Here is a 105,337-nt window from a genome sequence, read left to right on the forward strand (position 1 = left end):
GGCTTGACCGAGCTGGGGAGGTCCGTGAACTTGCCCTGCTTCAGGAATTTCGGCGACCACCCTGCGTAGGGGCCGAAGAGTAGTCCGGGCTTACCCCCGATGACGCGTGTGTCGAGGTGCGGCACCGACATCGGCGGCGCACCGACGGACGCTTTGCCGTACACCTTCGCCGAGTGCTGGGCGATGAGGTCCGGGTTGGTGCAGCGCAGCCATTCGCCGCTGACGGGGAACCCACCGAAGCCCTTGATCTCGCTGATCCCGGACTTCTGCAGCAGATGCAGAGCACCGCCGCCTGCTCCGACGAAGACGAACTTGGCGTTGACGGTCTTCTTCTCACCGGTCCGCAGGTTCGCGATCTTCACGTTCCACGTGCCGTCGGACTGCTTGGTGATGTTGGTGACGTCGGTGCCGAAGTGGACGGTGCCCCCGGACCCGGAGATGTAGTTGAGCAACTGACGGGTCAGCGCGCCGAAGTCGACGTCGGTGCCCTCGTCGCTCCAGTTCAGAGCGACAGGGTCGGAGAAATCGCGGCCCGCGCCCATCAGTGGCAGCCGCCGGGTGAACTCGTCCGGACTGTCGATGTACTCCATGCCTTCGAACAGCGGGTTCGACGCCAGTGCGTCGTACCGGGCACGGAGGTACTTCACGTTCGACTCGCCGTGGACGAAGCTGACGTGAGGAATCGGGTTGATGAAGTTCTTCGGGTCGCTCAGCACGCCGGATTCGATGCTGTGCGCCCAGAACTGACGCGACACCTGGAACTGTTCGTTGACGTTCAGCGCCTTGGCGATGTCGACGGAACCGTCTTTGTTCTGCGGGGTGTAGTTCAGCTCACACAGAGCGGAGTGGCCGGTGCCGGCGTTGTTCCACGCGTCACTGCTCTCGGCAGCGGCCGCGTCGAGTCGCTCGTACACGTCCAGCGACCACTCGGGTTCGAGCTGCTTCAGCAAAGCCCCGAGGGTGGCGCTCATGATTCCGGCGCCGACGAGAACCACGTCGGTCTTGACCTGCTGTTCTTTTGACACTGGAGAATCGACTTCCTTGTCCGTGAGTTCTCGCTCGGCGACTGACTGCTTCGACTGTTCAACTTTTCGGTGGCGGTTACGTTACCCGTCCGTACGTACCCGATTCGACGCGCCTGAAAAGCCCTGCTCCGATTGTGCTCCTCGTACGCCGCCCGACGCTCCTACTACAGTTGTGATCTGTGACTACCTGGGTGCCCGATGTCCTCGGCGACGGCTACGAACAGACCACCATCACGCTCGGCGACGACCCCGACGGCGAGGGGACGGTCGAAGCGACCCTCGTGCGGTATCAACCGTCGGGGACGGATTCTGCTCGTCGCGCGGTGATCTACGTGCACGGGTACACCGACTACTTCTTCCAGCAACACCTCGCCGAGCATTTCGCAGCCAAAGGTTTTGCGTTCTACGCGCTCGACCTGCGTAAATGCGGACGTTCGTTGCGCGAGGGACAGACGCCGCACTTCGTGACCGACCTCGAGATGTACGACGCCGAACTCACCGAAGCTCTGTCTCTGGTTCGCCAGGACACCGGAGGCGGGTCGGTACTACTGACCGCACACTCCACCGGAGGACTGATCCTTCCGCTGTGGCTGGACAGGCTCAATCGCAGGAGCGGCGGGACAGCCGCGCAGGGAATCGACGGAGTCGTGCTCAACAGCCCGTGGTTCGACCTACAGGGACCGTCTGCGATCAGAAGCGTCGGAACGACCGCGATCGACGTCATCGGCCGGGTGAAGGCGAAGACTCCCGTGCCGGGCACCGGCCTCGACACCTACGGCGTGTCGCTCGCCGCGTCGGAGCAGGGCGAATGGGAGTACAACCTCGACTGGAAGCCGCTGGCCGGGTTCCCCGTCACGTTCGGCTGGATCCGAGCGATCCGGCACGGACACGCGACACTGCACCGCGGCCTCGACATCGGCGTTCCGTCGCTGATTCTCCGCTCCAAGGTCACGCATTTCTCGCGGAAGTACAGCTCGCAGACCGACGCGGCCGACGCCGTTCTCGACGTGCGTCAGATCGCACGGTGGGCCGGATGCCTCGGCGACCGGACCACCATCGTTCCCATCGAGGGGGCTCGTCACGACGTCTTTCTGTCCAAGGAGACGCCCCGGAAGCAGGCGTTCGACGAGATGAACGAGTGGATCGACTGGCTGTACCGCAGCGCCCACATAGACCGCGAATCCGGACAGAACCACAGCGAGATCGGAACCATTCGATGACCACACCCGAGCACTTCGACATTGCGATCATCGGATCGGGGTCGGGAAACTCCATTGCCGACGAACGCTTCGCCGACCTGAAAGTCGCGTTGTTCGAGGAGCATTCGCCGTTCGGGGGCACCTGCCTCAACGTCGGGTGCATTCCCACCAAGATGTTCGTGTACGCCTCCGAGGTCGCACAGACCATCCGTGATTCCTCGCGCTACGGCATCGATGCGTCGATCGACAAGGTGCGCTGGCCGGACATCGTCGACCGCGTGTTCGGCCGCATCGACCCCATCGCCGCCGGAGGCAAGGACTACCGCGAGAACGGCAGCCCCAACGTCACCCTGTTCAGCAGTCACGCCACGTTCGTCGGTCCCCGCACGATCGACACCGGAACCGGCTCGGTCATCACGGCCGATCAGGTCGTCGTCGCCGCCGGGTCCCGTCCGGTGATTCCCGACGCGGTCGCCGAGTCCGGCGTCCGCTACTACACCAACAGCGACGTCATGCGGCTCCCCGAGCTCCCCGAGCACCTCGTCATCCTCGGATCCGGCTACATCGCAGCCGAATTCGCTCATGTCTTCGGCGCACTCGGTTCGAAGGTGTCGATCGTGGCCCGCAAGAACGCCTTGCTGCGCGGGCTGGACGTCGACGTGTCCACCCGATTCACCGAGCTGGCGCAGCGAAGCTGGGACGTCCACCTGGACTCGGGCGAGGTGTCCGCAGTCTCGGACGGCGAGCGCGTCGGCCTCGAGCTGAAGGACGGAACCCGTGTGCTGGGCGACGTCCTGCTCGTCGCCGTCGGGCGTGAGCCCAACGGCGATCGATTGGGCGCGGAGGCAGGAGGCATCGAGCTCGACGACGAAGGACGGATCGTCGTCGACGAATTCGGCCGCACCACCGCAGACGGCGTGTTCGCCCTCGGCGACGTGTCGTCGGAGTACCAGCTCAAGCACGTCGCGAACCACGAAGCCCGAGTCGTTCAGCACAACCTCCTGCAGCACGAGTGGAACGACACCTCGTCGCTGCGTGCCTTCGACCACCGATTCGTCCCCGCCGCGGTGTTCACGCACCCTCAGATCGCCGAGGTCGGGCTCACCGAGGAGCAGGCGCGCGACGAAGGGTTCGACATCGCCGTCAAGATTCAGGACTACGGCGACGTCGCATACGGCTGGGCGATGGAGGATCGCGACGGATTCTGCAAGATCGTCGCAGAGAAGAAGACGGGTCGAATTCTCGGCGCCCACGTCATCGGTGCCCAGGCTCCGACGGTGATCCAACCACTCATCCAGGCCATGAGTTTCGGCACCACCGTCTCCGACATGGCACGAGGCCAGTACTGGATCCACCCGGGCCTGCCCGAGGTGGTCGAGAACGCGCTCCTCGGCCTGGACATCTGATTCGTTAGGTCACCAGGGGCTGGTGCGCAGCACGATCTCCGTGGCGAGCTCGGCCGACGCGGCCGAGGGAATGTTGTCCACACCGTCGAGTCGGACGACACGGAAATCGCCGTAGACGAGGCGGCCACTGGCGTCGGCCCCCGGCGCCTTGGTCGACCTGCCGATCACGAGTGTCGTCGGGATCTCCACGGCCGGGCAGTCGGCTGCGCGCACGGTTCCGTTCTCGTCGGCGATGGCGGGGTGGGTTCGGTCGCACACCACCAGTGACGTGAACTTTCCGAACGTGCGTGCTGCGAGGCCCCAGGCCAGCTCCGCGCCCACTCCGCTGCCGACGAGGTGCACCCAGGGCAACCCGAGTTCGGTCAGCAACTCGAGCACTCCATCGTGGTCGAGCCCGTCGATGTCCTCCACCGCAACGGTTTTGAGGTCCGAGTTGTGCAGCCGCTCGGCTACGCCGTCGTACACATCGGGGGCATCGCCTGCGTCGGGGAGCAGCAGCACGACGTGCCGCGATTCCGGACCGGCGATGCGCAGGGTGCAGCTCCCGCCGCGGGCTGCAACGTGCTTGTGATCCATGGGATACGACGCTACTGCACCCCGATGCCGCCGATCCACAACGGACCACTTTGCTCCTCGCTGTTGCGTTACCCCGATCCGGGTTATATGGTTAGTTACATGAGTAACGAACCACTTAACCACCCGGGCTCATGGAGCTCGCACTGATGGACGAAGGTCGCCCGCTCTTCATCCAGATCGCCGAGATGGTGGAGAACTCGATCATCGACGGCGGACTCGCCGAGGAGAGCCAGGTCCCCTCGACCAACGAGCTGGCTGCCTTCCATCGCATCAACCCCGCAACCGCAGGCAAGGGTCTGGCCAAGCTGGTCGCCGACGGAATCCTCTACAAGAAACGAGGGATCGGCATGTTCGTCACCACCGGCGCCCGCGACGCATTGAGATTTCGTCGCCGAGACGATTTCGCCGATCAATTCATCAGGCCGTTGGTCACCGAGGCACGCAAGCTCGGCGTGACCGTCGACGAACTCAAGTCCATGCTCGACAACTGGGAGGAAGCACCATGAACGCCCGTCACGACCTCACCGTGGTCGACGACACTCCAGTCATCGCTTCGGTCCGCAACCTCACCAAGACCTACGGGGACTTCACCGCAGTCGACGGTGTCGACTTCGACCTGCACGCCGACAAGATCTACGGTCTGCTCGGTCGCAACGGCGCAGGCAAGACGACGGTCATGCAGTTGCTCACGGCGCAGAATCGCCAGAGCGCGGGCACCGTCGAGGTGTTCGGGATGCCGCCGTTCGAGAACGGCGCGGTCTCGGCCGACGTCTGCTTCGTCAAGGAAAGCCAGAAGTACCCCGACGACTTCAAGGTCCGTCACGTACTCACCTGCGCTGCACGGCTTCTCCCACACTGGGATCAGGCCTTCGCCGACGACCTGGTCCGCGATTTCGACCTGCCGCCGTCGCGCAAGGTCAAGAAGCTCTCACGCGGTATGACCTCCGCGCTCGGAATCGTCATAGGGCTGGCGTCACGTGCACCGCTGACGTTCTTCGACGAACCGTACCTGGGACTCGACGCTGTCGCGAGACACATGTTCTACGACCGCCTGTTGGCCGATTACGCCGAGAACCCGCGCACAATCGTGCTGTCGACCCACCTGATCGACGAGGTGAGCGACCTGATCGAGCACGTGCTGCTGATCGACAAGGGGCGGATCGTCATCGATGCCGACGCCGACGCTCTACGCCACAGCGCATTCGTGATATCGGGCGCCGCGGACGCCGTCGAGAAGTTCGTCGCTAATCACACCGTGCTGCACCGAGAGTCACTCGGGTCCATGGCCAGGGTCAGTATCGACGCTGCCCTCACCGACGCGCAACGAGCACACGCATCCTCGCTCGGCCTCGCCGCCGAACCACTGTCGCTGCAGCAGTTGGTCATTCGGAACACCACCGCGTACGGCCGGGGCGCCTCCCTCACATCCGATCACGCCACCAAGGAGTCGGTCTCATGAAACGAACGTTCGACGTCGCTCGTCTGCACACGGTCGCATGGCCGCTGATCATCGGCTGGCCTCTCGGAATCCTCGCCATCTCGTTCGCCATCTGCTACGTCATCTTCGCGTTGATACCCACCACCGACAGCGACTACAACTTCACCGGTGCGCTGTTCTCGATGTACGGATTTGCGGTGGGGTTCTATCTGCAGGCCGTGACCCAGACGTTCCCGTTCGCGCTCGGAATATCTGTGACCAGACGCGAATTCTTCTCCGCCACGGCACTCGTCGGCGTCGTTCAATCTGCAGTACTGGCGACCGTCGTGTGGATTCTGTCCGCCGTGGAATCCGCCACCGGAGGCTTCGGCGTCAAACTGCGCATGTTCGGAATCGTCCGATACGTGACGGACAATCCAGCCGTGCAGTGGTTCGGCTTGTTCGCGACGCTGCTGCTCGTCGCCGCGATCGGATTGTTCCTGGGAGTCGCCTATCAGCAATACCGAGTGAACGGCGTCCTCGCCATCGGCCTGGGCACCGTCGTCCTCGTCGGAGGTGGCGCCATCCTCGTCACATGGCAACGCTGGTGGCCGCAGGTAGGACGGTTCTTCCTCGACACGCCTGCGCTCGTACTGCTGGGCGTCGTACCTCTGCTTCTCGCCGGACTGTTCGCGGTCACCGGATGGGCAGGGTTGCGGTCGGCAACACCCTGAAAAAACGTCGGCACTCAGGCGTCGACGCCTCGCTCGATGACACCGAGCAGGGCGTCGACGTCGACGTTCTGCTCGACGAGATCCGCCAGCAGATCCAGTTGTTCCTGACGAAGCTGCCCGACGCTGGTGGCCGGCGACACCGTGAACCCCGACCGCCCGGAGAGTCGAGCCGCCCAGCGCAGAAACTCGCGACGGAAGTGGTCGGACTCGAGCACTCCGTGCCAGTGCGTACCCATCACCGACCCGCGCACACTGCCCTCGGATGTACCGTCGGCGTACGTCAGCAGCGGCGAATCGCCGGTACGTACGACGCGGCCGTGGTGAATCTCGTAGCCCGACACGGCCGAATCCGCGAACCGAGCCGACGAACCCTCCACACGTGCCAGCACCTTGTCCGCACGGAATTCGACGTCGAGATCGAGAAGGCCCAATCCGTCCACCTTCTCGACGTCGGATTCGATTCCGTCCGAAATGGTCTGCCCCAGCATCTGATACCCGCCGCAGATGCCCAGAACGGGCCGACCGGTGCGGCCACGTTCCTCGAGCGCCTCCGCCAGACCTGTCCTGCGCAACCACGCGAGATCGGACAACGTCGCCTTGCTTCCCGGCACGACCACAAGATCGGCGTCGGGCAGCCGCGACGGCTCCGTCACCCACTGAACCGAGACGCCTGGCTCGCATGCAAGCGCCTCGACGTCCGTCGTGTTGGATATGCGGGGCAGCCGGATCGCCGCCACCCGCAGCCATTGCCCGCCCACCGGACGCGACGGACGCCCCACCGGCGCGTCGGCAACCACCCCGAGCGAATCCTCGGCGTCCATCCACAGTTCTTCGCAGTACGGCACGACACCGAACGTCGGCCTGTCCGTGAGCGATCGAAGTTGGTCCAGTCCCGGCTGCAGCAACGCCGGATCACCTCGGAACTTGTTGATCACGAACCCCTTGATCAACGCCTGATCCTCGGGCGACAGTACCGCGACCGTTCCGTAGAGATGAGCCAGCACTCCGCCGCGATCGATGTCGCCGACTATCACCACCGGTATCGAAGCAGCGGTGGCCAGCCCCATGTTCGCGAGATCGGTTGCACGTAGGTTGATCTCCGCAGGCGACCCCGCACCCTCGCAGATCACCACGTCGAAATCGCGGCGAAGGGACTCGAGCTCGGCGGCGACGACAGTACGTAAGGCCTGCCGGTGCTCGATGTACGTGGACGCGGACACCTGCGCCACCGCGCGTCCACGCACCACCAACTGCGACGTCCGATCACTTCCCGGTTTCAGCAGAACCGGATTGAACCGCACGCTCGGCTCCAGACCGCACGCCGCAGCCTGCAGTGCCTGCGCCCGCCCGATCTCCCCGCCGTCGAGCGTCACCACCGAGTTGTTGGACATGTTCTGCGCCTTGAACGGCGCCACGGACACACCGCGACGCGCCAACATCCGGCACAGGCCCGCCACCAACACACTCTTGCCCGCATCGGACGTCGTACCCGCAACCAGTAGCGCACCGCCCAGAGTCGTCACAACCCGAACTTCGTTCCGCAGGCTCCACTCGGAGCCTTCACAACGAGGTTCGTTCCGCAGGCTCCACTCGGAGCCTTCGCAACGAGGTTCGTTCCGCGGGCTCCACTCAGAGCCCTCACAACGAGGTTCGTTCCGCAGGCTCCACTCACGGCAGAGTGAGAATTTCGCAGCCCGTGTCCGTGACGACGAGGGTGTGCTCGAACTGCGCGGTCCACTTGCGGTCCCGTGTCACCACCGTCCAGCCGTCGTCCCACATCTCACCGTCGATGGTGCCCAGGTTGATCATCGGCTCGATCGTGAAGGTCATGCCCGGCTCGATGATGGTCTCCACCGACGGCTGGTCGTAGTGCAGCACCACCAGGCCGTTGTGGAACGTGGTGCCGATGCCGTGGCCGGTGAAATCCTCCACGACGCCGTAACCGAAACGATGCGCGTAGGACTCGATGACGCGGCCGACGACGTTGAGCGCGCGCCCCGGCTTGACTGCCTTGATGGCACGCATCGTCGCTTCGTGCGTGCGTTCGACGAGCAACCGCGCCTCCTCGGAGACGTTCCCGGCGAGGAATGTTGCGTTGGTGTCCCCGTGAACACCGTCGATGTAGGCAGTCACGTCGATATTGACGATGTCACCGTCCTGAACGACGGTGGAATCGGGGATGCCGTGGCAGATCACCTCGTTGAGGGACGTGCAGCACGATTTCGGAAATCCCCTGTAGCCCAACGTCGACGGGTACGCACCGTGGTCGATCATGTACTCGTGCGCGATGCGGTCGAGTTGGTCGGTCGTCACACCGGGTGCAACGGCTTTACCCGCTTCCTGGAGCGCGCGAGCGGCGATGGTGGACGCGACCCGCATCTTCTCGATCACCTCGGGCGTCTGAACCCACGGCTCGCTGCCTTCGTTCGCTGTCGGCTTCCACGCGTACTCCGGTCTTTCGATCGACGCGGGAACGGACAGAACCGGTGATACGACACCCGGCACGAGTGGCTGGCGCGGCTTGCTCTCGGCGGTCACAGACATGCGTCCAGGGTAGTCGGTGAGCCTCGAACCCGATCGTCACGGCCCGATACCCCACCCGCTATGATGCAGGTCACAGGACCCCGAGGAGCCCGACGTGTCGACCGACGAAATGCCACGCCCCCGCACACGTGACGGCGTTCTTCGTCCACGTGACGGGGATGCGCTGCGTGCCGAACTGAGGCACATCGCCGACGCGTCGGGAGTCCCGGTCGTGTTCGGCGGTGAAGTCGACTCGCACACACTGTGTCTCAGCCACTTCCACGGCACCAGAACACGAGGTCTCGACGGACTCGTCATTCCGAGCAGGTCCGGCCTCGGCGGCCGAGTGCTGGATCAACGTCGTCCCGCCGCGGTCAGCGACTACCGAGCGTCGATGTACATCACCCACGATTACGATCAGCCGGTCCTCGGCGAGGGTCTGCAATCGATTCTGGCTGTTCCTGTCGTCGTCGCGGGAGCGTCACGGGCGGTGATGTACGCAGCGATCCGAGAACGCGGACCCATGGGCGACCGCGTGGCGGACAGCATGATCCGCGCATCGAAGCGGCTGGCGCAGGAAATCGCCGTCCGCGACGAAGTCGACCGTCGGTTGCGCCTGATGGACAGCGTCTCCGCACACCCCGCTGCGCCCTCGACGTCGGCGACGGAGACCCTGCGCGAGATCCACGCCGAATTGCGCACCCTATCGGGATCCGACATCGACGAAACCGTGGCAGCACGGCTCGTGGAACTGTCCGACCGCATCGCAGGCTCGTTGCGCGGTCCCGACGTGGAATCGGACGTGACACTCTCCGCTCGCGAAACCGACGTTCTCGCGCAGATAGCACTGGGCTGCACCAACGCGGAGGCAGCCGCGAGGCTGTCACTCAAGCCGGAGACGGTCAAGTCCTACCTTCGGTCGATCATGAGCAAGACCGGCACGCGCACACGCCACGAATCGGTGGTCGCCGCACGCCGGTTGGGCCTTCTCCCCTAGTAACCGGCGGGCAACTGCTCGAACATCTGGCGCGTGACCGCCACCGCGTTGTCCGAGCTACCGCCGCGTACCACCAGGGTCGCGAACGCCAGATCCCCTCGGTAGCCGACGAACCACGCGTGCGATCCACCGTCGACCTCGGCCTCACCCGTCTTCCCGTAGACCTCCCCCTGGTCGGCGATCCGCTCGGCCGTTCCGCTGGTCACCACCGAGCGCATCATGCCGCGAAGACCGTCGACCATCGCAGGTTCGATCTGCGGGTGCTCCCCCTCGATCGTGGTCTCCCGACCGACGATGAGAGTGGGCACCGGCGTCGAGCCGTTGGCCACCGTCGCCGCCGCCAACGCCATGCCGAAGGTGGACACCACCACCTTGCCCTGGCCGAAACCGTCCTCGGTGCGCTGCACCAACTCCTCGGCCGGCGGTACCGAACCGGAGTCCGTCGGCAGTCCGACCACGTCGTACTCAGGTCCGACGCCGAATTGCGACGCAGCCACCGTCAACGCGTCCGGCGCCATCTCGCTCGCCAACTTCGCGAACGACGTGTTGCAGGAGCGCGTGAACGCCGTTCCCATGGAGACGTTTCCGAGCGAGAACTCGTTGTAGTTCGGGATGCTGCGTTCGCCGATCTCGATGCGACCGGGGCACGGAACCGTGGTCTCCGGGCCCGCGAGCCCGTTGGAGATGGCGGCACCGGCAGTGATGATCTTGAAGGTCGATCCCGGCGGGTACAGGCCGGCGGATGCAACGGGTCCGTCCCTGTCCGCTTCCTTGTTCTGGGCGACGGCGAGAACGGCACCGGTCGACGGCTGGATCACCACCATCATCGCCTGTTCGGCGCGTGCATCGACCGCGTTCTGTGCCGCGACCTGGATGTTGCGATCGAGACTGATCGAGAACGACGGCGCGGGTTCGGGCGGCGTGTCGGTCAACACGTCGATGTCCACGCCGTTCCGGTTGACCGTCACCACACTCCACCCGGCCTTGCCGTCGACCTCGTCGATGACGGATTTCTTGACCTGGGAGACCAGGTCGGGAGCGAAGTTCCTGTCGGTGGACAGCAGATCCGATTCGTCCGACGCCGATACTCCCGACAGTCCGGAGAGTGCCGCCGCGACTGTTCGATAGTCCTCGTCTCGGAGCAGCGCAACCGGGTACGCACCGTCGACGGACGTCGCGGACTCGACGATGCTCTGCGCCGAGATGCTGGAGTCGAACGGAGCGAGAAGGCGGGCGAGGTTCGTGGCCGTCGCGACGATGTTGTCCGACTCGTCGGCGGTCACCTTGATGCGATGCACGACGCCCGGAACCAACACGTCGGTGCCGGAGCGCTCGTTCACCCGCGCACGCGGCGGTGCCGTCGACCGCAGAGCCATCGTCTGCGTTTCGCCCAGGCCTGGATGAATGTCGGTGGAAGTCCACCGCACACCCCACTGCCCGTCGGTGCGTCCCATACGGAGTTCACCGTCGTACGTCCACACCCGTTCCTTCGGCAGTTGCCACTCGTAGGTGTAACCGACGGTGGCCGTGTCCCCGTCGACGCGAACCGAAGTGGTTGTGGCTTGCAAAGATTCAGCTTGCAGGTTGTTCCATGCATCCGACAGCGCGGCGGACGCGACGTCCGGACGGTCGGTGTCCGCGGCCGCGGCGTCGATGTCCTGGGAAGAGAACGCATCGAGGAATGCCTGCGCCGCAGGCTCGGGTCCCGCCGGGCTCGGCGTGCACGCCACTGCAGATCCCGTCACCACGACACACGCAGCCGCGACCACGAGGCAACGACGAAGACCCGAGAATTCCATTGCGCCCATCGTAGTTCGGCGACGCCCGGGTCCCCGGCAACGAATCGCTGTCAGTCGAGAAGGACCGTCGTGAACGTCGCAACCTGAGTGAGGCCGATCCGCGCGTACGCACGACGGGCGGGGAAGTTGAAACTGTTGACGTAGAGGCTGGCCACGCGCCCGCTCCGCACCACCGCGTCGACGACGGTTGCCGTTCCCGCCGACCCGAGACCGCGGCCTCGGTAGAGAGGATGCACCCATACGCCTTGGATCTGGCCCACGGTGGCCGAGCGTGAACCGATCTCGGCCTTGTACACGACCTGGCCGTCCTCGAAACGCGCCCATGCCCGGCCCGCGGCGATGAGACTTGCGATCCGACGACGGTAGCCACGGCCGCCGTCGTTGGCACGCGGATCCACACCGACTTCCTCGATGAACATCGCCACAGCGGCCGTCAGGTAGACGTCGAGTTCGTCGGCGCGCACCAACCGGACTTCGGGGTCCGGTGGAAACTCCGAGAGTTGTGACGTGGCGAGGAGCGGTTGCTCGCTCCGCAACTCACGCGGCGCTCCCCAGTCGGCTTCCAGCATTTCCCACAGCGGAAGCGTCAACTCGGCGCGCCCGACGAGCGAGGAACACATACGTGGGCCTCGGCAGGCGCGGTCCGCGAACGACCGCAGATCGTCGACGTCGCCGAGCAGTGGAACCAGGTTGGCACCGTAGAAGCACAGAGACTCCTGCGGTCCCCCTCGACTCCACATCTCGCCGTGGAACGACCGTGGGTCGAGCCCGGATTCCTGCACACGCGCCGCGATCATGCACGTGGCAATGGGATCGGCGTCGAGCACACGGAGAACACTGGCAGTGTCCTTGTTGCTCAGTGGCTTCGCGCCGAGGAGCTTGAGCACCGTCCGTCACCTCCCGAGCTACGCGCGTCCACCGTCATGGACATAGATTGCCAGATCGACGCATGCATCGGGGACTTTACGGGTGGGACATTCGGCCCCACTTCGAGTGGTTACCCGACGGTGACGACCGGCGCTCCCGAGTCGGCGCCCTCACCCTCGTCGAACTCCTCGGCGATGCGCATCGCTTCCTCGATGAGCGTCTCCACGATCTGGGCCTCGGGCACGGTCTTGATCACCTTGCCCTTGACGAAGATCTGACCCTTGCCGTTTCCGGACGCCACACCGAGATCCGCGTCGCGCGCTTCACCCGGACCGTTGACGACGCATCCCATCACTGCGACGCGCAGCGGGATCTCCATACCTTCGAGACCCGCGGTGACCTCGTCGGCGAGCGTGTAGACGTCGACCTGCGCGCGACCGCAGGACGGGCACGACACGATCTCGAGCTTGCGTGGCCGCAGATTGAGCGACTGCAGGATCTGGTTTCCGACCTTGATTTCCTCGGCGGGCGGCGCGGACAGCGACACTCGGATGGTGTCGCCGATGCCGCGCGACAGGAGCGAGCCGAACGCCACGGCGGACTTGATGGTGCCCTGGAACGCCGGCCCCGCCTCGGTCACACCGAGGTGAAGCGGGTAATCGCACTGCGCCGCCAACTGCTCGTACGCCGCGACCATCACGACCGGGTCGTTGTGCTTGACCGAGATCTTGATGTCACCGAAGCCGTGCTCCTCGAACAGGCCTGCTTCCCACAATGCGGACTCGACGAGCGCTTCCGGGGTTGCCTTGCCGTACTTGTCCATCATCCGCTTGTCGAGCGATCCGGCATTGACGCCGATACGGATGGGGATGCCTGCATCGCCCGCGGCTTTCGCGACCTCTTTGACTCGGCCGTCGAATTCCTTGATGTTGCCGGGGTTCACGCGGACCGCCGCGCAGCCGGCGTCGATCGCGGCGAAGATGTACTTGGGCTGGAAATGGATGTCAGCGATGACGGGGATCTGGCTCTTCTTCGCGATGATGGACAGCGCATCCGCGTCGTCCTGTGTGGGGCATGCCACACGCACGATGTCGCATCCGGACGCCGTCAGCTCGGCGATCTGCTGCAGGGTCGCGTTGATGTCGTGAGTCTTGGTGGTGGTCATCGACTGCACCGAGATGGGGTGGTCGCTGCCGACACCGACGGTGCCGACCTGCAGTTGACGAGTCTTACGGCGAGGTGCGAGTACGGGAACCGGCGGTGCCGGCATTCCCAATCCGACTGACACAGTCACTTCGTTGCCTTCTTCCGGTGAGCTTCACCCATGAGTCTACTTAGAACAACTGGATCGGGTTCACGATGTCCGCTGTGAGCGTCAGCAACATGTACGCGCCGCCGATCACGATCACCACGTAGGTGACGGGCATCAACTTCATGTAGTCGACCGGTCCGCCGTTCGGCAGCCCGCGTCTGTTGCGGAAGAAGTTGCGGATTCGCTCGTAGATCGTCACCGCCATGTGCCCGCCGTCGAGTGGGAGCAACGGCAGCAGATTGAAGATACCGAGGAAGAAGTTCAAACTCGCGAGCAGCAGCACGAACACCGGCCACATGGACCGCTCCACCAACTGTCCACCGATCACCGACGCACCGACCACGCTGATCGGAGTCTCGGCGTCACGCTCACCGCCGGTGATGGATGTCCACAGATCCGCTACCTTGCTCGGCATCTGCACCAGTCGATGCGCGGTCTCGACGAACATGTCGCCAGTGAACGCGAACGACGCGGGAATCGCGGCGAGGGCGTTGTACTGGGTCGGCAGGAACCGTTCCATCGACACTCCGACCGCGCCGACCGTCGCCGACCGTCGGCCGGTTTCCGTACCGTCGGACACCCAGCGCTGCACCTGCTGGACCTGGACGGGGAACGTCAACTCGGCGCCGTCACGTTCGACGACGAAGGTCGCGGTGCCGGACAGCGGCTGGGTCGCCGCGACGACGTCCGTGAACTCGGGTGTCTCGGTGCCGTTCACCGACACGATGACATCGCCCTGCCGAATGCCTGCCTGGAACGCCGGGCTAGGTCCGCTGCACTCCGGGAAGGTCAGATCGTCGTTCTGCGTCGGCGGAACGCACTGCATCTCCCCGACCATCGCGCCGGCCGGCGGGTTCAGATTCGGTAGTCCCCACCCGACGGCCAAGGTGAAGATCAGCACGAAGCCCAGAACGAAGTTCATCCCGATGCCGCCCATCATGACGACGAGCCTCTTCCAGGTCTTCTGGCGGTACATGGCACGGTCGATCTCGTCGGGAGCGAGTTCGTCGATCGCGGTCATGCCGGCGATGTCGCAGAACCCGCCCGCCGGAATGGCTTTCAGGCCGTACTCGGTCTCACCTCGACGGAACGAGAAGACCTTGGGACCGAAACCTATGAAGAAGCGGCGCACCTTCATTCCCGTCGCGCGGGCGGTCCACATGTGCCCCGCCTCGTGCAGCGCGATCGACACCGTGATTCCGAGGGCGAACAGGATCACCCCGAATACGAACACCATCCGGCTCAGTCCTTCTGGTTCAGGAGTTCGCGGGCGTGGGCGCGGGCCCACGAATCTGCAGCGAGGACGTCACCGACGCTGGTGGGTTCGGAGGTCCACTGCCCGGTGCCTGCGTCGAGTACCTGTCCGACCGTCTCCACGATCTGCGGGAAATCGATCCGTCCCGCCAGGAATGCTTCGGCAGCAACTTCATTGGACGCGTTGTAGACCGCCGTCATGCACCCACCGAGCACCCCGGCTTCGCGGGCGAGTTGAACCGCGGGAAACACCCGGTCGTCGAGTGGCTCGAAATCCCACGTGAACGACGTGGTGAAATCGATCGCTCGAGCCGCGTCCCGCACGCGGTCGGGCCATCCGAGGGCGAGCGCGATGGGCAGGCGCATGTCCGGCGGGCTGGCCTGAGCGATCGTCGACCCGTCGAAGAACGTGACCATCGAATGGACGATGGACTGCCGGTGAACCGTCACGTCGATGCGGTCGTACGGAATGTCGAACAACAGATGGGTCTCGATGAGTTCGAGCCCCTTGTTGACCAGCGTTGCCGAGTTGAGGGTGTTCATCGGCCCCATCGACCACGTCGGGTGTGCAGCGGCCTGCTCCGGCGTCACCGATTTCAGTTCCACCTCGGACCATCCCCGGAACGGGCCACCCGAGGCGGTGAGGATCAGGCGATCCACTTCCGCCGCGCGGCCTCCGCGCAGACATTGAGCCAGCGCGGAATGCTCGGAGTCGACGGGCACGATCTGGCCGGGAGCGGCCGCGGACGTCACCAGCGAGCCGCCCGCCACCAGTGATTCCTTGTTGGCGAGGGCGAGCGTTGCACCCGACTTCAGAGCGGCCAGGGTCGGTTCGAGGCCGCGCGACCCCACCAGCGCGTTCAGCACGATGTCTGCCTGCACCGATTCCACGAGGTCTGTCACAGCTCGGTCGCCCGTGAGAACGTCCGGCAGGTTCAGCTCGGCGCCGGCCGTGGGGTTCGCCACCGCGACGGAGTCGACGCCCGTGGCGTCGATCTGCCGACGCAGCACGTCGATGTTTCCGCCCCCGGCCGCAAGCCCCACCACCTCGAACTTGTCGGGGTTGGCCGCGATGACGTCGAGCGCCTGGGTCCCGATCGATCCGGTACTACCCAGCAACAGCACCCTCTTGGGTCTGCCCGACGGTGAATCTTCGACTCGCAGTGGCTCTGGCACTCGTCCATTGTTCCTGATCGTGTCTGAGAGTTCGCTATGCGTGTGCCGTCCCTAAGCTGACACCGTGCCGTTGCCGACCCTTGTGACCGATCTGATCAGCTACGAACTGCTGTTGTCCGTGGCAGAACTCGGCAGCATCGGACGCGCCGGGGAGGCCCATGGAATATCTCAACCGGCCGCCAGCTCGCGGCTGGCAGCTCTGGAGCGACGAGTGGGCGTGCCACTCCTCGAACGGACGCCCCGCGGCGCCACCCTCACCGCGACCGGAGAACTGGTGGCGAGCTGGGCCGAGCGCGTCGTCGTCGAAGCCGCGCGCCTCGCGACGTCCATCGAATCACTTCGGACCGACCGGAACACCCACGTGAGAGTCGCGGCCAGCCTCACGATCGCCGAGTACCTCGTCCCCCGATGGCTGATCACGCTGCGCGCTCAGGAGCCGTCGGTCACGCCGTCGCTGTCGTCGGGCAATTCCGCCGATGTCTCCGCCGCCGTTCTCGGCGGCCGCGCGGACATCGGTTTCGTCGAGAGCCCCGACGTGCCCAACGGACTCGAGCACTGCGACATCGCGCACGACGAGCTGGTCGTGGTCGTCGCCCCGGGCCACGAGTGGGTGGGCCGCTCGATCACCGCACGAGAACTGGCGTCGACGCCGTTGGTCACCAGAGAACCCGGCTCGGGCACCCGCCGCGCCCTCGAACGAGCGCTCAAGAGCACCGACTCGGCCCCGCCGTTGCTCGAAGTGTCGTCCACCACGGCGATCAAGGCCGCGGTCGGGGGCGGAATGGCGCCCGCAGTGCTCAGTTCACTCGCCGTGTCCGCCGAGCTGGCGGCAGGCACGCTGGTCCGCGTCCGCACGGACGGGCTGGATCTGCGCCGCTCCCTCCGTGCCGTGTGGCCCACGGGAACCCGCCCGAACGAGCCGTCGTCGACGTTGGTGACCATCGCCATAGCGGCCACCGAGTCATAAGCCGAGGTTTGGACGCGATAGGCAATCGACGTCTACCGTCGCCGCCCACGGCCGGGCACCGTGAGTGTCATGACCACGATGCTCCTCGCGAACGTACCCGCCACCCGACGAGGTTCCGGCGCCCCCACCGCGATATTCCGAGACGTCACCCCGAATCTGTTCACCACGGTGATGGGGACGGGCATCGTCGCCACCGCGGCGGCGACGCTCCCCGTCCAGTTCGTCGGGCTGCGGGTGTTCGCGACGATCGTGTGGGCCTCGGCTGCGTTCGTCATGATCGCGCTGACGGTCGCGCTGGCCGTCCACTGGACCGTGCACCGCGTGCACGCCCTGGCTCACGCGGCGAATCCGGTGACGGTGCAGTTCTACGGCGCTCCCCCGATGGCTCTGCTCACTGTCGGTGCGGGCGCGGAACTTCTCGGCGGCGACATTCTGGGCAACGCGACGGCGATGGCCGTCTTCGCGACGTTGTGGACGGCCGGGACCGTGCTCGGGGTCCTCGCCAGCGTGACTGTTCCGTACCTCATGATCACCACGCACGACCACACCGACGTGGCTGCTCTACCAGCGTGGTTGATCCCCGTCGTTCCTCCGATGGTGTCCGCGTCCACCGGCGCGTTACTACTCCCGCACGTCGCACCCGGCCAGGGGCGGTCGGCCATGCTCGTCGGGTGTTACGCGCTGTTCGGGCTTTCGCTCGTCGTCGGCATGCTGACCGTGGCCCTGGTGTACGGGCGTCTGCTCCACCGCGGTGCACCCGCTGCTCAGGCCGCCCCCACGATATGGATCACCCTCGGGATCGTGGGCCAATCCGTCACGGCGGCAGTGCTTCTCGGCAACGACGCAGCGCTGGTGTTCACGGGCGACGACGCGACGATCGCCACAGGTCTACGGGTGTTCGGGATTGTCCACGGGCTGGTGATGGGCGGCTTCGGAGTGTTCGTGTTCGCCCTCGCCGCGGCCGTGACAATGCGCTCCCTGCGTCGTGAACCAAGCTTCTCCATGAGCTGGTGGTCGTTCACGTTCCCGATCGGAACGTGCGTCACCGGCGCGACCGCGCTCGGCGGCGCTCTCGGCTCCGCAGCTGTCGACGCCGTGGCCGTCGTCCTCTACGTGGTGCTGGTCTCTGCCTGGGCGGTGGTCGTCGCCCGCACCGTCTGTTCCCTCACGTCCACCCATGCGCCGCGGGTGGGTGCTCGGTGATCCAGTGCCGGGCGATGTCGACACGTCGAGCGATCCACACCTTCTCGTGCGACTGGACGTGGTCGAGGAAACGCTCCAGCGCCCTGATGCGGGCCGGACGTCCGACGAGTCGGCAGTGCAACCCCACCGACAGCATCTTCGGTGAACCGGCTTCACCCTCGGCATACAGAACGTCGAACGCATCGCGGAGGTGCGCGAAGAACTCCTCCCCCGTCGAGAATCCACCGGGCGACGAGAAACGCATGTCGTTGGTGTCGAGCGTGTACGGGACGACGAGGTGGTCCACGGTGTCCGACCCGCGATCCACCCGGGCCCAATACGGCAGGTCGTCGGCGTAGGAATCCGAGTCGTACAGAAATCCTCCGTGCTCGACGACGAGCGACCGGGTGTTGGGTGAGTCGCGGCCGGTGTACCACCCGAGCGGAGCCGATCCCGTCAGCTCGGTCAAGATCTCCATGGCTTCGGCCATGTGTTCACGCTCGACGTGCTCGTCGATCAGTTGATAACCGATCCAACGCAATCCGTGACTCGCGATTTCGTGCCCTTGTTCGACGAAGGCGGCCACCGCGTCCGGATTGCGCTGCATCGCACGGGCGACGGCGAACACGGTCAACGGCAGTCCGCGACGCTCGAACACACGAAGCACTCGCCATACGCCGGCACGAGATCCGTACTCGTACAACGACTCCATACTCATGTGCCGGTTGGGAAACGCCTGAGCTCCGATCATCTCGGACAGAAAGGTCTCCGATGCCGTATCACCGTCCAGAACGTTGTTCTCGGACCCTTCTTCGTAGTTGAGCACGAACTGAACGGCGATCCGTGCCCCACCCGGCCACCGCGGATCAGGAGGATGTGCGCCGTAACCGACCATGTCGCGCGGGTAGGGCACACGGGAGTGGGACAGTCGTTCCGAAGTCACGAAAGTCGAGTCTTCCAGCAATCGCGCCGCCGCGCCGAGGATACGGACCCTGGTGGCTACGACGGACGGTCGTATGCAAATATTGACGAAGACGAGCGCGCCTGCCGACGGCGTGAGACATGACCCGAGAGGATCGACCGGTGGCACAAACCGAGCTGAACCCCGCTTCGTACGACCCGGTCGAGTACACCCACGAGGACATCGCCGAGGTCCCGTCCGCCGAGTGGGGATGGAGCGGTGAGTCCGGCAAAGCCATGCGCATCGCGGCGATCGTCGTTGCGGCCATGCTGCTGTTCATGATTCACGGCAACCACACGGGCCTGGTCGAGGACCTGTGGCTCATCGGCTTCGCGATCGCGCTGGTCGGCATCGTGGTGCGCGACGTGATCGTGCGCCGCAAGCCTCGCTGACGAACTTCCCAGGTCTTCCTTCGTCGCAGGTCTTCCTACTTACGTCGAATGCCCGGTACGACTCGAAGTCGTACCGGGCATTCGCGTTTTCGGGAAGCAGCGCGCCTAGTTCTCGGCAGCGAGCTGCCCGCACGCAGCGGCGATTTCCTGCCCGCGAGTATCGCGGACCGTGCAGGACACACCTTGGGCGATGACTCGTCGCACGAATTCACGCTCGACGTCCTTCGGGCTCGCGTCCCACTCGCTGCCCGGCGTCGGGTTGAGCGGAATCAGGTTGACGTGCACTCGCGAACCCAGTGCCTTGTGCAGCTTCTTGCCGAGCATGTCGGCCCGCCACGGCTGGTCGTTGACGTTCTTGATCATCGCGTACTCGATCGACACACGGCGACCGGTTCGGTCTGCGTAGTAGCGAGCCGCCGACAGGACCTCGGCCACGGACCACCGATTGTTCACCGGCACCAAGGTGTCGCGTAGCTCGTCGTCGGGAGTGTGGAGCGACACTGCGAGGGTCACCGACAACCCCTCGTCGGCGAGCTTGCGGATCGCCGGCGCCAGTCCGACGGTCGACACGGTCACCGACCGCTGGGACAGACCGAGCCCGTCCGGCGCGGGCGAGACGATCTTTCGGACGGCTGCGACGACGCGCTTGTAGTTCGCGAGAGGCTCGCCCATACCCATGAACACCACGTTGGACAGTCGGCCTTCGCCACCGGCGACCACGCCGTCACGCAGATCCGCCGCCGCCGAACGCACCTGGTCCACGATCTCGGCTGTGGTCAGGTTGCGGTCGAGACCACCCTGTCCCGTTGCGCAGAACGGGCACGCCATTCCGCAGCCCGCCTGACTGGAGATGCACAGTGTCGCGCGGTCCGGGTACCGCATCAGGACACTCTCGAGCAGGGTGCCGTCGTTCGCCTTCCACAGCGTTTTGCGTGTGTCGCCGTCGTCGCACGCCAGGTGTTTGATCGGCGTCAACAGTGTGGGGAACAGGTCGGCGCCGACCTTCTCACGCACAGCGGCGGGAAGGTCCGTCATCTTGCTCGTGTCCGCTTCGAGGCGGCTGTAGTAGTGCCTGGCCAACTGGTCGGCACGGAATGCAGGCAATCCGAGTGCCTTCACCGCGTCCTTGAGGCCGTCACGATCGAGATCCGCCAGGTGACGCGCAGGCATTCCACGCTTCCGATCCGCGAACACCAGCGGAAGCGCGGCCCTCGTCGGTGTGGACGTGCCCTCGGCCGAGTCCGGCGAGGGAGCAGTCCCGGTAGCAGCGTGTGCGTCGGAAACGGAAGCGGAGTCACTCATAGTGCCTCCAGTGTCCCACTCCTGCGCACCGACGCCTATTCAGCACGGTTCACCGTCGCCGCCGTCCGTTTCCAGCTCGATGCGGAGGGGTAACCGAATCGACAGCAGATACGCGTGCATTCCCGCCTCGCGTACGAAAGGATCGAACAATGTCCACACCAGCAGGAGATCGCAACGACGGCTCGTTTCCGGACGCGTCGGCACCGTACGAGGACTCGGGTTCGTCGGCGATCACGACGCCGGATTCGGACCAGCACAGCGCACCCGATCCGGAGGCCGTTCGCGACACGAGACCTGCCGTCGGGACGGCGCCGGACGGTATCGCGCACACCAAAGCCGCAGCTACGTGGACCGGCCTGGTGGTCGGCGCGATCGTACTGGTGATCCTTCTCATATTCATCTTGCAGAATCTCGACGCCGTGCCTGTGGAAATATTCGTGTGGACGTTCGAGCTTCCGCTCGGCGTGAGTATGTTGCTGGCCGCGATTGCCGGTGCCCTCGTGATGGCCCTGGCGGGCGGAGTCCGAATTCTTCAGATTCGGCGTGCGGCAAAACGCAAATAACGGATCGAACCGGTGAACAGTATGCACACAAGCTGGCGTAGTCGAACTGAATCGATAATGCTGGTAGTGCCCGATTTCACCACAAGGAGCCTTTTGTGACCACTTTCATGGAGACACCCGTGACGTCTGGCGTCGCGCCCGAGCGTGCACGCTCGTGGCTGTTGGTACCCGCCACCAAACCCGACACGTTCACCGCAGCAGCCGAGTCCGAAGTCGATGCCGTCATTCTCGACATCGAGGACGCCGTGGCACCCGGCGCCAAGCCCGCCGCCCGCGACGCTGTCGTCTCCTGGCTGGAAGCCGGAAACTCCGCCTGGGTACGAGTGAACGACGCGACCACGAGCTTCTGGGCCGACGACCTCGCCGCCCTGTCCGGCCTGAAGGGCCTCGCAGGCATCATGCTGGCCAAGACCGAAAGCGGAAGCCAGGTCGAGGCAACCGCGTCGCGCCTGGCCGAGGGAACGCGCATCCTCGCACTCGTCGAATCCGCCATGGGTCTCGAAGCAACACCCGAGATCGCGCGCGCGGACTCCACGTTCCGGCTGGCGTTCGGCAGCGGCGACTTCCGGCGCGACACCGGAATGAGCGACGAGCCCCTGGCCATGGCGTACCCACGTTCGAGGCTCGTCGTGTCGTCACGAGCGGCACGCCTCCCCGGTCCGATCGACGGTCCCACCCTTACCGCGAACGAGAGCATCCTCTCGCGCGACTCGGCCCTGACGGTGTCGATGGGCATGACCGGCAAACTGTGCATGCACGCCGAGCAGGCTCCTACCGTCAACCGTGAGCTCGCACCGTCGCCGTCCGACGTGACCTGGGCCGACGAGGTCGTCGACGCACTCGGCGCCGACGGAGCACGAGTGAAGGACGGCAGCGACCTTCCACGTCTCGCCAAAGCGTTGAAAATTCGCGACGCCGCCGAGATCTTCGGAGTTCGCGCCGGGTGAGCCGAACGGTCAGGCCAGTTCGATGCCGGCAGGTTTGTGCCGGACATGGACCCGGTACCTGACATCGAAGCCAAGGCCAGGGATGCTGCGTGCAGCCCTGGCCGCTGTGCGTCGGGTGAACTCGATCCCCAGAACCTCCCGCATCGTCCGGCGATCCGAGAACTTCCACCGGGTGTCGACACGCGTCAACGCGAATCCTTGCGCCTCGAAGAATGCTTCCACGGCGCTGCAGTTGTACTTCGGCAGGTCGGCGCGCATCCAGTCTCCGTAGGGCGACGACGAGACGTCGAGATCCACCACGACGAGACTTCCACCCGGAGTGAGCACTCGCAGCGCTTCGGTGATCCCCGGCCCTGCCCCGACGCCGAAGAAGTAGGCCGTTCGGGCGTGCACCAGATCCACGGACGAGTCCGGCAACGGTAACGATTCCGCGTGACCCGCGACCACCTCGACGTTGTGCAGGCCGCTCACTCGTGTCGCAGCCGCCTCCCGGAGTGGCTCGTGCGGCTCGACGCCGATGACCCGACTCGCGTCGGCCGCGAAGTCCGGCAGATGGAATCCTGTTCCGCATCCGACGTCGACCACGACGCGGCCGGCCCAAGGAACCACCGCACGCAGATACCGTGGGATGTTTCCGTCGGCGTCCTGCGCCAGATTCTCCGCCTCGTAGATCTCCGGCCAGTGCCAGATGTTCGGGCTGGGGATGGTGCGGGGATCCGTCACAGCAGGATCGCGAACACCAGCCACGCTACGAAAGCCGACGGAAGCAACGAGTCCAGACGATCCATGATGCCGCCGTGACCCGGTAGCAGCGTACCCATGTCCTTGATCCGGAGATCGCGCTTGACCTGAGATTCGATGAGGTCGCCGAGCGTACCCGTCACCACGAGCACGACGCCGAGGAGAACGCCGATCATGGAGTTGGCGTCGAGGATGAGTGTGACCGTCAGAAGGCTGCCGATCACGCAGAACAGTAACGACCCGGCCAGACCTTCCCAGGACTTCTTGGGACTGATCGCCGGGGCCATCGGGTGCTTGCCGAACAGCACCCCGGCAACATATCCGCCGACGTCGGAGCAGACGACCGCGATCAGGAACACCAGAACCCGTCCCGCACCGTTCTCTTCCAGCACCATCAGCACGGCGAACGAAGCCAGAAGCGGTAGCCAGCAGGCCACGAGAACGGTGACGGCGAGTTCGCGCAGGTAATTCTTCGGTGCCGATCCAAGCCCCTGCTGCAGCAGCAGCCAGACCATGCACACCAGCACGGTCGCCGCCGTGGCACTCAGCACACCCGTCGTACCCCACGGCCATCCGGACCAGATGATCGCTTGACCACCGGCGATGAGCGGGATACGCGGAACCAGAATGCCCGCCTCACGAAGACGCTTGGACACCTCGTAGGTCGCGACCGCCAGCGCGACGGCGACCACTCCTATCCACACCCGCGGCGCGAACACCATGATCAGGATCAGCGAGATCCCCAGACCACCACCGACGCCGATGGCGGCGGGAAGATTACGGCCGGCCTTGCCGGACGACTTGGCAGCTGCACTGCCCGTACCGTTCGGGTCGGGTGCGGCAGACCCCAGTGGTCGTTCCGTACCCGCCACGACGCTGTCTCCTTGCTTCACGTGTTCCACTTCGGTTCCGCGAGGACCCGACCTCCGCAGCGCGGAAGGTCAGACCTCCATCAAGTCCGCTTCCTTACGCTTGACGAGCTCGTCGATCGCGGCGGTGTACTTCGACGTCGTCTTGTCGAGCTCGTTCTCGGCCCTGACGACCTCGTCCTCGCCTGCCTCGCCGTCCTTCTGGATGCGCTTGAGCTCTTCCATGGTCTTGCGGCGGACGTTGCGGATGGACACCTTGGCGTCCTCGCCCTTGCCCTTGGCCTGCTTGACGAACTCGCGGCGTCGTTCCTCCGTCAACTGGGGCACCCCGATGCGGATCAGGTTGCCGTCGTTGGTGGGGTTCACGCCCAGGTCGGAGTTCCTGATCGCGGTCTCGATGGGGCCGAGCTGAGCAGCCTCGTACGGCTTGATGACGACGAGCCGAGCCTCGGGGACGTTGATGCTCGCGAGCTGGGTGATCGGGGTGGGCGCCCCGTAGTACTCGACGACGATGCGATTGAACATGCCGGGATTCGCGCGGCCGGTACGGATGCCCGACAGATCGTCGCGGGCGACGGTGACAGCCTTCTCCATCTTTTCTTCTGCGTCGAAGAGCGCTTCGTCGATCACGGTCTGTCCTCCATAGTTCTTGCCGGCATCCCGGCTCCTCGTTCGTCGGTCACGTCGTTCACGACTTGACCAAAGTACCGATGCTCTCGCCTGCAACCGCACGCGCGATGTTGCCCTGCGTCAACAGGTTGAACACCATGATCGGCATCTGATTGTCCATACACAGGCTGAAGGCGGTGGCGTCGGCGACCTTCAGTCCCTTCTCGAGCACCTGCCGATGCGTGATGGAGTCGTACATCGTTGCCTCGGGATCGAGCTTCGGGTCGGCGGAGTACACCCCGTCGACGGCCTTGGCCATGAGCAGCACTTCCGCGCCGATCTCGAGTGCACGCTGAGCGGCCGTGGTGTCGGTGGAGAAGTACGGCATTCCCATCCCGGCACCGAAAATGACCACTCGGCCCTTCTCGAGATGACGCCGTGCGCGTAACGGGAGGTACGGCTCCGCCACCTGCCCCATGGTGATCGCGGTCTGCACACGGGTCGCGACGCCCTGCTTCTCCAGGAAATCCTGCAGTGCGAGGCAGTTCATGACCGTACCCAGCATGCCCATGTAATCGGAGCGCGAACGATCCATACCGCGTACCTGAAGCTCTGCTCCGCGGAAGAAGTTTCCACCGCCGATGACGACGGCTACCTGGACGCCCGTGGAGACCACTTCGGCAATCTGTTCGGCTACGTTGTTGACGACATCCGGGTCAAGGCCGACCTGGCCTCCTCCGAACATCTCACCACCCAGCTTCAGCATCACTCGCTTGAATCCGGGGCGGTCGGTGGCGGGATCGGTCATTGCTCTCCTCGGTTCTCGCCTTCTCGAATGCGCACGGTGAAAAAGGCACTTCGAAGCACCTACGGTCTCATCCTGCCCTATCGGCAGCGTCGCGGGCGACACCGCCCACGACGCGTCGGCACTCGGCCACGCCGGTCCCGACACGGACGATGCCGCCCGCTCGACGTGTGTCGAGCGGGCGGCATCGCAGGTGACCGATTTCGTCGACTCACGAGAAGTCGATCAGTTCGCCCCGACCTCGAAGCGTGCGAAACGCACCAGCGTCACGCCTGCCTCGTCGAGGATGGCCTTCACGGACTTCTTGGAATCCTGGACCGAGGACTGCTCGGTCAGCACGACGTCCTTGAAGAATCCGTTGACACGGCCTTCGATGATCTTCGGCAGAGCCTGCTCCGGCTTGCCTTCCTCGCGTGCGGTCTCCTCGGCGATACGACGCTCGGACGCGACGATCTCCTCGGGAACCTCGTCACGCGTGACGTACTTGGCCTTGAGTGCGGCAACCTGCATGGCTGCGCCGCGAGCGGCCTCGGCTGCGGCTTCGCCCTCGCCGGTGTACTCGACGAGAACGCCGACGGCGGGGGGAAGATCTGCGCTGCGCTTGTGCAGGTAGGTGGCCACGGGTCCGTCGAAGGACACGACGCGACGGATCTCGAGCTTCTCACCGATCTTGGCCGAGAGCTCCTGCAGGGCGGTGTCGACGGTCTTGCCGTCCAAGTCGAGTGCCTTCAGCGCGTCGACGTCGGCGGGCTTGCCTTCGGCGGCAACAGCGGCGACGGAATCCGCGAACGCCTGGAACTCCTCGTTCTTTGCGACGAAGTCCGTCTCGGAGTTGATCTCGACGAGGACGCCACCCTTGGCGACGACCAGGCCTTCGGCGGTGGATCGCTCGGCGCGCTTGCCGACGTCCTTCGCGCCCTTGATGCGCAGCTGCTCGACGGCCTTGTCGAAATCCCCGTCGGTCTCGGCGAGTGCGTTCTTGCAGTCCATCATTCCGGAGCCGGTGAGCTCACGGAGCCGCTTGACGTCAGCGGCGGTGTAGTTCGCCATGTTGAGCGAGCCTCCTCGAATGCTGTGGGTATGGGTCGTCACGCGCGAAGGGCCCTGGGCGGGGTGTATCCCCCGGCCCAGGACCCGTTCGATCAAGCCTGTGTTGCAGGTGCTTCCGCAGCAGGCGTCTCGGCCGGAGCCTCGGCAGCTGCTTCCTGCGTAGCCTCGGCAGCGGGCGAAGCCTGAGCGAGCTGCTCGAGCTCCCACTCGGCGAGGGGCTCGCCTGCGCCGACCTCGGGCTTCGCGTCGGTCGAGGTGTTCTGGCCCGCGCGAGCCTGGACACCCTCGGCCACTGCAGAGGCGACGACCTTGGTCAGCAGGGCTGCGGAACGAATTGCATCGTCGTTGCCCGGGATCGGGTAGTCGACGACGTCGGGATCGCAGTTGGTGTCGAGGATCGCGATGACCGGGATCTTCAGCTTGCGAGCCTCACCGACGGCGATGTGCTCTTTGTTGGTGTCGACGATCCAGATGGCCGAGGGAACCTTGGCCATGTCACGGATACCACCGAGGGTGCGGTCCAGTTTGGTCATCTCACGCGTGAGCATGAGGATTTCCTTCTTGGTGCGTCCCTCGAAGCCACCGGTCTGCTCCATCGCCTCGAGCTCCTTGAGGCGGAGAAGGCGCTTGTGGACCGTCTGGAAGTTGGTGAGCATGCCACCGAGCCAGCGCTGGTTCACGTAGGGCATTCCCACGCGGGTCGCCTCGGCGGCGATGGACTCCTGCGCCTGCTTCTTGGTGCCGACGAACAGAACCGTGCCACCGTGAGCGACGGTTTCCTTGACGAACTCGTACGCCTTGTCGATGAAGGTCAGAGTCTGCTGCAAGTCGATGATGTAGATGCCGTTGCGGTCGGTGAAGATGAATCGCTTCATCTTCGGGTTCCAGCGACGGGTCTGGTGTCCGAAGTGTGTGCCGCTGTCGAGCAGCTGCTTCATGGTTACTACAGCCATGGCTGAATAACTCTCTTTCGATTGCCGGTTGACGCAGAGTGCCGTGTGACCTCTGCCCTGGCGACCGCTGGCTGCCGGACCCGCTCGCATCGATGCGGGACCGCCGACAACCGGTTACGAAGTACGTGCCACCGAGGTGGATACTTGCGTTACGCGGACGCGCGAAGTCGACCCGTGCAGGCACAGGTCGCTCACACAGTGTACGACGTCCGCGCCCCTGGTCATAACCGGCCTCCGACGACAGTCGCATACAAGCCTGTGGATGAAGGATTTCGCTATCCACAGGCAGAGCCTCACGGCGTCGGTCGGCGCTGACCTGTCGTGCACGCTGAAGCGATGCGAAAACTCGTCGGTCGTTCAGCGACAACTCTTCTCGTCACCATCGCCCTCGTGGTCGCCGTCCTTCCACCGGTAGGCGCAACGCCGGCCCGTGCCGACGGCACCGGATTCACATGGCCGCTGGCACCCCGCCCGCACGTGCTCCGCGCGTTCGACCCACCCGAGCACGACTGGCTACCCGGTCACCGGGGTGTCGATCTCGCGGGCGTGGACGGACAGAACGTTCTGGCTGCAGGCGAAGGAACCGTCGTCTTCGCCGGAACCGTCGCGGGCAAGCCCGTGGTGTCGATCGATCACCCGAGTGGCTTGCGGACCACGTACGAGCCGGTACGTGCGGCGACGTCCGCGGGTACCCGGGTCGGACGCGGCAACGTGATCGGGGTTCTGGAAGCAGAACACCCCGGCTGCGATGGAGCATGCCTTCACTGGGGGGTGCGTCGCGGACGCGACTATCTGGATCCGACCGTCCTCGTCGAACGTGCACCCGTCCGACTCAAGCCGCTGACGTCCTAACGCCAGCTGGGTCCGGAATGACGGCCCGACGCAGCGGGGAAATCATCCGCGACCATCGCCGCGAGTTCGACGAAGGCAGCCCTGGTCTGAGGTCGCAACAGATCGAGGTCCACGACAGCGCCCTCGGCCAGGTGCTCGTCGAACGGCACGACGAGCACGGCACGACACCGTTCCAGAAAGTGCTGGGTCAACAAGTTCATGTCGACGGCGGACGAACCGGGACGAACCGAACTGATGACGACGACGGTGCGCTCGACGAGGTGGCCGTACCCGTGCAGCTGCAGCCAATCCAGGGTGGCGGCAGCGCTCCGAGCACCGTCCACGGCCGGTGAAGACACGAGCACGAGCGCGTTGGCGAGCTGCAGTACACCGTTCATCGCCGAGTGCATGATCCCGGTACCGCAATCCGTCAGAATCAGGTTGTAATACACCTGCAGCATCTCGATGACGGACCGGTAGTCCTGCTCGCCGAACATCTCCGACGCGGCAGGATCACGTTCTCCGGCAAGGACTTCCAACCGACTGGGAGCCTGCGACGTGTGGGCACGAATATCCGAGTACCGGCGGATGTTCGGCGCGTCCGCCAACAGATCGCGCACGGTGGACGACGTCTGCCTCGGAACCCTCTCCCCGAGCGTGCCGAAATCCGGATTAGCGTCCACGGCGATCACACAATCCCCGCGGAGCGATGCGAAGGTGGCACCGAGACCCAGCGTGGTGGTCGTCTTGCCGACGCCGCCCTTCAAGGAGAGGAAAGCGATGCGGTAGTCACCGAGCACGGGCTGCCGAATGCGTTCCACCTGGTTGCGGTAGCGCTCCTCGGCAGTCGACTCGCCTGGATTGATGACGCCGCCGGTGAGCCGATGAACGCCCCGGCGCCACCCGGAGGTGGACGCACGTTTGGGTCGGCGGAGCAAACTGTCCGGGGCGAGATCCTGACTGGTCGGCTGAAAGCGAGGGTCGTGCGGCTGGCCTCCGGGGAACCCACCGCGATCGCGGTCGTCGGAAGTACCGGCCGGGCCCGGCGCCCACGGCGGGGTCCATTCCTCCGGACGCGGGGTGCCCGCGGACGGTCTGTCAGCGGGCGGTCTGTCAGCGGGCGGTCTGTCAGCGGGCGGTCTGTCAGCGGGCGGCGCAGGTGCGTCGGGCTGGGACGGTGACGTGAACCTGGGCGGCGCGGGCTGCCGTTCCGAACCGCGCGGAGTCTGCCAGGGCGGAGCTTGACGCTCCCCGTTCATCGACGTCCCGGTGAACGGAGCCTGGTGAGCGGTGCGTACCGGCTCGACGGGCGTGGTGCTGGGTCGAGCTGCACCGTTCGAGCCGGTCTGGGCACGTATCGACCACGCCGCCGATGCGCCGTGCGTGTGCTCGCGGTCCACGGTCCCCCCGTCTCCACAATCATGGGCATGTTCTGTGTCACTCACGGCAGTGCCGGAAGGACACCGGATATCCGAACACGACATCTCTTCGAGCCCGGAATACTTCGCAAGCGGTCTGTTTCCTACGACGCTACCAAACACTTGCGAATCAGCATGTGGCAGCGCTCACGCGGCGAGCTGGTCACGCCCGGGGGTGCGCCCTGTCGTGGACCGCGCGCAGACGGTCGACCGACACGTGAGTGTAGATCTGAGTGGTGGCGAGTGACGAGTGCCCGAGAAGTTCCTGCACCACCCGCAGGTCGGCTCCCCCTTCGAGAAGATGGGTAGCTGCAGAATGCCTCAACCCGTGCGGGGCGAGGTCAGGTGCACCCGGCACGGAGGCCAGGACCTCGTGCACGGCCGTGCGGGCCTGACGCGGATCCAACCGTCCCCCACGACGTCCCAGCAGGAGCGCGCCGCCGGACCGCTCCGTGGCGAGCTCCGGGCGTCCGTGCGCGAGCCACTGGTTCAACGACTCCGCCGCCGGCCCACCGAACGGCGCGGACCGCTCCTTGTCCCCCTTTCCGATCACGCGGACCACCCGACGCTGATCGTCGACGTCACCGATGTCGAGTCCGCAGAGCTCGCTGACGCGGATTCCGGTGGCGTAGAGCAGCTCCACGACGAGCCGGTCCCGCACGGCGATCGGATCGAGTTCCTCGGCTCCGACCTTCGCCCACGACATCGCTTCGTCGGCTTGGTTCTGCTTCAGAACGGACGGAAGATGCCTCCCTGCCCGGGGGGCCGACAGTCGCAGCGCTGGATCCGTGTTCATTCGGCCTGTTCCGACGCACCAGGCCGTGAAGGATTTCGCCGACGACGTCCGTCGAGCCAACGACGTTCTGGCCGCCCCGCTTCGGGCCTGCGAGGCCAGCCAGGATCGAAGCACCTGCAGGTCGAGCCCACTCAGTTCACTCGTCTCGTTCACGCCGACGACGTAGTTCAGCAGCGATTCGGCGTCGCGCAGGTAAGCACGGACCGTGTGCGGCGAACGGTCTCGACCCAGTGTCAGATACTCCGCGTACTCGTCGAGATGGACTCTCAGAGTCGTCGGCAAGGCATCCATACCCGTAAGACTCTCCGCCGCGGCGCCCGTCGGCAAGCGGACGCGCGGGCGTCAGGCAGATGCGCCGGACTCGGCCTGAGCCAACTCGCGCTTCCACTCACGGAACTTCTCTTCGGTCCGTCCTCGACGCCAGTACCCGGAGATCGACGCCCAGTCGGCGGGCACTCCGCGTTCCTTGCGGACGTATCCACGCAGGTTGTGCATCACGGCCTGCGCCTCGCCGTGAATGAAAACCTGGGCGCGGCCCGGCAACCACTCCGTCGATTTCACGGCCTCGATCAGCGGAGCGTTGTCCCCTGCCTTGTCGTCCTCCACCTCGTTGGACGGGGCGCCCCGATGCACCCAGGTGACGTCGACGACGGCCAGCGTCTCGAAGTAGATCTCGTCCTTGCGGTCTGCGACCTCGACGAACACCTTGGCAATCGCGTCCTCGGGAAGCGATTCGACCGCCGCGGCGATCGCCGGGATCGCGGACTCGTCACCGGCGAGTAGGTGCCAGTCCGCCTCGGGCTTCGGACGGTAGGCCCCGTTCGGGCCGTACACACCGATCTGTTCCCCGGGCTGCACGCGTGCTGCCCATGGACCGGCAACACCCTCGTCACCGTGCACGACGAAGTCGATCGCGATCTCGCGCTTCCGAGTGTCGACCGATCTGACCGTGTAGGTCCTGAGCACCTCGTCGTCACCCTGAGCGAAGATCAGCTTGACGTAGGAATCGGTGAAGTCGGTCGGCGTGAATCCGTCGAAGCCCGGGTCGCCGAGGTAGACCCGATGCATGTGGGGCGTCAAGGCCTCGGTACGGAGGACGGTCAGAACAGTTTTCTCGCGTGCCACGTGGTTTCAGCCTTTCCGAGCTGTCTCGTGCGATCGGTGAGTAAGTATTACCTAAATAGGCTACCGGTCCCGATGTCGTCATGGCCGCACCAGCCGGAACCAGCCGGTGTCGTCACTGGAGACGAAACCCTCGAGTTCGAGCAGCGGCAACACCGATCGCACCTTCGCGACGGGCACGGACGATGCCTCCGACAACTCCTGCGGGGAGCGCGTTCCTGTTGCGGGCAGCGCTTCGTACACCAGCAAGGCGTTGTCGGACAACGCGTCGAGGTCACGAAACATCGAGGGACGACCTTCTCCGACTTCCCCGGACGGCCCGGCTTCGGCCACGACGTCGTGGGCGTCGGCCACGAGGCGCGCCTCACCTTCGCGAATCATCCGGTGGCACCCCTTGGACGACGCGGAGGTGACGGGTCCTGGCACCGCCAGCACCGGCTTTCCGAGTTTGCGCGCCCAGGCTGCGGTGTTGCGTGCACCGCTCCTCCACCCCGCTTCCACGACGACGACCGCGGATCCGAAAGCAGCGACGATCCGGTTGCGTGAGAGGAAGCGATGGCGAGCCGGGGTAGTACCGGGCCCGTACTCGCTGATGACCGCACCACTGTCGGCGATCCTCTGCAGCAACCTCGAATGCCCCGATGGATAGGCACGGTCGACGCCGCAGGCCAGTACGGCGACCGTTCTGCCGGACACGCCGAGGGCAGCACGATGCGCGGCTGCGTCGATTCCGAACGCGGCACCCGACACGATGGTCCACCCGTCGACGGCAAGATCGCCCGCGATCTCGGCGGTGACGTGTTCCCCGTATGCCGTCGCCGCTCGGGTGCCGACGATCGAGACGGCCCGCTCCACGAGTTCGTCGACGGGCGTGGCGCCGAGGACCCACAACGCGCACGGCCCGCACCGATCGGCACCCTCGCCGAGTCCGGCGCCGTCGAACGCCAGCAGTCGCCACATCGGCCATTCCGGATCGTCCGGAGTCACCAATCGTCCACCCAGTGTGTCCATCAGGTCCAGGTCGGCGGCTGCCGTGTCGACGTGCGACCGCACGGCGAGCCGCTCACCCAACGCGCCGCCGACGACCGCCGCTCGAGCCTCCTCGGGTCCGGCGGACAGCGCGAAGTCCAGCAGCGGACGGTGTGGGCCCTGCGCGGCCCGAGACAGGTACGCCCAGGCCAGTTTTCGCGGATCGTGCGTCCTCACGAGATACCCCTGTCCCTGAAATCCAATGCCGCTCCTACTTCTTCCAGGCCCGGCGCGTCGCTCCCCGCGAGATCGCTGAGCGTCCACGACACTCGAAGTGCTCTGTCGGCCCCTCGCGCCGTCAACGATCCGGTGCGCAGGGCGCGTTCGAGAGGTCGCAGCGCGGCGTTGCTCAACCTGAACTTCTGCCGCAGTGCGGGCCCGGGTACCTCGGCGTTGGTCGTCCATCCGAATTCACGCCATCGCTCCGCTGCGGCGTCTCGCGCACCCGTCACACGTGATCGAACCGCGTCGGTCGACTCGCCCACGTCGTCCACCAACGCACCCGTCGCCACCGCCTGCATCGCGATGCGTAGATCCACCCGATCCATCAGAGGCCCGGAAAGTTTTCCCAGATACTTTCGCCGAATCGTGGGTGCGCAGACACAGTCGGCACTTCGGGCGGGCGCACACGGACATGGGTTGGCCGCGAGAATCAGCTGGAACCGTGCAGGGTAACGAGCAACTCCGTCGCGTCGCGCGATCCGGATCTCCCCGTCTTCGAGCGGAGTTCGCAGCGCTTCCAACGTCTTCGCGCCCATCTCGGCGCATTCGTCCAGGAACAACACTCCCCTGTGTGCGCGGCTGACGGCGCCGGGTTTGGCCATTCCCGTGCCACCGCCGACCAGCGCACTCACGGTGGTCGAGTGGTGCGGTGCGATGAACGGCGGCGCCGTGATCAGCGGCCGATCCCCCGTCAACGTTCCTGCCACCGAGTGGATTGCCGTGACCTCCAGCGACTCCGCATCGGTCAGCGGAGGAAGGATGCCGGGAAGTCGTTGCGCCAGCATCGTTTTGCCGATACCCGGAGGACCGGTCAGCATGATGTGGTGCGCGCCTGCTGCGGCGACCTCCAGTGCCCACCGCGCCTCCTCCTGCCCCACGACCTCGCTCATGTCCGGGTACACGGCATCGTCGCTCGGCACCGACGGAACACCCCGATCGAGCACCGTCTCGCCGCGAAGCCACGCGACGACCTCGGTCAACGACGACGCGCCCAGAACCTCGATTCCCTCGACCAGACTGGCTTCGGCCAGTGCGGACGACGGTACGACCACCCGTTGCCACCCGGCCCGTTCGACGGCAATGACGGCGGGAAGTACTCCGCGCACGCCTCGTAGTCGACCGTCGAGCGCCAACTCCCCGAGAAAGACCGCACTTTCCGAGGATCGCCGTGGGATCTGCTTCGCCGCATCGAGAACCGCCAGAGACAGTGCCAGTGCACAGATTCACTTATCACTGTTCTAAATCAGAACGGCGCCGGAACGGGCTTCCCTCCCGTATCCGACGCCTAGGCCACACAACGGATTGGACCCGTCATGCAACGTTCCCGAAGTCTATCCAGCGCCACCGACACAGCTATTTCCGCGTTCGTCGCCCTAGCCGTTCTGTTCCTCGCGTATCGGGTGACCGTCGCGGTATGCCGCCTCGTCCTCGTCCTGGGTTGGTACGTCTCGTGAACTCCGAAGCCACCCACGCCGCGCTGGCGGCCGTCGAACCACTGTCACGCGCCGAACTGTGGGCCGCACTGAAGTTCCTGTCCTACGCCGATCCCGACGCCGTACTAACCGCCGTCGGCCAGACGATCGCAATAGCGGGACCGCGCCACGCCTGACCCTTCCGCTTCACCGTCGTTTTCTGTGGCCGTTCGACGTAAACCAACGCCGCCCAGTTGCTTGTGCTGACAATCCGGTGGACCTGGCCACCGGAGCCGTCGCCTCGTCCGATCACCGACGCCACGGTCACCTGACAGCCGGTCACGCCCACATGCGTGATCGGCTATCGGGCGTGGGATGGAACGGTCAGCGGGTCAACTGGGAGCGCTCTACTGGGAGCATCAAGACACAGGGCGAAGCTCCGTCCGGTGAAGCACAGCCGCCGTCAGGCGTCCGCTTCCGTCGGACGGTCGCGCCACTTCGGAACCACGATCACTTCGCAGCGTTCCTTCGGCGCAATGCCCATTCGTTCTTCGGTGCCGTCGGCCAACCTGACAGTGACGACGCCCGCCTCCGTGTCCATCCAGGTGATTCGACCCCATCTGTCCCGCACAGGATCGTGGACGTACTCGTGATCGAACCGAAGCCAATCGCCGCGGTGTTCGTGAAGCTCCGAACCCTGGACGTGGGTCCACAAGGATTCATCGGTGAAGTCAGGTGGCGTCATGGCGTGAACGTATCGAAATTCTCCGCGACACGCCGGGGGTTCGGCACGACAAACCGACCATTTCGGGTGAACACTTGTTCGAGGAAGGTCGCGGGGAAGCTGCCTTCCAGGAATGGAGAGTCAGCAATGGCATCAGCAGACGAATACGATTGGGTACGAATTCCCGCCGGTCAGGTCACCCCCGGTGACACGCTGGGACGAGTCGAGAACGGTCAGCCGTACATGATTCGGGTCAGATCGGTCGAGATGAGCTACGTGGGCGGCGTAACGAAGATCGTCGTGATGAGCGACCCGGAGAACGGCAAGGCGAAGCGCATCACGTTCGAAGACTGGCACGAGGCGATCAAGCTAGTCCGCCGCCGGGCAGCGTAGAACTTACTGCGCGTCGGTTCCGCAAACAGGGACCGACGCGCGGTACCGTCGTCGTGTAACGCCGCTGGCCGTGGGCCGGGCATCCGATCTTCGATCAGGAAGCCTTCCCATGAACGCACCCATTGCGGACGTCATCGCTCAATCCATCATCGACAACACGGTCCGGCTCGTCTTCGACGGCGTGGCCTTCGGCGTCGGATTCTGGATAGGCAAGTACCGACGACCACCGAACGGCCCAGGTCACAACCCGGATAGTGGGCCTATCCTGGGTGCATGACACTTCAGTCCGACCTGGCCAAACTCCGGCGCGAACAACGCGTGTTGGCCGACATGCAACGTCGCGTCTCCGGTCAGATCCGGGATCGTGTCCGCGCCGCACACGAGGCCGGGGCGTCGTGGGCCGAAATCGCTACCGCGGCCGGAGTCACGAAAGCCAGAATCGGCCAATTGCTGAAATCGTAATCTGTTGCGCCACAGCGGATTACGTCATAACGGTACCCTATGGGGGTATCTGGGCGCCCCGCGTGTATATATTCGGACGGTACCGCTGAGGGTGTCCGCTAGGGGGGTCGCGATAATTCCCCGGCGATCCCGACCGGCCAGCGTCCACACACAGCGACGAACACAGTCGCGGTTACCGTCCGACCTGCGCAGATAAGCACAGGGCACAGGAACGGCCCCGGCACCCTGTAGCGGAGGGGAATCAATCGGCCGCTAAGAGGCCGGGGCCGTCTGTCGGACTGACCCGCGTCGATCGACGAAGACGGTTGCGGGTCAGTCCGTGGACCGGCGTTCGTGTTGTTCCACCAACGCGTCGGCCGGTCCTGGGTGTGCCGCGGGTACGCGGGGGCACTCCGAGTCCCAAACCGCGGCACAACTGTCGGCGAAGTCTCCCGGCCCCGCCGACAGCAGTTCTAAGGGGTCACCACACGTAGTCGGACGGTGACGGTGACTGCCCGTCGTCCTCCGGGTTGCAGTGACCCAGCTCGTCGAGCGGGATCACGTTCGGCATGGACGCCAACACCTTCGCCATGGTCGGATCGGCTTCCAGGACGGTCATCCAGTGCGCCTTGCGGGCCGGAGGAATCGCACCCTTCGACACGGCAGCGTTCACGGCCTGTTCGCGTTCACGCGTTGCCGCGGCGGCGGCCACTGCCCGGCCTCGTTCGGCTTCGGACCTGAGCGTCTCGTACACCGTCGGATCGATGACGAGGCCGCCCGTCTTCGCTGCCACGGCGGCGGCGTCGACCGGCGCGGTGGCCAGATCCTCCACCGCCAGGACGACGGTTTCGGCGTCGGTCACGTCCGTCGTCAGACCGACGGCTTCCAGCAGTCGGGTGATCTGTTCGGGTGTGAATTCCATTGTCTCCCTAGCCTTCCAGTCCGATGATCTTCACCACGGCGTCCGGCTTCTCCGGTGCGAAGTACGGATTCGCATAGCCCTGGACGTAGTGCTGACGCTTGCGGCGGTCCGGGATCGTCTCCACCGTCAGAGGAGTCTCGAAACCGACCTTGCCCAGGCCGCCCTTCTCCACGACGAACGCAGTTCCGGCGGTGACCCGCGGTGTGCTGAACAGTTCGACGTCGGCGGACTTCAGCATGGCGTCCAACTGTTCGCCGTACGAGGCGCGGAGTTGGTGGGCCTGATTCGGGTGGACGACCAGCAGATCGAACACCGTCCCCAGTTCCTTCAGCTCCGCGTGCAGACGCGCCGCCGAAATGTCCGCCGACGGCCGAAGGGCCGCCGGGGTGATCGCATCGGCCGGGCCGACGATCACCAGGTTTTCCCAGGTCTGCCCGGCGATCGTCTGTTCGGCACCGATCACGGCCTCCACCGCGTCCATGGCCGATTTGTTCAGCTTGCGCACGATCGAATTCGTGAGCTGTTGCACCTGGGCGTTCAGGTAGGACGTCAGGTTCCGCTTCTCTTGTGCGTCCGTGACCGGGAAGGCGCCGCCGAAGTCCTCGACCAATGCCTGGCGGACGTCGGGGTCCACACCGTCCACGATCGGGTATTCGCTGCCTTCGGTGCGCGCCTCGACGTCAGCGCCGTCAGCCAGGAACTTGTCGGCAGCCTTGGCCTGAACGAACAGGTACGAGCCACCGACCGGAGCCGGGCCGGGGGTGAAGAATTTGTCCAGGACCAGTTCCGGTTCGGCCAGCTCCGCCACGCGGAAGGCGATCAGCTCCGGGCGCTGAAGGGCCATGGGAACGGTGATCGACTGATTCTGTCCGGTGCCGTTCAGTGTCGGCTGAAGAATGCTAGGCATGTCGCCAAATCCTTTCTAGTACAAAGAAACTTCGACGGCGGACCCGGACGCGGCGGCGGACAACGCGTAGCCGACAGCCTTACCGGAGGACAACGCCACGGCCTGACCGTCAGCGCCCACCTGGATTTCGGTGAACGCCGCGATGGCGCCGGACGCCTTCACCTTCACCACACGGCTGTTACCGCGGGCCAGGCTGACCGCGCCGCCCGTTGCGGCGTCGTACTTCACGACTCCGGCGGTACGTCCGCCCGCGTCGGCGTGGGCAACGGGAATCATGCCGTTACCCGTCCGGTTGCCGGTGATCTTCGCGAACCGGCCAGCGACGACCGGAGCCGACGCCACGGCGGATAGGTCCGATCCTGGCGCGTACTTGTCGACAGTGAGGTTTCCCATGTCGGTTACTTCCCTTCCAACGTGTCGAGAACGGATTGAGCACGACGAGCACGACGCCGGGAAGCGGCGACACGAACGGCCGTGCGCTGTGCAGGTGTAGGGGCGGCGCGGCCGATCGACGCCCGGACCAACTGGCCGCGAGCCGCGGCGTGACGGCCTCCGCTGTAGAGCTGAACCACGTCGTCCAGCCCGCGCAGCGTCGGGATACCGGCGGCCGTGGCGCCCAGTAGTGCCACACCGTCCAGCACGAGGGCATGGCGGCTACCGTCGGCGGCCTCGTAGTTCGTGAAGGCTTCGACGCTCCGCTGTGGCCAGGCTGTCCGCATCGCCGCGGCGATCGCCGCCGGAACGTTCACGAGGTCACCGACGAGAGTCTGTCCGTTGTCCACGATCCGCAGGTTCGCGATGGTGCCCAGGGCCGGTTCGCCGTCGTACCGCGGATCTGTGTGACCCACCTTCACCACGGGAGTACGGCCCACGCCAGCCGCACGAGCGGCGACCGCGGCGTGAAGGTCAGCCGGAGTCACGACCCACACGCCGGTACTGATTTCCCACCGACCCACACGGATCAGTTCGACCCCGCGGACCGTGCGCAGATCCGGCCTAGGCACGAGGGCCGCCGATCGCGCTACCGATCGCGCTGAGAAGCGCGTGCAATGACGGACCGGCTGTCGTAGAACCACCGTCCGCCGCGCCGTTGGCCTCGCAACTTCCCACGCGTGCGGAGGTCACGGACGTTGGCAGGAGTGCATCCCAGCAACTCCGCAACATCGTTCGTGGTGAACTCGTGTTCATCCACCGATGCTGACACAGATTCGATGGAAACACGTTGCGCCGCTTGCGTTCTTGCGTTTGAACTTGCGTCAACATCAGACGCCGGGTCCATCATGGCCGCTTCCAACTGATTACGGAGTCCGTAGAACTCCGGGTGCAGTTGCCGCGGCGCCACCTTGTCCGCCAGCTTGTCGATCGCCAGAAGCGTCAGCCCGGCATCGTGGCGGGAAATAATGATCGCCCCGTCATCGATCCGAAGGACGGTCACTTCTGTTCCTGCCCGTCACGAAGGCACCGGTCACTGTCGAAATCGATGTACTTGGCTTCTCCGGCCGCCAGCCGTGTCATCTCCTGAAGATGATCTTCGATCTGCCCCGCACGCATCCATGACAACGTCTGTTCGATCCGCCCGTACAAGTTTTGGACAGCGCGCCGCGCGGCCACAGGACCGTCGCCGAGCACCGAAGCCACACCCAAAACCACTGGATCCGTCCACGGTTGTACCTCGTCCTTCCCCGGCATTCGAGTACCAACCAATCCCGTGAAACCTCCCGGAGTGACCCGACCCACCGGGTAGTCGTCCACTGTCCACGTCGGATGGACGTCCAGAAACCACCGGTCCACCGACACCATGAGGGCGTAACGTAACCGCTCACGCTGACGCGGTAGCGGACCAAGCATTCTCGAATGACGTTGGTCTAGAACACTGGTCAGCGAAGCGGCTACGGCGTCGTCAACCTGGGCGACCCATGCCGCGGTCAGGGCTTCCCAGGCCGCCGCCTCCGCCTCCCGTGCGGCGCGTCGTTCCCGTGCCGGACGGGTCCGTTCCCGGATCGCCGCCACACGCTCCGACGCTTCACCGTAGGCCGACGGGTCCGCGGCCGATGCCGTCAGCTCGAACAGTGGTTCGTCAGTCATCGTTCTCGTCCTGTTCCTTCGAAGTGGTGAAGAAGTACTCGTGTCCGGCGACGACGCCCTGGCGGTACCGACGCGGGGACGACCGAATCCAGGCGCGGCATTCCGTGAGGACCGGACACAGCCCGCATATCCGGATCGCCTGTTCATGGCGGGCCACGACCGAAGCGCGGACCTCGTTGTCCCCGGCCGGGTCGAAGATCGCATGGCGACCGTGACACGCCGCCCGTGAACGCCAGTCCTCGTTCAGTGAGTAATCGGCGGTGCGGCTGATCGCCGGGTCCGGTGCGGAGCCGGGTTGGTCCTGTCCCCCAGGCCGCTGTGAGGACCTACCTCGTCCCCTCGTCCCTACCTCGTCCCTGCCTCGTCCCGGACGCGGTAAGTAGGCTCGTCCCCCTCGTCCCTGGTCCTTTAACAGGGACGAGGGACGAGGCGTTACGACCTGCTGTTTTATACCAATCAATTTCCTACCTCGTCCCTTGTCGATTTCGGCTACCTCGTCCCTGCTCATTTCGCGGCCTGGGCATCGTCGGCGTACGGGTCACCGGCTGGCAGTGCCGACCGAACTTCCATGTCGTCCGCTTCGCGATACGGCCGGACGAACGTCAGACGGTTGTTGATCGGATCGTTCGCCAGGTAGCCCTCTGTCACGAGAGCTTTCACATTGGCCCGAATCCGGGCGCCCTGGCCCGTCACCCGGCGTTCGACAGCCGCGGCCGACCACTCCGTTTCGCCGTCGTCCATCGCGGATTCGATCGACCGGCTGATCGATTCCATGAGCTTCGGTCGCCGGGCCGTGGCGACCGACGCGTCCACTTGCTTACCGGCGCCCGAAACGAGCGATAGCGACAACGTGTCCCCGGTGGAATCCACGATCACGTCACCGACCAAATGGGAGTGATCCCCGGCGCGGTAGTCGGTGCAGTGTCGGCGGACTTCCGACGGCCGGTCCTTCCCGATACGAAGCCGGATCTTCCCGACGGTCCCCTTACCCACCGGGGCGTCACGATCAGGTTCGACCATGTACGCCGCCCCGGTGATATCGGCCATCTTCGCCTGGGCGCCGATCGCGTACCGTCCCCGCGAATCCTTGTCCTTCGTGACGTGATCGACCATCGCCACGGCCGCTCCGGTCCTCGTGGCCAACGCACGCGGTAGCTTGCGCGTCCACAGGTTCACGTCGTCGTTGCTCTGAGACGAGGCGCCGAACGTGCCGATCGACGCCGTCACACCGTCGATCACCGCCAGCGAATACTTCCCCGGCGTCAACAGTCCCAGGAACGCCGCACGGTCCCCAGGCGTCGAATCCGGGGCCGCTTCGGGTAGGCGGTAGTCGAAGTACGTTTCGATCTGTTCCACAGTCGCGCCCATGTCCACCAACCGACGCGTGACCGACACAGGGTCGGACTCGTAGTCCAAATACAGAACGTGGTGACCCGATCCCATTTCGAGGACACAAACCCATTGCAACACAAGCGATTTACCGGATTCGCTTTCACCATGGAACGAGTGGGTCAGACCTGGATACAACAGGAATCGGCCGTCCGAACGAGGAAAGATCGTCGGCTGTTGCGCCTCGTTGTTACCGCGGGCGATCGCGCCAAGATCGATCCGTTTCCACGTCGATTCCGCCGGGGCCGGGGCGTCACCGATCGCGAAATCTTCGGCGGCGTGCTCCGGTGGCAGTTGGGCGATCCCCCAGCTTGCGCACGCGTCCCCGATTCGGCCGGCGAATTTCGTCCACGCCTCGTACTGGATCTTCGACAGGGTTTGTGTCCGGAACTGTCGTACATAGTCCGCCAGCCCGTCCGGTGGATTGTCGGTCCACAGGTGCAGGTTCGGCGAGAAGTACGCCTCGTGGGTGCATCCGTCCTCGTGCGCTACCGCCGACTTCGGGTTGTCGTGCGGTCCCGGCGCTGTCCACGTCGGGCACCCGCACGAGTCCGTATGTCCGGTTGCTGTCCAGCCGTCCGGTTCCAGCAACGCGTCCCAGGGTGTCGCCGCGGACCAGTCGTCGATCGGACCGGCCACGCGTTCACGTGCGAGACGTTCGGCCCTCACCTGTCCCCATGCTTCGATATCGGCCCGGAGGAACTCCGGTAGCGGACGGACTGCGCCCTGCCACCGATACGGCCCTTCGGCGCGCTTCGACGGCGGCGCCAGTACGAGCCGGTTCACCCAGTACGCCGTCCAGCCGTCGCGGCTGACCGAACCCGAGTCGGGCCGGTCCATCCCTGCGGGGACCGTGAAGTAGTAGTGGCCGCCGTCGCGGTGAACCCATTCGTTCGTCGCCTCGTCGAACTTGCCCGGCGACAGCACGGTGGCCGAAATCGCGTGGCCCGTGCGTTCGAGGTATTCCGCCTCGAACTTTTCCCTGTCGGCGGCGTTGTCCGCGTCCACGACGACGAGGCCGGATCGTCCGACTTCGATGCCGAAGTTCACTACGCCGTGTTGCTTTTCTGCCCGTGCGAAGTACTTCACTGCACGGTCGGTGTCGGTGGTCGCGACGTGGACGCCGGACTTCGAGCGTGCCTTCTGATAGGCCACGACGCCGCGACCCTTCGCCGCTTCCTGGGCGTCGGCGTCGTCGGCCCGCTTCTGGACCGCGGTGCGCATGTCCAGCGGCATCTTGTCCGTCGGCGATACGGGTACGACAGCCAGCCCGGCCCGGACAGCGGCGCGGACGTACGGGCCCAGGTCCGCGTTCTGGCCCTCCGGCCTCGAACCCAGGACGGATTCGATCGCGTCAGATCCGATCATTTCGCGGTATCCTTGCTGTGGTTTGGTAGCCAGTTCTGTTGTTTCGGGGATCCGTCACGAGTCGCGCCGTGGCGGATTTTCCGTTTCACGAGTCACCAACTGACACAGTGCGATTCGGCACAGATCCGGTCCGCAGTAGTGACGTGATTCGGTCCCGCTGAGCGTCGGTCAGCGGCGGCGCCGAAGCCAGGACACGAGCGACGTGATCGGCTACGTCATCGGTTGTTTCCACCGCTTTGGGTTCGGTGCTGAACATGGCTTCGACGTCGGCCGGTTTGATTCGATACCGGCCACGGGGACCGACGCGGTACGCCTTCAGGCGGCCTTCTTCGATGTAGCCGCGGATCGTGCGTTCGTGCTTACCGACACGTTCGGCGACTTCTTGAATGCTGAAATATTCGGATCCGGCGCTACTAGACCGGCTTCGAGTGGTGGGCATGGCGTGTCTCCACGGATGGAAGATCGATACCGTCGCCTCTCCGTACAAGGGTTCGCACGTAGCGCCCTACAGGGACTGTCGAAACGCGTCTTCCGCTTCGCCGGTATTTACAGTTCTACCCGACGCAGGCCGCGTTTAATAGTCCCCTCAAACAGCGAATTATGTTGCAGCACAACCGGTATAGGTCAGATATACCGATCGGCGCCTGTTACTCGCGCCAGTCGATCCGCACGAACTCCGGATCGAAGTAGCCGCCGCCGGGGCGTCGTCCACGAGGCGCAGGCAGCAACGTAACCACCATCAACTGATCGATGATCTTGCCGCGAACGTCGGCGGACAGCGCCGTCCAGGCTTCGGCTATGTCATCGCTTCCCAGGACGAGGTTCGCCAGCACGGACGAACGACGCGCCGCCGCCATTTCCGCTTCGATCGCGTCCAGGTCCAGCCGCATCTTCGCGGTACCGGCGCGCAGTTGTGACGCGTCTATATCGCCAGCGGAGAACAGTTCGGCCAGCTCGTCCATGCGAGCTTGTAGCCCGACCCGCTTCGACTTCAGTCCTTCGACGTCGATACTGGCGTCGTCGCCACCCCGGAGTATGGCGGCATCCGGGGCCGACAACCGACCGATGACGAGGGTGCTGACGTAGTCGTCCAGCGGACCAGCAACGCGGCCCAGGTGGGCACCGCCTCGACATTTGTACGTCTTCGCCCGGCCAGCACGCCCACCGGTCTGGGTAGCGGTCAGCATCGTTTCCCCGCACTTACCGCAGACGTAGACGCCGGATCCCTGGTACTTCCGTTCGAACGAGTCGGCGTTACGGCGGGCCGGGTCGGTCAGTAACGAGTCCAGCGCCGCCAGTGTGTCGGGATCGAAGATCGTTTCCCACTTGCCGAAGCCGACGCGCTGGCCCTCGTGCAGGACGTGACCGGCGTTCCGGGGCCGAAGGACGACCTTCTTCACGTCGCGGCTCGTGAATTCTTTTCCGAAGAACGCGGTACGTAGCCCGGCCTCGTTCCATTCCCTGGCGATCTGGGACAGCGACACTCCCGCCAGTAACCGTGTGGCGGCTTCACGGATCGCCGCGGCCTCGCCCGTTCGGAGCGTCATCCCGTCCGGCTCGTAACCGAACGATCGCCGTCCGCCGCGGAACTTGCCTTCCACGGCCGCCTGTTGCTTCGCCCGCTTCTGTCGTTCGATCGAATGTTCCACTTCGTGCCGGGCGGCGGCGCCCAACATGCGCGCAAGCATCTTCCCGGAGGCCGTGGACAGGTCCATGGTCCCGGCGTGGACCGTCCGAATATCGACGTGGAACTGTTCGCACACGTCGATGAAAGATTCAAGTTCGATCGGCCGACGGTGCAACCTGTCCGGGTGCCACGCGACGATCGCCTGAGCCTGGCCGGAACGCACGGCGTCCAGCATGGCTTCGTATCCCGGACGCCGACGGCCGGAGTATGCGGAAATGTCGTTGTCGGTGAACTCCGCGACGACGGTCCAGCCCAGTTTCCGGACCAGTTCCCGGCAGTCGGCGCGTTGTCGTTCCACTCCCAAACCGGCGCCGGTACGGTCCTTCGATATCCGGGAGTAGACGACTACCTGCATGTATATAAGGGTACTACTTGACATTGTGCCAGGTCGTACACGGATCCGACTTTCGGCAGCGTCGCCGGCGACAACGCCAACACGACTCGCGTGTCCGGCCAGGTGGCACCGGAGTTGCTGACCGCGGCCTTCACACGGTCCCTGGATTCGTTCAGCGCCGTATCCGGCAGCCCGACGAGGTGAATTCCCGGCAAGCCGCGTCCGATGTCTGCTTCGATCTCGACCACTTGACCGTCCACGCCGCTGACGGCCACCGAGAATGCGCGCCCCAACGCCATCAGAACACCCCGCGCAGATGCGAGACCGCGGGATCACCGTCGTTGCTCATCACGATCGCGACCACATCGAACCGGATACGCACCCATGGGCCGCCGCGTTCGTCGAGCCATGCGAGAGCCAACCGTCTGATTCGCTGCTGTTTGGTGTAGGTCACCGACTCTGCGGGAGTCCCGAATCCGGTACCCGACCTCGTCTTCACCTCGACGAAGACCGTGACGTCCCCGTCACGGGCGACGATGTCGAGTTCACCGTGTCTGCACCGCCAGTTTCGGTCGATCAGCTCCATCCCGTTGTCGACCAAATGCAGCGCGGCCAAGGCCTCACCGCGCGCCCCCAATTCCTGATTCGACACTCGTCCCCCTCGCGGTCGTCGGTTCGCCGAGTGGGCAGAACCTGATGGAACGATGCACGAAGGGACGATCGACGGAACGGTGAATTCCCACGTCGAATTCTGCCCTGTGGAATTCACGAGAACTGTGGATGACGGACGTGCCCGAGACCGAGATACTCGGGATAGTGTCGGTCTCGAATGGTAAGGCCGAACGCGACGCGGAATAGTGCCCGGACACGACGATGCCCCCGCTGTTGCACAGCGGGGGCATCCGAAAGACACCAGGTGGTGACGCTAGTGCGCGGCCTCGTACGCAGCCTGAACGTCCTGGCTGATTCGTCCGCGAGCACTCACTTCGTGACCGTTCTCCCGCGCCCAGGCTCGGATGTCCTGAAGATCGGTCTTGGCGCGGGAAGCGGACCCGGATCCCTTACGAGGTTTACGACCGGACACCTTTTCTGCGTGCTCGATCCAGAACGCAAGTTGTTCGTGAAGTTCGTTTGCGTGCTTCAGGTTCAAATCGATCCGGTACTGGTTGCCACCGATTCCGAATTCGATGGTTTCCCCTTGCCCCTCTTTGATGACCGATCCGTCGACATCATCGATCATTTGGACGAGAGTCTTGCGCGCCATGTCCGAACCTCTAACCGTCAAAGGAATATGCTGATCGATTCTTTTTACCACCGTGTATCGCCGGTTTCAAAAGAATGAGGGCGATTCACAGCACGGTGTCAGGAAAGGAGAAATCGAGATCGTCACGCGTTTTACGCATAGAATTCTTCGATCTGTTGCACCACAACGCAATCCGACATCGAACGAAACTGCACGCGATCTAGGGATCGAGTAACTGCCAAGCGACCTGACCGACCACCAAGCACACCGCACTGACGCCGATCAACTGCGCAACGACCATTACGTTCCGTCGGCGCCGACGGCGGCCGAAGAGGTACACGATCGCCGCGAGCACCAACAACCAGACGGTGACCGACACCGAATGGCCCCGCTACTCGGGCAGCCGGAGGTCCGGCTTTTCGAGTTCCTCGATGTTGACGTCCTTGAACGTGATCACCCGGACGTGCTTGACGAAACGGGCCGGGCGGTACATATCCCACACCCAGGCGTCGGACATACGAAGTTCGAAATAGATCTCACCGTCCGCGTTGTGCGGAATCAGCTCCACCGAATTGGCGAGATAAAAGCGTCGCTCGGTTTCCACGACGTAGTTGAACTGCCCGACGATGTCCCGGTACTCCCGGTACAACGAGAGCTCCATCTCGGTTTCGTACTTTTCGAGATCTTCGGCACTCATCGGTTTTCTCTCATCCTCGTTCTTGCTCGACATCGAAGGTTCATCATCGCGCACTCCGCTCGTCCAGGTCCATTCGGCCCAGCACGGATGCAACCGCGTCGGCGCCCCTCTTCGCTGCGGACACGTTCGCGTACGACATTCGATGCTCGGCGCACGGGCCGAGCTCGGTCATCGCTGCCGCATGAACCTTCGTGCTGTATCCCTTGTGCACCGCGAAACCATATCCGGGAAACCGCGAGTCCATGTCGACCATGACCCGATCCCTGGACACCTTGGCCAGGACGCTTGCCGCGGCGATGCAGGCGGCAGTCGCGTCTCCGCCGATCACCGGAAGCGATGGAGCCGGCAGGCCCGGCACCCGGAACCCGTCGGTCAACACGTAACCGGGAGTCGTTCCCAGACCTGCCACGGCGCGACGCATCCCCTCGATGTTGGCGACGTGGACGCCGATCCGATCGATTTCCTCGGCCTCGATGAACACGACACTCCAGGCGAGGGCCAACCGGGTGATCTTGGGGAACAGTTCCTCGCGGCGTTTCTCGGTCAGCTTCTTCGAATCGTTCAGGTCGGCCAGCGACGCGTACGGTTTGGGGCCCAGGATGCAGGCTGCCACGGTCAGCGGACCCGCACACGCGCCTCGACCCGCCTCGTCGACGCCCGCTACCGGTCCCAGACCGCCTCGATCGAGGGCCGACTCCATCGTCCGTAGGCCCGAGGACCTACGAATGACAGGGCGGGGTGGCCACGGCGGGCGGCCACGCGATCGACTGGTACTGACCATCGGTGCTGTCGGCTCACTGCCCCTGGATGTCCGGGGAGTCCAGGGTCCCCCAGCGCGAGGGCGGAAGTGCGATCAAGAACGCCTTGCCGATGACGTTGTCGACGGGAACCGTGCCCATCAGTTCGTCGGACACGTGAAACCTGGAGTCGGCGGAGTTGCTTCGGTTGTCTCCCATGACCCACAGGTTGCCTTCGGGGACCGTCACCGCGGGGAAACAGCGTCCGGATTTCAATTCGGTGTCACAAGTCAACGTCCCTGGCGTGAACGGGAAATCCATTTGTACATACGGCTCGTCCAACGGTTTGCCGTCGACGAGAACCCGTCCCTGATCATCGCAGCACTCGACCGTTTGGCCACCGGTCGCGATGACTCGCTTGACCAGATCGTTCTCGTCCGGAGCCACTATGCCGATGAGCGAACCCACTTCCTGGGCCCCGCGGACGATCGTGTTGTCCGATCGCGTGGACACGAAGTCGCTGTTCCACGAATCCGGCCCACGGAAGACGACGACATCTCCTGGTTTCGGATCGCCGAAGCGGTAGCCGATCTTCTCCACGACGATCCGGTCCCCGGTGCATCCGGCACAACCGTGCAGCGTCGGCTCCATCGACTCGGACGGAATCAGATACACGCGTGCGATGAATGTCTGCAGCAGAAAACTCAGGACCAGAGCGACCAGAACGAGGATCGGCAGTTCACGCCAGAACGAACGCTGCTTCTTCTTTTCCTTACGGGGTGCAGTCGGCTCCTCGGAGCGCGACTCGGATCGATCGTGTGGATCCTGCGGGGCATCTGACACCGCACCAGATTAGCTGCACCCGGTTTCCGCGATCGACCGGTACACCGAAAGCACGACAGCCGCACCACCCCTGACGGGGCGATGCGGCTGTCGTGTGAATACGGCCGGACGCACTTACTTCAGCGCTTTTCCTTGATCTTGGCGGCCTTGCCACGCAGATCGCGGAGGTAGTACAGCTTGGCGCGACGAACGTCACCGCGGGTGAGGACGTCGATCTGCGCGATGTTGGGGCTGTGGACCGGGAAGGTGCGCTCGACACCGACGCCGAACGACACCTTACGAACGGTGAACGTCTCACGAACGCCACCACCCTGGCGGCGAATCACGACGCCCTTGAAGATCTGCACGCGCTCTTTCGAGCCTTCGATAACCTTGACGTGCACGTTGAGCGTGTCGCCGGGGCGGAAGTCAGGAATGTCGCTGCGCAGCGACTGCTTGTCCAAGAAATCCAGAGTGTTCATCGGTGTGGCCATCCTTGCGTTCTTCGCACGAGTAGAGGAACCGAGCGGTACCGCACGTTCGGAAAGAAATCCGACTACACGGAACTCGGCTGGTTCGTACTCCGATTAGGTCTGTGCCTGGTACAGGCAACCCGACCATTGTGCCAGACCACCGAGGGTAACGCGAAATCGCCTCGGCGACCGCCGGCGGGCGTTCCGGTGTCACTCGGTCGGGGCAGGCGCCGCCTGAACTGTCCGGTCCAGTTCGTCCTCCGTCGCCGCGAGCGCGTGGTCGATGCTGGGCTTTCCTGCCACCAGATCCTGCAGGTAGATCTTCGCGCGAATCGCGGGACGACGAATGGTGCGTTCTCGCCGCAACGAGCGTTCCATCTTCCGGGGTCGGCGGGTGTAACGCCACCGCGCCCACGGCGAGCCCGGCCTGCCCAGACGAAGGGCGCCGACGAACAGGATGGGAGCGAAGAACAACCCGATCAATCCGGTCCAGATCTTCCCCTTCGCCAGCACGACAGCGCACAGTGCGAGATGGGCCAACGCCAGTGCAACGAACCCCGCCCGGATCACCGGGTCGGCGTCCGCGCGGATATCGGCGATGTTCAGCAGCGCAAGCGGGTGAAAACCGAGCAGCAGCAACCCCGTCCCGGCGACGGCGACGAACACGGCGTCGACGGATGCTCGGCCCTGCTCGGACCAGTAGACGTCCTTCAGATAGAACACCAGTGCGAACTCGTCGAGAACGAGTGCAGCGCCCACGCCGAACAGGGCTGCGAGGACGGCTCCCGTCTCCCGAGTGCCGTCCTCGAACACCGCAACGAGCGAGATGCCGGACACGAGCATGAGCACGATCCCGAAGACGACGTGGTGGATGTGCTGGCCCCCGGGAGTGATGTTGCCCGGCCACCACTTCACCTGAGCCCGAATCATCCTGACGCTGAGCCTGATCAGCAGAAACCCGGCGAGGAAGCCGAGAAGGAAGCAGAGCAACGGCAGTCGTCCGTGCGCGACGATCTCGCGATCCAACCAACTCACCGCTGCATCGTGCTCCTCGTGGACGGGCGTGCCACCCGTCGCATGCTACTTACCGAATCCGGCCTTGCGCAGCGCATCGGCCATCGACCCACCGGCAGGCGCGGCGGCCTGCCGTCCACCGCGGTTCTCCCGCCGGGGCTGCTGACGCCGGTCCTGGCCGTCACCACCGCGTGGAGCGCCCGCGCCGCGGGAACCACCACCGCGGGGACCACCGGTGCTGCGCGGCTTGTCCTTCGCGGACGCACCCGGCTCGTCGTCGAGGCGCAGACTCAGCCCGATGCGCTGGCGCGGAATGTCGATCTCCATGACCTTGACCTTCACGACGTCGCCGCTCTTGACGACTTCCCTGGGGTCCTTGACGAAGTTGTGCGACATCGCGGAGACGTGAACGAGCCCGTCCTGGTGCACACCGACGTCGACGAATGCGCCGAACGCCGCGACGTTGGTGACCACGCCCTCCAGAGTCATCCCGGGCCGAAGATCCGCGACCTTCTCGATTCCGGCCGCGAAAGTGGCCGTCTTGAATTCGGGGCGCGGGTCACGGCCGGGCTTCTCGAGTTCGGTGATGATGTCGCTGACGGTCGGGATTCCGAACCGGTCGTCGGCGAAGGTCCGTGGGTCGAGTCCGCGGAGCAGCGACGTGTTGCCGATGACCTCGCGTACGCCGACTCCTGCCGAATCGACGATCTTGCGCACCACGGGGTATGCCTCGGGGTGGACACTCGAACGGTCGAGCGGATCGTCCCCGCCGGAGATACGGAGGAAGCCCGCGCACTGCTCGAATGCCTTGGGGCCCAGGCGCGCAACATCCTTCAGTTTGGATCGGCTGGCGAACGGACCGTGTTGATCGCGGTGCGCCACGATACTTTCCGCCAAGGACCCGGCGATGCCGGACACACGGGACAACAGCGGCACCGAAGCCGTGTTGACATCCACACCCACCGCGTTCACCGCGTCTTCGACGACGGCACCGAGCGAGCGCGCGAGAAGGGACTCGGAGATGTCGTGCTGATACTGGCCGACACCGATGGATTTGGGATCGATCTTGACCAGCTCGGCCAGCGGATCCTGGAGACGACGCGCGATCGACACCGCACCGCGGATGGACACGTCGAGCTCGGGAAGCTCGCTCGATGCGTAGGCCGAAGCGGAATAGACCGACGCGCCTGCCTCGGACACGACGATCTTGGTCAGACCTGCCGCCGGGTACTTCGCGATCAGCTCCGCCGCCAACGAATCGGTCTCGCGTGACGCAGTGCCGTTGCCGATGGCGATGAGCTGCACGGAATGTTTGGCCGCCAACGCTGCCAGGGTGGCCAGAGCCTGATCCCACTTGCCCTGCGGCTTGTGCGGATAGATCGTGTCGTAGTCCACGACCTTTCCGGTGGAATCCACGACGGCGACCTTGGTTCCGGTGCGGAACCCCGGGTCGAGCCCCATCGTCGCGCGGTTGCCTGCCGGTGCCGCGAGCAACAGGTCCTTCAGGTTGGAGGCGAACACGTCGACGGCGTCCTTCTCCGCGGACTGACGCAGTCGCATGCGAACGTCGATCGCGAGCGTCACCACGAGCTTGGTTCGCCACGCCCACCGGACGGTGTCGAGCAACCAGCGGTCCGCGAGACGACCACGATCCGCGATGCCGAACTTCGCGGCGATTCGACCTTCGTACACCGTCGGGACGCCGGGGGCCTGCTCCTCCTGCTCGGGTTCGAGGCCGAGCGAGAGCACCTCCTCCTTCTCTCCACGCAGTGCAGCGAGAATGCGGTGCGACGGCAGGGTCGTGAACGGCTCGGAGAATTCGAAGTAATCGGCGAACTTCGCGCCCTCGTCTTCTTTGCCCTTGCGCACCGTGGAGGTCAACTGACCACGGGTCCACATGAGTTCACGAAGCTCACCGACGAGATCGGCGTCCTCGGCGAACCGCTCGACCAGAATGGCCCGCGCACCGTCGAGTTGCTCGGTGTCGAACGACGCAGGATCGGTGTCGGGGTTCGTGATGAGTGCGTCGGCGACCGGTTCGTGGCCGGCTTCGCGAGCGATCTGAGCCTTGGTGCGCCGCTTCGGCTTGAACGGCAGGTAGATGTCTTCGACACGGGCTTTGGTCTCGGCGAGCATCAACGACTGTTCGAGCGCCTCGTCCAGCTTTCCCTGCGAGCGAATGGACTCGATGACTGCGTCACGACGCTCGTCGAGCTCACGCAGGTAGCGTAGGCGCTCTTCGAGTTGCCGCAGTTGCGCGTCGTCGAGCATGCCGGTGACTTCCTTGCGGTACCGGGCGATGAACGGGACCGTCGATCCGCCGTCGAGAAGGTCCACCGCTGCGGCGACCTGATCCTCGCGGACGTCGAGTTCCTCGGCTATGCGCTTGTTCACAGTTTTCAGAGCAATCGTCACGGCGCACGACCCTACAGCTAGTGTGGGACATGTTGTTCGACGGACCAGTGTGGGAGAACTCGAGATGTCCAGGCCGATGCAAGTCCTGGCAGTTTCCTGCGCCGCACTCCTCGCCGCGATAACGGTTCTCTTCTCTGGCTGCAGCGTCCCCGAGGACTCGGCCGTCAGCGGCACTCCGAGCACGAGCGAATCACCATTTCCCGATACCGAGGTCGTCGACGACCTCGACCTCGACTCCCGCATCCCCGAAGCACTCCGTTCCTCCGCCGAACGTGGCGCCGACGTGGACTTCGCGTTGTTGGATCGCGTGACCGGAGATTATTTCGCCGCGGGTGACACCGAACAGATCGAGACGGCGTCGGTGTCGAAGCTCTTCATCGCGGACGACGTGCTGAAGGGCGCGGAACTGGCAGGCGTACCGGTCGACGCCGACGACCTGGAGGCGATGACGACGATGCTCGAGTCGTCGGACGACAACGCCGCGAACACCCTCTGGTACAAGTACGGCGCGGGTGACATCGTCACGCGCATCGCGCAGCGATACGAGCTGACCGCAACGGCGCGGCAGTGGGACGGCCAGTGGTGGAACACGACGACGACGGCCGCCGAACTCGTGCGCTACTACTCTGCGGTGCTCGACGGGTCCGGTGGGCTGTCCCCCGCGTCGACCTCGCTCATGATCGGCCTTCTCCGCGAGTCGACTCCCGTGGCCACCGACGGTTATCACCAGCATTTCGGCATCGTGGACGGACTTCCCGGTGAGCCGGTGCACGCCATCAAGCAGGGGTGGATGTGTTGCATCGCGGATCGCTGGCTGCATCTGTCCACCGGCACCGTGGGCGTCGACAACCGATTCGTGGTGGCCTTGATCTCGCGGGAAGAGATCCACTACGAGGACGACATGGATCACTACCCCGATACCGCCGTGGTGGACGTGACCGACGACAGCAGCGCTCAGCATGCGCGTGACACACTCACCGGGTTCGTGACGATGTTGTTCCCGGACGGGAAGGTCGACTGACCGGGCTTTTACGGGTCGGACTGCCCGTCCGAATCGGCAAGCAGGTCCGGTCGTCGTTCCCGCGTCCGGGCAAGGGACTGCTCGCGCCGCCACGCCGCGATTCTGGCGTGGTCACCGGAGAGCAGAACGTCGGGGACGTCGTGCCCTCTCCACGTCACCGGTCGCGTGTAGCTCGGCCCTTCCAACAACCCGTCGGAGAACGAATCCTCCTGATGGGATTGTTGGTTTCCGAGTACGCCCGGCATCAGTCTCACGACGGCTTCGCTCATGACGAGCACGGCGGCTTCACCGCCGATGAGCACGTAATCGCCGATGCTCACTTCCTCGACGCGTACACGCGTCGAGGCTTCGTCGAACACCCGTTGGTCGATACCCTCGTAACGTCCGCACGCGAACACCAGATGCTGTTCCCGAGACCATCTTTCGGCTGTGAGCTGCGTGAACGGCACCCCGGCAGGGGTGGGAACGACCAGAAGAGACTCCGGCGTCAGAACGTCGTCGAGCGCATCACCCCACACCGTGGGCTTCATGACCATTCCCGGTCCACCGCCGTACGGAGAATCGTCGACGGCCTTGTGCACGTCGTGGGTCCAGGCGCGCAGATCGTGCACATCGACGGACACGAGACCCTTGTCGATTGCTTTGCCCAGCAACGCTGTTCGAAGCGGCTCCAGATACTCCGGGAAGATGGTCACCACGGAGAGGCGCATCACGGCTCCGGATCCAGCAAACCCTCGGGTGGATCGATCACGACACCGTCGGTCAGTGATACGGACGTGACGATCGCCGCGACGAACGGGACCAGAATCTCGGCGCGGGATCCGTCGGCCGGTGAGATCGACAGCAGCTCTCCCGCGGCGGAGTGGAGCACTTCCTTCACCGTCCCGACCTCGGTGCCGTCGACGTGGCGGACCGACAGGCCTTCCAGTTCGTGGTCGTAGAATTCGTCCGGATCGTCGGACGGGGGCAGGTCGTCCGACTCGACGAAGAACAGGGTGCCGCGAAGGGCATCGGCCGCCGTCCGGTCCGCGATGCCCTTCAAGCGCAGCAGAAGCCGCCCGGAGTGTTCCCGGGCGGCTTGCACTGTGTAGGACATCGTGTCGGTTCGGTTACGTGGTGCACGTCCGCGAAGCTCCGAGCCGACGGCGAAGCGGGCATCGGGATCGTCGGTGCGAACCTCGACGACCAGCTCCCCTTTGACGCCGTGCGACTTCGCCACACGACCGACTACGAGTTCCATCGTCGGTTCTTATTGATCGGTGTCGACGACGTCGACGCGGATTCCGCGTCCGCCGATACCGGAGACGAGCGTGCGCAGCGCGGTGGCCGTGCGGCCGCCGCGTCCGATCACCTTGCCGAGATCGTCGGGATGCACGTGCACCTCGACGGTGCGCCCGCGGCGTCCGGTGATCAGCTCGACGCGTACGTCGTCAGGATTGGCGACGATGCCGCGAACGAGATGTTCGACGGCATCGGCGACAACTGCACTCACTTCTCAGCAGCCTCGGCGGCCGGCGCGTCTGCCGTCTCGGTGGCAGCGGCGTCGTCGGCCTTTGCAGCGTCGTCGGCCTTGGGGGCCTTCTTCTTCTTTGCCGTGGTTGCGTCACCGAGCGGCTCGGCGTCGGCCTGAGCGAGTGCTGCGTTGAACAGGTCCAGCTTGGACGGCTTGGGCTCTGCGACGCGCAGGGTGCCCTCGGCGCCGGGGAGGCCCTTGAACTTCTGCCAGTCACCGGTGATCTTCAGCAGAGCCTCGACGGGCTCGGTCGGCAGAGCACCGACGCCCAGCCAGTACTGTGCGCGCTCGGAGTCGATGTCGATGATGCTGGGGTCCTGCTTGGGCTCGTACTTGCCGATGGTCTCGATCGCACGGCCGTTACGGCGGGTGCGAGAGTCGGCGATGACGACGCGGTAGTGCGGGGTGCGGATCTTGCCGATACGCATGAGCTTGATCTTGACAGCCATGAAGGTGAAGCCTCTTTCGTTGTGGTCACGGCGCAATTCAGCGGTGCGCACGGACTGCGCACCCGGTTTTGCGTTGATTGGGGTGTTGTGACCGCCGTACGGTACGTAACCGGTGACGGGCGAACAGCGTCTTATTGTGCCAGACGCACCCCGATGTCGGTTAATCGGTGTCAAGCGACGAGCAGAATCGCCAGCGCAGGGAGCGCATTGTTGGTCGAGTGGGCGATCGTCGACGACATCACCGAGCCGGATCTCATGCGTGCGATACCGATGGCCAGGCCTCCCCACACGAGAATCACGAGCCGCCATCCCTCCCGGTGCCAGAGCGCGAACGCAACAGCGGTGACGACGAGAATCACCCACTTGTTTCCCAGCCACGCACCCCGCATCGGGGGTACACGCCGTTCGAGAGCGCCCCAGGCCATGCCGCGAAACATCACCTCCTCACAGAACGGTGCACCGAGCCAGATCCACAGAGCCAGAACGATTTTCCACGTCGGCGACAACACCCCGAGCCCGGCGAGGGGCACCTGGTCCCCCAGGTCCGTCTGCGACAGTACGACCAAGGCCAGCACGATCGCGCCCGCCAACGCTGCAAGACCCCAGATCAGACCCGTTCTGAGTTGGTTGCCGAACTCCGTCGCGGAGGTGGGAAGGCCGAAGTCGACGACGGGCCCGTTGCCGCGCCTCCAGCTGATCGCGAGCGACAACGTCAGGGCAGCCAGGCTCGGAAGCATGATCGCCAACACGTAGACGCCCGGCACGTCGGTGTCGAACACCAGGGGCGCGAGAAGGAAGCCCGCGAGGTTGACGAGCAGTACCGTCGACGCCGCCGGGATTCCCCACCGACCACGCGGCCGTCGGCGCGCGGCGGCCTCCTCGGCTCGCCAGTACGAGGCAGAACCGGAACTGTCGTGGTGCACCGCATTCATCGGTGCCATTCCCGTCCAGCTGGGCTCGCCGGACCGGTCGGGGCCGGTGCGCGGGTCGGGTCCGAAGGGTGATGTCACGCTGGGCGCTTGGTCGGAATTCCGCGCAATACGATCACATCGGGCGAGGACAGTACATCCGGCCCGGTTCGTGGGTCCTCGGAGTACACGAGCAGATCGGCCGGCGCCCCGTGCTCGAGACCGGGGTGGCCGAGCCAGGTCCGCGCGTTCCAACTGGCAGCGCCGAGTGCGTCGGTGGGTGACATCCCGATACGGGTGAGTGCATGGACCTCGTCGGCGATCCGGCCGTGCCGAATCGATCCGCCTGCGTCGGTGCCCGCGAATATGGGCACACCCGCGTCGTGCGCGCGACCCACCGTGTCCGCGACGCGAGAATGCAGGTCGCGCATGTGGCGTGCGTACACCGGATACTTCGTCGCGGAATCGGCGATCGACGGAAAGGTCTCGATGTTGACGAGTGTCGGTACCAGCGCGGTCCCGTGCTCGACCATCATGTCCACGGTCTCGTCGGTCAGCCCGGTCCCGTGCTCGATGCAGTCGATGCCCGCACCGATCAACCCGGGCAGCGCATCCTCACCGAACACGTGCGCGGTGACGCGTGCACCCTCCTCGTGGGCGGCGTCGATCGCTGCCTTCAAGATCTGTTCGTCCCACAGCGGGCGCAGATCCCCGACACTGCGGTCGATCCAGTCCCCCACGAGCTTGACCCAACCGTCCCCGAATCGGGCTTGCTGACGGACGGCGTCCGGTAACTGCGATTCGTCCTCGATGTCCACCGCCAGACCGGGGATGTACCGCTTCGGCGACGCTATGTGCCGTCCCGCCCGGATAATTCGCGGCAGGTCCTCGTAGTCGTCGAGGACACGCGTGTCCACCGGTGATCCGGCGTCGCGCAACAGCAGAGCCCCCACGTCACGTTCGGTGCGGGCCTGCTCGATCGACCCCGCCAGATCCTCGTGGCCGCCGCCGTACTTGATGCCGACGTGGCAGTGCGCGTCGACCAGCCCGGGAAGGATCCAACCGTCGTCGGCAAGCGTGTCGGCTCCCGCGACGGGCTCCGACGACACCGCGCCGTCGACTATCCAGATCTCGACGAGGCTTTCGGACGGAAGTGCCCGTCCTCGTACCCGATACGCGGCCACGGCCGATCTACTTCTTCGGCAGCTTCAGCTGTGACAGGTCGATGCCTTCGAGTCCCGGAGGAAGCTGGTCGAGCCCTTTGGGCATGGACGACAGGTCCGGCATGCCCGCAGGCATACCTCCGGGCATGCCCGGGAAGCCACCGCGGATCTTGGGCTGAGTCGGCCCCCGACCGCCCTTCTTGCCTTTCTTGCCCTTCTTGTTCCTGACCTGCTTGCGCGCGCCCGGCATGCCCATCCGGCCTGCCATAGCGGACATCATCTTTCGAGCTTCGAAGAAACGATCGACGAGTTGGTTGACGTCGGAGACCTTCACGCCCGAGCCGTTGGCGATACGCAGACGACGCGACGCGTTGATGATCTTGGGGTCGGTGCGCTCCTGCGGAGTCATGCCGCGAATGATCGCCTGCACTCGATCCAACTGCTTCTCGTCGACGTTGGCCAGTTCTTTCATCTGGCCGGCGCCGGGCAGCATGCCCAGGAGGTTGCCGATGGGGCCCATCTTGCGAACGGCCATCATCTGTTCGAGGAAGTCGTCGAGCGTGAGCTGGCCGGAGCCGATCTTGTTGGCCGTGGCCTCGGCCTGCTCGGCGTCGAAGTGCTGCTCGGCTTGCTCGATCAGGCTGAGTACGTCACCCATACCGAGGATGCGGCTGGCCATGCGGTCGGGGTGGAAGACGTCGAAGTCCTCGAGCTTCTCACCGGTCGACGCGAACATGATGGGCTCGCCGGTCACCTCGCGGACGCTCAGTGCCGCGCCGCCGCGTGCGTCGCCGTCGAGCTTGGTCAGTACGACACCGGTGAATCCGACGCCGTCCCGGAAGGCCTGTGCGGTGCTGACCGCGTCCTGGCCGACCATCGCGTCGAGGACGAACAGTGTTTCGTCCGGCTGAACCGCGTCGCGAATACCCGCGGCCTGGTTCATCAGTTCGGTGTCGATACCGAGGCGGCCTGCGGTGTCGACGATGACGATGTCGAATTGTTTGGCGCGAGCCTCGGCGACGCCTGCGCGTGCGACCTCGACGGGATCGGCTGCCGAAATGCCGAGCGCGTTCTCCCCGCCGCCGATGGACGTTCCCGGGTGGGGCGCGAACACCGTTGCGCCTGCCCGTTCACCGACGATCTGCAGCTGGCTGACCGCGCCCGGGCGCTGGAGGTCACACGCGACGAGCAAGGGTGTGTGCCCCTGGTCCTTCAGCCACCTGGCCAGCTTGCCGGCCAGCGTGGTCTTACCCGATCCCTGAAGACCGGCGAGCATGATCACCGTCGGCGGGGTCTTCGCGAACTGCAGGCGGCGGGTCTCGCCTCCGAGGATCCCGACGAGTTCCTCGTTGACGATCTTGACGACCTGCTGCGCGGGGTTGAGAGCACCCGAGACCTCCGCGCCCTTGGCGCGCGTCTTGATGCGGGTGATGAACTCGCGGACGACGGGCAAAGCCACGTCGGCCTCGAGCAACGCGAGCCGGATCTCACGGGCCGTGGCGTCGATGTCGGCACCGGAGAGCCGCCCCTTGCCCCGCAGGTCCTTGAGGGTTCCGGTCAACCTGTCGGAAAGGGATTCGAACACCGATTGCACTCCTGAGCCGATAGCGAGTATTAGCCGACAGCGGGTCGAGCCTGCCGCCCCGCCACGTACGTCGCACCCAGCCTAGCGCCCGCGGCGCTGAGGCGTGGACAGCGCGTGCTCGGTCAAGCGTTGCGCGCGGTGTCGTTCCACGTCACGGACACTCCCCGCGTGGCCAGCCAGACGGACGGATCGGTCTTGATCCCGGACGCGTCGTGCACCTCGAAGTGAAGGTGCGGGCCGGTGGACTGGCCGCGATTTCCGACCGTCGCGATCTGCTGACCTGCGGCGACCTGCTGCCCTTCGGCGACCTCGTAGGTGTCCACGTGGCCGTAGACCGTCTCGGTCCCGTCGGCGTGCAGCACTTTGACCCACAGACCGAAACCGGACGCAGGTCCCGCGGCCGTCACCACTCCGTCGGCGGCTGCGAGTACCGGCGTGCCGATCGGGGCAGCGATGTCGATCCCGCCGTGGTGCGTACCCCAGCGCTGACCGAACGTGGAGGTCAACACTCCGGACACCGGCTGCACTGCTTTGTCCTTGAGAGGTGCAAGCCCCTGCAGCAGATCCTGCGCCGCGGCACCGACATCGGGAAGACCCAGTGCGGGCAGATCAGAGGTGTCCGGGATCTCGACACCCGGCGGCAACTGGAAGCCCTCCGGAATCAGGTTCTCCGGCAATTGAACTCCGGCGGGCAACTCGAAGCCCGCGGGAAGCAGATTCTGCGGAATCCCGAAGGCTTGACTCGCCGCGGGGGCGTCGGGCAGCGGAGCCGGAGCCGCCGTGGCGGTCCCGGTTCCCAGTTGCGCCGCACCGGCGACGATCGCACCTGTTGCGGCGACGATGGTCGCCGTCTTGATTCCCGAATCCTTCGAATCGTCCTGAGCTCTGTGACGCCCGCGTGGTGTCGTCGAATCTGTCGTGGTCGGAACATAAATGTTCGACCGCCGGTGGGCTCCCACAGTCAGTACCTCATCAGTCGTCGGCGAGGCATGGAAAAACGCCCCGAGCAGGGCTGTTTCGCATGCATTGCGCTCTCGTTCACAAGTTGTTCCTGTGGCGAGAAACGTAACAAAACGATCTCGCCCGCAGACACCGTAACCGAATCTTTATGAAAACTCACAAGCGCAGTCGGAACGGCGCGTCGATCGGTACGCCGGGTCAGGTTCCTTCCGGCTTTTCCGGAGGTTTCGGTGGTTCCGGAGCGGGGACCACCGCGAGCAGCGCTCGCTCGATGTCCTCCCTCGTCGCCCGCGTGTCGGTTCCCGACAGATCGATGCAGAACGCATCGACGACGGACGTACCGAGCGTGGCCACCCGCGCCCATCTCACGTCCGCGCCCAGCTTCTCCAACGCAGTCGCAAGACGGCACAGCAGCCCGAGCCTGTCCTCGGCTCTGAGCTCGAGCACCACCTGCCCCGAGTCCGACCCGTCGAACCACAGCACCCGCGGAGGCGCTTGCGCGTACACGACAGGAACTGCCGAGTCGTCCTCCGGCTCGGTCGACTCCCCGGCCCGATCGTCCAGCGGAATCGGCTGAGCGTCCCGTTCCTTGGCATCGAGCAACGCGATCAGGTCCAGTTCACCCGCCTGGGCACGAATGATCTCCTGACGCAGCAGCCCAGCTTGAGGCGGCGTCCCGAACAGCGGCGCGACGGCGAACGAATTGACCGCCGAACCGTCGTGACTGCCCAGCGACGCCGACAGCACGCGCAACGAGTGCAGCGCGAGCACACCGGCAGCGTCGGACAGCAGACCCGGTGTGTCCGGAGCGACGACGGTCACGACATAGGTGTGCATACCGTCGGTCGGCTGCAGATCGACGTGTACGCCGCCCTTCTCCGCCCGAGCGATGTGCGCGGGATCGAGCGGGTCGGGCGTCGGCAGGCTTTCGCCCGCCATCACCATGCGGCATCGGCGCACGAGTTCCCGGATCAACGACGCCTTCCAGTCACCCCATACTCCGGGCCCGGTCGCGAGGGAATCGGCTTCGGCGAGTGCATGCAGCAGTTCCAGCAGAACCGTGTCCGCACCGAGAGTGTTCACGACGGTCTCCACCGTCGCCGGGTCGTCGAGGTCGCGGCGGGTCGCGGTCTCCGGAAGGAGAAGGTGATAGCGAACCATTGCACTGAGCAATGCGACGTCCGACGGCCACAGTCCCAGCCTGTTTCCGATCTGCGTGGCGAGTTCCGCGCCGACCACACTGTGGTCTCCCCCGCGTCCCTTTCCGATGTCGTGGATCAAAGCGCCGAGCACCAGAAGATCCGGGCGAGCCACCCGTGTCGTCAGAGCACTTGCGTACGCGGCGGTTTCGACGAGGTGCCGATCCACCGTCCAGGTGTGCACGGCGTCGCGGGGCGGAAGATCCCGCACCGCACCCCATTCGGGAATCAACCGACCCCACAACCCTGTTCGGTCAAGCGCTTCGATCGCGGCAATGGCGCGACGTCCGGAACCGAGCAGAACGAGCAAGTCGTTGAACGCTTCCTTCGGCCACGGCTCGCGCAGTTCGGGGGCGCTGTCGGACAATCGATTGAGCGTCGACGCCGACATCGGCATCCCCGTCTGCGCCGACGCGGCGGCCACTCGCGTGATCAGTCCGGGATCCTTCCCCGGACGTGCATCGCGCGCGAGCACCACTTCACCTGCATGCTCGACGACTCCCTCGTCCAGCGGGCGACGGACCGGTGCGCGGCGCAGCCGCGAGAGCCCGCGTCGTGGAAGGGAGTTCCCCGCAGTACGCAAACCCACGTCCACGGAATAGCTGATGGTTCGGGCCGAGTCGCTGAGAACGCGCGCGAGATCGAATCGATCGCCGATACGCAACGCGGCACCGATCTCGTCGGCGTCCTGTGCCCGCAGTTGATCGCGCGCTCGACCGGCGACACGGTGAAGTTCGGTGCGGACATCGAGAAGTCGACCGTGCGCGAAGGCCAGTCCGCCGCCGGGAGACGACGGGCCGAGACCGGGCATACCGTCGGTCAGTTGCGCGATGGCGAGGGCGTCGAGGAGCTGGACGTCGCGGAGCCCGCCCCGGCCACTCTTGAGATCAGGTTCGGCGCGGTGGGCGATTTCACCGCTTCTGGACCACCGCGAGGAGGTCTGGGTGATGAGTTCGTCGAAGCGCGACCGTATTCCGGTACGCCACTCCCTACGTACCCCGCCGATCAGCAAATTGCTCAGTTCCACGTCACCGGCGATGTGACGAGCTTCGAGCATCCCGAGCGCCGCGGTCATGTCCGTCGCGGCGACCTGCAGTGCCTGCGGCACCGTCCGCACGCTGTGGTCGAGCTTGATGTGCGCGTCCCACAACGGATACCAGAGTTTGTCGGCGACCGCGGCGACGATCTCGGGGCTCATGTCGTCGTGCAGCAGAATCAGGTCGAGATCGGAGTACGGAAGCAGTTCGCGCCGCGCGAGGCCACCGACAGCCACGATCGCGAATCCCGAATCGGGTTTGATTCCCAGCTCGGATCCCTTGGTGGTGAGCCAGAACTCGTGTAGATCGACGAGGGCTTGCCGCAGCGAGGGCGCATCGAGTCGACGGTTGCGTGCCCCGCCGTCGAGCAGCTGTTTCCTGGCGCGCGCGAGGTCGGCGGCCGCGCCGGACCTGTCGTTCGACGCCGAGCCCTTCGGTGTGGAGCCCTTCGAGACCGACGGCCCCGATCCCCCGGCGTGAGCCGAGGAATCGAGGCCGCCTGTCCGAGACCCGTGTGGGTCAGAGCGCATCGGCGCCACGTTCTCCGGTACGCACTCGGATGACCGAGTCGACCGGCGAGACCCATACCTTGCCGTCGCCGATCTTGCCGGTGCGAGCGGCTTCGACGATGACCTCGACGACCTTCTCGACCGCCGCGTCGTCGACGACGACCTCGACGCGCACCTTCGGAACGAAGTCCACGGAGTACTCGGCGCCGCGGTAGACCTCGGTGTGGCCCTTCTGGCGCCCGTATCCCTGAACTTCACTGACCGTCATGCCAAGCACGCCGGCCTGTTCGAGGCCCGTCTTGACGTCCTCCAGCGTGAACGGTTTGACGATTGCCGTGATCAGCTTCATTGTTCTGCTTCCCTTCACAAGCTCTTGATGTGCCCGGTTGCATGCGGAGCGAGAGTTCTCGCTCTTATCTCTACCTTGTCAGGCGAAGTCGTACGCGGTCTCGGCGTGTTCTGCCTCGTCGATTCCGTTGGCTTCTTCCTCGTCGGACACACGCCACCCGAGCGGCTTGAGAGCAAAGGCGATGACCGCGGTGACGATGGCGGTGAAGATGAGTGCGAACAGCGCGATCACGATCTGCACGACGAGCTGCTTGTAGTCACCACCGTAGAACAGGCCGGTCTCGGAACCGAGGAAGCCGATCGCGATGGTGCCCCAGAGGCCGGCGACGAGGTGCACGCCGACGACGTCGAGCGAGTCGTCGTAACCGAACTTGAACTTCAGGCCGACAGCAAGTGCGGAGAGGACACCTGCGATGACGCCGAGGATCATCGAGCCGACAGGCGTGAGTGCTCCCGCGGCGGGGGTGATGGCCACGAGGCCTGCGACGATGCCCGACGCGGCACCGAGGCTGGTGGCGTGTCCGTCGCGGATGCGCTCGGTGATGAGCCAGCCTGCGATGGCGGCCGCGGTGGCGGCAGTGGTGTTGACCCAGGCGAGTCCGGCTGCGCCGTCGGCAGCGAAGGCGGAACCGGCGTTGAAGCCGAACCAACCGAACCACAGGAGTGCCGCACCGAGCATGACGAACGGGAGGTTGTGTGGCCGGAAGGCGATCTTGCCGAAGCCGATGCGCTTGCCGATGATGAGGGCCAGGACGAGGCCTGCGATGCCGGCGTTGATGTGAACGACCGTGCCTCCGGCGAAGTCGATCGGCGCGACCGAGGCGACCAGTCCGCCTTCTCCGTCGTCGGTGGTGCCGAAGATCTTCGCGGCGAGCCCGTCCTCGGAGCCCGAGAGCAGTCCGCCACCCCACACCATGTGTGCGAGCGGGAAGTACGCGAGGGTGACCCAGATACCTGCGAATGCGAGCCACGTTCCGTACTTGACGCGGCCTGCGATGGAGCCGGAGATCAGGGCGACGGTGATGATCGCGAAGGTGACCTGGAATGCAACATCGATGATGTTGGCGTATCCCCACGCTCCGGCGATGAAGTTACCGTCGGCGTCGGTGATGGAATCCTTGAGACCGAAGAACTCGAAGGGGTTGGCGAACAGGCCGCCGATGTCCTCGGTTCCGTACGACATCGACCATCCCCACAGGAAGTAGATGATCGCGACGACGGTCATCGACCCGAACGACATCATCATCATGTTCAGGACGGATTTCTGCTGCGACATTCCGCCGTAGAAGAACGCCAGGCCCGGCGTCATCAGCAGCACCAGTGATGCTGCGATCAGCATCCAAGCGGCGTTGCCGGAGTTGGCCAATACATCCTCGGGACTCACGTACACCCTCCATTTCTCCTGCGCTACCGGTCGGTGCGCCGTCAAGAACAAAGAGTGGTTTTAAGAAGTTTCATCGATGACACTCTGGTGTTTCGCTCATGTGAACGCATGGGCGAAATCTGTTGCCAATACGTTTCGTCCAGGCCATTCGTATTTTTCGCAATCCCGCGCTCACCCGATTTCGGACGGCGTGAGCCCTCACGCGGTCCGAAATCAGGGGGCGGAATCAGCCGAGTAACGCGTCGACGAATGCCTCCGGCTCGAAGGGCGCGAGATCGTCCGCACCCTCGCCGAGACCGACGAGTTTCACGGGCACACCGAGCTCACGTTGCACCTGGAAAACGATGCCGCCCTTCGCCGTACCGTCGAGCTTGGTGAGCGCGACGCCGGTGATGTTCACCACTTCTGCGAACACCCGGGCCTGGGTCAACCCGTTCTGGCCGACGGTGGCGTCGAGCACGAGGAGCACGTCGTCGACCCGCGCGCGCTTCTCGATCACACGCTTCACCTTGCCGAGCTCGTCCATCAACCCGGACTTGGTGTGCAACCGACCCGCCGTGTCGACCACGACGACGTCCACGCCCTGCTCGATACCCTTGGTCACGGCATCGAACGCGACTGCGGCCGGATCAGCGCCTTCCTTGCCCCGCACGACGTCGGCACCGACTCGCTCGGCCCAAGTCTGCAACTGGTCCGCAGCGGCAGCACGGAACGTGTCCGCCGCGCCGAGCAGAACTCGACGACCGTCCGCCACCAGCACGCGCGCAAGCTTGCCCGTCGTGGTCGTCTTACCGGTGCCGTTCACTCCGACCACCAACAGAACCGCAGGAGTTCCTTCGTGTGGCAGGGCCTTGATGGAGCGATCGAGCTCGGGGCGCAGCTGAGACACCAGAATCTCCTTCAGCAACGCCCGCGCGTCGGCCTCGGTTCTGATGCTCCTCGCTGCCATCTGCTGCCGCAGTGCCGCCATGATTTCCTGCGTCGTGGTCGATCCGAGGTCCGCGATCAGCAGCGTGTCCTCGACCTCTTCCCACGAGTCCTCGTCCAGGTCTCCACCGCCGAGCAGGCCCAACAGGCTCTTGCCCACGGCGGACTGCGACCGTGACAACCGGCCGCGAAGTCGATCGAGCCGCCCGTCGGTGGGCGCGATGTCGTCGAGGACTCGGCCGGCCGGCTCGGGCTCCGGTGTCGGCTGGGTCTCCGGTGACGGCTCAGGCTCGGGAGTCGGCTCAGGCTCGGGAGTCGGCTCCGGCGTCGGCAGTGGCTCGGGTGACGGCTCGACGACTGGTTCGGGCCTGACGACGGGCTCGGGTCTGACGACGGGCTCGGGCTCGGCGGTTGCGGTGCCCTGGCTGAAGGAGAATCCACCGCCCGCCTTGTACCCACCGGAACGGTCTTTCTGCTCCTCGATCGTCGGGGTGTCGGACGACTTCAACGAGACACGGCGCCGACGGGACAGCACCAGCCCGGTGACGAGTGCGACGACAAGGACGGCCAGAACGGCCGCGAGGATGATCCACGCTTGGCTACTCACGTGTCCATCTTGTCAGGGCGGCGGGCTCTTCGAGTGCGCGGGCGTGCGCTGCGCCACTCCGTCAGGAGGTGGGCGCGGCCGCTGTTTCCTCGTCCGGCGCGGTCACGCTGCCGATCGTCTCCACACGGTCGCGGTTGAGCCGCTGCGAAATGACGGTCGTGATGCCGTCGCCCCGCATCGACACTCCGTAGAGAGCGTCGGCCACCTCCATCGTCGGCTTCTGGTGGGTGATCACGATCAGCTGAGACTTCTCCCGCAGTTGTTCGAACAAGCCGATCAAGCGCCGAAGGTTGGTGTCGTCGAGTGCGGCCTCCACCTCGTCCATGACGTAGAACGGGGACGGTCGGGCGCGGAAGATCGCCACCAGCATGGCCACGGCAGTCAGGGACTTCTCGCCACCCGAGAGCAGCGACAACCTCTTGACCTTCTTGCCAGGCGGACGTGCCTCGACCTCGATTCCGGTCGTGAGCATGTCTCCGGGCTCGGTCAGGATCAAACGTCCCTCGCCTCCCGGAAACAGCTTTGCAAAGACCTGCGTGAACTCCCGCTCGACGTCGAGCCAGGCATCGGTGAAGACCTGCAGGATGCGCTCGTCGACGTCCGCGACGACGTCCAGCAGATCCTTCCGAGCCGATTTCACGTCCTCCAACTGGGTGGACAGGAAGTTGTAGCGCTCCTCCAGTGCGGCGAACTCCTCCAGTGCGAGGGGGTTCACCTTGCCGAGAGTCGCCAGGTCACGTTCGGCTCGCTTCGCTCGCTTCTCCTGAGTGAGGCGGTCGAACGGCATCGGGGCCGGTGCGACCACTTGCTCACCGCGTTCCTTCGCGGCTTCGTACTCGGACATCTCCAGCTCGGTCGGCGCGAGCGCGACATCGGGTCCGTACTCGGCGACCAGATCGTCCAGGCCGATTCCGTGCTGCTCGAGAATCGTCGACTCCAGCTGTTCGATGCGAAGCGCCGCCTGCGCACGCGCCACCTCGTCACGGTGAACGGCGTCCGTGATGGACGCCAACTGGCCCTGCAGTGCACGGACCTGTTCTTTGACGCGTTCGAGTTCTGCCGTGGTGTTGGCGCGCTGTTCGGCCAGTTCGTCCCGGCGGGCTGCGGCGGCTGAGACGACATCGGCGAGTCGGGTCGCCACCCGCTCCCCTGCCGTGGCAACCGATTCCGCGACGGCAGCGGCGTGACGTCGAGCGATCATCTCCCGTTCCGCACGGGCCCGAGTCTCGCGCTCGGCCCGCGCCGCGCGACGCAAGGAATCGGCCTTTCCGCGTAGTGACTGAGCTCGTTCCTCGGCGGTGCGTACGTTCAGCCGTGCCTCCACCTCGACCGATCGCACCTCGGCCAGCGCTGCAGCTGCTGCCTCGCGCGCGTAGGTGGAGTCCTCCGAGTCGGGAGCGTCGGACGATTCCGACTGCTCGTCCTCGGCAAGACGGAGACGTTCCTCGAGCTCGGCGAGTGCCTGCAGCGCGTCCTCGCGACCGCTCTCGGCCTTGGCTCGCTGATCGGACAACCGCGCGGACTCCGCGTGCGCCGATCTCGCCAGCTGGCCCAACCGGCCGAGTTGTTCGTAGACCGCGGACATCGCCGCGTCGGATTCGTTCAACGCCGCCAGTGCCTGCTCGGCGGACTCACGCCGATCGGACTGCTCTGCCAGTGCACCCGACAGCGCTGCTTCCAGTTCGGCGGATCGACGTTCCGCTGCGGCGAGTTCGACGGTCGACGTGTCGATCGCTGCCTGCACTTCCAGCGTGCTCGGTCTGCGGTCGGATCCGCCCGACACCCAGCCGGAGTCGATGTAATCGCCCGCAGTGGTCACGGCGCGGACACCGGACACGGTGCCCATGACCGACTGCGCGTCGTCGAACGACGAGACGATCACGACGTCCCCGAGCAGCGACTGCATGGCCGACGCCAGCGGCTCGGGGTAGTCGACCACGTCCAGTGCCCACCGCGCACCGTCGGGCAGGACCCCCGGCTTCGGGCGCTCGGCCGAACCCGATTCGAAGACCAGCACGGCGCGACCGCCGTCGGCTTCGTGCAATGCACGGACCGCGTCGCGAGCGACCTCGTACGAGTCGGCGAACACTGCGTCGGCGGCGGGCCCCATCGCCACGGCGACGGCCACGTCGAACCCGTCTTCGACGGTGATGCGCTCGGCCAGTAGCCCTGCAACGCCGGCCTGGCCGCGAGAGGTGAGCCAGCCCGCGCCGTCCTTGCGCTCGAGCCCCATGGTCAGAGCTTCGATGCGAGCCTGGTACGACGCCACTTTCTTGCCTGCGACACGGTCCTCGTTCTGCAATTCCGTGACACGAGCGTCTGCGCTGCGCAGCGCGGCGACGGCGCGCTCGTAGTGCGTGTCGAGGCTCAGCTCACTCGCGTCGAGACCGGAGATCTGGTCCTGGACGCTTTCGAATTCTTCCTGTGCCCGGTCACCTCGTTCGCGTGCCTCGTCGATCGCGACGGAGAGCCGGGCGACTTCGGCGTCGATGGATTCCGCCTTCGTTCGGAAAGTGTCGACCTGGCCCGACAACCGCGCGAACCCCTCACGACGGTCGGCGACGGCACGAACGGCCGCCATGTGTGCTCGTTCGGCCTCCGCGGCGGCGGACTCGCGCTCGGCCAGTTGATCGCGTGCCACTTCGAGATTTTCACGAGCGATCTCGACGGCCTCGACGAGCTCGAGCTCCTCCTCCGCCACGCGGTCGGCCTGTTGCTCGAGTTCGTCGGGATCCTGACCGCGGCCTCCTGACGGAGCCGAGTCGAGATGGCGGGCGCGCTCCTTCGCGATCCTGATGGTCGCGTTGACGCGCTCGGACAGCGCAGACAGCTGAAACCAGGTCTGCCCGGCAGCCTCGGCGCTCGGCGTGAGTCTCGCTACCGACTGTTCCAGTTCACCGAGCGCGACGTTGCCTGCTTCCAGGGTGTCCTGGACGGCTGCGTACTGTTCCCGCGCGGCGGCTTCGTCCTGCGTCTGGTTGGCGAATTCCTCACGGCGGGCGACCAGATCGTCCGCCGCGAGCCGCAGCCGCGCGTCGCGCAGGTCGGCTTGCACGGTCTGGGCTCGTCGGGCGACCTCGGCTTGTCTGCCGAGCGGTTTGAGCTGACGCCGCAGCTCGGCCGTCAGGTCCGTCAACCGCGCGAGGTTGGCCTGCATGGCATCGAGTTTGCGTACGGCCTTTTCCTTGCGCTTTCGATGCTTGAGGACACCAGCGGCTTCCTCGATGAACGCACGTCGGTCCTCGGGACGCGATTCCAGGATCGCCGCCAGACGACCCTGTCCGACGATGACGTGCATTTCACGTCCGATACCCGAGTCGCTCAGCAGCTCCTGTACGTCCATGAGGCGGCACGAGTTGCCGTTGATCTCGTACTCACCGGCACCGTCGCGGAACATGCGCCGCGTGATGGAGACCTCGGTGTAGTCGATGGGAAGTGCGCCGTCGGAATTGTCGATGGTCAACGTCACCTCGGCACGACCGAGCGGTGCGCGCCCGGATGTGCCGGCGAAGATGACGTCTTCCATCTTTCCGCCGCGTAGTGCTTTGGCGCCCTGCTCGCCCATGACCCAGGTCAACGCGTCGACGACGTTGGACTTACCCGACCCGTTGGGTCCGACCACGCAGGTGATTCCCGGTTCGAATCGAAGAGTCGTCGCCGAAGCGAAGGACTTGAAGCCCTTCAGCGTCAGACTCTTGAGATGCATGGCGTTTGACAGTACCGGGTCGCACCGACGCGCGGGCACACGCACATCACGTCACACGCGCGTCGGATCACCCCGGCGCGTCAGCGTTCGACGAAACCGATGATTCCGCCCCGGGGCGGGTCCCAGCTCTCGACGACGAGCGAGACCGACCCGGGCGTCGCGCCGCCGCGGAGAAGTGCCAGCAAGCTCTCCAGCCGGTCTCTCGGGCCTTGCGCGACCACCAGGACGCGGCCGTCGGACTGGTTGGTCGCCGATCCGATCAATCCCAGCTCGAGTGCGCGAGATCGCGTCCACCATCGAAATCCGACGCCTTGCACGTGTCCATGTACCCAAGCCGTCAATCGCTGGTCCGTCACGGCGTCAGCTTTCGCACGGATCCGTCGAAGCTCGTTGCGTACAAAGAATTGTCGTCCCAGCCCGGTCCACCGAACTCCACCGAGGACGTGAGCGGCACACCTGTGCCGACCACGCACGACGAACCCGTGGCGGGATCGACACGCAGAACGCGTCCGGCGAGATTCTGAGCCAGGTAGATCATGCCGTCGGGCCCGACGGTCATGTCGTCCGATGCAGTGAACGGACCGAACCCGTCGACGGGCAGGATTCTCGCCGGGCCGGCTGGATCGTCGACGTCGAGTGCGGTGATGCGCAACGACGGTTCGAACGTGTCGGCCACGTACAGCGCGTCTGCGTCCACCGCGATGCCGTTGGCGGTGCCGAGGTCGGTGCGGACGACCGACGGCACGTGCGGTGAGGCCGACGGAACGACGGTCAGACCTGTCGTGAGTCCGAGGTTGCGCGTGGTGAACAAAGTTCCGTCGTCCGTCCGTGCGAGACCGTTGGGCATCACGAGACCGGCGGCGTACGTGGAACGGACCCCCGACGACAGGTCCAGCATGTCCACGGTGCCGTCCGGCGTGTCGAAAAGACCTGCTGCGGTGCCGTTTCCGGCCGTGAAGTACAGCACCGAGCCATCGACGACCAATCCCCCGGGCGACGTCACGTCGTCCACGGCGACGGACCTGAGGCCGTCCTGCGAGAGCGCCTGGATCCGCCCGGGACCGAGAGGGGACGTCTCGGACAGGTACATCGTGCCGTTCTCGCCGAACGCGAGGTTCTCGAGCATGCCGTAGCCGGTGGCCACGGTACTGACCGACCACTCCGTGCACGCAGGCGCTGCGCTCGCGGCGGGAGCGGTCACCAGCAGTCCTGCGGCCAGCGTGCCTGCTACTACCGCAGCCCCGACCGTCGTGTCAGGCGTCCACACGTCAGTGGTCGATCTCGATGGCGAGACCGACCGTGGTGCCGGCCTTCAGGGTGCGACCGACGGTGCACACCTTGTCGATTGCGCGTTCGACGACGGTCAGGAGGCGTTGCTGAGCCTCCGGATCCAGTTCGCTCAGGTCGACCTTCAGGATCTCGTTCAGCTCCGGATACAGCTCGTTCTCGCGGTCGGCGGCACCGGATACTTCGACGGTGGCGTCGTAATTGTCGCCCAGTCTGCGGGACAGCGGCAGATCCGAGCTCATTCCGGTGCAGGCCGCGAGTGCAATTTTGAGCAGTTCGCCGGGCGTGAACACGCCGTCGACCGACTCCGATCCGATCAGAACCTCGGCACCGCGTGAACTCTTGCCGGTGTATCGGCGGGTTCCGGTGCGTTCGACCCAGAGTGAAGTAGGAGTGCTCGTCTCAGCCATGAGAGCCGATTGTAGGGGCCTAGCTCACCAGTCGGGTCGTGCGCGGTCGAGGTTGGCACTTGGGGCAGCTGTACGAGCTGCGGTTCATGAACTTCTCACGACGGATGGGGCTTCCGCACCGTGAGCACGGCAAGCCTTCCTGCCCGTACGCGTCGAGGGAGCGATCGAAGTATCCCGATTCGCCGTTGACGTTCACGTACAGGGCGTCGAACGACGTTCCGCCCTGCGCCAACGCTTCGCCCATCACGGCGTGCGCTGCAGTCAACAACCGACGCAACGCCGGCCTGCTCAAGGTCTCGGCGATACGGTTTCCGTGAATCTTGGCCCGCCACAATGCTTCGTCCGCGTAGATGTTTCCGACACCGGACAGAACGGTCTGATCGAGGAGCGCTCGCTTGATCTCGGTGTGTTTGCCTCGCAGGACGTTCACGACCGACTCCGCGTCGAACAGCGGATCGACCGGATCCCGGGCGATGTGCGCGACCGGTTCGGGAACGATGGTCCCGTCGACATCCGTCAGTGGTGCAATTGCCCAACCCCCGAACGTGCGCTGGTCGACGAAACGGAGATCTGCCCCGTTGTCCAGGCGTGCGCGGATGCGAAGGTGCTTCTCGTCCGGCACCGTCGGTGGCTGTACGAGCATCTGACCGCTCATTCCGAGGTGCACGACGACGGCGATGTCGCATGGTTCGAGAGGAAGCCACAGATACTTGCCACGACGCTCGGCGGCCGCGATGCGACGTCCGCGCAGCTGTCCGACGAAATCCCGTGACCCGGGGAGGTGCCTGCGAATCGCGCGTGGGTGCAGCACGTCGACCGATTCGATCGTGGAGCCGACCACGTGCGCGGCCAATCCGAGTCGGACTACCTCGACCTCGGGAAGCTCAGGCATTCACGTCGGGGTCGGTGTCGGTGTCGGTGTCGGTGTCGACGGACAGTGCATTCCAGGCAGTGCTGGCCGCCTTCTGCTCCGCTTCTTTCTTGTTGCGGCCGACACCGACACCGAGTGCACGGCCACCGACCAGAACGGTGGCGGTGAATTCCTTGTCGTGATCGGGGCCGGTCGACGAGATCTCGTACGCAGGTACCCCGAGAGACTGTTCTGCCGTCAGCTCCTGCAGGCTCGTCTTCCAGTCGAGTCCGGCACCCAGTCGCGGTGCCCGCTCGAGCAACTCCGCAAAGAGTCGGAGAACGACTTCCCGCGCGGTGTCGATACCGTGCTGAAGGTGAATAGCACCCAATAGCGATTCCATGCCGTCGGCCAGAATGCTCGCCTTGTCTCGGCCGCCGGTCTGCTCCTCGCCCTTGCCGAGCAGGAGGTGTGCGCCGAGACCGCCGTCGCCGAGGCCGCGCGCGACCTCGGCGAGTGCATGCATGTTGACCACGCTCGCTCGGATCTTCGCGAGCTCACCTTCGGACTTCGCCGGGTGAGCCAGGTACAGCCGCTCGGTGATGGTCAGGCCGAGGACGGAATCTCCGAGGAATTCGAGTCGTTCGTTGGTGGGCAGACCTCCCCGCTCGTACGCATACGAACGGTGTGTCAGTGCCAAGGTGAGGAGTGATTCCTCCAGAACAACGCCGAGAGCGGCGAGGAGTGACCCATGGTCGTCCTCGCCGCTACCGGCTGTTGCACTCTTCTTCGTAGCTGAGCTACGTACAGCTGGGCTGCTTTTGTCGATCACAGCGCGTCCGATCCCGAGAAAGATCAGACTGCTGCTGCGACCTGGCGGCCCTTGTAGGTGCCGCAGGACGGGCACGCAATGTGGGGCAGGGTCTTCTCGCCGCAACCACGGTTGGGGCAGGTGACGAGGGTAGGCGCAGTGGTCTTCCACTGTGCACGACGCGACCTCGTGTTGGAACGCGACATCTTGCGCTTCGGGACAGCCACTTACTTCTCCTCGACTTCGTTGTTCACAAGTTCTGTGCTCGGTTCTGAATCCACGCCAAATTTGGCTGCAAGACCAGCCCAGCGAGGATCAAGTATGTCATGACTGTGGCCGGATTCCGCAATCGCCAGGCGAACGCCGCATTCGGGGCACAATCCCTCGCAGTCCTCGCGGCAGACGGGGTGCAGCGGAAGCTCCAGCCCGACGGAATCCACGATGACCGGTTCGAGGTCGATCCGATCGTCGAGAACGCGGTGAATCTCGTCCTCGTCGGTCGTTTCTTCCGTGACGCTGTCCGGATAGGCGAACAGCTCGGTGAGGTACAGATCCACCGAACCGGTGACCGGCTCCAGACAGCGGGTGCATTCGCCTGCAGTGTCGGCGCGGACGGTGCCGGTCACCAGCACGCCCTCGGACACTGCTTCGAGCCTCAGATCGAGTTCGACGGGAGTATCGGCTTCGATTGCGATTGCATCGAGTCCGATTCGGGTCGGCGCGGCCACCGTGCGCTGGATCTCCTTCATCGACCCCGGCCGACGGCCGAGGTTGTCGATATCCAGAGCGAAACCCGAGCCCGCGGAGGAACTGGGGGTACTGCGACGGGTAGACACAACGATTCTTTCTTCTCGAAAACATGGGAACGACATCACGACAAGTCGTCACCTACTACCGTCGAGACGGGAGCGGGCAACCACTCAACGATACGCACGCACGCATATGTGGGCAAACTCGGGGGCGATCACGCCCCGACCGAAGTCCGATTCAGGCCCGATTCAGGCCCGATTCAGGCCCGATTCAGCGGCGTGGTCGACGAAAGTCGTCCGCCGTATCGGATCCGTAATCGGGGACCCCGGATCCGGTACGCAGTTGCTGACGACCGCGCCCGACGGATCGGATGGTGCCGGTGAGGAACTCCTCGAATTCCGCCAGCTTCGTGTCGACGTACACGTCGCATTCGCTGCGCATGCGGTCGGACTCGGCGTGGGCGCTGTCTATCACCCGTGCGGACTCGGCGTGCGCAGCCTGCACCACCTCTGTCTGTGCGACGAGTCGTGCCTGCTCCTCGGTCCCGTCGGCGACGGACCGATCGTAGGAGGCCTGGCCGGCCTCGATCATGCGGTCAGCCTCCGACCGTGCCCTGCTCGTGAGGGCGTCGTATTCCTGCTGTCCCTGCTCGACGGTACGTTCGGCAGAGTCGGTGGCGTCGTCGACGAGCTGTTCCGCGTGCGCCTTCGCTTCGGCGACCATGCGATCGGCCTGAGCTTTGGCGTCGGCGAGAATGCGGTCGGCAGAGTCGCGGGCATTCTCGACCGTGTCCTGCGCCTCGTTGTTCGCGGACGTGACGGTCTTCTCCGCCGTCGCCCGCGCGTCGCCGACCAACTTGTCCTTGTGGTCGAGAACATCCTGGGCGTCGTCGAGTTCTCCGGGAATGGAGTCGCGAACGTCGTCGAGAAGTTCCAGCACATCGCCACGAGGTACGACGCAGCCGGCAGTCATGGGAACTCCGCGCGCCTCCTCGACGATGGCAACGAGTTCGTCGAGTGCCTCGAATACGCGGTACACCGCCCACCCCAATCGTCTAGGTACTTCTAGGTACTGGCCGTGGTCGGTCCAGTGACTGCCAGTTTGCCTGGTGATCGCCACGTCTGCGAAACACCGACGTCGGTGTGTCGCTCGATGTGGGCGGCGCGGCCGCACGTGGCGGCCGCCGTGCTCACTCGGCCGCGCGCTCCGCGATCCTGGCCAGCAATCGTGTGTGCACGTGCTCGGGCACCATGTCCGCGACGTCACCGCCGAACGTCGCCACCTCCTTGACCAACGAGCTCGACAGGAAGCTGTACGTCGGGTTGGCCGGGATGAACAGCGTGTCGACACCCGAGAGCTTCTGGTTCATCTGAGCCATCTGCAGTTCGTAGTCGAAATCGTTCGCTCCGCGCAGTCCTTTCACGATCGCGGTGTACCCCCGCTCCTTGGCGTAGTCCACCAGCAATCCGTACCACGACGCGATCCGTACGTTGTCCAGATGCGCTGTCGCTTCGGCGATCATCTCGATGCGCTCGTCCACCGTGAAGAGTCCACGCTTGCTCTTGTTGATCATCACGGTCACCACGATCTCGTCGAACTGCGCTGCAGCTCTTGTGATGACGTCGAGGTGACCGTTGGTCACCGGGTCGAAGGATCCAGGGCACACCGCTCCAGTCATGGCTGCACGCTATCACCGGCGGGTTCGTCGTCCGTGGTGGCGATCTCGATGCGCGTCTCGCCGTATTTCTTGACCTTCTCCGGCAGCAACCCAGGGGGCCACACGGTTTCGGCCGAGCGACTCGATCGCTCGAGGACGACGACGGCGTCGTGTGCCAGCCATCCTCCCTCCACGAGGGCTTCGAGCATGTGTCCGACGGCGGCGTCGGTCACCGCGTAGGGCGGGTCGGCCAGCACCAGATCGAACGCGGTGTCCGCCGAGCCTGCCAACACCGACGCGACCGGCGCACAGCGGACCGATGCCCCGGCGATTCCCACCGCTGCGGCGTTCTCACGGGCCACTGCCGCGGCACGCGCGTCGGACTCGACCAGCACCACTTTGTCGGCCCCGCGGGAGAGCGCTTCGAGTCCGAGCGCTCCGGATCCGGCGAACAGGTCGAGCACCGAGGCGCCCTCGAGATCCATTCGGGCACCCAGTGAACTGAACACCGCCTCGCGCACTCGCTCCGATGTGGGGCGAGTGCCGCGAGGCGGCACCTTCAGCTTCCGGCCTCCCGCGATGCCTGCGACGATCCGAGTCATCCACGGGAGTTTACTCATCCGGCGTTCACGGCTAGTCCGCCGAATCACCGCCGATGACGATGAGTAGGTCGCCGCCTTCGACCTGCTGGACACCACCGATCGCGAGCCGCGAGACGACACCGGCCTTGGGAGCGGTGATCGCCGCTTCCATCTTCATGGCCTCGATCGTGGCGACGACGTCGCCTGCTGAAACGTTGTCGCCCTCGGACACCGACAGCGTCACCACTCCGGCGAACGGTGCGGGCACGTGACCCGAGTTGGCTTTGTCCGCCTTCTCGACCGACGGAACGTCCGAGCTGATCGAGCGGTCGCGGACCGACACGGGCCGCAACTGTCCGTTCAGAATGCACATCACCGTGCGCATTCCGCGCTCGTCGGCGTCGGATATCGCTTCGAGACCGATGAGCAGCTCCACGCCCTTCTCGAGCTTGACTCGGTGCTCCTCGCCCTGGCGCAGACCGTAGAAGAACTGATTGGCGGACAATCTGGAAGTGTCGCCGTACTTCTCGCGGTGCGCAGCAAGCTCGGCGGTCGGACCGGGAAACAGCAAGCGGTTGAGCGTGTCTCGGCGCTGCGCCGAGGTTCCGTCCAACGCCTTCTCGTCCTCGGCCGAGACGGGGGTTTCCTCCTTGGGCTCCGACCGTCCCTCCAATGCCTTGGTCCGCAAGGGCTCCGGCCAACCACCGGCAGGTGTGCCGAGCTCGCCGCGCAGGAAGCCGACGACCGAGTCGGGGACGTCGTACTTGCGCGGATTCTCCGCGAACTCCTCCGCCGAAGCGCCCGCGCCGACCAGAGCGAGCGCCAGGTCGCCGACGACCTTCGACGACGGGGTGACCTTGACCAGACGGCCCAGCATCCGGTCCGCCGCAGCGTAATTCGCCTCGACGGTCTCGAACCGGTCGCCGAGACCCAGCGCGATCGCCTGCTGACGGAGGTTGGACAGCTGGCCTCCTGGGATCTCGTGGGTGTACACACGGCCGGTGGGCGCCGGGAGTCCGGACTCGAACGGCGCGTAGACCTTTCGCAGCGCTTCCCAGTAGGGTTCGAGATCGCACACTGCTTGCAGATCGAGGCCGGTGTCGTACTCGGAATGTGCCGCGGCAGCGACGATCGCGGACAGCGCGGGCTGACTCGTCGTACCTGCCATCGCGGCGCTGGCACCGTCGACCGCGTCGGCTCCTGCTTCCCACGCCGCGAGATACGTCGCCAGCTGACCACCAGGGGTGTCGTGCGTGTGCACGTGCACCGGCAGATCGAAGTTGGACCGCAGCGCCGTCACCAGAGTCTTCGCTGCCGGGGCTCGCAGCAGACCAGCCATGTCCTTGATGGCGAGCACGTGCGCACCGGCGTCGACGATCTGCTCCGCGAGCTTCAGGTAGTAGTCCAGCGTGTAGAGCGACTCGTTCGGATTCGACAGATCACCGGTGTAGCTCAGCGCCACTTCCGCTACGGCCGTTCCGGTTTCACGGACGGCGTCGATGGCGGGACGCATCTGATCGACGTTGTTGAGCGCGTCGAAGATCCGGAAGATGTCGATACCGGTGTCGGTGGCCTCGGCCACGAACGAACGCGTCACCTTCTCCGGGTACGGGGTGTACCCGACGGTGTTCCGCCCGCGTAGCAACATCTGCAGCGCGATGTTCGGTACCGCTTCGCGCAGCGCTGCGAGCCGCTCCCACGGATCCTCGTGCAGGAACCGCAGCGCCACATCGTATGTCGCTCCGCCCCACGCCTCGATGGACAGCAGTTCCGGGGTGGTGCGTGCCACGTAGGGCGCCACCATCAACAGACCCGACGTGCGCACGCGAGTGGCGAGCAGCGACTGGTGCGCGTCACGGAACGTCGTGTCGGTGACGCCGACGGCCTTGCGGTTACGCAGGTCCCGGGCGAAGCCCTCGGGCCCGAGCTCGAGGAGCCGCTGGCGGCTGCCGTCGGGAATCGGTGCCGAGAAATCGACCTCGGGCAGCTTGTCCTGGGGGTAGACCGTGGAGGGCCGCTCGCCGTGCGGCTTGTTGACCGTCACGTCGGCGAGGTACGTCAGGATCTTGGTACCGCGGTCACCGGATGTGCGGGCGGTCAACAGCTCCGGGCGTTCCTCGATGAACGAGGTCGTCACCCGTCCGACCGTGAAGTCCGGGTCGACGAGCACGGCCTGCAGGAACGGGATGTTGGTCGCGACGCCGCGGATACGGAATTCGGCGACGGCCCGACGCGCACGCGCGACGGCAGTGTCGAAATCGCGTCCTCGACAGGTGAGCTTGACGAGCATCGAGTCGAAGTAGGCACCTACCTCGGCACCGAGGGTGGTTCCGCCGTCCAACCGAACACCCGCGCCGCCCGGTGTGCGGTAGGCGGTGATGCGGCCGGTGTCGGGGCGGAATCCGTTGGCCGGGTCTTCGGTGGTGATGCGGCACTGCAGCGCGGCGCCGCGCAACACGATGTTGTCCTGGCTCAGGCCCAGATCGGCCAGGGTCTCCCCCGACGCGATTCGGAGCTGGGACTGCACGAGGTCGACGTCGGTCACTTCTTCGGTGACCGTGTGCTCGACCTGGATTCGCGGGTTCATCTCGATGAAGACGTGGTTACCGCGGGTGTCGAGCAGGAACTCCACCGTGCCCGCGCAGGAGTACCCGATCTCTTTCGCGAAGGCGACGGCGTCCGCGCAGATCTTCTCTCGAACACCGTCGGGCAGGTTGGGCGCGGGAGCGAGCTCGATGACTTTCTGGTGACGACGCTGCAGGCTGCAGTCGCGCTCGAAGAGGTGGACCACGTTGCCCTGGCCGTCGGCGAGGATTTGCACCTCGATGTGGCGCGGATCGATGACGGCCTGCTCGAGGAAGACAGTGGGGTCGCCGAAGGCGGATTCGGCCTCACGAGCAGCGGCCTCGATCGACTCACGCAACTGAGCAGGCTCGGCGACGCGGCGCATTCCGCGGCCACCACCACCGGCGACTGCCTTGACGAACACCGGAAACGTCATCGATTCCGACGCCGCGACCAACTCGTCGACGTCGCTCGACGGCTCCGACGACGCCAGCACCGGCAGGCCTGCACGTTTGGCGGCCGCGATGGCCCGGGCCTTGTTGCCCGTCAGCTCCAGCACCTCGGACGACGGACCGACGAACGTGATGCCCGCCTCGGCACATGCGGCCGCCAGATCCGGATTCTCCGAGAGAAAGCCGTAGCCGGGGTACACCGCGTCGGCGCCGGAGCGTTTGGCGGCAGCGACGATTTCGTCGACGGACAGGTACGCGCGAACGGGGTGGCCCTTCTCGCCTATCTCGTATGCCTCGTCGGCCTTCGTCCGATGAACCGAGTTACGGTCCTCGAACGGGAAGACGGCCACGGTAGCGGCACCCAACTCGTACGACGCGCGGAACGCACGGATGGCGATCTCACCGCGATTGGCAACCAACACTTTGGAGAACATTGGCCAAACCTACCGCCGAAGATCACCGCCGATGGGCAACCCGTCTCGGAATGTGGGATGAAAAGCCCAACTGCAGCATCTGAAACGGTGCAGTCCCGAAGATGCCGGAGCTCGTACCCCTCCGATCCGGCTCCGTTTCAGGATTTGTCGAGATACTCCGCTCGGTCCGATCGCCACGCGGACTTCATCATCGACGCGATCCCGGGATGGCGTTCCAGGTCGGGATCGCCGTCGAAGATGGTGCGCGCGCAGGAGTGCGCGTCGTCGATGACGTCCTCGTCCTCGATCAGCGACAGCAAACGCATGCTGCTGACGGTTCCGGACTGTGCCGCACCCAGGACGTCGCCTTCCTTACGAGTCGCGAGGTCGAGATTGGCCAGTTCGAATCCGTCGTTGGTCGAGGCCACGGATTGAAGACGGGAGAAGGACTGCCCGTGCGGACTGAGCTGGCTGATCATGATGCACAGACCTTGGTGGCCGCCACGCCCGATTCGGCCGCGGAGCTGATGCAACTGGCTGATCCCGAAACGGTCCGCGTCCTCGATGACCATGACCGTCGCGTTGGGGACGTCGACGCCGACTTCGACGACCGTGGTGCACACGAGAACGTCGATCTCGCCCGCATTGAACGCGGACATGGCTGCGTCCTTGTCATCCGGGTGCATACGCCCGTGCAGAAGACCTACTCGGAGATCGGCCAGGGGCCCGGTGCTCAGCAGCTCGTACATCTGAAGCGCCGATTTGGTCTCCGGGAGGTTCGGACCGTCCGTCATCGCGCTCCTGGTCCGTCTCTTCTCCATCTGCTTTTCCTCGTCGTCGCCGATTCGCGAGCACACGACGTAGGCCTGCCTGCCCTGGGCGACCTCCTCACCGATGCGTTGCCATGCCCGATCGACCCACGCAGGTTTCTCTGCGGAGGAGACGACACTGCTGACGATGGGGGAACGTCCGCGCGGCAATTCGTCGAGGATCGAGGTCTCCAGGTCGCCGAGGGACGCGAGCGCGATGGTGCGCGGAATCGGCGTCGCCGTCATGACGAGCAGATGCGGACTGATGCCGTCCTTCGCCTTACCGCGCAGCGCGTCGCGTTGCTCGACGCCGAAGCGGTGCTGCTCGTCGACGACGACCATGCCGAGATCCATGAACGACACCCGGTCCTGGATCAAGGCGTGGGTTCCGATGACGATGCCCGCGTCACCGGTCACGACGTCGAGCAGCGCCTTCTTCTTCGCCGCCGTTCCCATCGACCCGGTCAGCAACGTGACCCGGGTGGCGAGGTCGTCCGCACCCAGTTCACCGGCGCCCGCGAGGGTGCCGAGCATCGAGTTGATCGAGCGCGCGTGCTGAGACGCGAGAACTTCGGTCGGAGCCAGCAGTGCGCACTGATGGCCTGCGTCGACCACCTGCAACATCGCCCGCAGCGCGACGATCGTCTTTCCCGAGCCGACTTCACCTTGCAGCAGCCGCGACATGGGGTGCCCACCGGACAGGTCGGCGGAGATCTCGCCGGCGACCTTGCGTTGACCCTCGGTGAGGGTGAAGGGCAGCCGACGCTCGAACTCGGCTGCGATCCCGTCCTCGCGTGCGACACATACCGGGGCGGTCCGGGTCGACACGTCGCGCCGCCTGGCGGCGAGTACCAATTGCACCGCCAGTGCTTCGTCGAACTTGAGGCGATCCCTGGCGTGCTTCTTCTCTTCGACCGAATCCGGAAAGTGAATCCAACGGAGCGCGGTGTCCAGGGAGACCAGACCTCGCTCGGCCAGCACGACGTCGGGAACCGGGTCCTCGACCGGGGCAAGTCTGTCGAGAACCCACCGGACGCCCCGCATGAACGTCCAACTCTCGACGTCCTTGGATGCCGCGTACAGCGGTACGAAACTGCGCTCGAAGATCGTCATGTCGACACTGCCGGAGTCGTCGACGGCGCCCCGCGCCACGCCTGCCAGCGCGCCGCCGCCGACGATGCGACCGGAGGGAACGACGGCTCCGTCCTCGTCGTCGCCGCCGAGGATCACGTAACCGGGGTGCGTGAGGTTCCACTTGCGGCCGAAATACTTGACCTTTCCCGAGAACATGCCTTTTTTGCCGGGCAGCAGCACGTGCTTCAGCTTGTGCGGGCTGAAGAACGTCGCGTCGATGACCTGCCCTTCGGCGGCCAAGGACACCGCGAGGAATTGGCCTTTTCTCGCTTTCATGTCCTTCAGAACCGCGGAGGTGATGGTCGCGACGATGGTGATGTGCTCACCCTCGGGCGGCTCTTTCTCGGTGAGCTCGGCGCCCTGGGTCATGTACCGGATCGGGTAGTACCTCAGCAGATCTTCGACGGTGTGCAGGTCGAAGTGCTGGGCGAAAGGTTCGGCGACCTTCGTGCCGAGGACCGCGTCGAGGCGATCTGCCATGTCCACCATCGTCGTTACCTACCCGACCCTCTCTCGTTCACTCCACGCCCAACTGGACCACGTCGCCGGGTTGCCCTCCCGTGTAGAGCATCACCTCGACCCCGGGGTGCCGATCCGCGACATGGCGAGCGAGCACATCCACGACGTCGTGTTCTTCGTCGCCGGTGCCGGGCGCACCGCGCAGCATCGTCACCATCTCACCTCCCACCGACAGAAGTTGGTCCAGCAGTACTCGTCCGGCAGAGATCACATCTGCGCCGATCACGACGACGTCGTGTCCGACCAGACCGAGGCCGTCACCGGGCTCGCACGTCCCCACCCAGGTCAGAGACCGTTCTTCGGCAATCCTGAGCGAAGCCCACCGAGTGCCCGCTGCAGCCTCGGACATCGCGTAGGCATCGTCGACGGCCGCGCGGGCTGGATTGTGCACGGCGAGCGCGGCCAACCCCTGCACCATCGACGACGACGGCAGCATCAGGACCTCCTTCCCTGCCGTGCGGGATGCGATGGACACCGACACCAGTTCCTGGGCGGACAACGCGCCGTTCGGCAGAACCAGCACCTCGGTGTGCGGGGCTCCGACGATTGCGGCACACAGTTCCGCCGGACCCACCTCGGCGGTGTCGCAGCGCAGTACCGCGGCTCCTTCGACGCTGTACAACTCTTCCGCTCCGTCGCCTGCGACGACCGCGAGAATGTCGCGTCCGCGGACGCCTCCCGGGTGGTCACCGTCGGTTCCGTGGCTGTCGGCGTGGGAACCCCCTGCGTCGAGTACCTCGATTCGAACGTTCTGCAGTTGCCCGAACTGCAGTCCTGCCTCGACTGCGAGGCCTGCATTCGCCGTGTGCACGTGCGCGGTCCACGATCCCGCGCCGTCGCCTGCGACCACGACCGAATCGCCGAGTTCGCCGAGGGCGGTGCGCAATCTCGGCACATCGTGATCGTCCATACCGCGGATGGAATAGAGCACTTCGAAACCCAGGGCGGGCCGTGCGAGGCGATGTACGGGGACGACCGTGGCGTCGACAGCAGGTCGCACGGTTCCGAGCTCGGTTCGGTGGTATCGCCGACGCGTCACCTCGGTGCCGGTCACGATCGACGCCAGCGCGTCGAGCATCACGACGAGACCGAGTGCACCCGCGTCGACGACTCCGGCGACGTCCAGGGCAGGCAGTTGGGTGCGGGTTGCCTCCAGAGCCGACGCCGCGGCCTCCGATGCGCTCGACGCGACCGCCTCCAAGTCGCCGGGCGGGCGGGACTGCGCTGCCGTCGACGCAGCCGCGAGGACGGTCACGATGGTGCCTTCCATCGGAACGCTCACCGCTTCGAGAACCAGGTCTCCCGCACGGGCCAACGCAGCCTGCACTCCTGCGCCGTCGAGGGCACCTGCGGCGCACTGCTCGGCGACCGCCCTCAGCACCTGGGACACGATGACACCGGAGTTTCCGCGCGCCCCGGACACGGCTCCGCGGGCGAGAGCCGCGGCCGCCTCGGACAGCGTGGCGTCGGCTCCGACGGTGCGCATGCACTCGACGGCCGAGCGGACGGTGAAGACCAGGTTGGTCCCGGTGTCCGAATCGGGGATCGGGAAGACGTTGAGTTCGTTCATCTCGTCACATCGATCGCTCAGTCCGTCGACGCACCGATAGGCCCACTGCTTGATCAGGTCGACGGTGAGCTCGGTGTGCGGTCGACGAATCCGGCCGCCGGACTGCTCACCCATCTGCGCCGCTCCCCCGATTTCGCCTGCTTCGTCCCGAGCAACAGTAGACTCGAACTACCCGCGAGTGCCGGTCAGGCACCGACGGTGGGCTGGCGGTTTGGTTAATCTGCACCGCGCCGCTATTCTTGCAGGGTTGCCCGATGAGGAGCGGCGTGTTCCTGCACGTCGAGGTTCGTCGGGCGTACGTCCCACTGTTAACGATCAATCATCTATCAAGGAGTTCGCGACTATGGCTGCCGTCTGCGACGTATGCGCCAAAGGGCCCGGCTTCGGTAAGTCGGTCTCGCACTCGCACCGACGGACCAACCGTCGTTGGAACCCGAACATCCAGACCGTTCACGCCCAGGTTGCCCCCGGTAACTCGAAGCGTATGAACGTCTGCACCTCGTGCCTGAAGGCCGGCAAGGTGGTTCGCGGCTGATTTCAGCCCCCGAGCAACGAGAGAGCCCCCGCCACCGAAATCGGTGGTGGGGGCTTTCTCGTGCGGTGAGAACTTGCGCCGAGAACGTGCACCGAGAGGACGTGGACCAACAAGTGCGGATCCACCCACCGCGATGTATGTGGACGAGCACGGCCGCGTTACAGTGCGAAGCGTGATCGAAACCGAAAGTACCGGCCACGTGGAACTACTCGACGGTGTACTGCACATCACCGTGGCGACAGACGCTGCAGGTACCTCGCTGGACGGCAACGCCATGGTTGCCGGTGCGGACGCACTGCATGCTCTCAACTCCGGTGAGCTTGCTGCGGGAAGCGTCCTTCTCGTCGGCTCCGGGAAGAATTTCTGCGCGGGTGGAAACGTCCGTGCATTCGCTTCCGCGCCCGAACGCGGCGCGTACGTGCGCACCGTCGCCGACGCGTTCCACCGCTTCGTGCTCGAGCTCGCCGCTGCCACCGTGCCAGTCGTGGCCGGAGTCCAAGGCTGGGCAGCAGGCGCGGGTATGAGTCTGGTGTGTCACGCCGACGTGGCCATCGGCGGCCGCGCCACCAAACTTCGTCCCGCCTACCCCGGCATCGGGTTCACTCCCGACGGCGGACTGACGTGGACACTTCCTCGCATCGTCGGCCCGGCACGAGCACGCGACATTCTGCTGAACGATTCGATCCTGAACGGAGAGGAGGCAGTTCGCCTCGGCATCCTCAGCAGGCTCGTGGGTGACGACATCATCGGAAGCGAAGCCGAACGTCTTGCACGAACCCTCGCGGCCGGGCCTACCCAGGCGTTCCGCGGAACCAAGGCATTGCTTCAGAACTCGGAAACCAACACTCTCGCAGAGCAACTGGAAGCCGAAGCCGCATCGATCTCGGCTGCTGCCGACGGACCGACGGGACGAGAAGGAGTGGACGCGTTCGTGGAGAAGCGCCGCCCCGACTTCAGCTGAGGCAGAGCACCGTCACGGCAGCGCCCAGTCGATCGGCTCGTGTCCGGCTGCGTCGAGTATGTCGTTCACTCGGCTGAACGGCTTGGAGCCGAAGAAACCGCGGGAAGCGGACAGCGGAGACGGATGCACCGATTCGACGACGGGTGTGCGGCCGAGCATCGGCTTCAACGTAGCCGCATCTCGGCCCCACAGGACTGCGACCAGTCCGGCCGAGTCCTTCTTCTCCTCCCGTTCCACCAGCGCTCGTATTGCCTGCTCCGTCACAGGTTCCCAGCCCTTGCGGCGATGCGACGCCGCGGCACCCGGCTCGACCGTGAGCACACGGTTGAGCAACAACACTCCCTGATCTGCCCAGGGGGACAGATCACCACTGGTGGGAGTCGGCAGACCCAGATCTTCCGAGTACTCCTTGAAGATGTTGGCGAGACTTCGCGGTACCGGCCGAACATCCGGCGCCACCGAGAAGCTGAGCCCGACGGCATGTCCGGGCGTCGGGTACGGATCCTGGCCGACGATCAACACTCGAACGTGGTCGAAGGGTCGAGTGAAGGCCCGTAGAACGTTCTCACCGGACGGCAAGTACGAGCGGCCGGCGTCCATTTCGTCTCGGAGCCACTGTCCCATGCGGGCGATGTCGTCCCGCACCGGATCGAGCGCTGCGGCCCATCCGGGGTCGACGAGGTCCTCGAGTGGCCGTGCTGTCATCGACATCTCCTGTTCTCGTGTGTCCCGCTGTGTCCTCCGTCGACGGGGGTCAGGCACCGAAGCTCGACCACCCGGCGGTGCCGGCGAACGGTACCCCGTCGACGGTGACGCGCTGAGTGGCCGAGCCGTCGGACCGTGCTGCACCGACGCGGCCGATCACCGTCCAGCCCGCCGGCACGGTAGCGGCGTCGGAGAACGTGGCCGCGAACGCGTGATCCTCACCGCCGCCGAGCACCCACGCCAATGCCGACGCTCCCAGTTCTTGTGCGGCGGAACGAAGATCGGCGCCGATGTCGAACGCGTGCGCATCCAGATCCATGGTGACCGACGACGCCACGGCGACATGCCCGAGGTCCGCGACGAGTCCGTCGGAGATGTCGGTGAGCGACGTGGCGCCGGCGAGTGCGGCCGTCCGACCCTGCTCGTAGTCGGGACTCGGCACCCGGTGTGACGACACGAGACCGTCGTGCCCCGATATCCCGGCGCGGATCACGTCCAGTCCGGCTGCCGACCGACCGAGATCGCCGACGACGGCGACGACGTCGCCGACGGATGCGCCGGACCGCAGCACAGCCGACCGACCTTCCAGATCTCCGAGCGCCGTGATGGATATCACCACATCGTTCGTTCGCACGAGATCGCCACCGATGATCGATGCACCCGCGCGCTGCGCCTCGCCCCACAAGCCACGGTAGAGGCCGTCCAACACAGCCACATCGGTGTCGGACGGGCATCCGAGGGCAACGAGAAAGCCTGTGCATCGTGCGCCCATCGCTGCGATGTCGGCAGCATTCTGGGCGATGGCCTTACGTCCGACGTGCTCCGGCGAGGACCAGTCGAGCCGAAAGTGCCTGCCCTCGACCAACATGTCCGTCGCCGCGACGACTCGGCCGTCGCTCGCGGTGACGATAGCGGCATCGTCGCCCGGTCCGAGGACGGTGTATGAGGACTGCGTCCACCCGGAGGTGATGCGGTCGATGACGCCGAATTCGCCGACGTCGGCAACAGTCGAACCGGGAGCGCCGGGTTCGGTACGGGATCCGATCGTCTTCCTCTTTTCCGTCTGCGCGGAGCACGGTTCGACACTGCGGTACCTTCTTACCGACCGGTGAGCGTCCAGAACAGGACGACATGCCCCGGCCGGACAGCACGCAATGTGATTCAACCGACCTTACCTTCGGGTGCGGCGGGGACGAAAGGAAAGGGCCGACCATGGTGCACGCCTTCATCCTGGTACAGACCGAAGTGGGACGTTCGGCTCTTGTGGCGGCTGCGCTTCGCGACGTCCGCGGGGTCGAGTCCGCGGAGGCCGTTCTCGGCCCGTACGACGTCGTGGTCCGTGTCGCAGCCGAGAACGACAGCACACTCGCAGTCGTCGTCGGCGAGATCCAGAAGGCCGACGCGATCACGCGGACGCTGACCTGCCAGATCGCGGACACCCCCGCCTGAGCGCGGGCACCGCCAGGAAGTCACACTCGAAACGATGACCAGCGAACCGAATTCGATCGAACCCGCTTCCACGGACACCGATACGCCCGAGCAGCGACGCCACCCGGCCGTGATCGCGACCGCCGTCGCGCTACCGGTCGCGCTGCTGATCGGCGTGATAGTCGCGGCCGTGACCGTCTCCGGCTCGTCGACTCGTCCGCCGGAAGCATTGGGGCCGGTCGACGCCCCGTCCGCCGAGAGCGCCGACTGCACCGCGGTGCTCGATGCTCTCCCCGATTCGCTGGGCGATTACGCCCGCGCCGAGCTGGTCGATCCGGCACCGGTCGGCGCCAGGGCATGGGCACCGGACGATGACGTGTCCGAGCCGATCGTGTTGCGCTGCGGACTCCCCCGCCCGCTCGGGTTCGACGTCGCGTCGTCGTTGCAGGTGATCAACGGGGTGCAGTGGTTCGAGGTCTCCGGCGCGGACTCCGGTCTCGATGCGAGCACCTGGTACACCGTCGACCGTCCGGTGTACGTGGCGCTGACGGTTCCCGGCGGCTCCGGACCGACGCCGCTCCAGGACGCGTCGGACGCGATTTCCTCGGCCTTGCCCCAAACGCCGCTGGACCCGGCGCCCCTCGAGTGACGCGTCGGATCTCGATCGTCAGCGCAGGCCCGTTCCTCGGGCCTGCGCGGTCTCGATGAGGGTGTCGATCAACGCCGTGTAGTCCAGCCCGGTGGCGCCCCACATCTTGGGGAACATCGATATCGACGTGAATCCGGGCATGGTGTTGATCTCGTTGATGACCGGTCCGTCGTCGGTGACGAAGAGGTCGACGCGCGCGAGTCCTTGGCAGTCGAGCGCACGGAACGAATCCACGGCGATCCGGCGGATCTCGTTACTCGTCTCCTCGGAAAGCACTGCGGGGACGTCGAATTCGCACACATCGTCGAGGTATTTGCTGTCGAAGTCGTAGAACGAGTGATCGTCGGCCGGTGCGTCCGGCAACCGGATCTCGGCGACCACACTCGCGCGCACAGTGCCGTCGGGGAATTCGAGAACTCCACATTCGACCTCGCGACCGGTGATGGCGCCTTCCACGATCACCTTCGGGTCGTGGGAGCGGGCGTGAGCGATCGCGTCGGCGAGTTGATCCCAAGAGGTGATCCGCGTGATGCCGATCGACGAGCCTCCGCGGGCGGGCTTCACGAACGCAGGCAACCCGATGTAGTCGCGCTGCTCGGGAGTCGCGGTGTCGTCGCCGCGCCGCAGCACGATCTGCCGTCCGACGGGCAATCCGTCGGCCGCCAGTAGTTTCTTGGTGAATTCCTTGTCCATCCCGGCCGCACTCGCGAGCACGCCCGGGCCGACGTAGGGAACTCCGGCGAGTTCGAGGAGGCCCTGGATGGTGCCGTCCTCGCCGTAGGCGCCGTGGAGAAGTGGGAACACCACGTCGACCGACGACAGCACGGCTCCGGCGTCGTCGGCGTCGAGGGAGAGCAGGTCGCCCGCGCGCGACGGGTCCGTCGACAGAGCGAGCGCGCGGGAATTCCGGTCCACGCTCGGCAGAACCCGGCCGTGAATGGCCAGTTCTTCGAGGTCGGACGGACCGAGAACCCAGGCGCCCTCCGACGTGATCCCGACGGGCACCACGTCGTAGCGCTCCCGATCGATGTGCCGGAGGACACTTCCTGCGGAGACGCAGGACACCGCGTGCTCGTTGCTTCGTCCGCCGAACACCACGGCGACTCTGGTACGCGTTTGACTCACGGTCATCCACCGTACCGTCCGCGCATTTCAGTGCGTGGACCCTCACATGCTTTGCGCGCTATTCGGGCTTGATACGACGTCCGAGCAGATGACCGACGGCGTCGGGAACGGACAGTCCCGCATGGCAGACGCGGTGAACGGCATCGGTCAGCGGCATCTCGACGTCGTAGCTCTCGGCGAGGGCGCGCACCGACGTACACGATTTCACGCCCTCGGCTACCTGACCGTGTGCCGCCTCCTGAGCACTCTCCATCGACCCGCCCGCACCGAGCCGCTCACCGAAGGTGCGGTTCCGCGACAGAGTCGACGAGCACGTCGCGACGAGATCGCCGACGCCCGCGAGCCCGGCGAGGGTTGCGGGTTTCGCGCCCAGCGCGGTTCCGAGTCTGATGATCTCCGCAAGGCCCCTCGTCATGATCGACGCGAGCGTGTTCTCGCCGTACCCGACTCCGCTGGCCATGCCACAGGCGAGTGCGATGACGTTCTTGCATGCCCCACCGATTTCGCATCCGATCACGTCGGTATTGGTGTAAGGGCGGAAATAACCTGTGGCACATGCCTTCTGAACTTCGAGGGCGCGGCGCGAATCGGAGCATGCGATGACGGTTGCCGCGGGTTGACCCTCCGCGATGGGGCGCGCGAGGTTCGGCCCGGACAGCGATGCGATACGGCTCGGATCCGCTCCCGTGACCTGAGCGATGACCTGGCTCATCCGCAGGAGAGTGCCGGTCTCGATCCCCTTGGCCAACGAGAGCAACGTGGCCTGCGCGGGTATCGCGTCCGTCCAGTCCTGGAGATTGGCGCGCAACGACTGCGACGGAACTGCGAGAACGACGATGTCGGCGCCGTCGAGTGCACGCGCGGGATCACTGGTGGCAGTGATGTTCTCGGGAAGCCTGATGTCGGGGAGGTAGTCGGAGTTGACGTGTTCGGACGCGATCGTGTCCGCGAGTTCGGACCGCCTCGCCCACATCGTCACGTCGGTTCCGGCGTCCGCCAGCACCTTCGCGTATGCGGTCCCCCAAGACCCTGAACCGAGTACCGCTGCTCTCGTCATCGCTGGCCACCTTCTTGATCCGTTTCGGAACGTCTCGATCACACTCGTGCGGCCCGCGCGCGCCGCCGCCTCACACTAACGTCCGGTCGTTGCCCGCGTAGTTCGATCGCGCCGGAGAGGTCGAACGGCCTCGCTGCCGGTGACGCTGGCAGGATCGAGGTCATGAGTAGCGCGCACGTGGTGATTGCAGTCAAGGATCTGGCCGCAGCCAAGACCCGCTTGGCCGATGCATTCGCCGACGCCGACCGCGCCCGTCTGGTCGTTGCGATGTTTCGAGACACCGTCGTCGCAGCCCGGGCAGTCGATCAGGTCGCTGCCGTCACCGTGGTCACTCCCGATCCATCCATCGCCGACGCCGCCCGGAGTCTCGGCGCACGGGTCGTCGGTGAACCGTGCGATCAGGATCCGCTCGATTCGGTGGCACGACTCAACTCCGCGTTCGAGGCAGCCGCTTCCCTGGTGCGTCAGGAGGGGAAGGACGACATCATCGCGCTGCAGGCCGATCTGCCTGCCTTGCGCACGTCCGAACTCGCCGAGGCGTACATGATGTCCTCGGGTCATTCCCGGTCGGTGGTCAGCGACCACCACGGCACGGGAACCGCCGCGTTGATCGTCGACGGTGCCGCGACCGATTTCAGTCCGCTCTTCGGCCCGGCGTCCGCGAAGCGACATCTGGAATCGGGTGCTTTCGATCTGACCGGGGTGTGGCCGGGGCTTCGACTCGATGTCGACACGATCGACGACGTCCGGGCCGCGCACCGACTCGGTGTCGGTCCTGCGACCGGTGAGGTACTGCGTTCGCTCGGCTGGAACTAGATTCGTCGGCCGCTCGTTCCTTCCACGAGATTCGCCGATCCGAGTTTCACCCGACACCGCAATAGGGGATGATCGAGCCGTGAGCAACAGCGAAACCGAGACCGACGCAGCCTCCCCGTCAGGGCAACCATCCGGTACCGAGGAGCGCCCGGTGGTTCCACCGCCGGCGACCTCGCCCTCGGGCAGCCCGGCGGCGTTGCCCGCAGCCACCGAGCCGCATGCCCCGAACGCCAAGGATTCGCTTCCCGAGAACCGTTACCTGAACCGCGAATTGAGTTGGCTGGACTTCAATTCGCGTGTTCTCGCTCTCGCCGAGGATTCGTCGCTCCCGTTGCTGGAACGCGCGAAGTTCCTGGCGATCTTCGCATCGAATCTGGACGAGTTCTACATGGTTCGTGTTGCGGGGCTCAAGCGTCGCGACGAGACGGGCTTGTCCGTCCGTTCCGCCGACGGCCTCACTCCTCGCGAGCAACTGGCTCTCATCGGCGAACGCACTCAGGAGTTGGCGCGCCGACACGCGCGTGTCCTTCTCGATTCGATCCTGCCGGAGCTCACATCGGTGGGGATCGAGATCATCCGCTGGTCCGACCTCGACGCGGACGAGCGTGAACGCCTGTCCACATACTTCCACGAGCAGGTCTTCCCCGTCCTCACACCGCTGGCCGTCGACCCGGCGCACCCGTTCCCCTACATCAGCGGGCTCAGCCTCAATCTGGCTGTCACGGTGAAGGATTACGCAACGTCGGGTGAACACTTCGCGCGCGTCAAGGTCCCCGACAACGTGGACCGCTTCGTTCGCGTCCGACGCGGTGACGGCGGCCAGAGCGTGGACGCCTTCCTGTCCATGGAAGAGGTCATCTCCGCTCACCTCGACGTTCTCTTCCCGGGCATGGACGTGGTGGAGAGTCACGCGTTCCGCATCACGCGCAACGCGGATTTCGAGGTCGAGGAAGATCGCGACGAGGATCTGCTCCAAGCATTGGAACGCGAGCTGGCTCGTCGTCGGTTCGGCTCACCGGTGCGCCTCGAGATCGCCGACGACATGACCGAGCACATGCTCGAACTTCTGCTGCGTGAACTCGACGTCGACCCCGGCGACGTGATTCAGGTGCCGGGCCTGCTCGACCTGTCCTGCCTGTGGCAGGTGTACGGCGTGGATCGGCCCAACCTGAAGGACGCACCGTTCGTTCCGGCGACGCACCCCGCCTTCGGCGAGCGCGAGACTCCGAAGAGCGTGTTCTCCACGCTGCGCGACGGCGACGTGCTGGTGCATCACCCGTACGATTCGTTCTCCACGAGCGTTCAGCGCTTCATCGAGCAGGCCGCGGCCGACCCTCAGGTCCTGGCGATCAAGCAGACTCTGTATCGCACGTCCGGTGATTCACCGATCGTCAACGCTCTGGTCGACGCCGCGGGTGCGGGCAAGCAGGTCGTCGCGCTGGTGGAGATCAAGGCCCGATTCGACGAGCAGGCGAACATCGAATGGGCACGCAAGCTCGAGAAAGCGGGCGTCCATGTCGTCTACGGTCTCGTCGGCCTGAAGACACACTGCAAGACGTGCCTCGTGGTGCGGCGCGAAGGCTCGGTCATTCGTCGCTACTGCCACATCGGAACCGGAAATTACAATCCGAAGACTGCCCGGATCTACGAGGACGTCGGCTTGTTGACCTCTTCCCCGGAGATCGGCGCCGACCTGACGGATCTGTTCAATTCGTTGACCGGCTACTCGCGGAAGACCAGTTACCGCAACCTTCTCGTCGCACCGTACGGGGTTCGCCGTGGAATCATCGAGCGAATCGAAGCGGAGGTGGAGCACCACCGCAACGGACGTGACTCCGGAATCAGGCTGAAGGCCAACGCCTTGGTCGACGAGCAGGTGATCGACGCGTTGTATCGAGCATCGGCAGCCGGTGTCCCCGTGCACGTCGTCGTCCGAGGGATCTGCGCGTTGAAGCCGGGAGTACCGGGGCTCAGCGAGAACATCGAGGTCCGTTCCATTCTCGGTCGATTCCTCGAACACTCGCGTGTCCTGCATTTCCGGGGTTCCGACGAATTCTGGATCGGCAGTGCGGACATGATGCACCGCAATCTCGATCGACGGGTGGAAGTGATGGCTCAGGTGAAGGATCCACGCCTCACCGCTCAGCTGAACGAGATCTTCGAATCCGCTCTCGACCCGACCACACGATGCTGGATCCTCCGCCCCGACGGCGGATGGGCAGCGTCACCGGCACAGGGCGAGACCGTCCGCGAGCACCAGGTGGAATCCATGCGACGCCGGCGGAATCAAGGCTCCTGATGTCGGGTTCCGACAACTCGTTGCGCGCCAACATCTTCGCTGCGGGCGCGATTCTGTGGCGTCACACACCCAACCGCGCCGGCGAGATCTCCGTCGCACTGGTCCACCGTCCCAAGTACGACGACTGGTCGTTCCCCAAGGGCAAGCTCGACCCGGGTGAGACGACGGTCGGCGCGGCGGTGCGAGAAGTGGCGGAGGAGACCGGATTCGACGTACGCCTCGGTCGCTACCTCTCGAAGGTCACCTACCCGATTCCCGGTCACCGCAAGTTGAAGAAGGTGGACTACTGGGCGGCCGAGGCCATTGGAGGCGAGTTCGAACCGAACTCCGAGGTCGACGAACTTCGCTGGGTCACCCCGTCCGACGCGGCGGACCAGTTGTCGTATCCGATGGATCACAAGGTCCTTCGTCGTTTCCTCAAGCAGCCGGCGGACACCGACACCGTGCTGCTGGTTCGTCATGCCAAGGCCGGTCGACGATCACGATATCGAGGAGACGATGCACTTCGCCCGCTCGATGCCGTCGGAGAGACACAGGCTGCGGCGCTCGTGCCGTTGTTGTCCGCGTTCGGGGCTGACAAGTTCCACGCGGCGAATCGTCGGCGCTGTGTATCGACGATTCAAGCCTCGGCGGACGAGAAGGGAGAGCAGATAACCCTCGAACCGCTGCTGTCCGAGGAGGGCTACTGGGCCGAGTTGCACGATGCTCGTCGCCGCGCGGTCGCCATCTCCGCTCTCGGTGGCGTCCGCACCATCTGCAGCCAAGGGAAAGTCATCCCGGATCTGCTGCAGTGGTGGGCGGACAGGGACGGTGTCGCACTACCGCCCAATCGTAATCGCAAGGGCAGTGTGTGGGTTCTGTCGTTCCACGACGGCACGATGATCGCCGCGGATCACCTTGCGAGTCCGCTGCCGGTCATTCCCGCGGACGGTTGATGTTCGCCGACAGTTGATGTTCGCCGACGGTTGATGTTCGCCGACGGTCGACAGAGTGCACGACGAGGGCCCCGGACGTGTCGTACGTCCGGGGCCCTCACCGATCCGCGAGAGTACTGCTGTGCGAGATCTCTGCTGTGCGAGATTACTTGCGTGCGGTGCGCTTTGCCGGAGCCTTCTTGGCCGCGGTCTTCTTTGCTGCAGTCTTGGCCGGAGCCTTCTTGGCTGCTGCAGCGGTGGTCTTCTTCGCTGCAGTCTTGGCCGGAGCCTTCTTGGCTGCTGCCGCAGTGGTGGTCTTCTTCGCTGCGGTCTTGGCCGGAGCCTTCTTGGCCGCAGCAGCGGTCTTGCGAGCAGTCGTCTTCGCCGGAGCTGCCTTCTTGGCGGGAGCTGCTGCCTTGCGCGCAGTCGTCTTGGCCGGAGCAGCCTTCTTGGCGGCGGCGGTCGTCTTACGAGCGGTGGTCTTGACGGCCGCCTTCTTGGCTGCGGTCTTCTTTGCTGCCGCAGTCTTCTTGGCGGGCGCGGACGCCGAGCCGCGCTTGACGGCAGGTCCGGTGGCGGGGAGCTTCTGTCCACCGGCGATGACTGCCTTGAACTGAGCACCCGGGCGGAATGCCGGGACGTTCGTCGGCTTCACGCGGACGGTCTCGCCGGTACGCGGGTTACGAGCCACGCGGGCTGCGCGACGCCGCTGTTCGAACACACCGAATCCGGTGATGGTCACGCTCTCGCCACGGTGAACCGCGCGCACGATGGTGTCGACGATGTTCTCGACAGCCTCTGTGGCGCTCCTCCTGTCAGACCCCAACTTCTCGGTCAGGGCGTCAATCAGCTCTGCCTTGTTCATGGATTTCCTCCGCAATATTGTGGCCCATCGTCGGACCGACTACTACAACGGTAAACCCCAAGGCGTCAAGAGTCTATGAGCCACGCCAATTCTCATCCGGCGTGGCGGAAAGATTCACGGGCTCAATGCGTGTCGAAGGCCGTTTTCGCTACCCCTCGGACGGCTCCTCGATGCGCGCCGGGAGGGTTGTCGGTTTCCATGAAGGCCTTGACTTTTCATACTCGGCAATGGCCTCTACCTGGCGTAATGTCAATCCGATGTCGTCGAGACCCTCGAGCAGACGCCATCTCGTGTAGTCGTCAATGGCGAAGCGCACCACCAAGGTTCCAGCGGTCACCGTCTTCGATTCCAGGTCGACGAGAATTTCCAATCCCGGCTGCTCTTCGAGCGCTTTCCAGATCAATTCGACGTCACTTTGGTCGACTTCGGCGGCGAGCAGACCGGCCTTGCCCGCGTTGCCGCGGAAGATATCGGCGAACCGAGACGCGATCACGACCCGAAAACCGAAGTCCGATAGCGCCCACACCGCGTGCTCGCGGGACGACCCCGTTCCGAAGTCGGGTCCGGCAACGAGAACCGAGCCCTTGTCGTACGGGGCGACGTTGAGCACGAAGTCCGGATCGTTGCGCCATGCCGAGAACAGACCGTCCTCGAACCCGGTGCGAGTCACACGTTTCAGGTACACGGCAGGAATGATCTGATCCGTGTCCACGTTCGAGCGACGCAGCGGGACGCCGATTCCTTTGTGGCGGGTGAAGGGTTCCATCGAAAAATCTCCTAAGAAGTACAGGTTTCGGAAAGACTTGATCGGGCGACGCCGGTTCAGGCTCCGGAGCTAGGGGCTGCTGGGCGCGTCCACGAGATCGGCGGGCGACGACAGAGTTCCGCGCACCGCGGTGGCAGCGGCCACCAACGGTGAGACGAGGTGCGTCCGGCTTCCCTTGCCCTGACGGCCTTCGAAGTTTCGGTTCGAGGTCGATGCCGACCGCTCCCCCACAGCAAGCTGATCCGGGTTCATTCCCAGACACATCGAGCACCCGGCCTGACGCCACTCCGCTCCCGCTGCCGTGAAAATGTCGCCCAGTCCCTCTTTCTCGGCCTGCGCACGAACGCGCATCGACCCGGGGACGATCAGCATCCGAACACTGTCGGCGACCTTCCGGCCTTCCAGAACCTCGGCCACGGCGCGCAGGTCCTCGATACGCCCGTTGGTGCACGAGCCGACGAACACCGTATCCACCGCTACCTCACGCAACGGCGTACCCGCGTCGAGTCCCATGTACTGCAAGGCTTTCTCGGCAGCGACCTTCTCGCTCTCGTCGACGATGTCGGCGGGATCGGGCACCCGCTCGCCGAGAGGGGCACCCTGACCGGGGTTGGTTCCCCACGTGACGAACGGCGTGAGCGTCGAGGCGTCGATGTGCACTTCGTTGTCGAACACGGCGTCGGGGTCGGTCTTCAGCTCCTCCCATGCTGCAACCGCGGCATCCCAGTCCTCGCCCTGCGGCGCATGGGGGCGTCCCTTGATGTACTCGTAGGTGATCTCGTCGGGGGCGATCATTCCGGCGCGCGCCCCCGCCTCGATCGACATGTTGCAGATGGTCATTCGAGCCTCCATCGACAACTTCCTGATGGCTTCGCCGCGGTACTCGAGCACGTACCCCTGGCCGCCACCGGTTCCGATCTTTGCGATGACCGCGAGGATGAGGTCCTTGCTCGTCACTCCGGGCGCCAGGTCACCGTCGACCGTGATGGCCATCGTCTTGAACGGACGAAGCGACAGCGTCTGCGTCGCCATCACGTGTTCGACCTCGCTGGTGCCGATTCCCATCGCGATGGATCCGAACGCACCGTGCGTGGAAGTGTGACTGTCTCCGCACACCACCGTCATTCCCGGCTGCGTCAATCCCAACTGGGGGCCGATGATGTGGACGATGCCCTGATCCAGGTCGCCCATGGGGTACAGGCGAACACCGAACTCCTCGCAGTTCCGCCGCAGCGTGTCCACCTGAGTGCGCGACACGACGTCCGCGATCGGAGCGAAGATGTCCGCCGTGGGGACATTGTGGTCCTCGGTGGCGATCGTCAGATCGGGCCGACGCAGTGGACGGTCGGCCAACCGCAGACCGTCGAATGCCTGAGGGCTGGTGACTTCGTGGATCAGGTGGAGATCGATGAAGATCAGATCGGGCTCGCGCGAGGCACCCTCGCCTCCGCCCCGAACCACTACGTGCTGATCCCACACCTTTTCCGCCAGGGTGCGTGCTGTGCCGGCCATAAGAACACCAACCATTCCTCGTGTGCGTCGCGCCGGTGGACTACGGGCTGGCCCACGTCGCGTGTACGGTGCCGAGACGTAGCGCGGCGACCCGAATCCCCGACGGACGGATCCGCGAGGCGACCCAGAATCGTGATCTCATGATGCGAGACGCTAGTATCGACCTATGGGACAGCATAGCGGCATCGGCGTTCTCGACAAAGCAATGGGTGTCTTGTACGCAGTCGCGGAGGAGCCGTGCACGTTGAACGATCTGTGCACCCGCACCGGCCTTCCGAGAGCGACAGCGCACCGTCTGGCTGTCGGCCTCGAGATCCATCGGTTGCTGGCGCGCGATTCCAACGGACTGTGGCGGCCGGGCCCAGGCCTCGCCGAACTCGCATCGACCGCGTCGGACACCCTGGTCGAGGCCGCGGCCTCGGTCCTGCCCCGGCTCCGCGAGATCACCGGAGAAAGCGTCCAGATCTTTCGCTGCGAGGGCACGGTTCGCGTATGCGTCGCGTCGATGGAACCCCCGACCGGGCTTCGAGACACCGTCCTCGTCGGTGCGCGTCTTCCGATGACGGCCGGCTCGGGCGCCAAAGTCCTACTGGCGTGGGCCGATACGAACACCCAACGAGCAATCCTTCCCGACGCCGAGTTCGGTGAACGAGTCCTCGCCGAGGTTCGGCGACGCGGGTGGGCCCAGAGCGCCGGGGAACGCGAGCCCGGCGTGGCCAGCGTGGCCGCACCCGTTCGCGATGCGATGGGCAATGTCGTTGCAGCAGTGTCGGTCTCGGGACCGATCGACAGAATCGGACGCCGCCCCGGTGTGCGGTGGGCCGCCGACCTCCTGGCCGCTGCCGAAGCCTTGCACAAGAGACTCTGAGCGCGCGCCTGCCCGGAAGCACCGCGGGCGCGGCACCGACTCTGATAGAGAAGACGGCGTGGGAATCAACCAGCGCGCACAGATAACGATGACCGACGACGAGATCGCGACATTTCTGGACAGAAGCCGAATCGCGAACCTTGCGACCATCGGCCGCGACGGAACGCCTCACCTCGTCGCGATGTGGTACGCCCTCGTCGACGGCGACATATGGTTCGAGACCAAAGCGAAATCGCAGAAGGCCGTCAACCTACGGCGAGATGCGCGGGTCACCGTACTGATCGAGGACGGCTTGACCTACGACGCGTTGCGCGGAGTCTCCATCGAGGGACGGGCGGAGATCGTCGACGACGCCGACGCGATCGCCAAGGTCGGAATCAGCGTGTGGGAGCGCTACACCGGCCCGTACAGCGACGAGGTCCGCCCCCTCGTCGACCAGATGATGAACAAACGCATCGCGGTCCGGGTGGTCGCCGACAGGACCAGGTCGTGGGACCACCGCAAGCTCGGCCTCCCGGCGATGCCTCCGGGTGGTACGACGGCGGAGTTCCTGTCGAAAATCGAGTGAAACGCGAGCGTCGGGTGCGGTACGTTGCCTTCACCCTGTGTGAGGAGCGATCATGACCGAACCGACCAACGACGATCTGAAGAAGAAATTCCGCGAAGCGCTCGACAAGAAGAACCACCGTGCGACGCAGTCCGTCGACCACAAGGACGGCACGTCCAAGGTGAACAACGCTCACGGACCCGCCGATCATCAGAAGATGTTCCGACGTAAGAGCGTGTAGATCGACCGAAAACGAAAATGGGCTCCCATCGCGAACGATGGGAGCCCATTTTCTACGTAGCCCCGACGGGATTCGAACCCGCGCTACCGCCTTGAGAGGGCGGCGTCCTAGGCCGCTAGACGACGGGGCCAGGAACTTGCACTGTACTTCTGGTAAATATTCTTGCTCTTCCGAAGAAGCTCGACAAGCTTAACCGGAAGGCGCTCGGCGACCAAATCGCTTCCGAACGCTTGCTGGGGTACCAGGACTCGAACCTAGAATGGCGGTACCAGAAACCGCTGTGTTGCCAATTACACCATACCCCAATGACCTTCACCGTGATCCACATCAGCTGCTGTGTGCACCGCGTTTCGAGCCGGGATAGAGACTATCAAAGGACACCGGTGTTTCTCCAAATCGCCAGGTCAAACGGTCCGCAAGCGCCGGGTGAACCCGTCGGACAACCCCGATGGAGCCGCCGACCGGCGGCTGGCGCAGACTTTCACTCGATGAGAACAACGAACCACAGCCGGTGAGGGTCGTCGTCGCCCCGACGGGCAATTCGACCGTGCTCGTCGAACTCGCCGACGACGGGACACCGGCGGGACCTCCCACCGAACTCGTCGACGCAGTCGACACCATCGCTCGGCTCGAGACCGACCGACATCCGCGATGGGTCTGGGAGAACACGGCCCGCACCTATCCCACGCTGCTGCGGGCAGGGGTTCGCGTCGACCGGTGTCACGATCTGTCTCTCACCGAGGCGCTGCTTCGAATGCGGCAGGGCGAGCTCTACGTTCCCCAGGCCGCAGTATCGGACGACGAGTCGACCCTGTTCGACGCATACCGTTATCCCACCGTCGATTCCGTCGTCGCCTGGTATCGAGACCACGAATCTCGAATCGGAGACTCACGTCAGCTACGCCTGCTGACGGCCGCCGAATCCGCGGGCGCACTCGCCGCGGCCGAGATGTCCTACACCGGACTGCCGTTCTCGAGCTCGATGCACGAGGCCCACCTCCGCCAAGCACTCGGTCCACGGCCGGCCGACGGCGACAGACCTGCCGAGATGCTCGCGCTGGAGGACGAGATCAGCGACGCGTTCGGCCGACGCGTGAACCCGAACTCGCCGCCCGAGGTCCTCGCCGCGTTCGCGCGAGCAGGTGTCGAGGTGACCTCGACGCGCGCCCATGTGCTCCGGACCGTCGACCATCCCGCGGTTGCTCTCCTGCTGCGACATCGAGACCTGGCCAAACTGTTCAGCACCAACGGATGGTCGTGGGCGGACACCTGGGTGCGCGACAACCGGTTTCGTCCGGTCTACGTACCGGGTGGCGTCGTGTCCGGGCGCTGGGCGAGCCGGGGCGGCGGAGCGCTCCAGATTCCCAAGCCGCTGCGCGGTAGCGTCGTTGCCGACCCTGGACACGTGCTCGTCATCGCCGACGCCGGGCAATTGGAGCCCCGGATTCTCGCGGCGCTGTCCGGAGACCCGAACATGATGGACGCAGCGGGAGCGGACGATCTGTACGCGCCGGTCGCCGCTGCGGCTTTCGCCGGGGATCGCGCCAAGGCCAAGGTAGCCGTTCTCGGAGTCCTGTACGGGGCGACAGCCGGCGAAGCCCGGTCGCTGCTCGCCATGCTGCGCAGGCGGTTCCCCGTCGCGGTGGAGTACGTGGAACGCGCCGCCCGGGCGGGTGAGCGCGGGGAAATCGTGCACTCGCACCTCGGACGCGCGTGCCCTCCCCCGACCCCGGAGTGGTACACCCACGGTGACGCACACGCGCGAGGACGATTCACGCGCAATTTCGTCGTGCAGGCCACCGCGTCGGAGTGGGCCCTGTGTCTGCTGGCCGATCTGCGCCGTCGGTTGGCGGACGACCCAGGGTCGGGCGAATTGGTGTTCTTCCAACACGACGAGGTGGTCGTGCACACACGGCACCCCGAGCGCGCGACGGATCACGTCGTGGCGGCCTCGGACACGGCAACCAGACTTCTGTTCGGAGACACGTCGGTTCGATTCCCTCTCGATCTCGCCGCCCGGGAATGCTACGCGGAGCCGGACTTCTCGTCACCCGCGTGATCGTTGCCCCGGGGGCCGTCGAACGTCACCTCGATCTCCTCGAACCCCTTGCTTCGCTGCGCCTCTGCCTGCCCGGTGTAGGTCAACCTGTCCCCCTCGGTCAGCTGGACGTCGTCGGTGAACGGTGTGAGAAGTGCACGGGGGTAGAGCTTGTCGACTCTGACCACGTTGATCTCGACGGCGATGACGACGAGAACCGCCGCGATGTACATGAACGCGAGCACACCCAGGACAACTGCGAACACACCGTTGGTGACCGACGCCCGCGACACGACGTACTTGATGTAGACGCCGCCGAACGTCTGCAGCAGCTGCCAGATCACCCCGGCGACGATCGCACCGGGCAGCACGTCGGTCAGTGACAACGAGCGCGCCGTGGCCAGACGGAATGCGACGACGAACACCCCGACATTGAGCACCAGCACGGCCCCGAGCACGACGACGCCGCTGATTCGGCCGAAGTATCCTGCCGAACTGGCGACGTTGACTGCCGTGATCGCCAGTACGGCAACGCCGACGGTACTCAGTAGCGCCAGACCACGCACTCGAGCGAAGATCGGATCGGGACGAAGGTTCTTCGGCACGGCCCAGGCCGTGTTCATGGCGTTCTGAACCGCGACGGCCACCCCCAGTCCGCCGTAGAGCGAGCCGAGCACACCCACCACCAAGCCGAGTGTTCCGCCACCGATCCGTTCTGGTTCACCGACGTCCTGTCCGATGATCGGAATCTGGCTGAGAGCGGAGTCGAGGATCTGCTGCTGCAACTCCGGATTGCCCGCCAGCACGATTCCCAGAATCGTCGACGCGAGCAGCAACAGCGGAAACAGCGACACGAACGCGTAGTACGCGATCAACGCAGCGAGGTAGCCGCCCTGATCGTCGACGAACTTGTAGATAACGGCAAGCGGGAAACCCAGGACCGGATGTCTGCGTTGCATCCGGTCCATCCGCGCGGTGACGCTCACCGGAGCATGTCGGTCAACCGACCGTTGCCCGCGCTGCAGCGAGCCTGGCCAGAGTTTTCTCGCGCCCGAGCAGTTCCATCGACTCGTACAGCGGAGGGCTGATGTGCGAGCCGGTCAGCGCGACGCGCACCGGAGCGAACGCCTTGCGCGGTTTCAGCTCCAGACCGTCGATGAGGGCAGATTTCAGCGACTCCTCGAGGTCGGCCGTCCGCCATTCCGGCAGGGCCGTCAACGCTGCGATCGTCGCATCGAGCACCGGACCGGCGTCGGCGGCGAGGTTCTTCGCGGCAGCCGCGGGGTCGATGTCGAAATCGGCGTCGGCAACGTAGAGGAACTTCAGCAATCCCCACGCATCCGACAACACGACGATTCGGGTCTGCACGAGGTCCGCCGCGACGGCGAACTGCGCCTCGTCGATCTCGGCGGGCAGGTGCCCCTGCTCGGTGAGGAACGCGCGGAGCCGCGCCGCGAAATCGGCAGGCTCCAACAGCCGAATGTGCTCGGCGTTGATCGCGTCGGCCTTCTTCTGGTCGAATCGGGCCGGGTTGGAATTGACCTTCGAGATGTCGAACGCGGCCACCATCTCGTCCAGCGAGAACACGTCGTGGTCGTCGGAGATGCCCCAACCGAGCAGGGCGAGGTAGTTGAGCAGGCCCTCGGGCAGGAATCCGCGGTCGCGATGAATGAACAGGTTCGACTCGGGATCGCGCTTGGACAGTTTCTTGTTGCCCTGCCCCATCACGAACGGTAGGTGACCGAACTCGGGCGCCTTCTCCGCTACCCCGATGCGGACCAACGCCTCGTACAACGCCAGCTGACGCGGCGTCGAGGACAGCAGATCCTCGCCGCGCAACACGTGGGTGATCTTCATCGACGCGTCGTCGACCGGATTGACCAAGGTGTACAAAGGGATTCCGTTTCCGCGCGTGAGCGCGAAGTCAGGCACGGTACCGGCCTTGAAGGTGGTTTCCCCGCGCACGAGGTCCACCCAGGACAGGTCGTGACTCGGCATCCGAAGCCGCACAACAGGTTTACGCCCCTCGTCGAGAAAAGCCTGCTTCTGCTCCGCGGTGAGGTCTCGGTCGAAGTTGTCGTACCCCAGCTTCGGATCCCGGCCCGCCGCCTTGTGCCGCGCCTCGACTTCCTCGGGCGTGGAGAAGCTCTCGTACGCCTCGCCGGCGTCGAGCAACTGTTGCACGACGCCGAGATGCAGATCCCTGCGCTGCGACTGACGGTACGGCTCGTACGGACCGCCCACCTCGGGGCCCTCGTCCCAGCTCAGACCGAGCCAGCGCAGTGCGTCGAGGATTGCCGCGTAGGACTCCTCGGAATCGCGGGCCGCGTCGGTGTCTTCGATCCGGAAGACGAACTTCCCACCGTGATGACGTGCGTACGCCCAGTTGAACAGCGCGGTTCGAATCAGGCCGACGTGGGGCGTGCCCGTCGGCGACGGGCAGAATCGGACGCGTACTTCGGTGGAGGTCATGTTCTCGCTCACGTTCGATCGGTGGTGTGGTTCTCTAGTTCTTCGCTGCGACGGGGTTGGTCAGAGTTCCGATGCCCTCGACCGTGATCGACACGGACTGGCCGGCCGTGATCGGCCCGACGCCCTCCGGAGTGCCGGTGAGGATCACGTCACCCGGCAACAACGTCATGACTGCCGAGACCCATTCGATGATCTTCGGAATGTCGTGCAGCAGCAGCGACGTCCGGCTGCGCTGTTTCACCTCGCCGTCGACCTCGGTCTTGATCTCCACGTCCGACGCGTCGAGCGACGTCTCGATCCACGGGCCGAGCGGGCAGAACGTGTCGTGGCCCTTGGCCCTCGTCCACTGACCGTCCTGGCGCTGGTGATCGCGCGCCGACACGTCGTTCGCGACGGTGTATCCGAGCACCACATCGAGAGCCTTCGCCGCCGGCACGTCCTTGCACGGCCGACCGATGACCACCGCGAGCTCGCCCTCGTAGTGCACCTCGTCGGATGTCGGAGGCAGGACGATCGGCGCGCCGGGCCCGACGATGGAGGTGTTGGGCTTGATGAAGATGACCGGAGACTCCGGAGCCTGGCCACCCATCTCGGCTGCGTGGGCAGCGTAGTTCTTGCCGATGGCGATGACCTTGCTCGCCAGAATCGGCGCCAGGAGACGAACATCGGCCAGGGGCCACGAACGACCGGTGAAGGTCGGTGTGCCGAAAGGATGTTCGGCGATTTCCTTCGCCGTCTGCTGGTCACCTTCCCCTTCGATACTCACGAATGCCACACCATCAGGACTTGCAATTCGACCGAGACGCATGTCGAAAGTCTATCGACCCACCTTCGAGCCCTCGGCACGCCCGTCCGATCCCGACCGGACAGCAGGTGTAGCATCGTCTTTCGAGTTCACGATGCAAGACAAAAATTCCACATGATGGGATTTACCACAGTGAGACGGCTACGCGAATGACGACTACCGAAGACACGACACACACCGCCGGTGCCCGCAAATGGGTCATGCTCGCACTTGGAATGCTCGCTCAGACCTCCGGTGCTGTATTCATCAACGGCGCAGCATTTCTCATCCCGTCGCTCCACGAAGATCGCGGGTTGAGCCTCGCCGCAGCCGGACTCGTCGTGGCCATGCCGACGGTCGGAATCATGCTGACACTCATCGCCTGGGGTGTTCTCGTGGACAGGATCGGCGAAAAGCTGGTGCTCGCCATCGGGCTTGCCCTCACCGCGGCGGCCAGCTTCGCCGCCGTGTTCACGACGTCGGTAGTCGTTCTCGGTCTGTGCCTGCTCCTGGGTGGAATGGCTGCCGCGAGCGCCAACAGCGCCTCGGGGCGCGTCGTCGTCGGTTGGTTCCCGCCGGCACGGCGCGGACTGGCAATGGGAATCCGGCAGATGTCCGTTCCACTGGGCGTCGCCATCGGTGCACTGCTCATCCCACCGATCGCACGCGATCACGGCGTCGGTGCTGCTCTCCTCGTACCCGCGATCATCTGCGCCGTCACGGCAATCGCCTGCGTAGGCATCATCGACCCACCGCGGCCCGACCGCGCAGCCGCGGAACGAGCAGGTCTGCTGGCCAACCCGTACCGCACCAGCAGCCAACTGTGGCGCATCCACTCGACGTCGGTTCTACTCGTCGTCCCTCAGTACGTCGTGTGGACCTACGCTCTGGTGTGGTTGATGTCGGACCGAGGGTGGTCCGCCGCATCCGCGGGCATCCTCGTCACCCTGACGCAGATTCTCGGCGCCTTCGGACGCATCGGCGTCGGCGCACTGTCGGACACACTCGGGAGCCGCATGCGACCGCTCCGGTGGGTCGCCGTGTCCACGACGGTGACCATGGTGGTCCTGGCGGTCACCGACTGGTTCGACTCCCCGGTGTCAATCGCGGTGATGGTGATCGCGTCGGTCGTCACCGTCGCGCCGAACGGCCTGGCGTTCACGGCAGTCGCCGAAGTCTCCGGCCCGTACTGGAGCGGACGCGCTCTCGGCGCTCAGAACACCGGACAATTCATCGCCGCGTCCATGGTTCCGCCCGCATTCGGCGCACTCGCGGCCATCAGCTTCCCCCTGGCGTTCGCCGTGTCCTCGGTATTCCCCGCCCTCGCCGTTCCGGTCATCCCCGACGACCAGCAATCGCCGGACACCTAGAACCGAACGTGCCGTCCCCCCCATTTTCGGAGCGAAAGTGCCGTTCGGTCAGTCTGGGCGGGCTCAACCGGTGGATGCGCCACCGCTCCTGATCAGGGAGTAGGTGGTGTGTCGTGGGTGGACGACCACGCAAGTCAGAGGAAGTACGCGATAG

105 protein-coding genes, 2 tRNA genes and 3 pseudogenes (1 of these 110 only partly in view) are annotated in these 105,337 nt (G+C 65.2%); 29 read left to right on the plus strand and 81 right to left on the minus strand.

The features are described 5' to 3' along the window. Positions 1–1,025 carry the 5' portion of a malate dehydrogenase (quinone) gene (gene mqo / locus CH292_RS24410; RefSeq protein ID WP_037162880.1) on the minus strand. It extends 487 nt beyond the left edge of the window, so only the first 1,025 of its 1,512 coding nucleotides appear in the window; the start codon lies at positions 1,023–1,025; its stop codon lies beyond the left edge, outside the window. A 179-nt stretch (positions 1,026–1,204) separates the two neighbouring features. Here mqo and CH292_RS24415 point away from each other — a divergent pair, with 179 nt between their 5' ends. Both CH292_RS24415 and mtr read left to right on the plus strand, forming a co-directional pair. After that, the gene (locus CH292_RS24415; protein ID WP_026347628.1) at positions 1,205–2,245 is read left to right on the plus strand and encodes an alpha/beta hydrolase; all 1,041 of its coding nucleotides are present in this window, start codon (positions 1,205–1,207) and stop codon (positions 2,243–2,245) included. Next, the gene (gene mtr, locus CH292_RS24420) at positions 2,242–3,630 is read left to right on the plus strand and encodes a mycothione reductase (RefSeq protein ID WP_019664218.1); all 1,389 of its coding nucleotides are present in this window, start codon (positions 2,242–2,244) and stop codon (positions 3,628–3,630) included. Before CH292_RS24415 ends, mtr begins: the two co-directional genes overlap by 4 nt. Before the next feature lie 9 nt (positions 3,631–3,639). Here mtr and CH292_RS24425 read toward each other — a convergent pair whose 3' ends face one another. Continuing rightward, positions 3,640–4,206: an alpha/beta fold hydrolase gene (locus CH292_RS24425; RefSeq protein ID WP_019664219.1), complete on the minus strand. Its 567-nt coding sequence runs from the start codon at positions 4,204–4,206 to the stop codon at positions 3,640–3,642. Between the two features lie 143 nt (positions 4,207–4,349). On the opposite strand from CH292_RS24425, the gene CH292_RS24430 reads away from it, so the two are divergent. From CH292_RS24430 to CH292_RS24440, 3 genes are read left to right on the plus strand one after another with little or no spacing between them, the layout of a single operon-like run. Continuing rightward, the gene (locus tag CH292_RS24430) at positions 4,350–4,712 is read left to right on the plus strand and encodes a GntR family transcriptional regulator (protein WP_026347629.1); all 363 of its coding nucleotides are present in this window, start codon (positions 4,350–4,352) and stop codon (positions 4,710–4,712) included. Further along, positions 4,709–5,665: an ABC transporter ATP-binding protein gene (locus CH292_RS24435; RefSeq protein WP_019664221.1), complete on the plus strand. Its 957-nt coding sequence runs from the start codon at positions 4,709–4,711 to the stop codon at positions 5,663–5,665. The genes CH292_RS24430 and CH292_RS24435 overlap by 4 nt, the downstream gene beginning before the upstream one ends. Next, entirely contained in the window at positions 5,662–6,357 is a 696-nt protein-coding gene (locus tag CH292_RS24440; RefSeq protein ID WP_094655917.1) for an ABC transporter permease, read from the plus strand. Before CH292_RS24435 ends, CH292_RS24440 begins: the two co-directional genes overlap by 4 nt. Before the next feature lie 14 nt (positions 6,358–6,371). Here CH292_RS24440 and CH292_RS24445 read toward each other — a convergent pair whose 3' ends face one another. Both CH292_RS24445 and map read right to left on the minus strand, forming a co-directional pair. After that, positions 6,372–7,880 carry a cobyric acid synthase gene (locus tag CH292_RS24445; RefSeq protein WP_094655918.1) on the minus strand — a complete coding sequence of 503 codons (1,509 nt, stop codon included), beginning with the start codon at positions 7,878–7,880 and terminating at the stop codon, positions 6,372–6,374. A gap of 145 nt (positions 7,881–8,025) precedes the next feature. Beyond that, entirely contained in the window at positions 8,026–8,901 is an 876-nt protein-coding gene (gene map, locus CH292_RS24450) for a type I methionyl aminopeptidase (RefSeq protein WP_019664224.1), read from the minus strand. A 109-nt stretch (positions 8,902–9,010) separates the two neighbouring features. On the opposite strand from map, the gene CH292_RS24455 reads away from it, so the two are divergent. Further along, positions 9,011–9,877, plus strand: coding sequence for a LuxR C-terminal-related transcriptional regulator (locus CH292_RS24455; protein WP_179278075.1), 867 nt, complete (start codon positions 9,011–9,013; stop codon positions 9,875–9,877). Here the strand turns inward: CH292_RS24455 and CH292_RS24460 are convergent. From CH292_RS24460 to dxr, 5 genes are all read right to left on the minus strand, one after another. Further along, positions 9,874–11,676, minus strand: coding sequence for a penicillin-binding transpeptidase domain-containing protein (locus CH292_RS24460; protein ID WP_094655920.1), 1,803 nt, complete (start codon positions 11,674–11,676; stop codon positions 9,874–9,876). The genes CH292_RS24455 and CH292_RS24460 overlap by 4 nt on opposite strands. Before the next feature lie 50 nt (positions 11,677–11,726). Continuing rightward, positions 11,727–12,563, minus strand: a complete 837-nt coding sequence (locus CH292_RS24465; RefSeq protein WP_019664227.1) for a GNAT family N-acetyltransferase — start codon at positions 12,561–12,563, stop codon at positions 11,727–11,729. A 110-nt stretch (positions 12,564–12,673) separates the two neighbouring features. Next, positions 12,674–13,813, minus strand: a complete 1,140-nt coding sequence (gene ispG / locus CH292_RS24470; protein WP_019664228.1) for a flavodoxin-dependent (E)-4-hydroxy-3-methylbut-2-enyl-diphosphate synthase — start codon at positions 13,811–13,813, stop codon at positions 12,674–12,676. Positions 13,814–13,877: 64 nt separating this feature from the next. Next, positions 13,878–15,092 carry an RIP metalloprotease gene (locus CH292_RS24475; RefSeq protein WP_019664229.1) on the minus strand — a complete coding sequence of 405 codons (1,215 nt, stop codon included), beginning with the start codon at positions 15,090–15,092 and terminating at the stop codon, positions 13,878–13,880. A 5-nt stretch (positions 15,093–15,097) separates the two neighbouring features. Further along, a complete protein-coding gene (dxr, locus tag CH292_RS24480) occupies positions 15,098–16,285 on the minus strand; it encodes a 1-deoxy-D-xylulose-5-phosphate reductoisomerase (protein ID WP_373454700.1) in 1,188 nt (395 codons plus the stop codon). A gap of 64 nt (positions 16,286–16,349) precedes the next feature. Between dxr and CH292_RS24485 the strand changes: the two genes are divergently transcribed. Next, a complete protein-coding gene (locus tag CH292_RS24485; RefSeq protein ID WP_256978524.1) occupies positions 16,350–17,252 on the plus strand; it encodes a LysR family transcriptional regulator in 903 nt (300 codons plus the stop codon). 69 nt (positions 17,253–17,321) lie between these two features. Beyond that, positions 17,322–18,455, plus strand: coding sequence for a TDT family transporter (locus CH292_RS24490; protein WP_094655950.1), 1,134 nt, complete (start codon positions 17,322–17,324; stop codon positions 18,453–18,455). Here CH292_RS24490 and puuE read toward each other — a convergent pair. Continuing rightward, a complete protein-coding gene (gene puuE, locus CH292_RS24495; protein WP_179278076.1) occupies positions 18,418–19,329 on the minus strand; it encodes an allantoinase PuuE in 912 nt (303 codons plus the stop codon). The two genes, CH292_RS24490 and puuE, sit on opposite strands and share 38 nt — an antisense overlap. 188 nt (positions 19,330–19,517) lie before the next feature. Between puuE and CH292_RS24500 the strand changes: the two genes are divergently transcribed. After that, complete coding sequence (locus CH292_RS24500) at positions 19,518–19,787, plus strand: DUF2631 domain-containing protein (protein WP_019664234.1); 270 nt, start codon at positions 19,518–19,520, stop codon at positions 19,785–19,787. A 105-nt stretch (positions 19,788–19,892) separates the two neighbouring features. On the opposite strand, the gene rlmN is transcribed toward CH292_RS24500, so the two are convergent. Beyond that, positions 19,893–20,957, minus strand: a complete 1,065-nt coding sequence (rlmN, locus tag CH292_RS24505; RefSeq protein ID WP_051104840.1) for a 23S rRNA (adenine(2503)-C(2))-methyltransferase RlmN — start codon at positions 20,955–20,957, stop codon at positions 19,893–19,895. A 281-nt stretch (positions 20,958–21,238) separates the two neighbouring features. On the opposite strand from rlmN, the gene CH292_RS24510 reads away from it, so the two are divergent. Then, positions 21,239–21,652 carry a lipopolysaccharide assembly LapA domain-containing protein gene (locus CH292_RS24510; protein WP_019664237.1) on the plus strand — a complete coding sequence of 138 codons (414 nt, stop codon included), beginning with the start codon at positions 21,239–21,241 and terminating at the stop codon, positions 21,650–21,652. A gap of 107 nt (positions 21,653–21,759) precedes the next feature. Beyond that, positions 21,760–22,599: a CoA ester lyase gene (locus CH292_RS24515; protein WP_020110286.1), complete on the plus strand. Its 840-nt coding sequence runs from the start codon at positions 21,760–21,762 to the stop codon at positions 22,597–22,599. Between the two features lie 9 nt (positions 22,600–22,608). Here the strand turns inward: CH292_RS24515 and CH292_RS24520 are convergent, their stop codons facing one another. From CH292_RS24520 to rpsB, 6 genes are all read right to left on the minus strand, one after another. Continuing rightward, positions 22,609–23,322, minus strand: a complete 714-nt coding sequence (locus CH292_RS24520; RefSeq protein WP_019664239.1) for a class I SAM-dependent methyltransferase — start codon at positions 23,320–23,322, stop codon at positions 22,609–22,611. Further along, the gene (locus tag CH292_RS24525; RefSeq protein WP_256978561.1) at positions 23,319–24,191 is read right to left on the minus strand and encodes a phosphatidate cytidylyltransferase; all 873 of its coding nucleotides are present in this window, start codon (positions 24,189–24,191) and stop codon (positions 23,319–23,321) included. Before CH292_RS24525 ends, CH292_RS24520 begins: the two co-directional genes overlap by 4 nt. Before the next feature lie 90 nt (positions 24,192–24,281). Then, entirely contained in the window at positions 24,282–24,839 is a 558-nt protein-coding gene (gene frr / locus CH292_RS24530) for a ribosome recycling factor (RefSeq protein WP_019664241.1), read from the minus strand. A 58-nt stretch (positions 24,840–24,897) separates the two neighbouring features. Further along, complete coding sequence (pyrH, locus tag CH292_RS24535; protein WP_019664242.1) at positions 24,898–25,626, minus strand: UMP kinase; 729 nt, start codon at positions 25,624–25,626, stop codon at positions 24,898–24,900. A 222-nt stretch (positions 25,627–25,848) separates the two neighbouring features. Beyond that, positions 25,849–26,673: a translation elongation factor Ts gene (gene tsf / locus CH292_RS24540; protein WP_019664243.1), complete on the minus strand. Its 825-nt coding sequence runs from the start codon at positions 26,671–26,673 to the stop codon at positions 25,849–25,851. Between the two features lie 92 nt (positions 26,674–26,765). Continuing rightward, positions 26,766–27,626 carry a 30S ribosomal protein S2 gene (gene rpsB / locus CH292_RS24545; RefSeq protein ID WP_019664244.1) on the minus strand — a complete coding sequence of 287 codons (861 nt, stop codon included), beginning with the start codon at positions 27,624–27,626 and terminating at the stop codon, positions 26,766–26,768. Between the two features lie 336 nt (positions 27,627–27,962). On the opposite strand from rpsB, the gene CH292_RS24550 reads away from it, so the two are divergent. Beyond that, positions 27,963–28,478 carry a M23 family metallopeptidase gene (locus CH292_RS24550; RefSeq protein ID WP_094655925.1) on the plus strand — a complete coding sequence of 172 codons (516 nt, stop codon included), beginning with the start codon at positions 27,963–27,965 and terminating at the stop codon, positions 28,476–28,478. Here CH292_RS24550 and CH292_RS24555 read toward each other — a convergent pair. The 5 genes and pseudogenes from CH292_RS24555 to CH292_RS24575 form a co-directional block, all read right to left on the minus strand. Then, positions 28,475–29,857, minus strand: coding sequence for a MinD/ParA family protein (locus CH292_RS24555; protein ID WP_094655926.1), 1,383 nt, complete (start codon positions 29,855–29,857; stop codon positions 28,475–28,477). The two genes, CH292_RS24550 and CH292_RS24555, sit on opposite strands and share 4 nt — an antisense overlap. 181 nt (positions 29,858–30,038) lie before the next feature. Then, positions 30,039–30,962: a tyrosine recombinase XerC gene (locus tag CH292_RS24560; RefSeq protein ID WP_019664247.1), complete on the minus strand. Its 924-nt coding sequence runs from the start codon at positions 30,960–30,962 to the stop codon at positions 30,039–30,041. Between the two features lie 51 nt (positions 30,963–31,013). Continuing rightward, positions 31,014–31,796, minus strand: coding sequence for a siderophore-interacting protein (locus CH292_RS24565; RefSeq protein ID WP_019664248.1), 783 nt, complete (start codon positions 31,794–31,796; stop codon positions 31,014–31,016). A 78-nt stretch (positions 31,797–31,874) separates the two neighbouring features. Beyond that, positions 31,875–32,999, minus strand: coding sequence for a DNA-processing protein DprA (dprA, locus tag CH292_RS24570; protein WP_094655927.1), 1,125 nt, complete (start codon positions 32,997–32,999; stop codon positions 31,875–31,877). Beyond that, positions 32,996–34,258: pseudogene (locus tag CH292_RS24575) on the minus strand (YifB family Mg chelatase-like AAA ATPase); the annotation flags it as partial. The gene dprA and the pseudogene CH292_RS24575, both read right to left, overlap by 4 nt. Positions 34,259–34,494: 236 nt before the next feature. Here CH292_RS24575 and CH292_RS29010 point away from each other — a divergent pair. Continuing rightward, positions 34,495–34,653, plus strand: coding sequence for a hypothetical protein (locus CH292_RS29010; protein ID WP_179278066.1), 159 nt, complete (start codon positions 34,495–34,497; stop codon positions 34,651–34,653). A 266-nt stretch (positions 34,654–34,919) separates the two neighbouring features. Here CH292_RS29010 and CH292_RS24580 read toward each other — a convergent pair whose 3' ends face one another. After that, a complete protein-coding gene (locus CH292_RS24580) occupies positions 34,920–35,201 on the minus strand; it encodes a hypothetical protein (RefSeq protein WP_094655928.1) in 282 nt (93 codons plus the stop codon). 126 nt (positions 35,202–35,327) lie between these two features. Here CH292_RS24580 and CH292_RS24585 point away from each other — a divergent pair, with 126 nt between their 5' ends. The 3 genes from CH292_RS24585 (at position 35,328) to CH292_RS24590 (ending at position 36,035) form a co-directional block, all read left to right on the plus strand. Then, complete coding sequence (locus tag CH292_RS24585; protein WP_094655929.1) at positions 35,328–35,573, plus strand: hypothetical protein; 246 nt, start codon at positions 35,328–35,330, stop codon at positions 35,571–35,573. Between the two features lie 109 nt (positions 35,574–35,682). Further along, positions 35,683–35,850 (plus strand): hypothetical protein, encoded by a 168-nt coding sequence (locus tag CH292_RS29015; RefSeq protein WP_179278067.1) that lies wholly within the window; start codon positions 35,683–35,685, stop codon positions 35,848–35,850. Next, entirely contained in the window at positions 35,847–36,035 is a 189-nt protein-coding gene (locus CH292_RS24590; protein ID WP_037162844.1) for a hypothetical protein, read from the plus strand. The genes CH292_RS29015 and CH292_RS24590 overlap by 4 nt, the downstream gene beginning before the upstream one ends. A 460-nt stretch (positions 36,036–36,495) precedes the next feature. Here CH292_RS24590 and CH292_RS24595 read toward each other — a convergent pair whose 3' ends face one another. The 20 genes and pseudogenes from CH292_RS24595 to CH292_RS24685 all read right to left on the minus strand — a co-directional run bounded on the left by CH292_RS24595 (position 36,496) and on the right by CH292_RS24685 (position 52,107). Next, on the minus strand, positions 36,496–36,936 hold the full coding sequence (locus CH292_RS24595) for a phage protease (RefSeq protein ID WP_037162841.1): 441 nt from the start codon (positions 36,934–36,936) through the stop codon (positions 36,496–36,498). A gap of 7 nt (positions 36,937–36,943) precedes the next feature. Then, positions 36,944–37,843, minus strand: a complete 900-nt coding sequence (locus CH292_RS24600) for a major capsid protein (RefSeq protein ID WP_037162837.1) — start codon at positions 37,841–37,843, stop codon at positions 36,944–36,946. A gap of 15 nt (positions 37,844–37,858) precedes the next feature. Beyond that, positions 37,859–38,236, minus strand: coding sequence for a DUF2190 family protein (locus CH292_RS24605; protein WP_037162835.1), 378 nt, complete (start codon positions 38,234–38,236; stop codon positions 37,859–37,861). Positions 38,237–38,241: 5 nt separating this feature from the next. Continuing rightward, positions 38,242–38,847: a hypothetical protein gene (locus CH292_RS24610; RefSeq protein WP_094655930.1), complete on the minus strand. Its 606-nt coding sequence runs from the start codon at positions 38,845–38,847 to the stop codon at positions 38,242–38,244. Between the two features lie 17 nt (positions 38,848–38,864). Further along, positions 38,865–39,278: a helix-turn-helix domain-containing protein gene (locus tag CH292_RS24615; RefSeq protein ID WP_037162833.1), complete on the minus strand. Its 414-nt coding sequence runs from the start codon at positions 39,276–39,278 to the stop codon at positions 38,865–38,867. Further along, complete coding sequence (locus CH292_RS24620) at positions 39,275–39,928, minus strand: hypothetical protein (protein ID WP_094655931.1); 654 nt, start codon at positions 39,926–39,928, stop codon at positions 39,275–39,277. The genes CH292_RS24615 and CH292_RS24620 overlap by 4 nt, the downstream gene beginning before the upstream one ends. Continuing rightward, positions 39,921–40,436: a WhiB family transcriptional regulator gene (locus tag CH292_RS29670; protein ID WP_094655932.1), complete on the minus strand. Its 516-nt coding sequence runs from the start codon at positions 40,434–40,436 to the stop codon at positions 39,921–39,923. The genes CH292_RS24620 and CH292_RS29670 overlap by 8 nt, the downstream gene beginning before the upstream one ends. Next, entirely contained in the window at positions 40,433–42,685 is a 2,253-nt protein-coding gene (locus CH292_RS24630; protein ID WP_094655933.1) for a bifunctional DNA primase/polymerase, read from the minus strand. The genes CH292_RS29670 and CH292_RS24630 overlap by 4 nt, the downstream gene beginning before the upstream one ends. A gap of 85 nt (positions 42,686–42,770) precedes the next feature. Beyond that, a complete protein-coding gene (locus CH292_RS24635; protein WP_094655934.1) occupies positions 42,771–43,124 on the minus strand; it encodes a helix-turn-helix domain-containing protein in 354 nt (117 codons plus the stop codon). Positions 43,125–43,332: 208 nt separating this feature from the next. Beyond that, positions 43,333–44,727 (minus strand): recombinase family protein, encoded by a 1,395-nt coding sequence (locus tag CH292_RS24640; RefSeq protein ID WP_094655935.1) that lies wholly within the window; start codon positions 44,725–44,727, stop codon positions 43,333–43,335. A gap of 26 nt (positions 44,728–44,753) precedes the next feature. Continuing rightward, a pseudogene (locus CH292_RS24645) lies at positions 44,754–45,005 on the minus strand (magnesium chelatase domain-containing protein); the annotation flags it as partial. Next, on the minus strand, positions 45,005–45,358 hold the full coding sequence (locus CH292_RS24650) for a YraN family protein (protein ID WP_020110310.1): 354 nt from the start codon (positions 45,356–45,358) through the stop codon (positions 45,005–45,007). The pseudogene CH292_RS24645 and the gene CH292_RS24650, both read right to left, overlap by 1 nt. Positions 45,359–45,631: 273 nt before the next feature. Beyond that, positions 45,632–45,970, minus strand: a complete 339-nt coding sequence (locus CH292_RS24655; RefSeq protein WP_019664252.1) for an Lsr2 family protein — start codon at positions 45,968–45,970, stop codon at positions 45,632–45,634. A 199-nt stretch (positions 45,971–46,169) separates the two neighbouring features. Then, positions 46,170–46,328, minus strand: coding sequence for a hypothetical protein (locus CH292_RS29020; RefSeq protein WP_179278069.1), 159 nt, complete (start codon positions 46,326–46,328; stop codon positions 46,170–46,172). A gap of 12 nt (positions 46,329–46,340) precedes the next feature. Continuing rightward, positions 46,341–46,646 carry a DUF2469 domain-containing protein gene (locus tag CH292_RS24660; RefSeq protein ID WP_019664254.1) on the minus strand — a complete coding sequence of 102 codons (306 nt, stop codon included), beginning with the start codon at positions 46,644–46,646 and terminating at the stop codon, positions 46,341–46,343. A 43-nt stretch (positions 46,647–46,689) separates the two neighbouring features. Then, the gene (locus CH292_RS24665; protein ID WP_080738245.1) at positions 46,690–47,427 is read right to left on the minus strand and encodes a ribonuclease HII; all 738 of its coding nucleotides are present in this window, start codon (positions 47,425–47,427) and stop codon (positions 46,690–46,692) included. Between the two features lie 13 nt (positions 47,428–47,440). Beyond that, entirely contained in the window at positions 47,441–48,226 is a 786-nt protein-coding gene (lepB, locus tag CH292_RS24670; RefSeq protein ID WP_019664256.1) for a signal peptidase I, read from the minus strand. A gap of 119 nt (positions 48,227–48,345) precedes the next feature. Next, entirely contained in the window at positions 48,346–48,687 is a 342-nt protein-coding gene (gene rplS / locus CH292_RS24675; RefSeq protein ID WP_026347639.1) for a 50S ribosomal protein L19, read from the minus strand. A 112-nt stretch (positions 48,688–48,799) separates the two neighbouring features. After that, positions 48,800–49,713, minus strand: a pseudogene (locus CH292_RS24680) (hypothetical protein); the annotation flags it as partial. A gap of 45 nt (positions 49,714–49,758) precedes the next feature. Next, positions 49,759–52,107 (minus strand): Tex family protein, encoded by a 2,349-nt coding sequence (locus CH292_RS24685; RefSeq protein WP_179278070.1) that lies wholly within the window; start codon positions 52,105–52,107, stop codon positions 49,759–49,761. A gap of 64 nt (positions 52,108–52,171) precedes the next feature. On the opposite strand from CH292_RS24685, the gene CH292_RS24690 reads away from it, so the two are divergent. Next, on the plus strand, positions 52,172–53,128 hold the full coding sequence (locus tag CH292_RS24690) for a class A beta-lactamase-related serine hydrolase (RefSeq protein ID WP_256978533.1): 957 nt from the start codon (positions 52,172–52,174) through the stop codon (positions 53,126–53,128). An 8-nt stretch (positions 53,129–53,136) separates the two neighbouring features. On the opposite strand, the gene trmD is transcribed toward CH292_RS24690, so the two are convergent. The 26 genes from trmD to CH292_RS24820 all read right to left on the minus strand — a co-directional run bounded on the left by trmD (position 53,137) and on the right by CH292_RS24820 (position 83,345). Beyond that, complete coding sequence (trmD, locus tag CH292_RS24695) at positions 53,137–53,838, minus strand: tRNA (guanosine(37)-N1)-methyltransferase TrmD (RefSeq protein WP_019664261.1); 702 nt, start codon at positions 53,836–53,838, stop codon at positions 53,137–53,139. Beyond that, on the minus strand, positions 53,838–54,368 hold the full coding sequence (rimM, locus tag CH292_RS24700; RefSeq protein WP_094655938.1) for a ribosome maturation factor RimM: 531 nt from the start codon (positions 54,366–54,368) through the stop codon (positions 53,838–53,840). Before rimM ends, trmD begins: the two co-directional genes overlap by 1 nt. Positions 54,369–54,377: 9 nt before the next feature. After that, the gene (locus CH292_RS24705) at positions 54,378–54,620 is read right to left on the minus strand and encodes an RNA-binding protein (RefSeq protein ID WP_003939023.1); all 243 of its coding nucleotides are present in this window, start codon (positions 54,618–54,620) and stop codon (positions 54,378–54,380) included. After that, positions 54,617–55,090 carry a 30S ribosomal protein S16 gene (rpsP, locus tag CH292_RS24710; protein ID WP_019664263.1) on the minus strand — a complete coding sequence of 158 codons (474 nt, stop codon included), beginning with the start codon at positions 55,088–55,090 and terminating at the stop codon, positions 54,617–54,619. The genes CH292_RS24705 and rpsP overlap by 4 nt, the downstream gene beginning before the upstream one ends. 170 nt (positions 55,091–55,260) lie before the next feature. Then, complete coding sequence (locus tag CH292_RS24715; RefSeq protein ID WP_037159810.1) at positions 55,261–56,100, minus strand: CPBP family intramembrane glutamic endopeptidase; 840 nt, start codon at positions 56,098–56,100, stop codon at positions 55,261–55,263. Further along, positions 56,097–57,182 carry an amidohydrolase family protein gene (locus CH292_RS24720; protein ID WP_019664265.1) on the minus strand — a complete coding sequence of 362 codons (1,086 nt, stop codon included), beginning with the start codon at positions 57,180–57,182 and terminating at the stop codon, positions 56,097–56,099. The genes CH292_RS24715 and CH292_RS24720 overlap by 4 nt, the downstream gene beginning before the upstream one ends. 7 nt (positions 57,183–57,189) lie before the next feature. Further along, on the minus strand, positions 57,190–58,746 hold the full coding sequence (gene ffh, locus CH292_RS24725) for a signal recognition particle protein (RefSeq protein WP_037111571.1): 1,557 nt from the start codon (positions 58,744–58,746) through the stop codon (positions 57,190–57,192). Positions 58,747–58,868: 122 nt separating this feature from the next. Continuing rightward, complete coding sequence (locus CH292_RS24730; RefSeq protein WP_020110317.1) at positions 58,869–59,705, minus strand: M23 family metallopeptidase; 837 nt, start codon at positions 59,703–59,705, stop codon at positions 58,869–58,871. Between the two features lie 199 nt (positions 59,706–59,904). Further along, a complete protein-coding gene (locus tag CH292_RS24735; RefSeq protein WP_179278071.1) occupies positions 59,905–62,472 on the minus strand; it encodes a [protein-PII] uridylyltransferase in 2,568 nt (855 codons plus the stop codon). Next, the gene (locus tag CH292_RS24740; protein ID WP_019664269.1) at positions 62,462–62,800 is read right to left on the minus strand and encodes a P-II family nitrogen regulator; all 339 of its coding nucleotides are present in this window, start codon (positions 62,798–62,800) and stop codon (positions 62,462–62,464) included. Before CH292_RS24740 ends, CH292_RS24735 begins: the two co-directional genes overlap by 11 nt. A gap of 78 nt (positions 62,801–62,878) precedes the next feature. Next, the gene (locus CH292_RS24745) at positions 62,879–64,138 is read right to left on the minus strand and encodes an ammonium transporter (protein ID WP_170947592.1); all 1,260 of its coding nucleotides are present in this window, start codon (positions 64,136–64,138) and stop codon (positions 62,879–62,881) included. A 271-nt stretch (positions 64,139–64,409) separates the two neighbouring features. Beyond that, positions 64,410–65,717 (minus strand): signal recognition particle-docking protein FtsY, encoded by a 1,308-nt coding sequence (ftsY, locus tag CH292_RS24750; protein ID WP_094655940.1) that lies wholly within the window; start codon positions 65,715–65,717, stop codon positions 64,410–64,412. 61 nt (positions 65,718–65,778) lie between these two features. After that, the gene (gene smc / locus CH292_RS24755) at positions 65,779–69,423 is read right to left on the minus strand and encodes a chromosome segregation protein SMC (protein WP_037181479.1); all 3,645 of its coding nucleotides are present in this window, start codon (positions 69,421–69,423) and stop codon (positions 65,779–65,781) included. An 80-nt stretch (positions 69,424–69,503) separates the two neighbouring features. Then, on the minus strand, positions 69,504–69,779 hold the full coding sequence (locus CH292_RS24760; protein ID WP_020110320.1) for an acylphosphatase: 276 nt from the start codon (positions 69,777–69,779) through the stop codon (positions 69,504–69,506). Then, the gene (locus CH292_RS24765; protein WP_094655941.1) at positions 69,776–70,690 is read right to left on the minus strand and encodes an SMP-30/gluconolactonase/LRE family protein; all 915 of its coding nucleotides are present in this window, start codon (positions 70,688–70,690) and stop codon (positions 69,776–69,778) included. The genes CH292_RS24760 and CH292_RS24765 overlap by 4 nt, the downstream gene beginning before the upstream one ends. 1 nt (position 70,691) lies before the next feature. Further along, positions 70,692–71,120 (minus strand): OsmC family protein, encoded by a 429-nt coding sequence (locus tag CH292_RS24770; RefSeq protein WP_020110322.1) that lies wholly within the window; start codon positions 71,118–71,120, stop codon positions 70,692–70,694. Between the two features lie 19 nt (positions 71,121–71,139). After that, positions 71,140–72,012, minus strand: coding sequence for a bifunctional DNA-formamidopyrimidine glycosylase/DNA-(apurinic or apyrimidinic site) lyase (gene mutM / locus CH292_RS24775; RefSeq protein WP_094655942.1), 873 nt, complete (start codon positions 72,010–72,012; stop codon positions 71,140–71,142). Beyond that, positions 72,005–72,802, minus strand: a complete 798-nt coding sequence (gene rnc, locus CH292_RS24780) for a ribonuclease III (RefSeq protein ID WP_020110324.1) — start codon at positions 72,800–72,802, stop codon at positions 72,005–72,007. Before rnc ends, mutM begins: the two co-directional genes overlap by 8 nt. A gap of 23 nt (positions 72,803–72,825) precedes the next feature. Beyond that, positions 72,826–73,008 carry a 50S ribosomal protein L32 gene (gene rpmF, locus CH292_RS24785; protein ID WP_080733022.1) on the minus strand — a complete coding sequence of 61 codons (183 nt, stop codon included), beginning with the start codon at positions 73,006–73,008 and terminating at the stop codon, positions 72,826–72,828. Next, positions 73,009–73,653, minus strand: coding sequence for a DUF177 domain-containing protein (locus CH292_RS24790; protein ID WP_179275209.1), 645 nt, complete (start codon positions 73,651–73,653; stop codon positions 73,009–73,011). A gap of 148 nt (positions 73,654–73,801) precedes the next feature. Next, the gene (locus tag CH292_RS24795; RefSeq protein ID WP_019664279.1) at positions 73,802–74,569 is read right to left on the minus strand and encodes a DivIVA domain-containing protein; all 768 of its coding nucleotides are present in this window, start codon (positions 74,567–74,569) and stop codon (positions 73,802–73,804) included. A gap of 151 nt (positions 74,570–74,720) precedes the next feature. Then, the gene (gene coaD, locus CH292_RS24800) at positions 74,721–75,209 is read right to left on the minus strand and encodes a pantetheine-phosphate adenylyltransferase (RefSeq protein WP_094627091.1); all 489 of its coding nucleotides are present in this window, start codon (positions 75,207–75,209) and stop codon (positions 74,721–74,723) included. Continuing rightward, positions 75,206–75,790: a 16S rRNA (guanine(966)-N(2))-methyltransferase RsmD gene (gene rsmD / locus CH292_RS24805; protein WP_051104844.1), complete on the minus strand. Its 585-nt coding sequence runs from the start codon at positions 75,788–75,790 to the stop codon at positions 75,206–75,208. The genes coaD and rsmD overlap by 4 nt, the downstream gene beginning before the upstream one ends. A 31-nt stretch (positions 75,791–75,821) precedes the next feature. After that, entirely contained in the window at positions 75,822–79,220 is a 3,399-nt protein-coding gene (locus CH292_RS24810; protein WP_094655943.1) for a pyruvate carboxylase, read from the minus strand. Positions 79,221–79,357: 137 nt separating this feature from the next. After that, positions 79,358–81,631 (minus strand): ATP-dependent DNA helicase RecG, encoded by a 2,274-nt coding sequence (gene recG / locus CH292_RS24815; protein WP_037159793.1) that lies wholly within the window; start codon positions 81,629–81,631, stop codon positions 79,358–79,360. A 28-nt stretch (positions 81,632–81,659) separates the two neighbouring features. Beyond that, positions 81,660–83,345 (minus strand): DAK2 domain-containing protein, encoded by a 1,686-nt coding sequence (locus CH292_RS24820; protein ID WP_033189933.1) that lies wholly within the window; start codon positions 83,343–83,345, stop codon positions 81,660–81,662. A gap of 229 nt (positions 83,346–83,574) precedes the next feature. Here CH292_RS24820 and rpmB point away from each other — a divergent pair, with 229 nt between their 5' ends. Further along, positions 83,575–83,766 carry a 50S ribosomal protein L28 gene (rpmB, locus tag CH292_RS24825; protein ID WP_008717389.1) on the plus strand — a complete coding sequence of 64 codons (192 nt, stop codon included), beginning with the start codon at positions 83,575–83,577 and terminating at the stop codon, positions 83,764–83,766. Positions 83,767–83,938: 172 nt separating this feature from the next. Next, positions 83,939–84,727 (plus strand): enoyl-CoA hydratase-related protein, encoded by a 789-nt coding sequence (locus CH292_RS24830; protein ID WP_371828047.1) that lies wholly within the window; start codon positions 83,939–83,941, stop codon positions 84,725–84,727. Positions 84,728–84,739: 12 nt separating this feature from the next. On the opposite strand, the gene CH292_RS24835 is transcribed toward CH292_RS24830, so the two are convergent. Both CH292_RS24835 and CH292_RS24840 read right to left on the minus strand, forming a co-directional pair. Continuing rightward, positions 84,740–85,432 (minus strand): uracil-DNA glycosylase, encoded by a 693-nt coding sequence (locus CH292_RS24835; protein ID WP_026347647.1) that lies wholly within the window; start codon positions 85,430–85,432, stop codon positions 84,740–84,742. Between the two features lie 49 nt (positions 85,433–85,481). Beyond that, a complete protein-coding gene (locus CH292_RS24840; protein WP_033189935.1) occupies positions 85,482–86,597 on the minus strand; it encodes a thiamine-phosphate kinase in 1,116 nt (371 codons plus the stop codon). 47 nt (positions 86,598–86,644) lie between these two features. Between CH292_RS24840 and CH292_RS24845 the strand changes: the two genes are divergently transcribed. Both CH292_RS24845 and CH292_RS24850 read left to right on the plus strand, forming a co-directional pair. After that, entirely contained in the window at positions 86,645–86,881 is a 237-nt protein-coding gene (locus CH292_RS24845) for an Lrp/AsnC ligand binding domain-containing protein (RefSeq protein ID WP_020110330.1), read from the plus strand. A gap of 34 nt (positions 86,882–86,915) precedes the next feature. Then, positions 86,916–87,509 carry a DUF3515 domain-containing protein gene (locus CH292_RS24850; protein WP_019664290.1) on the plus strand — a complete coding sequence of 198 codons (594 nt, stop codon included), beginning with the start codon at positions 86,916–86,918 and terminating at the stop codon, positions 87,507–87,509. An 18-nt stretch (positions 87,510–87,527) separates the two neighbouring features. On the opposite strand, the gene CH292_RS24855 is transcribed toward CH292_RS24850, so the two are convergent. Both CH292_RS24855 and CH292_RS24860 read right to left on the minus strand, forming a co-directional pair. Next, the gene (locus tag CH292_RS24855) at positions 87,528–88,634 is read right to left on the minus strand and encodes a D-alanine--D-alanine ligase family protein (protein ID WP_026347648.1); all 1,107 of its coding nucleotides are present in this window, start codon (positions 88,632–88,634) and stop codon (positions 87,528–87,530) included. Positions 88,635–88,692: 58 nt separating this feature from the next. Continuing rightward, complete coding sequence (locus CH292_RS24860; protein ID WP_019664292.1) at positions 88,693–89,691, minus strand: NAD(P)H-dependent glycerol-3-phosphate dehydrogenase; 999 nt, start codon at positions 89,689–89,691, stop codon at positions 88,693–88,695. A gap of 162 nt (positions 89,692–89,853) precedes the next feature. On the opposite strand from CH292_RS24860, the gene cofC reads away from it, so the two are divergent. From cofC to CH292_RS24875, 3 genes are all read left to right on the plus strand, one after another. Continuing rightward, positions 89,854–90,507, plus strand: a complete 654-nt coding sequence (cofC, locus tag CH292_RS24865) for a 2-phospho-L-lactate guanylyltransferase (RefSeq protein ID WP_306436863.1) — start codon at positions 89,854–89,856, stop codon at positions 90,505–90,507. Positions 90,508–90,658: 151 nt separating this feature from the next. After that, positions 90,659–92,806, plus strand: coding sequence for an RNA degradosome polyphosphate kinase (locus CH292_RS24870; protein ID WP_371828049.1), 2,148 nt, complete (start codon positions 90,659–90,661; stop codon positions 92,804–92,806). After that, positions 92,806–93,741, plus strand: a complete 936-nt coding sequence (locus CH292_RS24875; protein WP_094655944.1) for an NUDIX hydrolase — start codon at positions 92,806–92,808, stop codon at positions 93,739–93,741. The genes CH292_RS24870 and CH292_RS24875 overlap by 1 nt, the downstream gene beginning before the upstream one ends. A 145-nt stretch (positions 93,742–93,886) precedes the next feature. On the opposite strand, the gene CH292_RS24880 is transcribed toward CH292_RS24875, so the two are convergent. The 3 genes from CH292_RS24880 to leuC form a co-directional block, all read right to left on the minus strand. Further along, positions 93,887–94,585 (minus strand): HU family DNA-binding protein, encoded by a 699-nt coding sequence (locus CH292_RS24880; protein WP_094655945.1) that lies wholly within the window; start codon positions 94,583–94,585, stop codon positions 93,887–93,889. A gap of 148 nt (positions 94,586–94,733) precedes the next feature. Continuing rightward, entirely contained in the window at positions 94,734–95,351 is a 618-nt protein-coding gene (gene leuD / locus CH292_RS24885) for a 3-isopropylmalate dehydratase small subunit (RefSeq protein WP_019664299.1), read from the minus strand. A 69-nt stretch (positions 95,352–95,420) separates the two neighbouring features. Beyond that, complete coding sequence (gene leuC / locus CH292_RS24890; RefSeq protein WP_019664300.1) at positions 95,421–96,863, minus strand: 3-isopropylmalate dehydratase large subunit; 1,443 nt, start codon at positions 96,861–96,863, stop codon at positions 95,421–95,423. 166 nt (positions 96,864–97,029) lie between these two features. Between leuC and CH292_RS24895 the strand changes: the two genes are divergently transcribed. The 3 genes from CH292_RS24895 to CH292_RS29025 are packed head-to-tail and all read left to right on the plus strand — an operon-like array spanning position 97,030 to position 98,519. Continuing rightward, a complete protein-coding gene (locus tag CH292_RS24895; protein WP_037142614.1) occupies positions 97,030–97,731 on the plus strand; it encodes an IclR family transcriptional regulator in 702 nt (233 codons plus the stop codon). A gap of 58 nt (positions 97,732–97,789) precedes the next feature. Then, positions 97,790–98,299, plus strand: coding sequence for a pyridoxamine 5'-phosphate oxidase family protein (locus tag CH292_RS24900; protein WP_037142615.1), 510 nt, complete (start codon positions 97,790–97,792; stop codon positions 98,297–98,299). 52 nt (positions 98,300–98,351) lie between these two features. Beyond that, positions 98,352–98,519, plus strand: coding sequence for a DUF5302 domain-containing protein (locus CH292_RS29025; protein WP_020110335.1), 168 nt, complete (start codon positions 98,352–98,354; stop codon positions 98,517–98,519). 57 nt (positions 98,520–98,576) lie between these two features. Here the strand turns inward: CH292_RS29025 and CH292_RS24905 are convergent. Both CH292_RS24905 and CH292_RS24910 read right to left on the minus strand, forming a co-directional pair. Continuing rightward, a tRNA-Glu gene (locus CH292_RS24905) sits at positions 98,577–98,649 on the minus strand. A 103-nt stretch (positions 98,650–98,752) separates the two neighbouring features. Next, a tRNA-Gln gene (locus tag CH292_RS24910) sits at positions 98,753–98,824 on the minus strand. Positions 98,825–99,030: 206 nt separating this feature from the next. Here CH292_RS24910 and CH292_RS24915 point away from each other — a divergent pair. After that, a complete protein-coding gene (locus CH292_RS24915; protein WP_179278077.1) occupies positions 99,031–100,578 on the plus strand; it encodes a bifunctional 3'-5' exonuclease/DNA polymerase in 1,548 nt (515 codons plus the stop codon). Here the strand turns inward: CH292_RS24915 and CH292_RS24920 are convergent. From CH292_RS24920 to CH292_RS24930, 3 genes are read right to left on the minus strand one after another with little or no spacing between them, the layout of a single operon-like run. Next, entirely contained in the window at positions 100,545–101,525 is a 981-nt protein-coding gene (locus CH292_RS24920) for a YihY/virulence factor BrkB family protein (protein WP_019664305.1), read from the minus strand. The two genes, CH292_RS24915 and CH292_RS24920, sit on opposite strands and share 34 nt — an antisense overlap. A 31-nt stretch (positions 101,526–101,556) precedes the next feature. Then, on the minus strand, positions 101,557–103,029 hold the full coding sequence (gltX, locus tag CH292_RS24925) for a glutamate--tRNA ligase (RefSeq protein ID WP_037159847.1): 1,473 nt from the start codon (positions 103,027–103,029) through the stop codon (positions 101,557–101,559). A 34-nt stretch (positions 103,030–103,063) separates the two neighbouring features. Next, positions 103,064–103,837, minus strand: a complete 774-nt coding sequence (locus CH292_RS24930; protein ID WP_026347653.1) for a fumarylacetoacetate hydrolase family protein — start codon at positions 103,835–103,837, stop codon at positions 103,064–103,066. Positions 103,838–103,983: 146 nt separating this feature from the next. Here CH292_RS24930 and CH292_RS24935 point away from each other — a divergent pair, with 146 nt between their 5' ends. After that, a complete protein-coding gene (locus CH292_RS24935; RefSeq protein WP_019664308.1) occupies positions 103,984–105,183 on the plus strand; it encodes an MFS transporter in 1,200 nt (399 codons plus the stop codon). Positions 105,184–105,337: the final 154 nt, after the last annotated feature.

Origin of the sequence: Rhodococcus sp. 14-2470-1a (genome assembly GCF_002259425.1) — a bacterium.
In the GTDB taxonomy this organism is placed as follows: Bacteria; Actinomycetota; Actinomycetes; order Mycobacteriales; family Mycobacteriaceae; genus Rhodococcoides; species Rhodococcoides fascians_E.

Excerpts from the sequence above, each read along its gene's own strand:
- mtr (WP_019664218.1), top strand. The coding sequence starts at position 2,242 with ATGACCACACCCGAGCACTTCGACATTGCGATCATCGGATCGGGGTCG.
- CH292_RS24425 (WP_019664219.1), bottom strand. The coding sequence starts at position 4,206 with ATGGATCACAAGCACGTTGCAGCCCGCGGCGGGAGCTGCACCCTGCGC.
- CH292_RS24435 (WP_019664221.1), top strand. The coding sequence starts at position 4,709 with ATGAACGCCCGTCACGACCTCACCGTGGTCGACGACACTCCAGTCATC.
- CH292_RS24440 (WP_094655917.1), top strand. The coding sequence starts at position 5,662 with ATGAAACGAACGTTCGACGTCGCTCGTCTGCACACGGTCGCATGGCCG.
- map (WP_019664224.1), bottom strand. The coding sequence starts at position 8,901 with ATGTCTGTGACCGCCGAGAGCAAGCCGCGCCAGCCACTCGTGCCGGGT.
- CH292_RS24455 (WP_179278075.1), top strand. The coding sequence starts at position 9,011 with ATGCCACGCCCCCGCACACGTGACGGCGTTCTTCGTCCACGTGACGGG.
- CH292_RS24460 (WP_094655920.1), bottom strand. The coding sequence starts at position 11,676 with ATGGAATTCTCGGGTCTTCGTCGTTGCCTCGTGGTCGCGGCTGCGTGT.
- ispG (WP_019664228.1), bottom strand. The coding sequence starts at position 13,813 with ATGCCGGCACCGCCGGTTCCCGTACTCGCACCTCGCCGTAAGACTCGT.
- CH292_RS24475 (WP_019664229.1), bottom strand. The coding sequence starts at position 15,092 with ATGGTGTTCGTATTCGGGGTGATCCTGTTCGCCCTCGGAATCACGGTG.
- CH292_RS24490 (WP_094655950.1), top strand. The coding sequence starts at position 17,322 with ATGACCACGATGCTCCTCGCGAACGTACCCGCCACCCGACGAGGTTCC.
- puuE (WP_179278076.1), bottom strand. The coding sequence starts at position 19,329 with ATGGTCGGTTACGGCGCACATCCTCCTGATCCGCGGTGGCCGGGTGGG.
- rlmN (WP_051104840.1), bottom strand. The coding sequence starts at position 20,957 with ATGCCTGCGCGTCACCTGGCGGATCTCGATCGTGACGGCCTCAAGGAC.
- CH292_RS24510 (WP_019664237.1), top strand. The coding sequence starts at position 21,239 with ATGTCCACACCAGCAGGAGATCGCAACGACGGCTCGTTTCCGGACGCG.
- CH292_RS24515 (WP_020110286.1), top strand. The coding sequence starts at position 21,760 with ATGGAGACACCCGTGACGTCTGGCGTCGCGCCCGAGCGTGCACGCTCG.
- pyrH (WP_019664242.1), bottom strand. The coding sequence starts at position 25,626 with ATGACCGATCCCGCCACCGACCGCCCCGGATTCAAGCGAGTGATGCTG.
- tsf (WP_019664243.1), bottom strand. The coding sequence starts at position 26,673 with ATGGCGAACTACACCGCCGCTGACGTCAAGCGGCTCCGTGAGCTCACC.
- rpsB (WP_019664244.1), bottom strand. The coding sequence starts at position 27,626 with ATGGCTGTAGTAACCATGAAGCAGCTGCTCGACAGCGGCACACACTTC.
- CH292_RS24550 (WP_094655925.1), top strand. The coding sequence starts at position 27,963 with ATGCGAAAACTCGTCGGTCGTTCAGCGACAACTCTTCTCGTCACCATC.
- CH292_RS24560 (WP_019664247.1), bottom strand. The coding sequence starts at position 30,962 with ATGGATGCCTTGCCGACGACTCTGAGAGTCCATCTCGACGAGTACGCG.
- CH292_RS24580 (WP_094655928.1), bottom strand. The coding sequence starts at position 35,201 with ATGACGCCACCTGACTTCACCGATGAATCCTTGTGGACCCACGTCCAG.
- CH292_RS24585 (WP_094655929.1), top strand. The coding sequence starts at position 35,328 with ATGGCATCAGCAGACGAATACGATTGGGTACGAATTCCCGCCGGTCAG.
- CH292_RS29015 (WP_179278067.1), top strand. The coding sequence starts at position 35,683 with ATGAACGCACCCATTGCGGACGTCATCGCTCAATCCATCATCGACAAC.
- CH292_RS24590 (WP_037162844.1), top strand. The coding sequence starts at position 35,847 with ATGACACTTCAGTCCGACCTGGCCAAACTCCGGCGCGAACAACGCGTG.
- CH292_RS24595 (WP_037162841.1), bottom strand. The coding sequence starts at position 36,936 with ATGGAATTCACACCCGAACAGATCACCCGACTGCTGGAAGCCGTCGGT.
- CH292_RS24600 (WP_037162837.1), bottom strand. The coding sequence starts at position 37,843 with ATGCCTAGCATTCTTCAGCCGACACTGAACGGCACCGGACAGAATCAG.
- CH292_RS24605 (WP_037162835.1), bottom strand. The coding sequence starts at position 38,236 with ATGGGAAACCTCACTGTCGACAAGTACGCGCCAGGATCGGACCTATCC.
- CH292_RS24620 (WP_094655931.1), bottom strand. The coding sequence starts at position 39,928 with ATGACTGACGAACCACTGTTCGAGCTGACGGCATCGGCCGCGGACCCG.
- CH292_RS29670 (WP_094655932.1), bottom strand. The coding sequence starts at position 40,436 with ATGAGCAGGGACGAGGTAGCCGAAATCGACAAGGGACGAGGTAGGAAA.
- CH292_RS24630 (WP_094655933.1), bottom strand. The coding sequence starts at position 42,685 with ATGATCGGATCTGACGCGATCGAATCCGTCCTGGGTTCGAGGCCGGAG.
- CH292_RS24635 (WP_094655934.1), bottom strand. The coding sequence starts at position 43,124 with ATGCCCACCACTCGAAGCCGGTCTAGTAGCGCCGGATCCGAATATTTC.
- CH292_RS24640 (WP_094655935.1), bottom strand. The coding sequence starts at position 44,727 with ATGCAGGTAGTCGTCTACTCCCGGATATCGAAGGACCGTACCGGCGCC.
- CH292_RS24655 (WP_019664252.1), bottom strand. The coding sequence starts at position 45,970 with ATGGCGCGCAAGACTCTCGTCCAAATGATCGATGATGTCGACGGATCG.
- CH292_RS24660 (WP_019664254.1), bottom strand. The coding sequence starts at position 46,646 with ATGAGTGCCGAAGATCTCGAAAAGTACGAAACCGAGATGGAGCTCTCG.
- CH292_RS24665 (WP_080738245.1), bottom strand. The coding sequence starts at position 47,427 with ATGGTCAGTACCAGTCGATCGCGTGGCCGCCCGCCGTGGCCACCCCGC.
- rplS (WP_026347639.1), bottom strand. The coding sequence starts at position 48,687 with ATGAACACTCTGGATTTCTTGGACAAGCAGTCGCTGCGCAGCGACATT.
- CH292_RS24690 (WP_256978533.1), top strand. The coding sequence starts at position 52,172 with ATGTCCAGGCCGATGCAAGTCCTGGCAGTTTCCTGCGCCGCACTCCTC.
- trmD (WP_019664261.1), bottom strand. The coding sequence starts at position 53,838 with ATGCGCCTCTCCGTGGTGACCATCTTCCCGGAGTATCTGGAGCCGCTT.
- rimM (WP_094655938.1), bottom strand. The coding sequence starts at position 54,368 with ATGGAACTCGTAGTCGGTCGTGTGGCGAAGTCGCACGGCGTCAAAGGG.
- rpsP (WP_019664263.1), bottom strand. The coding sequence starts at position 55,090 with ATGGCTGTCAAGATCAAGCTCATGCGTATCGGCAAGATCCGCACCCCG.
- CH292_RS24735 (WP_179278071.1), bottom strand. The coding sequence starts at position 62,472 with ATGCGCTCTGACCCACACGGGTCTCGGACAGGCGGCCTCGATTCCTCG.
- CH292_RS24740 (WP_019664269.1), bottom strand. The coding sequence starts at position 62,800 with ATGAAGCTGATCACGGCAATCGTCAAACCGTTCACGCTGGAGGACGTC.
- CH292_RS24745 (WP_170947592.1), bottom strand. The coding sequence starts at position 64,138 with ATGCTGATCGCAGCATCACTGGTGCTGCTGATGACGCCGGGCCTGGCG.
- smc (WP_037181479.1), bottom strand. The coding sequence starts at position 69,423 with ATGCATCTCAAGAGTCTGACGCTGAAGGGCTTCAAGTCCTTCGCTTCG.
- CH292_RS24770 (WP_020110322.1), bottom strand. The coding sequence starts at position 71,120 with ATGGCTGAGACGAGCACTCCTACTTCACTCTGGGTCGAACGCACCGGA.
- mutM (WP_094655942.1), bottom strand. The coding sequence starts at position 72,012 with ATGCCTGAGCTTCCCGAGGTCGAGGTAGTCCGACTCGGATTGGCCGCG.
- CH292_RS24790 (WP_179275209.1), bottom strand. The coding sequence starts at position 73,653 with ATGTCGTTCCCATGTTTTCGAGAAGAAAGAATCGTTGTGTCTACCCGT.
- coaD (WP_094627091.1), bottom strand. The coding sequence starts at position 75,209 with ATGACTGGAGCGGTGTGCCCTGGATCCTTCGACCCGGTGACCAACGGT.
- rsmD (WP_051104844.1), bottom strand. The coding sequence starts at position 75,790 with ATGACTCGGATCGTCGCAGGCATCGCGGGAGGCCGGAAGCTGAAGGTG.
- CH292_RS24810 (WP_094655943.1), bottom strand. The coding sequence starts at position 79,220 with ATGTTCTCCAAAGTGTTGGTTGCCAATCGCGGTGAGATCGCCATCCGT.
- recG (WP_037159793.1), bottom strand. The coding sequence starts at position 81,631 with ATGGTGGACATGGCAGATCGCCTCGACGCGGTCCTCGGCACGAAGGTC.
- CH292_RS24820 (WP_033189933.1), bottom strand. The coding sequence starts at position 83,345 with ATGGGTGAGCAGTCCGGCGGCCGGATTCGTCGACCGCACACCGAGCTC.
- rpmB (WP_008717389.1), top strand. The coding sequence starts at position 83,575 with ATGGCTGCCGTCTGCGACGTATGCGCCAAAGGGCCCGGCTTCGGTAAG.
- CH292_RS24835 (WP_026347647.1), bottom strand. The coding sequence starts at position 85,432 with ATGACAGCACGGCCACTCGAGGACCTCGTCGACCCCGGATGGGCCGCA.
- CH292_RS24845 (WP_020110330.1), top strand. The coding sequence starts at position 86,645 with ATGGTGCACGCCTTCATCCTGGTACAGACCGAAGTGGGACGTTCGGCT.
- CH292_RS24850 (WP_019664290.1), top strand. The coding sequence starts at position 86,916 with ATGACCAGCGAACCGAATTCGATCGAACCCGCTTCCACGGACACCGAT.
- CH292_RS24860 (WP_019664292.1), bottom strand. The coding sequence starts at position 89,691 with ATGACGAGAGCAGCGGTACTCGGTTCAGGGTCTTGGGGGACCGCATAC.
- cofC (WP_306436863.1), top strand. The coding sequence starts at position 89,854 with ATGAGTAGCGCGCACGTGGTGATTGCAGTCAAGGATCTGGCCGCAGCC.
- CH292_RS24875 (WP_094655944.1), top strand. The coding sequence starts at position 92,806 with ATGTCGGGTTCCGACAACTCGTTGCGCGCCAACATCTTCGCTGCGGGC.
- CH292_RS24880 (WP_094655945.1), bottom strand. The coding sequence starts at position 94,585 with ATGAACAAGGCAGAGCTGATTGACGCCCTGACCGAGAAGTTGGGGTCT.
- leuD (WP_019664299.1), bottom strand. The coding sequence starts at position 95,351 with ATGGAACCCTTCACCCGCCACAAAGGAATCGGCGTCCCGCTGCGTCGC.
- leuC (WP_019664300.1), bottom strand. The coding sequence starts at position 96,863 with ATGGCCGGCACAGCACGCACCCTGGCGGAAAAGGTGTGGGATCAGCAC.
- CH292_RS24895 (WP_037142614.1), top strand. The coding sequence starts at position 97,030 with ATGGGACAGCATAGCGGCATCGGCGTTCTCGACAAAGCAATGGGTGTC.
- CH292_RS29025 (WP_020110335.1), top strand. The coding sequence starts at position 98,352 with ATGACCGAACCGACCAACGACGATCTGAAGAAGAAATTCCGCGAAGCG.
- CH292_RS24920 (WP_019664305.1), bottom strand. The coding sequence starts at position 101,525 with ATGGACCGGATGCAACGCAGACATCCGGTCCTGGGTTTCCCGCTTGCC.
- gltX (WP_037159847.1), bottom strand. The coding sequence starts at position 103,029 with ATGACCTCCACCGAAGTACGCGTCCGATTCTGCCCGTCGCCGACGGGC.
- CH292_RS24930 (WP_026347653.1), bottom strand. The coding sequence starts at position 103,837 with ATGCGTCTCGGTCGAATTGCAAGTCCTGATGGTGTGGCATTCGTGAGT.
- CH292_RS24935 (WP_019664308.1), top strand. The coding sequence starts at position 103,984 with ATGACGACTACCGAAGACACGACACACACCGCCGGTGCCCGCAAATGG.